This is a genomic window from Tellurirhabdus bombi (assembly GCF_021484805.1).
GTDB lineage: Bacteria > Bacteroidota > Bacteroidia > Cytophagales > Spirosomataceae > Tellurirhabdus > Tellurirhabdus bombi.
Genome location: NZ_CP090557.1, coordinates 1,229,903 through 1,345,245, shown reverse-complemented (window position 1 = coordinate 1,345,245; position 115,343 = coordinate 1,229,903). Strand labels below are relative to the sequence as shown.

The following is a 115,343-nucleotide window of genomic DNA, read 5'->3' as shown; positions in this document are numbered from 1 at the left end:
TTTTACGAACGCCCGTTTCAGCATTGTCAATGTTAGTAAAGTAAATACGGGCACCGTTTGGTGAGAAGCGTGGGTCTAGCTCGTTGGTTCCGTTTGGCGTTTTCGCGTCTATCTTAGTCTGGGTGTTAGACTGTATATCGATCAAGTATAACCGAGCGCCTAATTGCCGGCCAGCACCGTTATCAAAACCAGTTGTGTCGTGGGAAACAACGAGCTGGCGTCCATTAACCCGGAAAGATGGGTTGCTGGTGCGGCCTGGTTTGCGATTGAAGACCGTCTGGGCGTTAAATTCAGATCCCTGTGGCGAATAAACAACGATTTCGTTGTCGTAAACGCTGGTTGTTGTCGTGCGGGCAGCCACGCGGTTACCCTGTTCTGTCCAGTCGCAGCCGGCAAAGAAGCGACCACCCGGCGCAGTTAAGTAAGTGCGTGATCCCGAGCTGAACACGTTGACCAGAATCAAGCGATCATTGTTGGGATACAGCAACTGAGTACCATCTGGCGACCAGCTAAACGATAAATCTGTGGCTGGCGAAACGCTCATGATCGGAATGGTTGTTACGCGACGCATGTTGCTACCATCCTGGTTCATGATGTAGATGTGGTTTTCTCCTTCCATGTTCGAGATGAACGCAATTTGCTGCCGATTTGGGCTAACAATTGGACGCCAGTTATTGCCCTCGCGGGTTAACTGAATTTGCTCACCCGTGGTATTGGACGTGAATAACTGCAAACGATTGGCCACCCGACGCACATAAACATATTGGAAGTCAGGGAACGCCCGAGTCTGGAAGGTCCAGGTTTCACCTTTTACGGCTGGGTTAACGCCATCGTTAACAAAAACCTGCCAGTAATAGGTTGTATTGTACTGCAAATCGCGCACCACCACTGAATCGGCTCGAACGCCTGTTAGCGATAGCATGGGCGTTGTGCTGCCTGCCCGGAATAACTGAACATCGTACGAAAGTGAATCTCTGGTTGGATCTGTTGCCGACCATTTCAGAGTTACTGTTGTGGGGAGGCTATCCGCTCCTGTTTCCGGCTTGATTAAGGTCGGTGCCGTTGGCGGACGATTTTGCCGGCTATCCGGCGTCAGGTAAATGGTTGCAACAGCCACCCGGGTAGGATCGGCTTCGACGCTCATGAACTCCGCAGAAAACCCTTCCAGGGTAGTCTGAAGAGTATATTTACCGGCAGTTACTGAATCGAACCGAAAGTTACCCGACGAATCTGTTTCAACCGTGCGGCCAGTTGGGCTTAACCGTACAATAGCATTAGCGGCAGGCGTTCGTGTTGTGTTGTAAAGCACCCGTCCCATGACAGAACCGTAGTTTACTGGTTCAACCGAAAAATCCTCGTTACATCCCCACAATCCACCAAGAAAGGCTGTCAATAGGAATAAATAGTAAAACGACTTCATTAATTAATATTAAATAGAGTGTTGTGTGTTTTATTTAACAGCGGCCTGCTTTGCTTTCTGGCTAGACGCCCTGCGTCCTGACCGACCTACGTATAGCGATACCCCTACAGAACCCTTCCAGTAATAATCGTAATATTTACCAAATACGCGTCCATCCAGGGCATCTGTCAGTGGCTGGTTGTATTCTACCGATGCCCGGATTCCTAGAACATTATTCAGGGCATATTCCAAACCTGCTCCACCGCTTAACTTCCAATAACGTTGGTTAGAAAGCCCCCACAAATCTCCATTGCGGAAGTTGACCACACCGGCGCCTCCAAAAACCATGGGAGTAACCCGGCGGAAGGCCTGAGGGCGATAAATCAGATTGGCATCTAACGTGGAAATGGGTTGCGAAAACTTCATATCGCTAGCCAGTGTGCCCACGCCCGCATTGAGCTGGATTCCAAAATTAGGGGTCAGGTAGCTTTCTACCAGCAAGCCGTAACCGCTTCTCACGCCTTTGGTTAGATAATCACCCTGGTAGCGCAAAACAGAAGCATAAGGCTGAATCGTCACACGGGAAGGATCGATTACATCGCGACCACCGTAGATGTCTGTATCGCTCATGAGACGCTTTTCTTCGTCATAAGCCGTTAGGGCATCCTGAGCCGCTTTAGCCTGCTTGTCGTCCACAGTCCATAGGTTATCCCGGATACCTTCCAAGATCATGGCGTGAACGGCTTTTTCAATGGCTTCGGTAACAGCCATTTGCGAAGGTTCGGTTGTTGAATAGCCTGTTTCTGTTTCCATTAATCGCTTAAAGCGCACGTACCGGAAAAGCCCTGCTGATACTGTCTGGGAAAAAAGCGTTTTGGATGTATAAACGGTCTTCAGGATTTTCCCAGACTTGGTGGCAACTGCCCGCAGGTAAACAGAAACCCGATCCTGGCGGTATTGGGCTGAGCCACCCGCTCCGAAATAGCGCAGACCAGCGCCCCCCGTGATGGTATTGGCATCGTAAGACACAATTCCCCCTTCCAGAATGATTCCGGCAAACAAAAGTGGGGGCAAGTTTTCGGCTTCGTTCTTATACTGTGCCATGCTGGAACGGACAATTTTCCGTTCGTTAAGCAGGTTGCTTACGTTCTCCCGTTCGATGGGCACAAACCAGTTGCTTTCTTCAAGGGCTTTTAGAAGAATGTTGGTTGCTCCCTGGGTGACGGCGGTCGACCAGTTCGCTCCTGTTTCAGAAGGGCGGTACTGCCCGGTCTGATCACGAAACTTGTATACGGCAGCTACAACTTTTTCACGCGGTAACGGCAACTTACGGAGTTCGGCGGTGATGGTGGTTTCTTCGCCAAGGCGGGCTTTCTGAGGACGAGTTGGTTGATTAAAATAAGAAGCACAACCCTCCAGCAAGAACACAAGAGTTACGGATACAAGAGCCAGAACAGCTCTCTTCAAAAATAAAATCATTAGTGATTAGTAAAGGAATGTTAGATGCGGCCAGAACCGTCTGCTACAATAAAATCAATAGTAAGGTACGGTAATGTTCGTTTCCCCTCCTTTTCCGTCTACAATACGAATAACAACCCCTTCAGCGGCATTGGAGATATTTACCTGAAGGTCACCAAACGTAAAAGTGCCTTCCTGTAACCCGTCTTCTCCGAATTGGCTGTCGAGTAGGTTACGGCTGATACGGCTCAAAATCTGCTGCTGCAAACTGCTGGAGAAGTTTGCTAGAGGATCGGTTGTCCGGCCAAGAGCACTGTTAGTCCCAGAGGTGGATGTTGGATCTTTGAAGGTATCCTGGGCGTTGGCCGAGCTGAGTAAGGTTGAGTAGTTCAGATAACTACCACCAAAAAACGGGTTCATAGGCCGGTATATCAATTGCTGAGCCTGCGCCGACCAAGCCGCAGCTAACATAAATACACTGAGTAAAAGTAATTTTTTCATAAAAAAGAGAGCTTACTGTACTATAATTATCGACACATACCAACTAAACTATAAACTAAAAGATACCCGATCCGACCTGATCTTCGCTGCCCATCTGCGCCTGAATTTCCTGATAGCTGGCCATGTATTGCCGCACGGTTTCTACGGCGTTTTGGGCCAGAGCCTCAATAACATCTAATCGGGCCTGAAGAAACTGCTGCCAAAGTAGTTGATCATTGATGGAAATAGCGATGAGTGTTGTCCCAACGTTGGGCGTTGGCAATTCCTCAATGGTTATCAGTAACTCATTTTCGTTAAAAATTTCGGGCTTTTTCTGATTTGTAAAGGTGGTATCTCCGGGGCTTTCTGTGGGGATGCCAATTGGATTGTCTGCCCATTTTGTATAGAAAATTTCGTAGAAATCACGCCCTACTTTTGTCCGGGTGTTATCGAGAATAAGCCCTTCATTGCCTTCTTCAAGCAGGAGACCTTCCTTTAGAATGCCTTCGAGCGGAGAATTATCAATTAAGCCTATATCCTGTGCTTGCGCAAACCCCTCGAGCGAACTCAGGCTAAAAAGAAGCAGGAACGCAAACAGTAAAGCTGGCTTCATAAAATGATTCGTCTGATATTCAGTTCTCTGTTTGTGGCTTAAGAGTTCTTCAAGGAGCTTATTCTCATGGCAGGGCCATGGGTACTTCCCATAAAATTAATAAGTATCCAGATAAACTAGTACAAAGTTGAGAAAAAAACTAGGAACAAAGACCGAATTGCTCCAAGTCTTTTTTTTAACGGTTATATAAAAAGAAACCGGTCACTGTATTGCGAGTGGCCGGTTCGATAATTCATTCTTGAATGAATGGAGGTTAAGGAGTTTGTACGATGGTTATACCATTGTTAGTTCCTGAAATTCCAATGTTTAAGGTCATGCCGCCTGTCTGAGTAATGGAAAGGTTTCCACCGTCTCCATTCTGCACTAAATTCAGGAGGTTGTTGTTGCCATTTTGCTCGATACCGGCAAAATTGTTATTTCCGTTTTGCTGGATTGACGCTTCGTTGTTTTGCCCTAATGATTGCAAAATGTTTGCTTCGTTATTGTTACCATTCTGAACAATAGTAGCTTCATTCTCACCTGACAGGCCTACTTGCGTAATGGCGGCATCATTGCCAATACCTATCTGATTGATGGTTGCCAGATTTAGGCCACTTAACAAACTTTGGCTGATGAGGGCACTATTTCCGCTACCTGCCTGAGTAATAGCAGCGTCATTATAAGCGCTAAGCCCTGTTTGACTAATGGTAGCGTTGTTTCCAGCGCCATCCTGGTTGATCAAGGCCGTATTGAAGACACTTATTCCTGATTGGTCTATCAGGGCAAAATTGTCGCTTCCAAGTTGGGTAATCGTACCAACGTTAGAGGCGCTATAATCGGTTTGATTAATTGTAGCGTTATTGCGGTCGCCTATCTGGGAGGCATTCGCCTGGTTGCCGGCGGAGAGGGATTGATTAATGCTTCCAATATTATTATTTCCTGACTGCAAAAAGCTGGCAAGGTTGCTTTCCCCATCCTGCAAAATGGAAGCCGTGTTATCATCACCTGCTTGGCTGATAAAAGCCACGTTGTTGATTTCACCAGCCTGGTCGATGGTGGCTGCGTTATTGTTACCATTCTGGCCAATCGTCGCAGTGTTGTTACTTGCCGACTCCTGATTAATTAGGGCCGTGTTGTCATTCTGCGTCTGGATAATAATTGCTGAATTAAGAGCAGCGTTTTGTTGGTTAACGGTTGAATTGTTGCGATCCCCTGTCTGACCAACTGAGGCCGTATTACCGCTGTTTCCCTGATCAATCGTTGCTATATTTTCAGCACCGGACTGTGTAAGTGTAGCTGTATTAGTTTGGGCATAAGCGATCGACAAAGAAAGCACAGCCAAACCAGTGAGGTAGATCTTCTTCACTAATTCTGGATGTTAAAAGGACAGAGAGAGCAGTTTCGTAAACGTGTGAATGACAACTTCACAGAAGGTAAAAAGAATGGCTGGCGGGTGAGCCAGCCATTCTTTTCGTCAATTGGTTACTGAGCCGAACTTCAAAATTAGTTAGGCAAGTTTGACTGAGTAGCAGTAGCTGAGTTGCCAGAACCTACCTGCTCAATCTGAATTGTATTCAACGAGCCTGACTGCTGAGTAACCATAGTATTACCTTCGCCTATCTGTTTTGCAGAAGAAATACCGATTTGGATGCCCAATGCGTCGCCAAGCAATGTTTCTGGTGAACTATCTAAGCCTTCAACAACGTTACCAAATCCAGTTTGCGTAATGGTAGCGGAGTTAGTAAGAGTTCCTGAACCAACTTGTTCAACAACCGCTAGGTTTCCAAGATCAGATGTTTGGTTTACAACAGCGACGTTTGTTCCGCCGTATTGACCAATAGCACCAATGTTTCCAGTACCGTTCTGCGTTAGAGTAGCAGAGCTATTAAGCGCTCCTTGGCCAATAACACCAATGTTGTTGTCTCCAGTCTGAGTTAGGAAAGCTTGGCTTCCATTATCAAACAGTTGAATAACACCACCAATGTTTTCGCTACCGCTTTGAGTAACCGTTGCCTGGCTATTTTCAGAAACAGCTTGGGCAATAACGCCAATCTGGCCAGTTCCTGTTTGAGTTAGCGTAGCAGTTACATCTGTAGTCTGGTATTGTGCAATACCGCCGATGTGGAATTGACCCGTTTGATTAACTGTTGCCGTTGCGTTATCAGAATTAGACTGGATGATAACACCTGTGTTTCTTTCACCATTCTGATTTAATGTAGCATTGCTATTGTCAGCTACATCCTGAAGGATACCACCGATGTTTCCAATACCAGGAACACTGTTAAGAGCGGCTACGCCCGTAACAATAGATGTCAAAGATGCACCTAAATCTGAAGGATCAATGCTGCCGATTGTCTGGTTAAGGATGCCTAAAGCACTTGCAACAGTTGCCGGTGTGTAAGTGCTGCTTGTGCTCGTTTGGTTGACAGTAGCTGTGCTGTTAACAGAACCGAATTGGGCAACGCCACCAACATTACCGTTCCCATCCTGATTAACGGTTGCTGTTGATCCGCTTGTCAATTGATCGGTTTGAAGAACAGCACCAATGTTACCATTTCCAGCTTGATCAACTGTCGCTGTGTTACCAGCACCCAGGCTATTTAATCCTAAAACCACAGCTTGGTTTTCAGAACCTACCTGAGTGATAATTGCTTCACTTGCAGCCCCAAGCGAAGCTACATTTTGGCCAACTTGCGCAAAGTTAGAGCCTCCACCGCTTTGATTTACGGTAGCTGCACCACCAGAACCTACTTGACCAATTTGAATGAGGTTAGGAAGTAGACCTGTTTGATTAGTAGTGGCGGTATTTCCAAGACCTGCACCAAATTGAGTGATTTCAGCTACTTGGTTTTGTCCTGTTTGCGTTGGAGTAGCTGTATTGTTTACTCCTGATTGACTAAGAGTAACTGTATTGGTTTGGGCGTAAGCAGATGCTAAAGCCAGAAAAAAGGTACCAGTTAAAATTATTTTTTTCATCTCGTTTGAATTGACAGGGTAAAAAGATAGTATTAAGCATTAAGAGAGGCGTGCAATACAGCACGCTTCATCTTAAGGCAGAACGACAACATTATTCTGAGTAATATTACCAACGTTACCGTTTCCAGACTGAGTAAGGTTAAGCAAACCACCAGTACCTGTCTGCGAAACAGTCATTTGGTTGTCGTTTCCGTTTTGTAGAAGCTTCAAGTTGTTAGCCTCACCTGTCTGTGTCAGTGTTGCCTCGTTGTTGTTACCAATTTGGTCTAAATCGATACCATTTCCTACAGCTCCAGTTCCTGATTGAGAGATTGTTGCTATGTTGCCATCACCGATTTGATCTAAATCGATATTTTGCCGGAAGCCTTCCTGAGTAATTGTTGCCGAGTTGTCGTCACCTGTTTGCGTAACGCTAGCGTAGTGCTCTCCATTTGGAATGTTTCCTAGCTGAGATACACTTACCGAGTTGCCATTCCCATCCTGATCAATGTAAGTCTGATTGAAATTATTCTCAATATTGACTGATGCGCTGTTTCCATCACCGTTTTGGTCAATACCCACAATATTCTGATCACCACGGATGCTAACGCCGTAGTTGATGTCGTCGAAGCGAGTGCCTATATTGTTTCCTGTTCCTAATTGGCTGATTGTTACGTCGTTAGAGCTACCTTGAATGGCTGTTGAAATAACGTTATTAGTACCATTTTGATCAAATTCAATGGTATTGTCATTGTTATTGCCATTGGCGCTAGTTCCTCTCAAGTTTAGGTAAGACCAGTTGCTGTTTCCTACTTGGGTAGAAAGAACATCGTTACCTACGCCATACACGTCAGTACGGAAGGCATGGTCTACTCCATCCTGAACGGTAGTAATGATGTTGTTGTTGCTATTGGCAACACCATCTACGGATGCAGGTCCAATCAGATTTAAGACAGAATAATTACCTGTCCCTGTTTGTGTTTGCGTAGTCGTGTTGGCTTGGCCACCGATATACAGTTCTGCGTAGTTTCCGCCTGGGCCCGGAGAAGTCTGCGTAATCGTACTCACGTTGTTCAGACCAACTTGAGTACCTTCGGCTTCGTTTCCTATGCCACTTTGGTCAAAAGTTAGGGTGTTGTTTTGGGCAAAAGCTGTAGCAGTAAGTGCCAGCAAGAATGCCCCAGAAAGAAAAATCCTTTTCATAGATGAAAGGTTTGTTTGGTTGGACAAAGAATTAGTGTAAAAAATTGCTAAGTTGTTAACTGCCTATTAACTGGCGCAGAATTAACCTAGTTTTACCGAAAAGGAAAATGCGAAGCAAACCTATTCAGCTTTACTAGTATTTTTTCCTCTAAACTATTAAGTATCGATGAGATTTCTGACGTGGGAAGTAAACTAGCCAGATTTGGGTTAGATAATGCTAAACCAAAACAGCTATGTGGGATGGTACTGTGGACTAAGGACAGTCTATACACTAAAAACACATGAAGGCTCTGAGGTAGCTTTGTATCCATACAATGTATCGGGTCTACTTTATGAGAGTTATGCTTGTTGTATTTTCTGATCCCTTAGAACGACGGCAAAGAAAGGAATTTTGCAGGATAATTCTCTTTGTAACTAAATTAAATAATTGAGAATCATCAGTCTTAATCTTGCGTCTTTGCTAAATCGTTAAGAAATACCAGGCAGACAAAAGTAACAACAGATTTAATCAATAAGCTACCGTTAAATAATCTACAAATACACTTTGTTGCTACTATCCTTATTTTATTATAATTAAACTCTGCGTAGAAAAACCGCCAAATGAGATTTTATAACTCTGTCTGTTAATACGCTTCTGATTATTAAGCATTTAAAAACAAAGCCTTATAACTATTCTTAGTAGCTTTATAAAGCGACCTGCGCGTGTTATAATATTTATATAAAAAGATGAAGGAGTTATATTTTAGCTAACGGTACCTACTATGTCTACTCTTTTAAGAAAGTTGTTACAAAGTGAGCAAGTCGCATTTGGAAAAGCGGATGAGCAGGAAGATATGCCTAATTCAAGAAAAAGCCCCACTCCAACGAGCAGGGCTTTTTCTTGAATCAGGCTTGACGAGGTCTATTTAAAGATATTTTGTGGATCTGGCTGCTTGGAAACAAGCTGCTCGAGATAGCTAAGGTCAATAGCGGAAAGCTCAATTTCACGTGCTTTGTGTAAATACGTCCAGGCTTCGTTATAACTGCCCTGAATGTAACTAGCCCAAGACAAACGCATAAACGTGTTGGCATACGCTGGATTAAGCTGAGCCGATTTATGAAGCCAGTTAACAGCCTCTTTCAGCAAAGTCGAATCTTTATTTTCCTGAAAGTATTTTAGCTGCACAGTCGCCAAATCGGTAATCAGAGTAGCATTCGTGTCCACTACTTCAACTCCCTTTTTCAACAAGCGAATTGACTCTGGCAACTGGCCACGCTGGTAGGTCACCACGCCTAAACCCCAGTAGGTTTCTGCATTGCGTTCGTTAAGTAAATAAGCAAGGTTAAAACGATAGGCCGCCGTATCTAGCTGACCCTCATTCAGGTAATCCCAAGCTCGCGCGGCAAAGAATTGACTCGCTTCGTCTCGGCTGGAGAAGTTCTGATCACAACTACTCAGGAAATTGATTTCCCACTCGATATGGACAGGCGTTTTGGCTACTTCGCCGAACAACGGCAAAGTCATTGCATTAACAGCCGTGGTCGCTTGTTGAGCGGCCACTTCGGTTGTAACCTCCGGAGCAGGCTTTGTTTTTCCTGTATCAATCGTCCGAACTGAGGTGATTAGCTGGGCTGGCTGCGCAAAGGCCCAAAGGGGCAAAAGCGTCGTCAACACACAGATCCATCCTATCTTTTCTCGCTTATTCATGTCCCAGTCTTCCGTCGCAAATGACGGTTTCAGTGTCAATAAAACGTTGGGCCGACTAAGTTAGTACAAAATGCAAAAAAATAGCTAACGTTTCCGGCGCGCATTGCTGGTTTTTGCCTTGGACGGAGCTGATTTTCTGGGAGAACCAGAAGTGCCCCGCTTCGCTGGACTACCCGTGCGTGCTGCGGAACTCCCTGCGCGCGCTTTAGCAGCGGCAGCGAGCGGATTTTTCTTTTCGTGAAAAGCACCTTTGAACGTCGGATCTTCTTTCTTTTTCTGGCTATCCACCTCCCGAAGCATGGCCTGGCTCTCGTCGAAGGGCGTTTCAGTCTGAATAACTTCGTCTGGAATCGGTTGGCGCGGAACCGTCATCCGAATGATTTTTTCTATTTTCTTGAGGTGGTATTCTTCGGCAATCGTTACAAAGGTGATGGCTTCGCCTGTCCGATTAGCACGTCCTGTGCGGCCAATTCGGTGCACATAATCTTCGTAGATAATCGGCACATCAAAATTGATGACGTGGCTAACTTCCTCAACATCAATACCCCGAGCAGCCACATCCGTTGCAACTAGCACCCGGACGGCGCCCTCCCGGAAGGCTTCCATCGAATTGATACGCGTGTTCTGCCCTTTGTTGGCGTGAATAATCCGAATTTTTCCTTCCTCAATTATCTTACGTTCCAGGTATTTGAAAACGTTTTCGGCCGTTTCTTTCGAACGAACAAATATAATAACCCGCAAGAATCGCTCCGTGTCCGACAATAAGTGAACCAGCAGATTGATTTTGGTTTTCAGATTTGGGACTTCATACACGATTTGATTAACCATGTCGGCCGTTGACGCCTGGGGAGTTACTTCAATACGAGTTGGAAACTCTAAAAACTCATGGGAAAGTCGCTCAACCTTTTCAGGGAACGTGGCCGAAAAAAGAAGGTTTTGCCGCTTTACTGGAATTACTTCCAAGATTCTACGAATCTGAGGCATAAAACCCATGTCCATCATTTTATCGGCCTCATCAAGCACCATGGTATTAAGCTGCTTAACGGGGATTTCGCCCTTCAGGTAAAGATCATTGAAGCGCCCTGGTGTGGCCACAATAATGTCAATGCCTTTCTGAAGGGTTTCTATTTGCGTTTTAGGCCCAAGGCCACCGTAAAGAGCCACGTGCCGGATATCCGTATATTTGCCTAATTCCGTGATGGCAGCGTCAATTTGCATCACCAGCTCCCGCGTAGGAGCCAGAATGAGCGCCCGGGCCGTATTCCCCTGAGCATACTTTATTTTCATCAGAAGGGGTAAAACATAAGCGGCTGTTTTGCCCGTTCCTGTCTGTGCAATACCTAATACATCATGCCCCGCCATCACCAGCGGAATTGCTTTTTGCTGAATAGGAGTTGGTTGTTCATAACCGGCTTCCGCTACCGCACTCAACAACTGCCGATTTAATTTAAACTCCTCAAATGCTGTGATTTCCATCCTGCAAAGGTAGGCACTACAACCGAAAATTGAACTACTGCTCAGTGATTAGCCGTTAACTCTTCCACCATCTGCCGGGAGCCAATGTAAATAGGCGTACGCTGGTGCAGACTTTTAGGATCAATATCCAGAATGTCGCGGTAACCATCGGAAGCCCGCCCACCGGCTTGCTCCGCAATAAAAGCCAGCGGATAGCATTCATACATTAGGCGGAGTTTGCCCGACGGAGCTTTCGGAATAGGAGGGTATAAATAAACGCCGCCTTTGATCAGATTTCGGTGAAAATCGCCTACCAATGATCCAATGTAGCGTCCCGTGTAACCCCGCTGGCGGCAACTGTCCAGGTAATCCCGAATGGTAACCGAATATTGGTTGTAATTGCCGTCGTTGCAGGAATAAATACTGCCGTTATCGGGGCTGACAAGTTGGGTATGGGAGAGAAAAAATTCGCCGAGGGAGTGGTCATACGTGAAGCCGCTAACGCCGTGTCCTGTCGTATAAACAAGCATCGTAGAGGAACCATACAAAATATAGCCCGCCGCTACCTGCTTGCGACCACCCTGCATGAAATCTTCCAGGGTAGCGCGGGAACCAATAGGACTTACACGCCGGTAAATGGAAAAGATCGTGCCAATGGAAACGTTTACATCAATGTTAGACGATCCATCAAGGGGGTCCATCGCCACCACATACTTGGCATTGTCGTTGCCCGTAAAAATGATTTCTTCATCTTCCTCCGAGATAATCGCGCAGACTTCACCGCCATTTTTCAGGGCTCGGATAAAACGAATGTTCGCGATAACGTCCAATTTTTGCTGGCATTCGCCTTGGATGTTGTTGGCACCGTAGGCACCTGTTACATCAATCAAGCCGGCGCGGTTGATCTCCCGGTTGATGATTTTGCCGGCCAAGGCAATATCGCGCAGTAATTGCGATAATTCCCCTGTAGCGAACGGAAAGGCACTTTGCTTGCGGATAATGTAACGATCAAGCGTTACGCCAACAGGCAGGGCAAGAGTTTGAGAGGCAGTGTCCTGATTCATAGATTAATGAATTAGTGCTTTGTATTTGGGAAAGTAGCTAGAAAAAATACAAAAAGCAGACACCAGTCCTCAAAAAATTACCGGCATCGTTCCCGGCATCGTAACCAGAAAAAGAGCCTCTTTAAAATCGCGACAATACGCGTTCGATTCCACTCACATAACCGCTTCCAAACAAATTGACATGCACCAGCAGCGGATATAAATTATAAATGGAGATGCGCTCCGAAAAACCGGGCTCCAACGGAAAAGCTTCGTCATAAGCTTCGTAAAATACAGGCTCAAAGCCCCCAAACAAAGTCGTGAACGCAAGCTCCATCTCGCGGAATCCATAATACACCGCCGGGTCGATCAGCGCCGGGTCGCCCTGTTCATTTACCAGAATATTTCCCGACCATAAATCGCCGTGCAGAAGCGCAGGACGCTCGTTAGGAAGTAGTTCAGATAAGCGGTCGTATAAACGCGGCAATTTGTCGTAGAGGTCCTTAGGCAGCAGACCTTTGTAGAAAGCGAGTCCGGCCTGGGCCTGAAGGCGCTGTTCAATGAAAAAGCGGTTGCCATTTGTCGTTAAAGCGTTGTTTTGGGGCAAGGAACCAATGTAATTGTCGAATTCCAGGCCAAAACGCGGCTGCGTATGCGAGTGCAACAGGGCTAAGGATTGTCCCAGGTTTTGCCAGTAATTCGTACCCCGTGGTGTTGGGTTGATGTATTCCAGAATAAGAAATGCTTTTTCCTGGTAGTGGCCATAATGAATTACTTCAGGAATAGTCAGCGCTTCGGCCTGACGCAGGAGAGTGAGCCCACGAGCTTCGGTTTCAAACATGCCCTCTTTTTCGGCGGTATTCCATTTAACGAAAACCGCGCCCTCCGACGAAAAAACATAAGCCGCCGTGTTTATGTCACCACCGGATAAAAAGCGAGTCTCAAGCACTTCGACAGGTTTACCCAATGCCTGAAACAAAATGTGTTCAAAAAAATCCATTTGTTCATTGCCACTCCACCACATGCGCATGATTTTTTCCAAATAATCAGTCAAGATAACACGCTCAGCGGAATGGATGCTTAATTAATTAATAACTTTACCCGGTGAAGTGTTTTGTGCTGTATGAATAAGAATATACAACGACTGGCTGAAGTGGCTGGTCAGGATGAACGACGTATTATTGGCCTGATGTCGGGCACCTCAATGGATGGGCTGGACGTTGCGCTTTGTCGGATTAAGGGCGGTGGCAACAAGACGCAGGTTGCGCTGACTCATTTTGATACCATTCCGTATACCGACGAGGTCAAAGCAGAGATCCGAAAAGTATTCGCTAAAAAAGAAATTGATTTTCAGCAGCTTTGCTTGCTCAATCCGTGGATTGGCCAACTGCACGGTCAAATGGTTCTGGACTGCCTGAAGCGTTGGAACCTAACTGCTGCTGATGTGGATTTGATTGCCAGTCATGGGCAGACCGTTTTTCACGCGCCGAAACTCCAGCACCAGCTCGCTAAATTTTCGAATGCGACGTTGCAAGTTGGGGATGGTGACCACGTAGCTGTCACAACCGGCATCATCACGTTGAGCGATTTTCGGCAGAAGCACATCGCAAAAGGCGGCGAAGGAGCGCCATTGGCCGTCTATGGTGACTATTTTATCTTTTCGAAAGAAGGAGAAAACCGGCTGATGCTTAACCTGGGCGGCATTGCCAATTTTACGTATTTACCGGCCAACTTAAGTGCGAGTGAGGTATTTACAACCGATACGGGGCCTGGTAATACGCTAATTGACGTGTTCGCACGGCGTTTTTTTGATCAGCCCTATGATGTTGACGGAGCCATTGCAGCGCGGGGAAAAGTAAACCTGGAGTTGCTTCACATTTTGAAAAAAGACCCGTTTTTTAGCGCCCCAGTGCCAAAAACGACGGGGCCGGAGCTGTTTAGCATTGACTATATCCGCCTGGCTCAGCAACGCAGCCGAACCACTTCTCTAACAGCCGAAGACCTTATGGCTACGCTGACTCGTTTCAGCGCCGAAACCATTGCCGAGGCTGTTTTGAAAGTATTGAAGCCGGGTGAAATCTATCACGTGTACATGAGTGGTGGCGGGATGCACAATCCAGTGTTGACGGGCTCGATTCGGGAGTTGCTGCCTAATTGCCATTTCTCTACCTCCGACGAACTCGGGATTTCTGGTGATGCGAAAGAAGCTGTTCTGTTTGCGGTTCTGGCGAATGAGGCCATGGTTGGCGGTACTACTTCTTTTGGCGACCGGCAGGGCGTTCCGACAGTTAGTATGGGTAAAATTTCGTTTCCAGATTAATTATGACTGATATTCTGATTATTGGCGGTGGAATTGTAGGGCTAGCCACGGCGTTGCAAATCAAACAGCAGCGTCCCAACCTAACCGTAACGGTACTCGAAAAAGAAACCGCCGTGGCCCGCCACCAGACAGGCCACAACAGCGGCGTAATTCATTCGGGATTGTATTACAAACCCGGAAGCCTGAAAGCCCTCAACTGCATCCGGGGGTATAACCTGCTGATTGATTTCTGCGAAAAAGAGAATATACCGTATGAATTGTGCGGAAAAATTGTGGTCGCTACCAGTCCGCAGCAAGTTCCCTTACTCAATAATCTGTATGAGCGGGGCTTGCAGAATGGACTGACGGGGCTACGGAAAATTACGCCCGGCGAAATGCGCGAAATTGAGCCACACGTGGCGGGTGTCGAAGGCATTCAGGTACCCCAAACCGGCATTATCGACTACACAACTGTTTGTGAAAAATACGCCCAAAAGTTCAGGGAACTGGGTGGCGACATTCGATTTGGCGAAAAAGTAACAAGTATTACGCCGGGAAATACGCTGTCCGTTGTTGTAACCGAACGCGGAACTTACGAAACAAAGCTGGTCGTCAATTGCGCGGGATTGTATTCGGATAAAATAGCCCAGATGACCCAACGGGACGAGATTAATCTGCGCATTGTTCCGTTTCGGGGGGAATACTATAAAATCAAACCGGCCAAGCAATACCTGGTTAAACACCTCATTTATCCCGTTCCTGATCCTAACTTCCCGTTCCTGGGCGTGCATTTTACGCGCATGGTAGGTGGTGGCGTCGAAGCGGGTCCGAATGCCGTGCTGGCGTTTCAGCGGGAAGGCTACCGCATGTCGGACATCAATTTGAAAGAGCTGTACGAAACCTTAAGCTGGCCGGGTTTCCAGAAAGTGGCGGGTAAATACTGGCAAACCGGTTTAGGCGAATACTACCGATCTTTCTCCAAAGCAGCATTCACGAAAGCGTTGCAGGAACTGATTCCGGCTATTCAGGAAGATGATCTGGAAGAAGGCGGTGCTGGCGTACGCGCGCAGGCCTGTGACCGTACCGGCGGGCTGCTCGACGACTTTGCTATTCTGGAAAGTAACCGCGCCATTAACGTTTGTAATGCTCCTTCGCCCGCAGCAACTTCTTCGCTGTCAATTGGTTTGACGGTGTCGGAGAAGGTGCTGGAGCGGTTCTAAATTCACTTAGGCGACTTCGGTTTGTTGTTGCCAGAAGTTGGAATACACTTTTCCGTTCTGAAGCAATTCGGTGTGTTTGCCTTCCTCGACAAGCCGTCCCTGTTCCAGAACAACAATCTTATCCGCTTTCCGGACCGTGCTGAGTCGGTGGGCAATGATCAAAATGGTCTTGCCTTCCTTGCGAAGCTGCTGGATTGTGCGTTGCACAAATTGTTCGGAGGTGGAATCCAGCGCGGAGGTAGCTTCGTCCAAAACCAGAATTTCCGGGTTGCGGTAAATGGCCCGCGCAATGGCGAGCCGTTGCCGCTGGCCACCCGACAAGGTAGCTCCGTTTTCGCCCAATTGGGTTTTGAAACCGTCGGGCATTTTCTCGATAAAATCGGTAATTCCTAATTGCTGACAGATCGCCAGGATTCGCTCCATCTCTGGTTCAGCTTCGCCAATGGCTATATTTTCAATAATATTTCCCGAAAACAAGTCGATTTTTTGCGGAACAACGCTGACAACTCGCCGGAGGCTATCGGCATGCAGGTGTTTGAGGTCATATTCCCCAATGTGAATACTGCCACTTTGCAGTGGATAAAGGCCTTGCATGAGCGAAAGTAGGGTGGATTTGCCTGAGCCGCTTTCCCCAACAATCGCCGTAATTTTGCCTTTGGGCATGGTAAGGGTCAGGTTTTCGAAAACCGGAGCGCGGGTGCCGTACCGGAAAGTAACGTCCTGAAATCGAATATCGCCAACCATTCTTGGCTCTAACTGGACTTTATTTTCGTTGGAGTCCCGTTCCAGATCCATGATTTCGAACAAACGGTCGGCAGCGATCAAGGCTTCCTGAATGCTTTTGTTTGCACCGATCAGGCTACTGGCAGGACCCGTGAAATACCCGATCAGCGCGTAGAAAGAAAGCAGTTCCCCCGGCGTCAATTCATTCTGTAAGACAAATCCCGCCCCAACCCACAGCAAAATGATGGTAAACAAACGCGTGATGAACTCCGACGCATTACCGGCGTAAATACCACCCGTACCGGTTTGAAAAATGGTTTTTAACAAACGCACGAACCGGGTCTCTGTTTTCTGGCTGGCATAATGTTCCAAACCAAAACGTTTGATGGTCGGCATTGCATTCAGCGATTCAACCAATTGGGCTTCCAGGTCCGCGTAGTTCTCCATCAGTTTACGCTGGTATTGCTTATTGAACTGGTTGAAAAGCCAGTATACGCCCGCGTAAAGGGGGACGACCAAAAGTAAAATGACGGCCAGTTTCCAGTAATAGGTAAACATCAGCCCGAAAGAGAAAAAGACAATCAATACATTGACAATGAGTGCCATGGCAATGTCATTGATGAACACACGAATTTTAACCGCATCGTTTATCCGGGAGATAATTTCTCCAACGCGCATCGTGTCGAAAAACGACTGCGGGAGCGTCATGAGGTGTTTGTAATATCCCAAAATCAGGGCGGCGTCAATGCGCTGTCCGGTCTTCAAACTGAAAAAACTTTTGGTCGCATTGATGAAAAGCTGGATCAAAAGCAGCCCAATCATGATCAGGCTGAGCAGATTAAGTAAATTTCGGTTGCCGTTAACCAGCACATTATCCACTATTTTCTGCACATAAATGGCCGAAGAAAGCCCCAGGATAGTATAAATCATGGCCCCAAACAGCGCCTGGCCCATCACCGCCCTATGGGGTTGTAGCAACTGCCAGAACCGTTGCAGCACCGATTTTTTCTCATTCCCGACCTTGAAGGTTTCGTCTGGAACCAGCAGGACCAGCAACCCGGTCCATTCCGCTTTAAACTCATCGTGCGTTTTCTTGTGCAGTTGCCCGTCCGCCGGATCCATCACCACGACGTGCTGGGGCGTAATCTTGAAAATGACCACATAGTGATGCAAGGCGCGGTCGCGAAGGGTAACGTGGGCAATAACCGGCAAAGGCAGTTTAGGCAGGCTTTCAAAGGAAGCTTTGACGCCTTTTGCCTGAAAACCCAGTTTCTGCGCCGCTTCGATCATGCCGAGTACGTTGGTCCCCTTTTGATCCGTAGCCGCCAGCTGGCGAATGCGGGCCACAGGCAGGAGCAGGCGATAGTGCGCGGCTACCGAAGCCAGACAGGCGGCTCCGCAGTCGGTAATATCACGTTGTTTTATTTTGGTGCGAGATGTCATAACGTGTAAACGGTTGGCCGTGGATACACAATCAGTAGTGGTTTATCAGGGAAAGCCCTACAACTAATTGCTGGTTGCTAACTGGCTCTGGCTGGCGGAGTTACTTGGGTTTAGCCAGTCATCAGCTTTGTCGTACAGGAGTTGAAACAACGACCGACGGGTTACCTGAAACCGGGCCTGAACCGTCATTCCTTTCTTTAGCTGGCCCCGATAGCCATTTGATAAGGCCAGATAATTTTGGTCCAATTGGCAGCGGACTTTGAAAACCGGAGATTCGTTGGATAAGGTAAAGTCATTGGCGATGTCGAGAACCTTGCCCGTCAGCATACCCCACTGGTTATAGTCAAACGCATCAACCTGCAACCGCACCGGCTGGCCTACCTGTACCAAACCAATGTCTTTGGGCGAAACATAGGCTTCAATAACTAGGGTCGAGTCAGGGGAGACAATGGCAAGCACATCACCCGGCTGGACGTAACTGCCTGCGTAGCGACCGGCTAACTGGCTGGCCGTTCCGTTGACGGGGGCTTTGAGGGTATACAGGGCCTGTTGTTCCTGCACCTGCTTCAATTCGGCTTCCAGTCCTTTGAGTCCTTGCCGGTGTTGAGTCAGATCCGTCTGCCAATAGCTGCGTTGCTGCTGAACGAGCGAGTTATACCGGGCCAGGGCGGCCTTATGCGCATATAACGCATCTTCATATTCGAGACGCGGAATAACTTTCTGGCTATAAAGCAGCTTGTTGGTTTCAAAAACGCGTTTGAGCTTTTCCTGAGCATTCCAGCTTTCTTCGACAACTGCCCGAAACTGAGCGTATTGCTGCCGGTACAAAGGAGACTCCAGTCGGCTTACGGTCTGCCAGGGCTTTTTCGTCAATTGATCTAAGTCATTGATAAAGCTTACCTTTTCGGTCTTTTGCTGATCGAGTAGGCGCTGTCGGGTATTGATGGTTTCCGACTGAAGCCGAAAAAGAGGCTGGCCTTTCTGCACGGGTTGCCACTCGCGTACCAGCACTTCTTCAATGATGGCGCCCGTGGTGGCTTTTATCTCACTTCGTTCAGAAATAGGCCGCACTAAGCCGCTGGACTGCACCGAGACATCCACATAAATAAAAGGCAAGGCCAGCAAAGCGATGGTAATGACCGACAGGACGGTAATGTATATAAGTTGACTCCGCACACTAACGCGGGGCAAGTAGGATATCAGGCTATCGGAAAGATCGGCATCGTTCATAAGGCGTGAAAGCTAAAAGCTAAATGAGCGGAATCAACTCATTTAACTGGAACATGGGTAATTAGTTTGCGCACGAATTACAAGACAGCAAAAAAGGCTTAATCCAACAGAAAATAGAGGATTTGGTCTCCATTCCTTAGGACTAAGCCTCTCTGCACGTATTTTATGGATTAACTGAAAATTGTATAATCCCGATCTCTATCTCGTTCTAGCGTTGAATTAGCGAAGAAATCAAAGCCTAGTTTAAAGGTTAAATCTCCTTTCAAAGAGCTGCTGCTCGTTTTGTCAGTTGTGCTACCTCCCTGGTATTGGATCATCTCCTGCTGGGTCAATTCCCGAATCCCAAGCTGATTTTCATTGAACGTTTTCATAACGATGTGCATTTAAATGGCCTACTCTTTAATAGCTTTTCGGCTTCCGCTCACGCCCAGCTCTCTCTTTACGTAACTACCTCTATCTATGCTGTTTGTGTAAGACAAAGTTGGTAGGAAATGTCATTCATGCAGATAATTTTCTTTTATAATCCTATAAGTAACGGTTATAAAATTATAACCTCAGTTAAAAATAAACAGAGAGTTCTAGCGCCAAATCGGTAAAGATTACCTCATTTACAGCCGGAACTCCCTGCTTTTATTAAAACCTAATCAATTATTCTAATTAGTGAGAATGGCTTGATGAGCTATTCTGTGAGCTCGACTCTGATTCAAAGCCAAATCCCAGTCCCAGGCTTATGCCCAAGAAACCTTTTGAACTGCTGCTGGAGCTATTCGAGCTGCTGCCATTGTTATAACCATTACCAAAGATTAAGAAACCACCTTGCGTGTTGGTCAATTCTTGGGTGTTCAGTTCTTCTACTCCGAGTTGATTCAAATCAAACGCTTTCATAACGATGTGTATTTAATGGGCCTACTCTAATAGCTTTTCGGCTTCCGCTGGCGCCTGGCTGTTGTGCCGTTTGCTTGATACAAAGGTGGCAGAAAAAGCGGCTGGGTCTGATAACTATTCGCTATGAGTTCATAAGCCTCAGTTATAAGATTATAACCAGTTTAGAAAACATTATTTCAGGGCCGTTTCCTCAAAAGATATAAATGTCGCAATCCGAACATATTCTTTCGTCGTAGGTTTTGGAAATAAAATAAGTGGGGTTGGAAATAATTATCAGTCAGTTGTATGGGAAATAAATACGTTTTCTAGTACCTGTTTACTCAATAAATCCTGATAATCATGCGTGTCTTATCTGAAAAATTTCGTCGGCTGCGTCAACTGTTTGGTTATTCGCAAGAATACGTAGCATTCAATATCGGTATTACCCAACCAGCTTATTGCAAATGGGAAAGTGGCCAAACCAGTCCATCGATCGATAAATTACAGGATCTGGCCAAATTATATCAAGTTACTGTCGGCGAGCTACTGAACGACAATGATCTGGAGATGATTAAAAAGCTTATGGCGGATGAGCATTTTGCGGAAAAGCTCCTGGGAATGGGGCCCGTTAGTTGACTAAGCAGTTGTTATAAATCGAGTCGTAATGCCTAAAGACGCTCTGATCTCGCAAAAGCGGGAAATCAGAGCGTCTTTTTTTATCTCTCACCAAGTAAAAGCGCTAAAATTTATAACTGTAATTACTACAATTATTTTTCCTGATAATTGTAGTAATTACAGTTATTATGTAAGTTTAAGGCTTTATCACCAGAACATTCATTGCTAACCACTATAAGAAATGATTTCTCTTGATCACTTGGAAGCCTGGTTTGTGACGGGTAGCCAGCATTTATACGGGGAGGAAGCCTTGAAGCAAGTCGCTGAGCACTCTCAAGTTATTGTTAAAGCCCTCAATGATTCTGCCGCTATTCCGGTAAAAATTGTTTTCAAGTCCGTACTTACTGGCCCGGAAGAAATCTACCGGCTTGCGCTGGAAGCTAACAGCTCCTCAAATTGCATCGGGCTGATTACCTGGATGCACACCTTCTCACCGGCCAAGATGTGGATCAACGGTCTAAAAGTACTGCGTAAGCCGCTGTTGCACCTGCACACCCAGTTCAACCGCGATATTCCCTGGGGCGAAATCGACATGGACTTCATGAACCTGAACCAATCAGCACACGGTGATCGGGAGTTTGGTTTTATCAACGCACGGCTTCGGCTGGACCGCAAAGTTGTCGTTGGCCACTGGGAAGACCCGGAGGTGCACGAGCGCTTAAACGTTTGGGCGCGGGTTGCCTGTGGCTGGCATGATCTTCAGGGCGCCCGCTTTGCCCGCTTTGGCGACAACATGCGCGAAGTGGCAGTAACGGAAGGCGACAAAGTAGAAGCACAGATTAAGTTCGGGTATTCCGTACACGGCTACGGCGTCGGCGACCTGGTAGCTTACGTTAACCAAATTACAGATGCGGCGATTGACACGCTGGTGGATGAATACGAACAGCGCTATCAGGTAGCAGCTGAATTACGGAAATCAGGTGCACGGCACAGTTCGTTGCGCGACGCGGCGAAGATCGAACTTGGCATGCGCGGTTTTCTGGAAGACAATCGGATCAAAGGCTTTACCGATACATTCGAAGATTTACACGGGCTGGCGCAATTGCCCGGAATCGCTTCGCAACGCCTGATGGCCGACGGCTACGGCTTCGGCGGGGAAGGCGACTGGAAAACCGCCGCGCTGGGGCGGGCCGTCAAAGTGATGGGCGTAGGGCTGCCGGGTGGTAGCTCGTTCATGGAAGATTATACTTACCATCTCTCGCCCAACGGCCAGCGCGTACTGGGCGCTCACATGCTCGAAATTGACGAGTCGATTGCTGAGGGTAAACCTTCCTGCGAGATTCATCCGTTGTCGATTGGCGGCAAAGAAGATCCCGTTCGGTTGGTATTTAATGTAGCGCCGGGGGCGGCCATCAACGCCTCGGTTATCGACATGGGAAATCGTTTCCGGTTACTGGTCAATGAAGTAGAGGCCGTTCCGACGGAGCAGGAACTGCCCAAACTGCCGGTCGCTCGCGTGTTGTGGGATGCCAAACCAAATCTGAAAGTGGCCGCCGCTGCCTGGATTTACGCGGGTGGTGCCCACCACACTGTTTTCAGCAAGGCCATCACGTCGGAATACATGGAAGATTTTGCCGACATAGCGGGTATCGAATACGTCCTGATCAACGAGGATACGAAAATTGCCCAGTTGAAGCAGGAATTGCGCTGGAGCGAAGTTTATTATCAGATTAAAGGCTAAAATCAGCAGAAAAGCGGGGCTGTAACGGCCCTGCCTCTTTCATTCTACTAACTCATTATTCCTAAATCTTAACGTATCTATGTCTGCTTATGTCATTGGCGTCGATTTCGGTACTGATTCCGTTCGGGCGGTTTTAGTCGATGCCCAAACCGGTGAAGAATGCTCTTTTGGAGTGCATGAATATGCCCGCTGGAAACAAGGCGCTTACTGCAATCCGGATGCTTCCCAATTTCGGCAACACCCCCTAGATTACCTCGAAGGGCTGGAAAATGCCATCAAAGGCGCATTAGCTTCGGCTTCCTCAGAGGTTAGAAATCAGGTAAAAGGCATTTCAGTCGACACGACGGGTTCAACGCCCGGTCCGGTCGATGAGCAGGGGACCCCGCTGGCTTTGTTGCCCCAGTTTGCCGAGAATCCCAACGGCATGTTTATTCTCTGGAAAGACCACACGGCGAACGGAGAGGCCGAAGAAATCAACAAGCTAGCCCACCGCTGGGACGTAGATTATACCAAATATGTCGGCGGAATTTATTCATCAGAATGGTTTTGGGCCAAGATTTTACGCACGTTGCGGGTGGATGATGCCATTCGGCAGGCGGCTTTTTCCTGGGTGGAGCATTGTGACTGGATTTCGGCGGTACTGACGGGCAACACAAACCCACTGACGCTGAAACGCAGCCGTACGGCTGCCGGGCATAAAGCGCTCTGGCACGAAGAATTTGACGGTTTGCCCTCCGAAGAATTTCTGACAACCCTCGACCCGCTGCTGAGCGGTCTGCGTGATCGGCTTTTTAGCAAGAGCTATACCTCGGACGAGGCGATGGGAACGATTTCGGCGGAATGGGCAGAAAAGCTGGGTTTACCAACGGATGTAGTCATCGGCGTCGGTAGTTTCGATGCGCACATGGGCGCAGTGGGTGCCAATATCGAATCGTATTCTTTGGTAAAAGTAATCGGAACGTCCACCTGCGACATGCTGATGGCTCCCAACGAGGCGGTGGGGCATTTGCTGATTCGGGGGATTTGCGGTCAGGTTGATGGATCAATTGTGCCGGGGATGTTGGGCATGGAAGCGGGCCAATCGGCATTTGGTGACCTTTACGCCTGGTTTAGTCGCCTCGTGCTCGGACCGGTTGCCGAATTACTGACGAAGCAAGGAAAAGAAGAGTTATTGCCTTCCCTGCAAGCTTCTTTGATTCCGCATCTGGCGGAACATGCTAGCAAGCTAGCTATTACAGAAAAAGATATTGTCGCCATTGACTGGCTAAATGGTCGCCGGACGCCCGATGCCAATCACACGCTGAAAGGCGCCATTGCGGGCCTGAATCTGGGGAGCGATGCCGCCCGGGTCTTTAAGTCGCTCGTGGAAGCAACGGCTTACGGGGCGCGCCGAATCGCCGAACGGTTTGTGGAAGAAGGGGTGCCCATTCAACAAGTGATTGCCATTGGTGGGGTTGCCCGCAAATCGTCTTACGTGATGCAGACCTTGGCCGATGTCATGAACGTACCCATCAAAGTCGCCGAATCAGACCAGTGCTGCGCTCGCGGTGCGGCCGTTTGTGCCGCCGTAGCGTCGGGTATTTACCCAACTTTCGCCGAAGCGCAGCAAGCCATGGCTTCTCCTTTCGACGCTGTTTACGAGCCACGCCCGGAGATTGCGGCGGTGTATGAGAAACTGTATCAGCGCTATCTGGAACTAGGCGCTTTTATTGAACAAAACCAAGCCAGTGTAACGGCCAAACCAAGTCCGACCTTAAACGCATAATCCAATATGAGTGCCTATAAAACCTTGAAAGAAGAAGTATATGAAGCCAATATGGAAATTCCAAAGCAGAAATTGGCCATCTATACTTTTGGAAATGTAAGCGGAATTGATCGGCAGGCGGGTATCGTCGCTATCAAGCCTAGCGGTATTCCCTATGATGAATTGAAGCCAGAAGATATTGTTCTGGTAGATCTTGATAATAAGCTGGTTGAAGGAGGGATGCGGCCTTCATCGGATACCAAAACACATACGCTGCTGTACCGCCATTTTGGTCATATTGGTGGGATTTGCCACACGCATTCCACCTACGCGGTCGCCTGGGCGCAGGCCATGCGTGAGCTACCCAATCTGGGAACGACCCACGCCGATCACTTGGTTGCTTCGGTTCCCGTGACAGAAGTAATGTCCGATGAAATGATTCAGGGCGATTACGAACACGAAACCGGAAACCAGATTTTGAACGTATTTCGGGATCAGAACCTATCGCCTGAAGAAGTAGAAATGGTGCTGGTTGCCTGCCACGGGCCTTTTACCTGGGGAAAAACACCCGCCAAAGCCGTGTATAACGCTACGGTGTTGGAGGAGATTGCCAAAATGGGCTACCTGACGCTGACCATCAACCCCGACACGCCGCGCATCAAACAAAGCCTGATTGACAAGCATTTTTTCCGCAAACACGGCAAAGATGCTTATTACGGTCAAGGTTGCTAAGCGCCCTCTTTTAATTTGTTTCGAAAACCAGCGTTGCCTATGATGGATGCTACTGAATTATACGCGCCTTACTCCAAGCATTTAGTAGCTTTAGATTGCATTATTTTTGGTTTTGACCAGCGCGGGCTTCAGTTGCTGCTTGTCAAGCGGGATTTTGAACCGGAACGCGGGAAATGGTCGCTGATGGGTGGTTTTCTGAACGAAAAAGAAAGCATCGACGAAGGGTCAGAGCGTATTTTGCACGCCCTGACCGGCCTGACCGGAGTATACATGGAGCAAGTTTATGTGTATGGCGACATTCACCGCGATCCGGTTGCCCGAACCTTGTCGATTGCGTACTTCGCCCTGATTCGAACGGACCAGTATGATAAAGAGCTGGCCGATCAGCACAATGCCTGCTGGTTTCCCATTGCTGAATGCCCCGAGCTGATTTTTGACCATGACAAAATGGTTGAGAAGGCGCTAAACAGGTTGCGGCGCCGAGCTCGTACACAACCCATTGGTTTTGAGCTATTACCAGAAAAATTCACGATTCCGCAACTGCTTCAGCTTTACGAAGCGATTTACGATCACCCGCTAGACCAGCGCAATTTTAGCAAAAAAATAACGTCTATGGAATGGTTGACTAAACTGGCTGAAAAAGACAAAAGTTCTTCCCGAAAAGGGGCTTTTTACTACCAGTTTGACCATGATCGCTACGAACAGCTCGTGGCGGAAGGCAGTACGTTTAATTTGAAATAAGGATTAGTAAAATAAGGGCTAACGGACCTTTTGTGAGGGATGAGCAATTTCCTGTCACTTCCCGCCAACGAGCTTCCCCGCCGCCGAGTCGTATCCATTGATACCTTTCGCGGAATCACCATTCTGGTCATGATTTTCGTGAATGAAGTGGCGGGGATGCGCGCTATTCCACTCTGGATGAAGCACATGCCCGCCGATGCCGATGCCATGACGTTTGTCGATATGGTGTTTCCATCGTTTCTGTTCATCGTAGGTATGTCGGTGCCTTTTGCGCTGCAAAATAGGTTGTCCAAAGGTGATTCGGCGGTTCAGATTCAGGGGCATATTCTTTTTCGGACCTTAGGCTTACTCACGCTGGGCTTGTTTATGGTCAATGCCGAAACGGATTTTAACGCCGCCGCAACCGGCATGTCCGTTCATGTGTGGTCGCTCGGTTTTATTGCGTCGGCTATTCTGGTCTGGAACATTTATAGGTTTCAAAATCCAGTTTGGAAATACGTGCTAAGGGGACTTGGTGTAGCTGGCTTGCTGGTTCTGGCCATTGTCTACCGGGGCGGTGATGGTTCTGAGCGCATGCAAACGCACTGGTGGGGCATTCTGGGCTTGATTGGGTGGGCATATTTATACACCAGTCTTGGCTATCAGCTTGTCCAGGGAAAAGTTGCTGGCTTGTTGGTTCTGATCGCGGTATGCATCGGCGTTTTTGTGGTGAGCCAATCCAGTTGGTCGGCCAATCCCTGGTTGCGCTGGACGGGTAGCCAGGCAGGTAACGCCACCCACACGGCCATTGCCCTCTGCGGAACCATTACTTCTTTGCTCTTTTTTGACCAAAAAACAGTCCAGTCCAATCAGCGGCAGTTTCTGGAAGTAGCGGCTCTGGCCTTCGTATTGCTCCTAGTTGGTTATCTGTTAAGACCTTACTACGCTATTTCCAAAATATACGCAACGCCGACCTGGGGCTTATACAGTGCCGCTGCCTCCTGCTTGCTATTTAGCCTGCTTTATGCGCTGGTCGATGTGGGCAACAACAAGGGCTGGACGGCTTTCTTTCAGCCTGCTGCTGCGAATCCACTCTTGACTTACATTATTCCGTCAATCTTGTACGCCATCTTCGGCCTACTCGATTTCTATCCTGCCCCCGAATCCTTCCAAAGCGGCGTGCTGGGCATGGTCTGGGCTGCCTTTTTTGCCATTGCCATTATGGGATTCGTGCATCTTCTCAACCGGATCGGGATTCGCTTGCAACTATAATCAGCACGTACCTTTTTTTGTATAAAGCACTCTGTTGGTGAGCTACTTTCGCGGCGCGGCTTCGTCTAATCAATACGTTTTTCCAAGCCTAACGTACCGAAGCCGTGCTCCAACGTATTTTTTACTGGGTAATTAGCCTACTGCTGACTATCCCCGCTACTGCTCAGGAATATTACCAGCGCGAAGCCGATATCAATCGCTTTATTCAGGATTTGTTTCCTGTTCAATCAGAGGGCGTCGATTTGGAGGCCGCGTACGAAAACCTGTATCAGCTTTATATAAATCCGCTCAACCTCAATGCCGCAACCCGCGACGAATTAGCGGCGACTAACTTGCTGACGGAAGCGCAGCTCAACCAATTTGTTCGATACCGGTCTGAAGTAGGTCCTTTTCTGTCGATTTATGAATTACAGGCTATCCCGGATTTCGATCTCCTAACCATTCGCCGGTTATTGCCCTTCATAAGTCTGGAAACGGGAAATCGCTCCCTGGTTGGGAAGTTTAATAACCCTACCGATCATTATTTATTGTTTAGGGTAGAACGCATTCTGGAAGAACAGAAAGGCTTTTCGCCTGCTGAGCCAGACAAGAATGGTAAATTGCCCCGCCGGTATCCGGGTGACCGACAACAGTGGTTTATGCGCTATCGCTACAGCCGACCCCGGCAATTTAGTTTTGGTCTGACAATGGAGCAGGATCCCGGCGAGACGTTCAAGTGGCAGCCCGGTCGGTATCAGTACGGTGCGGATTATCTCTCGTTTCACATGCAGGTTCAAAACCGGGGCCGTTGGAAAAACGTCATCCTTGGTGATTTTCAATTTCAGGCGGGGCAAGGGCTGGTCTTTTCGGGTGGTTTCTTTTTGGGCAAAGGCGCCGAAACGGTGGCCGGTGTCCGGCGGTCTACACTTGGTGCCCGTCCGTATACGTCATTGACCGAATATGGATTCTTACGGGGCGCACTCGCTACCTACGCGCTGACGCCGTATCTCGACTTAACTATTCTGGCTGCTCATAACCGCCGTGACGCCAATGTGGTTGGAGAAAGCGAGTTGGGTGAATTAACAGTTAGTTCGTTGCAGACTTCCGGGCTTCACCGCACATCGGCCGAAGTAGAGGATCGGGCAAGCATGCAGGAACAAAACCTGGGGGCGCATCTGCTTTACCACAAAAACAACATCCAAGTTGGCGCGACTTTGTTAAATACGTCTTTTGATAAGGTAATTCAGAAGCGTAAGCTGGCTTATAATGAATATGAATTTTCGGGCAAACGCAACCTGTTGCTTGGCGTACACGGCGGATATATCTGGCAGAACATGAATTTCTTTGCCGAAGTAGCCCGAAGCACAGGCTCCCGAACGCACAGTGGCGGAATCGGTGCCGTTGGAGGTGCATTGGCCAGCCTAACTAAGCGCCTGGACGCGACCGTATTGATGCGTTATTATGGTCGAAATTTTCATAGTTTCTACGGCAATGCATTTAGCGAAACATCCCGTCCGATCAATGAAATGGGCTTGTATACCGGAGCGCGATACGTCGTATACCGAAAGCTAATCGTGGGTGCTTACGTCGATTTTTACCGTTTTCCGGGCCTGCGCTATTTAGTGGATAAGCCATCGGCTGGCTGGGATTATCTGCTGAAAGCGACCTGGACCCCAAACAAACGAGTGACGATCTACGGCGTTTACCGCCTGGAACACAAAGAAAAAAATCTGCCGCAAAGCAAACCCGTGAACGTTGTTGAGACGAACCGAAGCAGTTATGTGCTGAATTCCGAATACCGGCCCAATCGGGTCTGGATGGTGCGGACACGGGTACAATGGGGCGGCTTTCAATACCAGGGGCAAAGTAAGTCGACGGGGGTAGCCATTGCGCAGGACGCTACTGCCGATTTTGGTCGCTTGTCGGTTAGTGGCCGGGTGGCCTGGTTTAGCACTGAAAATTGGGACAGTCGGCAGTACGTTTACGAGCGGGACGTCTTGTCGGCCTTTTCGATTCCAGCTTATGCCAATCGGGGTTTTCGGTATTATTTGCTGGCTCAATACAATGTCAATAAACACTTATCGGTCTGGCTACGCTGGTCGCGAACGGATTACACGAATCAGGAAACTGTTGGCTCTGATTTAGACGAGATTGCCAAGCCGCACAAAAGCGAAGTAAAAGCACAGATTCGGTGGCGATTTTGATGGTTATCCGCCGGTAGACACCTTACCGGCGGATAGAACTTTACCGGCTCGCGCGAATCGTTGTTTGATCGACTTTTACGGTCTTGCTACTCAGCGCTGAAACACCAAAATACCCAACCGCTTTGGCTCCTGACTCATTCAGGTTGATCACATTGGTTGGGATATTGGCAGGCGGCGTGGCAAACAGGCCACCATTGTTAATCTGCGTACTGAGTTGCTGAAAGAAGTTGAACGCATCCGGTGTAATCGACAACACTTCCACTTTCACTTCATCCGCCTCCTGGTATAGTTTCTCCGGGTTAATCGAAAAGCGGACGGGCAGGATAAATAACAAACCGTCCGTATCGGCATTGTTCGTTCCGAAACCGCCATTGTAGGAGAGAACAATGTCGCTGGTACGGTCGAGGCGTTTACCATTCTGATAAGCCCGAATCCAGTAAAAATTTCCTTCGCCTTCTATATCAGTGGAGAAAAACTCCGCCAGATAGCCTTCTTCGGAAGAAACCGGATTCAGTTTTTCTTTGACGAATGTAATGGAATCCACGGCTGGCACGCGGTTCATTTGTGAAACAGCCTGGTAAGTATCGTTTTGGTATTGAATATTCAGCGTGTATTTGCGTCCAATCTCGCCAAACGTTTCAGTGGCAGTCGCTGGCGTCCAGGTATAATTTCCGCTGTTTTTAGTATCCGTGAAGGTGTAAATTTTGCCCTTATCATCCGTTACAGTCACTGTCGCGCCGGTGGCGGCGGGCGGTAACGAGGCGTCAAAATACCCTGTGGTTCGCGTTAACTTAATCACTTGCGGGCCCGTCTGATTGGTCAGCCAGCCGTCTACCGATAGCTGGGAGGGGCCATTTTTCAGATTAATGTCAATTTCGTCTTGGCAGGATAATAAACCCATAAAAACTACCGAAAGCAGTAAATACAAGGCAAAACGATAAGCTGAAATGAGTGTTTTATTCATTGATCTGGAATGTCTTAAAATTTAAAATTGTAGGTTACCGAAGGGATGATTGTGGCAAAAACCGAGTAGCGGTAGGCCTTCGCCACCGGCACTTCGAACTGCTCGCCACTAACCGTTACGGTTTGCTTATCATCCGCCTGCTGGAAGAATACCGAGAACGGATTTCGGCGGGCGTAGACGTTGTAGGCCGAGAAAACCCAGTTGCCTTCCCACTTCCGGCCCGGTTTTTTCTTGCCCTGAAGGGTTAAAGCCAAATCCAGTCGGTGGTAGGCTGGGATTCGGTAGTTGTTCCGGCCGTCGATGATCTGCGCGCGCCATCCCTGAAAAACATAGCCTCCGGTCGGGAAAGTTCCGGGTGTACCCGTCGCGAATGCAAAGGTAGCTGACACATTTACGCGCTTTGTGAGGTCATAAAGCGCCACCATGTTAAGGGTGTGCCGCTTGTCGAAGCGGGTGGGAAACCAGCGATTGTAGTTAATTCCTTCAACTAGGCGCTCGGTTTTGGCAAGCGTATAACTGATCCAGCCGGTTAGCGGCCCCTGGTTCTTTTTCAGGTAAAATTCGGCCCCGTACGCCCGGCCTCTTCCATTCAGAAGTTCGCCTTCCAGGTATTTATTCAGCAATAAATCCGCACCGTCGATGTAATCGATTTGGTTCTGTAACCATTTATAATAAACCTCAACCGACGCTTCGTATGCATTACCGGATTTACCAAAGTTTCGAAAGTAACCTCCTGCAATCTGGTCGGCAATTTGGGGTTTGATGTTATTCGTAGAAGGCGTCCAGACATCCAGCGGCGTAGAAGCGGTTGTGTTCGAAATCAGGTGAATGTATTGGGCAAGTCGATTGTAACTCAGTTTGAGAGAGCTACTGGCATTCAGCTCATACTTTGCGGCGAAGCGAGGCTCCCAGTTGCCGTATGTTTTAATCGGCTCAAATTTGTCGTAAGTGCGGGTCTGGTTCAGAATGGGTTGACGGCGTAAACCAACGGTGGTATCGGCAAAAGCATATGATTCGCCCGGACCGATGTAACTGTAAAGCGAATAGCGCAAGCCGTATTGCAGTTGCAGACGGGACGAAATCTGCTGCTCATTGCCTACGTAAAGGGCGCTTTCCAAGGCGTATTTTTTCTCTAACCCAAACGCCCGCACGGTTCCTCCCGAAGCGGCTTCGGCTGTTCCCGGTTCAAACGTATACAAAATAGCCTGGCCTCCGAAAGTGAGGGTGTTGTTCTTCAAGAAAAGCGTGAAATCGGGCTTAACGCTGTAATTAATGATCTTTGATTTCCAGCGGAAAAAGTCGTTTTTCTCTTTTCGCTTTAAGTCAGAATCCAGCAGATAATCATAATTACTATAGAAAGCAGTTGTGTTCAGGAAAAGTTTATCCGAGAAAACGTGATTCCAGCGGAGAGAGGTTGTGGTGTTTCCCCAGTTAAACCCAAAGTCGGCCCCGAAAACGTCGCGGCCTAAATAACCCGACAAAAAGACCGTGTTTTTATCGTTGATTTTGTAATTCGCTTTTGCCGTCAGATCGTAGAAATAAAAGCGCGAGCCTTTCAAATCGCCGCTTAGAAAGGGCTTGGCTAGAATATCGGCGTAAGAACGTCGGCCGGCCACGATAAACGAGCCTCGACCGCCAAGAAAGGGCCGTTCGTAGGTTAACCGGCTAAAAATGGCTCCAATTCCGCCGTTTACTTCCGGGCGTTTGGCATTTCCTTCTTTCATCCGAACATCCAGAATAGACGAAATCCGGCCTCCGTACAAAGACGGAATTCCACCTTTAATCAACTTTACATCCTTAACCGCGTCGGGATTGAATACCGAAAAGAAGCCAAACAAGTGCGAGGAGTTATAGACAGGCGCTTCGTCAAGCAACACCAGATTCTGATCCGTGTTTCCGCCCCGGACGTTAAATCCGGTAGACCCTTCGCCCACCGTCGAAACCCCCGGCAACAGCTGAATACTACGGATTACATCTACTTCCCCGAGCAGAGCGGGCATTTTCTGAATTGTCCGAATGTCAATTTTGTTGACACTCATCTCGATATTCTTTACGTTATCGTCTTCGCGCTGCGTCGAAACAACCACTTCCTGAAGGTCTTTGCCTTCCTGTTGCAGCTCCATATTCAACCGCACGTTCTGGGCCGAAAGCTGGACGGTGCGCGTTTCTTTCTTGTAGCCAACGTAGGTGAAAATTACTGTATAAGCACCTTCGGGGAGCGTTAGCGAAAAGAAGCCGTAATCATTCGTAACCGCGCCGGTTGATAGCTCTTTCACATAAACCGAAACGCCAATTAGCCCTTCGCCGTTGGCTGCATCTTTGACATAACCACTAATTGTTGCATTGGCCGCCCTAAGCCCAACATCCGCGGGTAAGGACAATTTTGCTGCATTTGCCTGATCTATTGTAGAAAAAACAAGTAGAATCAAACAAAGACGTAGTAAGAAATAGTTCATAATCAGGCTGGTGGTAGTAAATAGGGACTCTTTAAAATTGTATTATTTGTTATTAGACCCCAAAGGTCGGCCTTTCCCTTATGGAAACGTATCAAAAAATGATGAAGCGGTACAAAGCGCATTTAAATGGACTACTTAGGCAGATCAAGCACTACAGATTTGGCATTAGCGTCTTGGCTGACAGATTGCAATTATTCGTATGAATACTTATATTTATAGAAATTTAATAGGTCAGCAGAAGGCATGAAATACGTGATATGGGCCTTTTTATTGATAATTCCCTTCTTCTCATCGGCCCAGATGCTAACGCCTGAACAGAGCCGGGCGGATTTTCTCTATCTGAAAAAAAAACTGGATTTGCTTTATCCGGGCGTGGGTTATTACCTGCCGGATTCTGCTTATAACGAGTTATACGATTCATTAGCTAATCAGTTAAAGACGCCGGTCAGTTACCATGAATTTTACCGCCAGCAGGTAACGCCCTTCATCGCGAGCCTGAAAGATGGGCACCTTTCGGTTTATCACCGGAAAAACTTCGTGGGCAAATCGTCCAAGTTTATTCCATTTGAAATTCGTCGGGTAGACACTACCTATTACATCAGCCATAATTTATCGACGGATACCTCTTTTGCGCGGGGAACGGAACTGCTGACGCTCAATGGCCAACGCGTGGCCGACCTGCACCAGCTTTTTCAGCAATACCAGCGACTTGGCTCTGATGGCGACAACATGACGGGTGCCCGGGCGTGGAGTCAGGATTATTTTCCGATTTATTTCGCCCGTTGGTATGGCTCCAACGATTCGGTATGTGTGTCTTACCGATTGCCGGGCGATAGTCTGGTTCGGTCGGCCAGCCTGCCTTGCCTGACAATGGCGCAACGAAACCGCTATGCGGGAAAGCGTTATCGGCAGGAGATGAAGCACGAACTTTCAAATCTGGCCGTGATGATTGTCGATAGTCTGCCCAATACGGCCATCCTGCGCGTGGAAACATTTTCCAATGAAAAGCGGGATTGGTTTGGGTTTAAATACCGGCGCAAGCTACGGGCGGCATTTGCTCGAATTCAGGCGGCTCAGGTGCAAAATCTGGTTATAGACATGCGCTCCAATGGGGGCGGCACGGTCATGAATGCCACGCGTTTGCTGAGCTACTGGATGCCAGAGCCGTTTCAGGTGATGCAAGCGGGGCAAATCAAACGGGGCGGTCGCCGTGCGTATATGAAAACCTGGAATCCGTTTTCGTGGCTGTTTTTCCCGATTGCGTATAAGCGCGACTCGCTGGGTTTTGTTGAGCGTGTTAATGTGCGAAAGCGAAAACCGGAAAAAGAGCTGGCCTACCGCGGTAATCTCTATTTCCTGATGAACGGGGCCTCTTATTCCGCCACTACCTCCGTGCTGGTTAAAACCCTCGATGCCCAGATGGGAACGTACATCGGGGAAGCCTGCGGCGGCGCATTTTGGGGCGATTTCGCGGGTCAGTTCCAAACCGTTATCCTGCCTAACTCCAACATTCGGGTACGGGTACCGCTCAAGAAACTTCTGCACGATGTTAGTCCGAAGAACGCCAATGGCTTTACGGTTGAACCCGATTTCCCGGTTGAGCGCACCGTGGAAGACTTGCTGAAAGGACGCGATTACGTGATGCACAAAGCCTTAAATTTAATCAAGCAGGGTAAAATTGCCGAGCGGAATGAGTGCCGGCCTTCGGTAGCCGTTAAATAGACCGGGTCAAAACAGTTTGATTCTGCCGGTAGTTGTTTCAGAGAATAACTTAACGGTTTATGAATCAAGAAAAAGAACTTGGATTAGGAATTATTGGCTTTGGCGGATTTGCCCTGTTCGCGACCCAGCATTTTATGCAGGTTCCTAATGTTAAGTTGGTTGGTATCGCAGGCTCCCAGCGTGAAGAAGCCAGCCGCGCCGCTGCTCGTTTCGACGCCACTCACTTCGATACAATTGAGGAATTGCTCGCCCAGCCTGACCTGGACATTGTATACATTGCTACCCCGCCTTTTTTGCATTACGAACAATCCATGCAAGCCTTGCGGGCTGGAAAGCACGTCATCTGCGAAAAGCCGCTTGCGACCAATGAAGAAGAAGGCCGTGAGATGGTTAGTTACGCCAAAGAAAAAGGGTTATTGATGGTGACGAACCTCATGCAGCGCTATAATCCCATGTTCGAACGCGTTCGGAGAGTAATCGACAAGAAATTGTTGGGTGACTTTCTGCACGGTTATTTTGAGAATTATGCCGGTGATGAAGGACTTTCTCCGCAGCATTGGTTTTGGGATCGAAGCAAAAGCGGTGGTATTTTCATCGAACACGGTGTCCACTTTTTTGATATGTTTGCCGGTTGGTTAGGCGACGGGAAAGTAGTTTCGGCGCAGGTTAGCCAGCGGGAAGGTGAATATCCGGTTGAGGATCAAGTAAATGCAACGGTGGTATACGGCGATAAAGTGGTTAACTTCTACCACGGATTTACGCAGTCAGGACGGATGGACCGCCAGGAAATGCGGCTCCTGTTCGAGCGGGGCGATATCACGTTGTACGAGTGGGTGCCTACGCGCATTGTTATTCGTGGTTTGGTAGACGATGCAACAACAAAAGCCCTCATGGACTTATTTCCAGGAGCACGTTTGGAAATAACGTCTAATTACGGAACCAGCGGTCAGCAAACGCGCGGACGATTCAAAGACATCACCGCCTCGCAGAAAATCCAACTGATGTACGGCTTCGAAGAAGAAAAATTGCATCTCTACGGCGATTTGCTGCGGCTCATGTTCCGCGAGCAGACAGCAGCCATTCACTACCCGGAAACGCACCGCAAAGTAACGGAGGAAAACGGCTTGAACTCGCTGCTGACGGCTCTGGACGCTGACCGGCTGGCCCGTAATCGCTAGTCGATTGCGGCGTTTTCGGCGGCCTGTCGAATCTGTTCTGACACCGGTGTATATTGTATTTCGCAGGGGTAGCCAAATAAGCAGTTGTCTTTAATCTGTTTGGCTACTCCTTCGGGTACCATCGCTTCCCAGCCATCTTCCCCTGCTTTCACCATCTGCAAAACACGATCCGTTGAAATGTGGAGGTTTTCCTCATTATAATCCGTGATGTCTTCAATTTTATCGTTAGCAACGAGATAATGGTAAAGCGGCTCTAAATGCGGGAGAAGCTGAAAATTCTTACAATTATAAATACCGCCTTCTTTACCCAGCGTTGGATAAACAAACAGTTTTACCTTGCGGCTAAAGAGATTCGCAAACGATTCGAGAATCCCGCCCGGTAAGCCTTTATAATGTTCTTCGTCAAAGATATACTCCAGATTAGGAATCCCTAAAATGAGACCAATCTTGAGCCGCGTCAACCGAGACAGGTAAGCAACCAGTTTGAAATATTCCAGGAAGTTGGAAATCATCACCGTCTGGCCCATCGAGCACAAAATATCAACGCGGTCCAGAAAGTCTTTTTCGTCGATGCGGTGGTCTTGTTCAGCCAGGTTATGCAGCGTCAGTTCGGCAATAGTAACCACGCGGGTAGAGTCCACATCCGGCTCTTCCAGAAATTGCTTATACCCGTTTTGGAACATATCGACGTGGACGTTGGTCACAGGACGCAAACGCCCGCGCAAAAGCAGAATATTTCGTTTGTAAAGCGCTTCTGAAGGCTGTAAAACCTTTCCGTCTGGACCAAACAAAGCAGCATTGGTGAAGCCATTTTTTACCAGATGAAGACTCATTAATCGATTATCAACGCTCTGGAAGTCAGGGCCGTCAAAGCGAACCATGTCAATCTCAATCCGCTCCGGGGACAGGTCGTCCATGAGTGATAATAGCAGCGTCTCCGGCGATTTGGAATAATAGTAACAACCATAAATCAGGTTGACCCCAATAACGCCCAAAGCCTGCTGCTGCAGCACATTTTCATTATCGAGCATTCGCACGTGAACGATAACGTCGTTGTATTGTCCGCGCGGATTGACCTGGAAACGCAAGCCAATCCAGCCGTGGCTTTCGTTCGTTTTTTGGTAATTCAACGCGACAACGGTATTGGCAAACGCAAAAAAAGTCGTGTTTTCGCCTCGCTTTTCGTCCAGCCGTTTTTCCATCAGGCTGTATTCTTTCTTAAGCATTTTGATTAGGCGGGATTCAACTACGTAGCGACCACTTTCTTCGGACCCGTAGATGGCATCGCTAAACGTCATGTCATAGGCCGACATGGTTTTTGCAATTGTTCCTGAGGCACCACCGGCTTTGAAAAACATGGCTGCCGTCTCCTGACCGGCCCCGATTTCGGCAAAAGAGCCATAAATCCGGCGATCCAGGTTGATGCGTAATGCTTTTTGTTTGGTTCCTATTGTCTTATCGTACATATCAGTTGTATTCCAGAGCGTATTATCCGAATTCTCGTTTGTTGATCCAGCGGGAAACTCAACGAAATTGCCCTACTAACGGTAAATTTACAAATACTACTCAGAACTTAAGATGAACAAATGTCTACTGCTATAACGATTACGACCCATCTATTGGTTTACGGCACCCTTCAGCAAACATCGAATCATCCAATGGCCAACTATCTTCATGGAAATAGCACATTTCTCGGAAAGGGCTATTTTTCTGGCCAACTCTACCAGCTTGGTGACTATCCCGGTGCGCGCTATGACCCGGAAGCTAAGTCGTTTGTCCACGGCGAGATTTATGCATTGAATAATCCCGACGAGATTTTTGCCGTTTTGGACCGCTACGAAGGCATCGGTGAAACTGACTCGGACGAATACGTCCGGCAGGTCATTCCGGTGCAATCGGAGACCGGTAGGCTGTTTTGCTGGGTATACCTGTATAACCAATCTACTCAGGATTTATCTATTATTGACTCTGGAAAATATCAGGTATAAAAGCGAAAGCCCCACCTGGTTGGGCGGGGCTTTCAAAAGCATATTGAAAACAGAACTTACTGAGGGAGCTTGATCGAAGCATCGAACATATTGCTTCCTCCGGCTTTGCGGCTAAGTGATGATCCAACTTCAGGTAAAGTTACATCGGCTTGTGCCGCGCGGCGGGCCGTTCTGGAACCGGTGATCTGGTAGATGGCCTCCCCCAGCAGGGCTTCGCTAACGTCGCCTAATTGCTTGGTGCGGGTTGAAACGGATTCTGCAATCTCAACATTGGGCTTAAATCCGCTGGCATAGTCCGACTGTCCGGCACTGTTGAAGGATTTGAAAACAATAGGCTGCATACCCCATTTGATCTTGCCCGTATCGTCAGAAATGGTAATAGAGCCCACGTTTTTACCCGTAGTGGTGGTTCCAACGGTAATCACTTGCATAAACGGCTTCAACCCATTAATAATCAGCTCGCTGGCAGAAGCCGTTTGTCCCGTGGTTAACACAAAAACACGCTGTAAATTACCCCCGATATTCTGGGTTTTGTTCTGAAAGTACTCCACGCCAAAGTTATTGCCGTACTCTTTTTTGAGTTCCGTCGACAAGAAGGCGTTCCATTCCTGGCGGTAGTATACTTTGCTATTATCAATTCCCCGGCCAACAAGGCTGGCAATGTTGGTAGAGGAAGAAACGTAGCCCCCCGGATTGTAGCGTAAATCCAGCACCAACTCGTTGATTCCCTGCGTTTTGAACTGGCTGAAAATCTGATCAATTTTCTGATCGTAAGTCGGTACTTTGGAACCGTTTGGAGCAGGATTAAACTGATTATAAACTAGATATCCAATTTTTTTGCCTCCAATAGCATAAACAGAATCTAGAAAAACCGGATTCTCCTGCAATACTTCTGCCGTTACGCTACGGGTCTCATCGGTGTTCACCAGCGCACGGTTTTCCAGTTTTGCCAGCCCAAACGTAAAAGACGTAGGACTGAACAAGAGTGAGCTGTAGTTATCGACGGTGATATTTTGCCCGTTTACTTTATAAATAATGTCACCGCGCTTCAAACCTGCCCGTGAAGCGGGCGTGTTAGGCAACACATACAACACCTGGGCAATAACGTCATTAGAGCCTTGGGCCCGGCGAAGCAGGGTGAATTCCATGCCCGTTGCTTTTGACTCGCCACTCAACGAAGCTTTCAGATCGTCGGCACTCTCCTGAATCCAGGAAAAACGGTCGCCGTCGGGGCGTTGCGTTGGATCGTATGTGTACAGTAATGAATCGAAAAATTTAGCGGGGGCGAGGGTTTTATCTGGATTCGCCGGAATTTTATCAGACCAGTAATAAACCTCCCGCATATTACCCAGAATCCAGTCATTCACCGATTGATCGGTGCCCGTTGTTGTGGGAGTTTGCGGATCGATAAGGTCTGAATCTTTTTTACAGGATACCAGCAGTAAATTTGCTGCGACCGCCACCAACCATGCGTTTTGCCGTATGTTCATGAAAATGTGTTTAGATTAATGGATTAACCAGAGCAGACTAGAAATGACTAAAAAAGGTCCTGAAAAATGCGGTGCAGGACTGGCTTACGGCGGTACAAACGTAGACTTGCGTCGTTAAAAATAGAACGCTAAAAAGAGGCAAAAAGTCTCGTTTAGGTGGGGTTTAATAATCTTTTAATAAGGGGTAAAAAAGAAAAGACGCTGGTCAATTCTCGTCAGGTTTGAAGTTACCTGACAGGAATTACCAGCGCCTTTAAGGAGTGTTAAAAAGAGGGCTTATTTGCCTTTCTGCGCCGTTGAACTGTTCCAGCTCACTTTAAACTTGCCGTCGGTCAGCTTGATTTCTTCGTCGGTTGCGGTGCGCTTGGTATTGTCGTGATCGTGCGGACCAGATTTCGTAAGCATACCGCCTCCGGCAGCGGTAATGACTTTATCTTCCAGATTCTGGCGGAGGCCAAAACCAGAAACGGTAGCCAGACCGCGCTTTTTATACGTAGCGCCTTTAAGCGTTGCATCAAACGTGCCTTCGATGCTATTCGGCGTTACGCTCGTAATGGTAACGGTGCCTTTCCAGGATTCTCCGTCGCTGAAGGCGTGGCCCAGACCTTTCGTTTCTGAGGTATAGTCAACCAGCGCCCACATGACATTGCCATTGGCTTTTTTATACTGCTTTTCCATCTCGGAATCGTTTTCCTGAATGATGGTATATGTGCCTGGTTTTAATTCGTCGGTATAAACCAGCCGAATCCAGGTTTGTACATCCGGGTTGACCGCCATACCCGCAATGGCCAGGTATTTAACGCCAGTAAAAGGGAGGTTCAGACGCTGGGCTTTAGCGGTCCATTCTTTGCCGTTAATTTTGGCAGAAACCGTGTTGTCGGTAGTTTGCGCAAAGGCCGTAGCCGTAAAGAATAACGCAGCGACAAAAGCAGCTAATTTTTTCATTTTAAAGTCAATTTTATGTTCGTATTTGTGTTTAGCATACAAAAGTACCAGATTCGGATACATCTTTGTTTACCGTTTACTAAGTACCCATCAGCGGCTCTTTAGTCGAAGCTATCTATCTTTGTCGCATGAAATTACTAGTCCTTCTCCTCCTCTTCCCTTTTTCTCTTTTTGCCCAGTGGCAGGCTCAGAATAGCAACACCGATGCCAGTTTTAGAGCGGTTAGTGCCGTTAGTAATAAAGTAGTGTGGATCGGTGGCACCAAAGGCACGTTCGTTCGCACGACCAACGGCGGAGAAACCTGGGAAGCAGGCGTAGTGCCTGGCGCTGAAAACTGCGATTTTCGGGACGTTTACGCCTTTAGCGCCAAGGTGGCTTTTCTCATGGCGGCGGGCCCCGCTGAGGAAGACCAGGCGCGTCTTTACCGGACAGGCAACGGAGGCAAAACGTGGGAACTGGTGTACCGCACCAAGCAAAAAGGTGTTTTCTTCGATTCCATCGACTTCTGGAACCGTTGGGATGGCCTTGTCTTTAGCGATCCGATTGATGGAAAGTGGTTTGTGCTTCAGACCACCAACGGCGGACGCAACTGGAAACAGGTATCGCCCTCAAAATTACCCCCGCTCCAGAAAGGCGAAGCCGCTTTCGCGGCGAGCGGAACCAGTTTGATTACGCGTGGCTACAAGTGGCGGTATAACAATTACCAAAAAGCCTGGATTGCTTCGGGCGGGGCCGGAAAAGGGCGCGTATTTTCTTCCCAAACCCATACGGAAAACTGGAAAGTAACCGAAACACCCATTCCGGCGGGGCCTACTTCAGGAATTTTTGGCCTGTGGTTCGATCCGCAGGGGCAAATCGGCATCGCGGTCGGTGGTGATTATAAAGACGAAAAAGCCGCTTCCCAGAATGTGGCCGTCACGACGGACGGAGGCCAAACGTGGACGGCTGGAACACCAACCAACCCTCCCGGCCTCAAGGAAGGCATTGATCGGTTATCGGGGAAAAAACTGGTGGCCGTTGGTCCATCCGGTACGTGCTACACAGAAGATTACGGCAAAACCTGGACAAAAATTGATGATTCAGCCTTTCATTCGATTTCCTGTTCCGGTGGTCGATGCTGGGCTGTGGGAGCTAAGGGAAAAGTAGCCGTATTAAGCAAGTAAGTAAAGCCGCAGTCATTGTTCTGAACCCGTGGGTTATTCATTTTCCCAAGGGGGCATTTTTTCGTAATTTTGACTGTTATATAAGGATGAGTAAAACACTGAAGCGGGAGAGCTGTTGATGACGGATTATATTTCAACTTTAAACGAGCCGCAACGCGAGGCGGTACTACACGGCGATGGGCCGTTGATGATTATCGCCGGAGCGGGTTCTGGTAAAACGCGCGTACTGACGTTTCGCATTGCGCAGTTGATCAAGCAGGGCATCGATCCTTTTCAGATTCTATCCCTGACGTTTACCAATAAAGCCGCTGGCGAGATGCGTCACCGGATTGAACGCGTGGTGGGAAACGAAGCGCGGAATATCTGGATGGGCACTTTTCACTCGGTTTTTGCCAAGATTCTGCGCATCGAAGCAAAGGCGCTGGGCTATACGAGTAATTTCTCCATTTACGATACCGACGATTCTAAATCGTTGCTCAGAAGCATCATTAAAGAATACGCGCTGGACGATAAAATTTACCGTCCGAACGTTGTTTTCTCGCGTATTTCGGGGGCAAAAAACCGGCTTGTCGGCCCGGATGATTATCTGAACAATCCACTCATTCAGGCGGACGATGCGGCGGCCCGGATGCCGGAAGTAGGGCGTATATACAAAGCCTATTCGTTGCGGTGTTTTCAGGCCAATGCGATGGATTTCGACGATCTGTTGTACAATACCAACATCCTGTTCCGCGACCACCTGGATATTTTGCATAAGTACCAGCATAAATTCAAACACGTGCTGGTAGATGAGTTTCAGGATACCAATATTTCGCAGTACCTCATTACGCGTAAACTGTCGGCTGTTAACCGCAATATATGCATCGTGGGTGATGATGCGCAAAGCATCTATGCTTTCCGGGGAGCCAATATTGAGAACATTCTGAATTTCGAGAAAGACTTTCCAGACGTTCGGACCATCAAGCTGGAGCAGAACTACCGCTCGACCAAGACCATCGTTCAGGCGGCTAACTCCATTATTGCCCGAAACCGGGGCCAGCTCAAAAAAAGCGTTTTTACCGACAATGAAGACGGTAATCTGATTGACTTAATCAAGGCCGGGTCGGATAATGAAGAAGGCCGGTTGGTAGCTTCCGCCATTTTTGATCAGAAAATGCAGGAAGGGTTGCGCAACAATGATTTTGTTGTTCTTTACCGGACCAATGCCCAATCCCGAGCTTTCGAGGAAGCCCTGCGAAAAATGAGCATTAAATACCGGATTGTGGGCGGCTTATCATTCTACCAGCGGAAAGAAATCAAGGATTTGCTGGGCTACCTGCGCTTTACGGTCAACCAGCAGGACGAAGAAGCGTTTAAGCGCATCATCAACCTGCCGAAGCGGGGCATTGGCGATACCACAATCGCCAAGATCTCCGTTATTGCCGCCGAGCAGGGACTGTCGATTTGGGAAGTGGTTAGCGAAATCAGTAGATACCTGGCTGGCCGGGCGGCTATCCCCATCGAGGTGTTTAGCGATTTGATTAAAAGTTTTCAGTTACTACTGGAGAAAAAAGACGCCTACGAAGTGGCTTCGCACATTGCGCGCGCTTCGGGGCTGCTGAAAGAATTATACGACGATAAAACCGTTGAAGGCCTGGCGCGTTACGAAAACGTGCAGGAGCTTTTGAACGCCATTAAGGAGTTTGTCGATAATCCCGAGAATGACGATAAAAGCCTGAGCGCTTTTCTGCAAGCGGTTTCGCTCCTGACCAGCGCCGACGAGAAAGAAGATGATGGCGATAACGACAAAGTAACCTTAATGACGATTCACGGGGCCAAAGGATTGGAGTTTCGGAATGTGTTTATTGTCGGCCTGGAAGAAGATCTATTTCCGTCGCAGATGATGCTCGAAAGCCGCGCCGACCTGGAAGAAGAACGGCGGCTGTTTTATGTCGCGATTACGCGGGCTGAAAAGCGTTTGACGCTGTCGTATGCCGAATCGAGGTATCATTATGGTCGTCTGAAAAACTGCGAGCCAAGTCGCTTTCTGCTGGAGATAAACCAGGATTTTCTAAAGATGGCCAAAAGCCGCCGCTCCGAAGGCGATCCTGATTTGCCGCGTCCAGAACGGGATGTCCGCGATACTCCCTCGGGTGGGTCTATGGCGTTTGTGCGGACATTGGCGCAAAAAACAGCCCGCCAGGCACCGCAGCCAACCGTCGCGCACGTTCCCTCATCGGATTTTGCACCCAGCGATACCTCGGCACTGGAACCGGGTATGCGCATCGAGCACATGAAATTCGGTTTCGGTACGGTCAAGGCACTGGATATCAACGGTACGGAACGGAAAGCCGTCATTCAATTCGACAAGGCGGGCGAAAAGACCTTGCTGTTGAGTTTTGCAAAACTGAAAATTGTCTAAATCAGGACGGCGCTCGTTCAAACGTTCGGAGAAGCGAATCGTTGAACGAGCGCCCTGCCCCCTTTGAAAATGATTCGATTCTTCACCGAAGAAATTAAGTTTACGCTTCCTCAAAAAACACAGCACCGCCAGTGGCTAACGCGGCTGGCTGCGCAGGAAAGCTTTAAAGTTGGCGAGCTGAATTATGTTTTTTGCTCCGACGAGTATTTGCTGCAAGTGAACCGGGAACACTTGAACCACGATTATTACACAGACATTATCACCTTCGATAATTCCGAAGAGGACGATAAACTGGAAGGCGATATTTTCATCAGCGTTGATCGGGTGCGCGAAAATGCAAAAAACCTGAACGTGACCGAAGAGCAGGAACTTCGGCGGGTTCTGGCGCACGGCTTGCTGCACCTGAGCGGCTACGGCGACAAAACCGACGAAGAAGCCACAGCAATGCGCGGTAAAGAAGACGAAGCACTAAACCTATGGCAAACGCTAGCGGCTTAATCGGCTTTATTGCAAATAGACCCCGACTCGTTCTGGATCGCTGAGGACAACCTCCACGTGTTCAGTCAGCGTGGTCGAAAGCTCAAAGCCAATGTAATCCGCCGAAACCGGATACCGCTTGTGGTTACGGTCTACGACCACGGCCACTTGCAAGCGCCGCAACGGTACGCTCAGGAAAGGTTGCAAACTAAAAGCCAGCGTTCGGCCCGAGTTTAGCACGTCATCAACAACAACGACGGCTTTGTTGGCATACGCCGCCGCCGCTGCATCCAGGTGAATGGCGACTTGCTGAGGAAGCTTTTTGTCCAACGTGATTTGGAGCAATGTGATCGTCAGGGGCGAAATATGGCGTAATTCATGCGCCAGCCGACCGGCCAGCAGGTAGCCTTCGCCGGCAATACCAGCCAAAACCAGCTCTGTTTCTTCAAAATTATTTTCGTAGATCTCAAAAGCAATCCGGCGAATCTTCTGCTCGAGCTGAATTGGGGTCAGAATCTGGGTTGTCTGCGTTGTCATAACTACCTCAAAAATACTTGGTGCAAAAATGGAAAATTATTGCCAATGCGCGGTAGGTATGATGCAATTTGTCTGCTGATTAACCAACGCCTTTTCTTACTTTTGTGCCTGCAAAAAAACAGTTTTGAGATTTAGCGTCTGACACTCAAGGTAGGAACCGCTGTTTTTGTCAAAACGTAACGCCAGATCTCAATTATTTAACGTTAAACAATACAAAACTACATGATTATTAAAACGAAAAAGTACGCGCTGGATCAGAAGACCTACCTGAATTTGACCATGCGGAGTTGGCTGAAGACCAACTGGTACTGGCTGGCGATTCCGCTGGTGCTGATTGTACTTAACATTGTTTTCTACGCAACCGATTTGGTCAATTTCTATTGGCCATCCATATTATTGCTTGTTCTAACGATTTTGTACGTTCTTTTCTGGGCGGTACAGTTCACGGGAATGACGCAGATGGAGCAGGCAAAGCCCATGTTCCAGAAATACGTTTACGAAATCGACAGTCGCCAGATTATGCTGAAGCTCAATGCCCGGGAAGGGGGCGTTTTACGCTGGGATCAGTTTACCGGCGCTCATAAAAGCAAAGATGCCTACGTACTGACCATGTCGAACCAGCAGGCGATGCAGAACATGAAAATGAATTTCTTTATGAAGCTGGTGGCGAAAGGAATGGCAGGAGCGCAGTTTATATACTTACCGTACACCATTTTCACGAGCGAAAATGACCTGCGTTTCATGGATGCTCTGTTGAAGCGGAAAGGATTGCTGGCCGAGCAGGCTTAATTTATGCAGAAGAGTTGAACCAGCCGAGGCGATAATACCTGGATATTATCACTCGGCTGGTTTTCTGTTTTATTTAGCCTGATTCACAAAATCAAGCACCGTCACATCGGCCAGCCACGGGCCAACGATGGAGCCAAATTCCTTGTGTGCCGGATGAGGCAGGTACGCATCGCGGTCTTTTTCATTGTCGAAGGTCAAAATAAAGGCGTGCGTCAACCCCTTGTCATGTCCTTCCGGGCTGTTGTTCGTTCCCCACTGGAAGCCCTTGATTTCTTTTATTTTAGACGGCAGCGCATTAAAAGCCGCAATGATCTCGTCTACTTTCTCTTTCGTCGCCTCTGGTTTGAATTTGAACAGGACAACGTGCTGCAAAACTGGTTTATTCATTTTTTTGGTCGATTGGGCTACCGCACCGCTTAGGGTCAGCGCAAAAAAGAGCAGGCTTGTAAAAAGAATTTTCATGGTAAAAAAGATTGATGCGTTAAGGTGATTCGCTGAACTGACAAGTAGCGATGGCTACTGTTTATCAGGATAGGGAATAATTAATCGTTCGCCACGACTAGCGACGTTTTGCGTTTTGCCGTTTGCTTTCATCAGCGCCTCTAAGGAAACGCCGTATTTGGCCGCCACCACCCGCAAAATATCGCCCGGTCCGACGGTATGCACCGCCCGAACTTTAACTTTGAGCTTGGTAACATCCGCTTTCACGGCATTGTCCTGAAGGTCAGGGTTCAGTGATTTAAGCGTGCCGATGCTCATGTTGTATTTCGTGGCAATGCTGTAAATCGTTTCGCCCGGCTTCACCGTATGCGTGTGCGACGAGCCACCCGCCGGAATGACCACTTTGGTTGGTTCGGGTTTTACTTCTTTGGGCTTTTCCTCTTTTGGTTTCTCTCCCTTTTTAGGAGCCTCTGTCCGGGTTTCTGCTTTCTTCTCTGCGGAAGCCGATTCTGTTTGGGGCTTGCTGGCCGGTGTAGTCACCGTTTCTTCAACGGGAGGTTCTGCCTGAGACAGGTCAACCGGAGCGTTGCGGCTTGACGTATCGATCTCAATGGGTGCCACCAGTTCGGGTTCCGTCGAGATGGGAGCCGAATTTTGCGAGGTCGTGTCCAGCGCAACGTTCGTTAGCTCTTCATGCCCACTGGTGTTGTCAGCAATGTACTCGTAGCCAATATAAAGCAGGGCAACGATTGTCAGCAGCAAAACAGCCAGCGTGATGGTTGGTAAGCTTGAACTTTCGGTAGGATGAGAATTACGCTTTGAGGTTTCGGATTCCATTTTATTGATTCGCTTTCACTTCCTGACTCATTTCTTCTACTTTGGCTTTCAGCGCCTCTTTGTAAGTATGCAGCTTTTCGGCTACTGCTTCATCGTAAGTGCCAACGATTTGTGCCGCCAGAATACCCGCGTTTTTCGCTCCGTTCAGCGCTACCGTTGCTACGGGAACACCCGACGGCATTTGCAGAATAGACAGCACCGAGTCCCATCCGTCAATGGAATTGCTGGATTTAACCGGCACGCCAATAACGGGCAAGGTAGTCAGCGAGGCGACCATCCCCGGCAGGTGAGCCGCCCCACCCGCGCCAGCAATAATGGCTTTTAGGCCCCGTTGGCGGGCCGTTTTACCGTATTCAACCATCTTTTCGGGCGTCCGGTGAGCCGACACAACGTCGATTTCGTACGAAACGCCCAATTCTGCTAAAACGTCGGCAGCTTCTTGCATAACCTTCAAGTCGGAGCTGCTGCCCATAATAATACCAATCATACGCGATGTATACCGTTTGCGGTTTGCAGGTTTTAGACGCTGTTCATCAATTACTGCCGACTGCAAACTTTAATACTTTTCTTTATGGTTTCGGCTTTCGCCTGAATTTCTGTTAAATCTGAACCAATAACGGTAATATGCCCCATTTTGCGAAACGGGCGGGTGATTTTTTTACCGTATAGGAACGGAAAGACACCCGGCAGGCTCAGCAACGTTTCCATTCCCTCATACTGCGCCGGACCGCTGTGGCCGGGTTCGCCGAGCAGATTAAGCATGGCTGCTGTGGTTAGCGCCGTAGTATCGCCCAGCGGAAGCCCTAAAATGGCCCGCCAATGCTGCTCAAACTGCGACGTAACATTCGCCCGAATGGTGTGGTGACCGCTGTTGTGCGGGCGGGGCGCTACTTCATTAACGAGAATCTCTCCGTTTTTCGTCAGAAATAATTCGACGGCCAGCAAACCAACAATGCCAAAAGCTTCGGTTGTTTGGCGAGCAATGGCCTGCGCCTGCTGATCGATGGCCGGGGAAATTTCCGCCGGAGCAAAGAGGTATTCCACCAGATTGTGTTCAGGATGAAAAACCATCTCGACAGTTGGGAAAGTAGCCAGCTCACCCTGTTCATTCCGGGCCACAATCACGGCGAGTTCTTTCTCAAAATCAACGGCTTGTTCCAGAACGCCGGGAGCATCGAAGGCCTTGCCGGTATCGGCAGATGAGGCAATGCGCTGAACACCGCGACCGTCGTACCCGTCACGACCTAGCTTATGAAAAGCAGGCAAAAAATCGTCTGCAATAGTCTGGACATCGGCGCGGTTCTCGGTCAGAATAAAATCAGCCGTTGGAATGTTGTGGGCGCGGTAAAACTGTTTTTGCAGGCGCTTATCCTGAATGGTTCGGATAACGGACGGCTGCGGATAAATGCGTTTGCCTTCCTTTTCGAGGGCTTCGAGCGCTTCCACGTTGACCCGCTCAATCTCAATGGTCAGGACATCGACTTGTTGACCAAATTGATAAACCGTATCGTAATCCGTCAGGGAGCCTTGCGTGAAAGAGGTTGCCAGGTGCCGGCAGGGTGCTTCGGCATCCGGGTCGATGATATGAATCGTCAGGTTCCAGTCGATGGAGGCTTGCAGGAGCATCAGACCAAGTTGGCCGCCACCAAGGATACCGATTCGAATGTTGGGATTGAAAGTTGACATAAGTAATGGCTTCGGTACAAAGGTAAGCAAGTGGAATGTCCTCTGCGAACGACAATCCAAAAACAGTACTGGGCGGCCTCGAATTAGTCTCTTTCGGCGGTTTTTCCGGCCAGAAACGCCGAGTACAAAGCGCATTCCCGAATCATTTCCCGGTTGAAAGTGCTTTCCGCGTATTGCTTTTTATACTGCTCAAAAACAGTGGCGTACTCTGTTTTTCGCAGGTTTCGCATGCTTTCTTTAAACGGATTCGGATCGCCCTCATAGCCTCGTTTAGCCTCCTCGACGGCCTTGCGGGTCAGAAAAGCGTTTTCTTCGCAACGGGCCGCCATGTACATCGCTTTCGCAGCCAAGTTAGGATCTTGGGCCGCTTTGGCTGCCTGTTCAAAAAAGGCTCTGGCCGGAGCGGTTGTATAGTAGGTATCGTTGGCCATCTGCTCCAGTCCTTGTTCGTTAATTGTCTGGCGATAAGGAGCGTATTTATAAGCGCTCGGCTCGATGCTGCTTCGGTAGCGGCGTACCAGCAGCCAGGCGTTGCCATGCCAGCTCAGGTTATAGGCTCCGCAGCCAAGCTGATAATACAATTCTGCCGCTTGGTTGCCCGAAGCGTTTTTCGCTTGCGTTTGCAACTCGGCCATGCGCTGGGCAAAAGTGACGGGCGTGTGCGTATTCGTGCGGTTTTCGCCGGGCATTTTTACGGTGAAGGGATTACGCGTAAAATACTCCCGAAAAGCCTCTTCCTGCCAAACGGATGGGCTAACCTTGGCAAACGCTTCTCCTGCCTGCGCGTACTGGTGTTCAGCCATAAGTCGGCGGCCCAGAAGCGCGTAAAAATAGTCGTTGTTAAAGCCCGTCAGTTTTAGCAAACGGGTGTCAAAAGCCGTGGGGCTCTGCTGCGTGGCAAATGCTACCAGTTTCTGCGCGGTAGCCGATGAGGTGGTGTCTTCCTGATCAAGTTGATCCGTGGAATTGATGAAATAAGCCTTTTCGTTCGTAAGCTGCGAGGTCGTCAGCATCTGAAGCAGGAACGCTTTCGCCGTGTTGGCGTCGAGATTGGCGTTGTCTTTCGAACGACTACACGACGATAACCAACCACTACTTTTTTCGGTGAGCGTGGCCCGATACCGTTCTGCAAACTGCTGACAAGCTTTAACAAACGCATTATTCAGCCGAAAATTGACGGACTTACCAAAACGCTCTAGGTAACCAATCAGCTGATTTTCGACCTCAGGCGTAATCGCTTCGGTTTCCGCCGCCAACAGCAACATTTGCTGAAGGGCAATCTGTTGCCCCAGAGCGGGGTTGGTGGCGGGTTGCTGGCTGGCTTTTTCCAGCGTTTTTTTAGCCGCATCGTAGTCCTTGCCCAGGTATTCGAGGTAGGCCGCCGCCGTTAAATAGTAAGCTGGCTGGCCCAGGTCTTTGTTTTCGGCAGCTTCGAAGGCAAAGCTTTTTAGCTGCTCAAAATAAGAAGTGGCGTTTTGTTGCCGTTCACCAAACGCCACGGAATCAGCGCGTGATTTTTCGTCGTAGGCGTAAATAGGATTGTGTTTCTGAAAAAAGTAAAATTCGTTGCGGTTGATTTCCCGCGCCAGCATCAACCCGATAAGCGGATTTTTAGGATCAAGTTTAACGACTTCTTTTATGTAAGGGAGCGCGTCCTGTTTGGGCTGGATGGCGCAAAGGGCGTAGACGGCCGCTTTTTCGTGGTCATTTTTGGCGAAGCGCAATGCCTCTTCCCGGAACCGGATGCCATGAATGCGTAGACTAGCTTCGGCTTCTTTCCGTCGGGAGGGGCAGCGGTCAAACACCTGCGCAAATTCGTAAATGGCCTGGGCGGTATCTCCCAGCGCAAGCGTAGCTCCCGCGTGTCGGCACAACGCCCAATCGCTAATGAATGTCTTGTTAGTTAGCGGCTTCACCAACTGATCGTAGAGCGTCCGACTTTGCTCCGATTGGCCGATCTGATCGGCAAGTTTGACAGCCTGAAAAGCGTATCGTTCCTTCAGGAAGCCATCCGAAGCCGTTTTAAAACCTTCCTGTGCCTGTTCCAGTAACAGGGTTAGTCGAGTTGTATCAGCAGGTTTAGGATTCCACATATCCCCGCCCGCCGAAGCCGCGTTGGCCGCGTAGGCAAGCTGCATGTACGTCGATGCTGGCAGGTTATTGGTTTCCAGGTAATTAGCCCATTCGGTATTTGGTGAACTGCCATACATACCTTCGTAAACGGCCTTAGCCGACAATTTACCCCGGCTATAATCCATCCAGGCGCGCACGTTATCATCAATGACCACCGAATCTTTTCCCGCCTGGTACATCTCGGCCTCATAGTCATACAACTGCGGTGTGTAGGCATAAATCCGATCCTGGGGTCGAACATCGCTGCTTTCGGGCAGAAAGTAACTCATGAATTCATTGATATCCGAAGGTCCTGGTCCGCAGGCAAAGCCAATCAGAATAGCCAGGGGAAGGATGCTTTTACGGAGTTGGCCGGAGAAGCGTTTTAAGAAAGCCATTATCATAAACAGTCAATAGTGTCGAATCCAGGTGGTAGAGCGCAAAAGTAAGTTTTTCGGTCCGAATCTTGTCGAGTAACAGCTGTTTCCCGGCCAGCAATTTAGTTGGCGGACAGGCTTCCGCCCGAAACAGGTCATTTTGGCGGATAGAAAGACCAAAAGCGGTGGTATCGCGCTGGGCTACGAAGCGGGTACTGTCGCTTTGGCGCTTCAAAAACGAACGACTTGCCAATTCCTGTTGAGAAACCTGATTCAGTAAGGTTAAAAAACGGCCATTGCGGTACACCACCGTCCAGCGAAACAAGGGCATCACCACGTCCAGCGGAAGCGAGTAATTTTCCAGATAATCCGTATAACGGCGGGCTACTTCCAGATCATAAATGGAATTTCGGGTTTCGAGGCGCTTCCAGTCGGCCATGTTATAAAACATCAGCATGCCGCGAGCCACGGGCGGAATACCCGTTCGGTCGGCGTATTTGATCTGATGAAGCCGGATGGTGGCTGACAAGGGTACGGTAAATTCCTTTTTTAGCTCCGTTAAAAGCGCAAAATACCGTTCGCGGGTGCTGCCACTCCAGTCGCAATCCAACTGAATTTCTACGGGCTGAATTCCATGCTGGCGACTAATCTGGTTGATCTTCTGGGCAATGTTGCGAGCCAACGCCGGAATCGAAGCAGGGGCTAATTCTTGCAGGGTTCGATTTGTGATGAAAACTACTGGAATAATTTGAAAGCCAGTAGGTTGTTGTTTAAACTGGATGGCCGCCGTCGGAGCGGGCTGGCGGGCCTGCATATTCCAGTCAACGTCGAAAAAGCGGACATACAATTTACGAATGCCTAGTTGCTGAAGGCGCGTTTTCTCAACGTTTCCGGGGTTGAAAGTTGTTTGCCAATAATAAAAAGCAGGCGAGAGTTGCTTGGGCGGTTGAGGCGATTGACAGGTTGCGCAAAGAATAGCGCAACCCAAAATAAAAAGGAATCTAATCAAGAAATACATACGGACTCGGCAAACAACTAGCTCATACTGGCAGGAAAGTTACTGTAAAATTAGGGTCTTTTAGGAACATCCATCCTGTGGCCCTTATAAAGAGGCAGCGGCTTGATTGAAAGCTATAAATTCCCTTATTTGCCGCCATCTACCAATGCATGAAAACCCTTATGCAATATTCAGAAATTGACGAATCACAAATTCTCGCGCAGGGCGCAACCCTGGAGTTAATTGATAGCCAGATTCAGCATTTTATTGACGGTTTCCCGTATTTAGCGGTTATTAAGGCTGCTACCGTGGGCGATGGAATTATCCGAGTAGACGAGCAGCAGGCGCAGGACTTCGTGGCTCGCTTCGACCAGCAAGCAGATTCGCTTTCGTTGTTGAAGTTTGTACCCGCTTCTGGAGCCGCTACCCGCATGTTCAAATCTCTTTTTGCCGCGCTCGGTGGCAAGAGTGATAAGTCGGTGGATGAGTTTTTTGCGCGGATCAAAAACTTCGCTTTTTATGACGCATTGGGTGCGCCGGAAAACCTCGACGAGAAAACAATCCTGTCCATCTTACTTACAGACGAAGGGCTGGATTATGGGAACCTGCCCAAGGGTTTGCTCTTGTTCCATCAGTACCCCGACGGACCCCGTACGCCGGTTGAGGAGCACCTGGTCGAAGGCGCTAATTATGCCAACTCCAATGGACAGGTTCGGATTCATTTTACCGTCTCGCCGGAGCACCGCAGTCGGTTTGAAGATTTGATTGAGCGTGTAAAACCCGTCTACGAAGAAAAACTCGGCGTCCAGTTCGATATCACCTTCTCGGAGCAGAAAAAAGCCACCGATACGATTTCAGTAAATCCAGATAACACGCCTTTCCGCAACGCTGATGGGTCGCTGCTGTTTCGCCCGGCGGGTCACGGTGCGCTGATCGAAAACCTGAATGACATTGATGCCGATGTCGTTTTTATCAAGAACATTGATAATGTGGTGCCGGATGCGCTGAAAGAAGCTACGTTTACATATAAGAAGGTAATTGGCGCCGTGTTGCTGGATGTTCAGAAGCAGATTTTCCGCTTCCAGGAGCTGCTTCAAACGGCGCATGTAAGTGACGGGTATTTAGCGGAAGTAGATGATTTTCTGCGGAATACGCTTAGCATTCTGCCTCCCGATGGCTTCGGCAATTGGTCGAATGAAGACAAACTGGCTTATTATCAGCAAAAGCTGGATCGTCCGGTGCGGGTGTGCGGAATGGTGAAAAACGTTGGAGAACCGGGTGGCGGGCCATTCTGGGCAAAAAATGCCGATGGGTCCGTATCGCTGCAAGTGGTTGAATCAGCGCAGATTAACCTGGACAATGCCGAGCAAAAGCAGATTTTTGAGCAGGCAACACACTTCAATCCGGTGGATCTGGTCTGTGCCCTGAAAAATCGGCATGGGGAAAAATACAACCTGCCGACCTACCGGGATCCGCTGACAGGCTTTATTACCTCTAAATCGAAAGACGGTAAAGAATTGAAAGCCCAGGAGTTACCCGGGCTTTGGAACGGCGCCATGGCCGACTGGAATACGGTCTTTGTTGAAGTTCCACTCCTGACGTTTAATCCGGTTAAAACGGTTAACGATCTGTTGCGGAAAGAGCACCAGCCTGTAGTAGACTAAGCTGATATTATTGACGAAGGTATATTGGAGTCCGGTTGAGCCATTGGTTCAGCCGGGCTTTCTACTTTCAGGGCAAACTGTTTCAAGGTCGTTCTTTCGTAAACGGCCAGGTTAGCATCACGTACCTGTTCCATAATGGGGCGAATAGCGCAGGTTACTTCATCGGTGCAGTCGTCACAACGAACGTAGAAATTTTTGGATACGCAGGGTGTAGGGGCAATAGGACCATCAATAACCCGCAACACCTGGGCCAAATTAACGCGCTCAGGATCAACACGGAGCAGGTAGCCACCGCCTTTTCCTTTCTGACTTTGCAGAATTCCCTGGTTACGAAGTTCGAGCAGGATGGCTTCCAGAAATTTCTTCGGAATCTTCTCTTTTGCAGAAATATAAGAAATCAGAACGGGGCCTTTACCATATTCTTCGGTTAGAACCTTAAGGGCTTTAATGGCGTATTTGGCTTTTTTGGAAATCATCCGTTACGGTATTTTATCAATGGTGGTCAGATGGTTGTGGAAAACGTTCCTTGCAGCTAACGAGCAATTTAGAAACTTACGCTATAAGAGACAACTTTTGTCTGGTTTTAGCGCCAGGTCCCCTAAATTTAGCTGAAAATAAAGGGATTATTTCTACTTACTCTATAAACAATAGCACCTTAATCCGCGTTCCAAAGCGCGCGATCTATTGTTTATCGGTGAATGTTTTTACAAGTACTTCGTCCAAAGGAGGAAGCCCACAATCATAGGGACCCAAATCCTGCGAGACATCCCGAAAATCATTGGCCGCGTCCAGGTTCGCAAAAGAGGCGTTCTGGTTGTTTCGGATACAGATTTTTAATTCTGCCTCCGATTGAGCCGACGCCTTTACGTTGCCATCGAAAATAATATCCGGCATTTTTTTGCCAAATCGAAATTTTGAGCGGATAACGCGACCAAGCTTGCCCTTTCCCTGGAAAGGAACGGGAGCGCGCTCATATACATTGTCGTGGATGGAAATATCGGTTGAATAAGGATCGTAGGTACGATCTTTCACGGAATCATCGATAAGGTGATAACTGAAAATGCCTGTTCCAATGCTGTTGTTATGCCGAATTTCGTTGCTAAAAACATCTACTTTGGTCGCGGCAATCAGGGCAATGCCAAGCCCGGCTGGAATCTTTCTGGCGGCGTTTCGTTTTCGGGAGAAATTAGGGTAATTATTGTTTAATATCCGGTTGTTAAAAATACGAATGTTACCGCCCTTTCTCTGCGCCAGATTGGGCCTTTCAGCAACCAAAATACCAGCAGTATTCTCGTAAATTTCATTTTCGTAAACATCGACCAGTAGCGAATTTTCGATTTGCAGGCCGATCACGTTGTGCGTTACGCGGCATTTGCGCAGTATCACCTGTTTTGACTGGCTCGAATAAATACCAACTCGGGAAGCGCCAATGGATATGCAGGATTCGAGTAAGACCTTTTTACAGTGGGTCAGACAGATGCCGTAGGCACCGTTTCGGCGGTCGGGAATATCCGTCCATTCAACTGTAACATGCCGGAAATGAAGCCCCTCTGATTGCTGGGCGGTAATGCCATCGCTTTTTGTATCGCGAATTGTTAAGGCTTCGAGCAGAAGATTTTCGGTATTTTTAATGTGCAGACCCGGCGTTCGATCAGACTGGCCTTTAAAATCCAGAATGGTTTTATCAGCACCTTGCCCTTTGAGAGTAACGCCCTTTTTTGAGGCCAGCACCAGACCCTTGGTGAAGGTATAAATTCCTACATCGAGCACAATGGTTTCGCCTTCTTTTGCCTGGTCAAGCTGCGTTTGCAGACGCTTTTGCACATCGGGCTGCGCACAAACCTGAAAGCTAATTACCAGAAAAAGGGTTAAAACTGCCTGTTTCATCGGTCAACACGTTCCTTGGTCTATGAATGATAACCGCTCGCTATGGCCCGTTGTTATGGCAGAATGCCTGAAAAGAAAGGTTTAGCGTCGGTTATCTCTGTTTTGGGAGAAACGGCAGAATGAAAAAGCCAATGGCCGACCAGAAAAGATTCAGCCCCAGTAACACGGCATGCAGGAAGGTGGCCGTGACAGCACCCGCCACTTCGGATAGTCCGTAGGTCATTAAAACCCACTGCGCCACCAGATGATAGGTGCCGATGCTCCCCTGTGTCGGTACGGCCAGCCCACTGATGGAACTCAGGGTTAAAATGCTAAAAGCGGCTGAAGGGGCAAGCGTTTGCATGGATGGTAACGCAAAGAAAGCTACGTACGTAGCCGCCCAGAAAAGAGCGTAGATGAGGAGGGTAGTGAGGACGTACCAGCCGGGGTTGGGCAATTGGCTAACGCTTAGAAATCCGGTTTTGAATTGACCAAAGAAATTTGAAATGCGCTTTTGCAGCGGAGCCTGGTATTTGTAAAGCCAAGCAACCCAGAGAACATAAAAAAATAAACTGAGAAGAAACAGAGCGCCCAGGCCGTAAAGTACCGGTGCGAGTGTGAAGGTAAATCGACTCAGGCCATATTCCCGAAAACGCGGTAGTTCCAGAACCAGCATCAACGCGATGGCGGCCAGCAGTACCAGCAAGTCGGCGATGCGCTCCGCCAGTACCGAGCCGAAGCTGTGCGAAAGCGGAATGCCATCCGTTCGGGTCAGGGTGCCGCAGCGCGTAAATTCACCCGCGCCGGGAATGAGGGCACTGGCAAAAGTCCCCGCCATGATGGCCACCGTTGTGTGAAGCAGGGGCGGTCGATAACCCATTTGCCGCAAAACCAGTTGCCAGCGCAGTGCGCGAATAATATGAATGGCCAACAGAATGGCTCCAACGAGCGCCAGCCAGCCGTAGGATGCCAGCTGAAATTGTGCTTTCAGGTCAGCTAAGGCAATATTCCGGAGCACGTAAGCCAGCAGACCACCGGACAGAACCATAAATCCGGCTCGTTTCAGGAAAGTTTTCATAAAGCCTACAAATTAGCAAAACTGACCCACTTTTGTGCAATCTCGTGCGGCTGGCTCCTCAGGTTTCGGAGCTTTTTGCTATATTAGCTCCACTTTTAGGCTACCCATTTACGAACTCTATTGGCCTGAGTAGTAAAGCCTATCTGTATTTTTAAACGCTATAAGTTAATCATGTCAAAGAAGAAAAAAGGAACTTTAGTTGGTACGAAACCACCAGCTATTCTGACCACCCCGAGTACCCCCAAAGAAACGCTTGCCGTCGCTGCTCCCCCTTCAAGTTCATTGCCGGAAAACCACCGGCTCATTCATTTCGATAAGCGAGTAAAGTGGTTTCTGCTTACCTGCCTCGGTCTGTTTGTTTTCCTGACCTTACTGAAAATTAATTACTCGTCCGTGGCCATGTGGAATCAGGTGATTCCCGACGGATCGGACCTGAAAAAGGGCGTCTGGGCCGGTACACCCCGCCAGATTCGCATGGACGATTACGCCGGTGCCACGCCGGGTTATCTTTCGCAGGTACTCAACGGTTTTCCCCTCGAAAATCCGGCCATTGGCGGCGAGCGGATGCCGCTGATGGGCTGGCCAACCAAGCATATTTCCATGATTTTCCGGCCTTCGTTGTGGGGGTTTCTGGCCTTTGGCATGGAAACGGGTTTCTCCTGGTATTGGAACTTTAAGGTGTTCGGGCTGCTAGCGGCGGGGTTGCTTTTCTTCCTGCTGTTAACGCGCAATAGCTTCTGGCTCTCGGTGTTAGGTGCTTTCTGGCTTTTACTTTCGTCGAGTACACAATGGTGGATGTCGGTGGGGGTGCCCGAAATGATCACCTTTGCCTGCCTGATGTTTGTCGCCGCCATTTACTGGCTGTTTAGTCGCAAACCGATTCCTATTTTTGCGGCGGCGCTGGGCCTGACCTATTCGCTGGCCTGTTACGTCTTGCTTTTCTACCCGCCTTATCAGGTGCCGCTGGCTTACCTGATTCTCTTTGCAGGCATCGGGTATTTGATCAATCATGCCAAAAATAAAGATTTACTGAGCCAGATTCCTATCAAGCTGGTGGCCATAGCGGGCGCTTTGGTTTGCGTTGGAGCTGGATTGTATGCGTTTTATACCGATGCCAAATCAACGCTGGACGTCATCACCAATACGGCCTATCCGGGCCAGCGGCGCGAACTCGGCGGCACTGGCTTCGTGTCAAACTGGTTTTCCGAATATTACGGCTGGCAGCTCGACGAGCGAAAACTGCCGAAAGAATGGCTGAATATCTGCGAAGCTTCACACTCGCTAACCTTTACGCCCGTCATTTTCCTGTCGCTGGTCTATCTCTTCTACAAGCAGAAAACGGTGGATTTTGTGCAGATTGGCTTGCTGGCTTTTCTGGCGTTCACGCTTATCTGGATTGAATTTGGTTTCCCGGAAACACTCGGCAAGCTAACCCTGATGAGCATGAGCCCGACGCGGCGGACACAAGTACCGTTTGGCGTGGGCAATGTCGTGCTGGCGGTTACTTACGTCGGTTACCTACGAAGCCGCTCGGTCGAGAAAGATCTGGTGCCCATGCTGGTGTTAGGACTGGCGGCGGTGGCTGTGATGATTTACGCGGCCTCGCTGAATGTTACGAATTCAAACGGGTTCTTCAAAACCTATCAGCTCATTCTGCCAACCATCTTTTTCCTGGCGCTGAATATTGTTTTACTGCCGCAGGTGAGTCCGGTGATTCGCAATTGGGTGTTTGGGTTGGGCATTGCCCTGTTCCTGCTGCACAACTTCTCGGTAAATCCGATTGCGGTTGGTTTGAGTCCAATTACGGATCATAGCCTCTACAAAGCCATTCGGGAGATTAGCCAGAAAGAGCCCAAGGCGCGCTGGCTGGTCAATGGAAGCCAATACATTGGGTATCTAACCCAGGCGGCGGGCGTAAATGTGTTGGGTGGCGTAAAGCAAACGCCCGATTTTAAGACCATGCGGGTGCTGGACCCGAGCGGCAAACGCGATACGGTTTATAATCGTTACGCCCATACGGTGTTTTACTCGTACATCGATGGCCGCGATACGGTGATCATGAACAACCAGTTCTACGATGGCTATAATGTTGGGTTAGATCCCTGTTCGCCCAAATTGAAAGCGCTTAATGTCAAATACGTTATCTTCGACCACGCCCCGCAGGCGCCGGAGATTCGCTGCATGAAACCCGTGACGACGTTAGGAAGTATTTCAATCTACCGGCGTGATGACTAATGAAAACATCTTCGTCATCATTCCGGCGTATAATGAAGGACGAGTCATTCGGCAGACGATCCTGTCGTTGGGATATGCCTATCAGATTGTGGTCGTAGACGATGCTTCCACAGACGATACCCGGTCGCAATTGCAGGATTTGCCGATCTATTACTTGAGGCATCCGATTAACCTGGGTCAGGGTGCGGCTTTGCAAACCGGGATGGATTTTGTGTACCAGATGAAAGGCGAAATTGCCGTGCATTTCGATGCCGATGGGCAGCATAACCCGGCTGATATTCCACGTTTTATCCAAAAATTGCAGGAAGATCCGCTGGATATTGTCATCGGTTCCCGTTTTTTGCGGAACGAAGACACGCAGCGGGTTCCCTTTCTGAAGCGCTTTATTCTGAAGACGGCGACGGTGATCAATGGCTTGCTAACAGGTCTGTGGCTAACCGACGCACACAATGGTTTTCGGGTAATGAACCGTCAGGCGCTGGAACGACTACAGCTACGCGAAAACCGGATGGCCCACGCGACCGAAATTCTGGCGCAGGTGCGGCTGAATGAGCTTCGGTTAGCCGAGCTGGACACGCACGTGGTCTATACGGATTACAGCAAGTTGAAAGGCCAGTCCTGGACTAATTCGTTTAATATTTTGTTTGATCTTGTGGTTAGTAAATACCTTCGATAATGCTGTCAATGAAGCCGATACAACTTGTTCTGATTGCGCTAATTCTGGTAATTGCGCTCCTGGCCGCGACCGCGTTTCGCAATCGGCTGGTGTATCGGCTTTTTGTGCTGGCAGGCGTTGTCGTGGCCATTATATTCACGATTTATCCAGACTTGACCAGCGCGTTGGCGCAGATTCTGGGCGTAGGTCGTGGGGTTGATCTGGTATTTTACCTCCTGTTTATGGTGGGAGCCTACGCGCTGGTTGCCTTGTATCGCCGCATCTTGAAGCTGGACGAAACCATCACGGCCATCAACCGGCGTGATGCCCTGCGAAGCGCGGAAAAGCTCGGAAAAGAAGATCGGTCCTCAACAAAATGATAGCTGTCAATGAGCCGGTTCGGGCAAACTTTTGCGGAACTGTTGCTGCCAGAGTTGATGTAATTGCTGCCGCTTCGCCAGTAAATCAACCGGCCGGATAAGCGCCGTCAATTCCTCCGCATAAATGGCTTGCATCCGATTAACCGTAAACGTATCCAGAATATGCTGCCGACGTTGGTATTGCCGTTCGGACGTATGTTGCTCCGGGGTGAGAAAGCGAAGTACCTGATCGGCAATTTCCTTGTCGGAAGCTTGCAACGGCACGACAAAACCAAACACCTCGGAGGAAATGCATTCGTTGACGCCGCCGACATTCGTCGTAACGATGGGTGTTCCCATCATTAGAAATTCAAAAAAGACGGTGGGTAACCCTTCAAACTTAGACGTGAGTAACAACACATCCGTAGCCGAAGCAATGTCAAACACGGTGTCGAGCCGCCCCGTGAAGCGTACGTAAGGCTCCAAGTTCTGTTGTTGAATTGCGGTTTTTGTCTCCTCCAACAGCTCACCGTCGCCCGCCAGCACAAAGCGGATTGCAGGGGCTTTAGCCAGCAGCTTGGCGGCTACCGCTACCCAGCGCAAGGGATCTTTTTGGTCGGAGAAACGCCCGTAATAGGTGACAATCTTCGCTTCGGTAGGCAGCTCAAGCGATTCTAAAAACGCCGCTCGGCGGTTTGATCGTTCAGAAAGTGGGGGATAGGTATCGGCGTCGGTGCCGCAGTAAATCGTCTGGATCTTGTGACCTGGGACAGAGCCGTGCTTGGCAGCGTAGGTTTTTAAATCATCACTGGTCACGTAGCGCCGATCGAGCAATGATGCATTCTGCCTGGAATACAGAATCCAGTCGTTGCCGAAATTGTGGGTATGAAGCAGGTCAACCAGCTTTAAGTAAGGCAGTTGCTTGAATTTTGGTAAGCTGCGGTAACCGGCTCCGCTGTTTCGGTTAAAAACCAGATCGATGCCAAAATGAACAACCATCCGAAGGAGAAAATCCGTTTGCAGACCCGGATTACGCGCAAAATCGGGCAGCCACAGCGCCACCTGCGCCGACCGGCTAAATTGGTCGTACCAGATTTTTGACGGCACAGTCAAATCTGTACCAACCAGATAAACCGTAAAACCCTGCCGGGCCAGCCCATCAATCAGGTAACAATCCGTGATTTCGGCCCCGCCGTAATTGAATCCCGGCACCAGATACAGGATTTTTTTCGTGCCGATTGGTTGATGGGTAACGAAAAAATGGCGAGCAAATGTCTGGTAGGAACGATACTCAAACGGAATTTCAGCCACGACTAAATTCGCAATTTTCCGAACGGTGTCAAAATTCCCCTGAGCGGCTTCGTTCAGGATGCGTTTGAGGATGGTGCGTTTCATTCCAGCCATGACGGTGCGCTCAACGAAGGTTCTTACTTCGACAATACAACATGCCCAGCACCAGATTCTGCTGCGTCCCCAATGGCTTATCATGCAGGTGGAAATAAGGCTCTAAGCGTTTTTTTAAGACTGTCGCTCGCTGGTCTTTTTGCCGGTCGTGGAGGTGATACTCAATAATTAAACAACGTAGATTCGCTAAGTAGCCATCCTCAATCGTATCAAAAATGCCAAATTCGGCCCCTTCGCAATCGACTTTCATAAACGTAGGAAGATGCGGCAAATCGGCTAGCAGAGCGTTGATGCCCACGCTATCAACCGTGAATTTCTGGAAGGAACCGTTGCCCAGCAACGCGGGGTCCGTCGTGTTGGAATGTTCCGCAAAATCTGGAATCAGTAACTCTAAAACGCCCGATTCGCCCGCCACGGCTTTCTGGTGAGTGACCACGTTGCCAAGTTGGTTAAGAGCAATATTTTCTTCCATAAGCTGGTAACTTCCGGGGCTAGGCTCAAAGGAATGAACGGAACCGTGTGGCGCTTTTCGGGCGGCAAAAACGGCGAAATCACCAATAAAGCCGCCAATATCAACGATGGTGTCGTCGGGCCGAATTAGAATATCCTGCGCTTTTCGCTCGTAGATCTTTTCGTCGATCACTTCGGAAATCATGGCAATGTCAAACTTCCCGGCCCGGGCTTTAAAGCGCATGCCATTCCGAAGTTCGTAAACTACCGCTCGGTCCGAAATTAGTCGAAAATAGTCCGCGTAGGCCGTGAGAAAATTCCGGTACAGAAACGGAACCCGGATAACGGTTCGCAGACGATCCAGAACATATTTGAACAGAGCCATAGCGTTTCGCAAATAATCTTAGACGGATAATTTTGCCCGAAGGCGTAGTATAAAAGCAAAGGTTGCCGACGGTAAGTTATTCAGCAGCCAGGTAATTGTATTCAGTAAAAGCACATCTTTTCGAACGGGTCGATATCCAAATTCCTCTACAAACGTTCGTTTGATAGCCATGTTGGTATTCCACTTTTCCCGAATATCGGTAAAAACCGTGTTGGTAGTGTGGACGCGATACCGAGTCAAGGGCTCAGGAAGATTGGCAAACCGCAGGCCCGCCCGCATGTGCAGAAACAGGCTGTAATAATCGTTAAAATGCGGAAATCGCAATTGGTAAAATTCCCCCCGAACGACGTGACTCCGATACATAACCGCCGGATTTCCAACGCAGCAGCGAAAGTAAAAGCCCTGATAAATAGCCTCATGCGTCAGTGGATATTCGCGTTTACCAACCACTTTTCCTTCCGAATCAATAATCGAGAGCCAGCTGCCAACAAGAAATACGTCAGGGTTAGCCTCCAGAAAGGCTACCTGTTTGGCCAGTCGGTCGGGGTGGGCGATGTCATCGGCGTCAAGCTTGGCGATGTAGTTTCCTTTTGCTCTATTTTCAGCCAGATTAGACGCTTTTTCGCCACCAAAACCGAGCGGTTTGTCATGCGTAATGATTCTGATTCGTGCGTCCTGCGCCCCTAGCGAAGCAATAATCCGGGGAGTGGCGTCGGTAGAGCCGTTATTCAGAATCAACAATTCCAGATTCGTATAGGTCTGTTGCAGAATGCTTTCGACGGCCTGCCGCACATACCGCTCCGCATTGTAAACCGGCATGATGACGCTCACCAGCGGTTCAGCGGCTGTCTTTTTTGCGGAAGATGCATTCATACGTGAGGGTTAATTCCTTTTCGCGGTCTAGCGGATCAAGCAGGGCAAAAATCAGAGCAATCAGAAAATTAATTGGGTAAAAAAAGAGCGCAGCACCTACAAAACCAGCTCGACCAAAATAGCTCTTAAATACGTAGGGCAACGACCAGACCATCAAATAACCAATAGCCCGAAAACGACCTCCCTGGGGCGTGATTTCCACGACCTCAAAATTATTATCTTCGGCATAAGCCCGAAAAGCAAAGCGGGTAAAACGGTGGTAATCGTGCGGCTGCTCGTGTTCCTGCCAGGTTTGCGGAGCGCTGATAAACAGCATCCCCCCCGGTTTTAGAATGCGGCCAATCTCCTGAATGACTTTTTCCGGGTAACGAACGTGTTCCAAAACCTGCGTGCAAAGGGCAAAATCGAAGCTTTCATTTGAAAAAGGCATGTTGTCGGCGGGACAAATCACGTCGATGCCTGCCGCGTACTGGTGATGGTCGGTGGTGCCAGCCCAGTCTGTGCTTGTATATTTAGCGGCCGAAAACAACGATTTGTAAGGGCTTTCTCCGGCACCAACGTCAACAATAGAGGCCTTGGCGGGCACCAGCCGCGCAATTCGGTGAACAAAACGTTTGAGCGACCAGACGTTATAGTTCATTATCGCATTGTAAAAAAGCAGGTTAATCAAAAAAGTCATACATCAGTTAGCGCGAAGCTCGGCACACAGTCTTGTAAAAATGATACAATTTATTGACGGATGTAACGTCAGCATGCAACCTAAGTCAATAAATTAGTTACACGAGTCAAGCGTAAGAAACAAAAAGGAATTGACCAATTTGCTGTTTTTATTAAACTGCAGCGTTAAATACTTCCCGGGAACCAAACAGACTGATTTATTCTTTGTAAATTTGTATTTACTTCTGCAATTAATTGCTACACTTCTGATAATGAAGCTTAACGTGCGCTATCAGGAATCGTTCGAATCTCGTCATAATGGTTCTGACGCTTCCCAAACTGCTGAAATGCTCCGGGCTCTCGGAGTCTCTTCCCTGGACGAACTGATTGACCAAACTGTGCCGGAAGCTATCCGGCTGGAGAAGTCCCTGGACTTACCGACAGCTAAATCAGAAGCCCAATTTCTGGCCGATTTTAAGAGCCTGGCTCAGAAAAACAAAATTTTCAAGTCGTATATCGGCCTTGGCTATTACGACACCATTACTCCGAATGTTATCCTGCGTAACATCCTGGAAAATCCGGCCTGGTATACGGCTTATACCCCGTATCAGGCGGAGATTGCTCAGGGGCGTCTGGAGGCATTGCTGAACTACCAGACCGTGGTAATGGACCTGACGGGCATGGAAATTGCCAACGCCTCGCTGCTCGACGAAGCCACCGCTGCCGCCGAAGCGATGACGATGCTGCATTCCCTGCGCCCTGCTTCCAAAAAGGCAGCTCACACATTTTTTGTGTCGGAACAGTGTTATCCGCAGACAATTGATGTGATCAAAACACGAGCTACGCCACTGGGCATCGAGGTTCGGGTTGGAAACCACCAGGAATTAAATGTAACCGATGGCGCGCTATTTGGGCTATTCCTGCAATATCCGGCTTCAAACGGTGAAGTATTTGACTATACTGACCTGATTGCTGCCGCGCATGAACATGACCTGAACGTGGCTGTAGCGGCTGACCTGCTGGCGCTAACGCTCCTGACTTCGCCGGGCGAAATGGGTGCTGATGTGGTGGTTGGTTCTGCTCAGCGCTTTGGCGTTCCGATGGGCTTTGGTGGCCCACACGCAGCGTATTTTGCGACGAAAGAAGCTTTCAAACGGCAGGTGCCGGGCCGGATTATCGGGGTATCAGTAGATGCCCAGGGACAGCCCGCTTTGCGGATGGCTTTGCAAACCCGCGAGCAGCATATTCGTCGAGAAAAAGCAACGTCAAATATTTGTACAGCTCAGGTATTGCTGGCCGTGATGGCAAGCAGTTATGCCGTGTATCACGGTCCGAAAAACCTGCGTGCCATTGCCGAGCGCGTACACGGGCTGGCCAAGTTGTTCGCGACGGTATTGCGTTGGAATGGCTATGAAATTGTAACAGAAAATTATTTCGATACGGTTACCGTGCGGGTTGACGACGTTGAGTCTTTGCGCAAATCAGCGCGGACGGCGGGCATCAACCTGCGGTATTACGCCGACGATGAAACCGTTAGCGTTGCTTTCGATGAAGCGAAATCCTACGAAGATGTGGTTGAGTTGCTGGATATTTTCGGTGTGCGTACAAACCTGGACGCCGCTGAAGAAAGTCTGGAAATTACGTGGCCGGAGCGACTGGTTCGTCAATCGACTTATCTGACCCATCCGGTGTTCAACACGCATCATACGGAGCATGAAATGCTGCGGTACCTGCGTTCGCTGGAAGAGAAAGACCTTTCTCTGGTACATTCGATGATTCCGCTGGGAAGCTGTACCATGAAGCTGAACGCTACGGCGGAGATGATTCCGGTAACTTGGCCCGAGTTTGGTAAACTGCACCCTTTTGCGCCGAAAGACCAGACGCTTGGCTATCAGGATTTGATTCAGGATCTGAGTCAGTGGTTGTGCGAGATCACGGGTTTTGCGGCCATGTCATTGCAGCCAAACTCTGGTGCGCAGGGCGAATACGCGGGCCTGATGGTCATTCGGGCGTACCACGAAAACCGGGGCAACGGCCACCGGAACGTATCCCTGATTCCATCTTCGGCGCACGGCACGAACCCCGCCAGTGCGGTTTTGGCCGGTATGAAAGTCGTTATTGTCAAGTGCGATGAGCGCGGCAATATCGACGTAGAAGATTTACGTAATAAAGCCACTCAGTATAGCCAGGATTTATCTTGCCTGATGGTTACGTATCCTTCGACGCACGGTGTTTTTGAAGAAAGCATCAAGGAAATCTGTACCATTATCCATGAAAATGGGGGCCAGGTATACATGGACGGTGCCAACATGAACGCGCAGGTGGGTTTAACTTCTCCGGCCAGCATCGGTGCTGACGTTTGCCACCTGAACCTGCACAAAACGTTCTGTATTCCCCACGGTGGCGGTGGCCCAGGCATGGGACCTATCGGCGTGGCGGAACATCTGGTTCCTTTCCTGCCGGGTCATGCGGTCGTGCGGATTGGTAGTGCGCAGGCGATTCACGCGGTTTCAGCGGCCCCTTACGGATCGGCTAGCATTCTGACTATTTCGTATGCTTACATTGCCATGATGGGCGGCGAAGGACTAACCAACGCCACGAAATACGCGATTTTGAATGCCAATTACATTAAATCGCGTTTAGAAGGGCATTATCCAATTCTATATACAGGCCTTAACGGACGTTGCGCTCACGAAATGATTGTCGATTGCCGACCTTTCAAAGCGGCGGGCATAGAGGTTGAAGACATTGCCAAGCGGTTGATGGACTACGGTTTCCACGCGCCAACGATGTCGTTCCCGGTGCCGGGTACCATGATGATCGAGCCGACCGAATCGGAGTCAAAAGCGGAGCTGGACCGTTTGTGCGATGCGCTCATTAGCATTCGGGCGGAAATTCGCGAACTGGAAGAAGGCCAGGCAGACAAAGCCAATAACGTGCTGAAAAACGCACCGCACACGGCAGCTGTCGTGCTGACGGACAACTGGAACCGCCCTTATGGACGGGAGAAAGCAGCTTTCCCGCTGCCTTACGTAAAAGCCCGCAAGTTCTGGCCGAGTGTCAGCCGCGTGGACAATGCGTATGGTGACCGGAATCTGATTTGTGCCTGCATACCCGTTGAAGAATACGCAACTGAAGAGGCTGAAGTTCAGTAAGAATAGCCTGATAAATAGCAAAAAGCCGTAGGATGCATCCTACGGCTTTTTTACGTTAAGATCTTTGCGTTAGGAGAGTGTTGCAAGTACGGTTAGCCCGCCTTTGGTTTTCTCACCAATTTTTACGTTGATTTCGGCATCCAGCGGTAAGTAAATATCAACCCGGGAGCCAAACTTGATAAAGCCAAATTCACTGCCCTGATTTACTTCTTCACCTTCTTTGACGTACCATACAATCCGTCGCGCCATCGCACCCGCAATTTGCCGGAACAGCACTTCAACCCCATTTTTCGCTTGGACAACGACCGAGGTACGTTCATTTTCCGTGCTGGATTTTGGGTGCCAGGCGACTAAATATTTACCGGGATAATAACGAACATAACGCACAATTCCCGAGATCGGGTGAAAATTGATGTGCACATTCAGGGGAGACATGAAAACAGAAACCTGGCGGCGTGGACCCTTGAAATATTCGGTCTCAACAGTCTCTTCAATAACGACCACTGTGCCGTCAGCGGGGCAAATAACGTGTTTATCGTTAAGCGTTGTAGTACGGCGGGGCTTGCGAAAGAATTGCAGAACCAGCAGGAAAAGGACAAGGCTAATCGACAGTACGAGCCAGAAAGCCGTATCGTTGCCAGAGAATAAATAATTGGTCAGCAGGTTGATGCCAAGCAGCACCACAACCGTCACCAGAAGAATTTTGTATCCTTCCTTGTGAATCGTCATAGAAAAAGGGGCCTGTTAAAAACTGGGTGAAAGTACAAAACAATCAGCAAATGCCCCAAAACTAGGGTAAAGAGTTAAAAATGGAACACCGCTTTGGTACCAACAATGCTCTATTTTTAACCCTTTACAGTCTTTTTTGTTAATATCCGCCGCGGAATTTATACGTACTAGCCACTTTATCAATCGCTACGATATAGGCCGCCAGACGAAGCGAAACGCCGAATTTTTGCGATGCTTCATAAACGCGGTCAAAAGCATCTTTCATAATGCGGTCTGAACGGCGGTTAACCCGGTCGAGCGTCCATTTGTACCCAATCCGATTTTGCACCCACTCAAAATAAGAGACGGTTACACCACCGGCGTTTGCCAGAATATCGGGTACCACTACAATGCCTTTTTGATTGATTATGTCGTCGGCGCTGGCTGAAGTCGGCCCGTTGGCGCCTTCAACAATCATTTTCGCCTGGATGCTGTGCGCATTCTCCGCCGTAATGACGTCTTCCTTGGCTGCCGGTACAAGCACATCAACCGAAAGGGCCAGCAACTCTTCATTGCTGATTCGCTCGGCACCCGTGAAACCGTCCAGCGTGCCATTGTGCGCATTCCGGTAAGCCAGGGCTGCTTCAATGTCAATACCCCGGTCGTTGTAATAACCGCCTGTAATGTCGCTGATCGCCATTACGGATACACCCCGTTCATGAAGTAGCGAAGCGGCGAATGAGCCGACATTACCAAAGCCCTGAACCGCGGCTGACGCCCGGTAAGGGTTCATGCGAAGTTTATCCATAGCCGCCAGGGCCGCTACTGTTACGCCGCGACCCGTTGCCTCGGTTCGGCCCAGTGAGCCACCCAAAACAAGGGGTTTGCCGGTTACTACCGCATTGACGGTCATGCCTTTAGATTTCGAAAATTCATCCATGAGCCAAGCCATCTCGCGCGGGCCTGTGCCCATGTCAGGAGCGGGAATGTCTTTATCTGGGCCGAAAACGTCGAGCATGGCCACGGTATAAGCGCGCATCAGCCGCTCCATTTCACCCGAAGACATTTCGCGCGGGTTGCAGGCAATTCCTCCTTTAGCCCCGCCATACGGGATGTCAACAACGGCGCATTTCCAGGTCATCCAGGCAGCCAGGGCCCGGACCTCGTCCAGGTTAACTGCCGGATCGAAACGAATCCCGCCTTTGGCTGGCCCTAAAATATTGGAGTGAATAACGCGGTAGCCTTCGAAGACTTTAATGGTCCCGTTGTCCATCGTAATGGGCAGACCGACAATGACTTGCCGGGCCGGAACCTTCAAAATATAATACATCTCCTCCGTGATTCCCACGAGCTGAGCAGCGGCATCAAACCGCGACATCATCGATTCAAGCGGGTTTTCTTTATCTTTTATCGGAGCAGGTTCTATATAAGCCATAAAACTGGTTTTTTAGTTGATGTGAAAGCATTAAAGTGCTTATACAAAAATATCAAAAATAACAACCCACTAATAAATAACTATTTTTTCTGGATATAGTATTATTTTTTTTGTGCGAAAGTATGTGAAAGGGACCATAATTTTTTAGTAGTAGACTAGCCTCTCTGGAAGTCATTAGCCAAAGAATCATTGGCAAAAGTCGATTTTGACCAATCAGTAATTTTTGACTTTTTTTTAAACGGTAAGCAAATACATATGGAAATGAATCAATGGAATTGTAATTTTGTTGTTTAAACAACACCGTTTGGTAACCACCACTTTTACAAACATTACTCCTCATGGTTCAGGAAGAAAAGAAGCGTTACTCGGAGGAAGAACTGAAAGAGTTTGAAATTTTGATTAACCAAAAGCTCGATGCCTCTCGGAGTGAGCTTAATTACATCAAGGAAACACTCAGTAAGCGTAACGATAGTGGTACCGACAATACGTCGGGAACATCGAAGCTATTAGAGGACGGGGCTGACACCAGTGAGCGTGAAAACCTGAGCCAATTAGCCGCTCGCTTGCAAAAGTTCATTCAACAACTAGATGCCGCTTTAGTACGGATTAAAAATGGAACATACGGCGTCTGTATTGATACCGGCAAATTGATCCCGAAAGAACGTCTGCGCGCCGTGCCGCATACCCAGCAGACAATCGAGGCCAAGCTAAAGCGCCGCTAAACGTTATGCAATTTCCAAGTCGATGGTAGGTGCTCGCTTAACGTGAACCATATCATCGACTTTTAGTTTATAAGGTGATCTATTTTGCCTTATATATCGTGCTTCAGCCTTTGTGTCTCTTCGTTAAATTTCTGCCCCTTCTTCTTTTGCTGGCCTGCACCCAGGTTGACGAAAAATCGATGACGAACAATTCGCCTCAATACACGTTTCTTTCGCTGGGCGATTCGTATACCATCGGCGAGAGCGTACCGGAAACGGATCGTTGGAGTGTTCAACTGGCCACGATGCTGCGCGAACAGGGCGTTAATGTAGCGAATCCAGACATCATTGCCCGAACCGGCTGGACGACGGAAGAGCTGCAAGCTGCCATCAAGAGTTCTGGCAACACCAAAACGTACAACCTGGTCTCGCTGCTTATTGGCGTCAACAACCAATACCGGGGGCAGAGCCTGGAAAAATACCGCAGCGAATTTAATGCGTTGCTCCAAACGGCAACTCAATATGCAGGGGGCAACAAAGCGCGGGTATTTGTTCTATCGACTCCTGATTGGGGCGTAACGCCGTTTGCTGCCAGCCAGAACCGACAGAAGATTGCTACCGAAATTGATGCGTTTAATGCTGTGGCGCGGGAAGAATGCCAGAAGGCTGGTATTGCGTACGTTGATATTACGCCGATCTCCCGAACGGCGAGCGGCGATCTGTCGCAAATAGCAGACGATCAGTTGCATTTCTCCGGAAAAATGTATCGCCAGTGGGCAGAAAAAGCCTTACCGCTCGTTAAAAGCTGGTTTTAACTTATTGCTCTTCTTCCGCAATTACTTTCTCCTTGGGACGCTCGTACACGACTTTGCCTTTTTCGTCCCACTCTCCAATTAAGTAAGGTTCAAAATCGTCTTCCCAGCGGCTAGGAGCGTACTGTGTCGTTTTTTTCTTGGCCCGGCGGTGGGGGTAATATTCCGTCCAGCGGCCTACTTTGGTGCCATTGTCGTAGCGGCCTTCGGCGGCTAACTGACCAGATTCATAAAAGGCGAAATACGTGCCGTGCAGCTTTCCGTATTCTTTAGGCAGCACTTCCTTGATTTTTGTATGTGTGGAGTCGTAGTAGGTAATTTGTGATTCAGCCGGAAAACCACGGGAGTACCGGACTTTATCGGAGAGCATAAAATTTCCGTCGTATCGCTCCCAGCGACCATCTTTAGCGCCCACATAATAGTAACCTTCTTCAATCAGATTGCCGTTCTGGTAGCGCTTGTAGGGGCCGTGCAGGATAAACGATTTTTCTTTGTCTTTAATGACCGAATAGCGCACGCGCTGTTCCTTGGCATCGTACCAGTAAATCTCCCGAACATACGGACTCGGTTGCCGAAACTGTTTCAGAACGGTAAATTTTTCGATAATGGTTTTATCCCCGCTACCAAATTTGGTGTACGCTTCGGTAATGGGCAAACCTTCGTATTCGGTGCGGAGTAGCTTGCTTTTTTTCTTTTTTTCCGTGTTTTCTTTCTTTGCCTGGCTTAATTTTAATCCTAAATCGGGCAGGGTCTCAGTTGCAAATTCGTCTAGTTTCTGCGCTTCCCCTTTGGCGTATTCGGCTGCTTTTTCTGCCTGATCCTTAGTTGAATTAACGGTCTTCTTGAACTCCTCTTTGGTATTATTAACCGTTTTTTTAACGTCGTCTTTGGTTCTTTTGACCTCGTCTTTGGTTCTTTTAACCGTCCCTTCAACGCCAAGCGTTTGCTCAACCGTAGTCAGGATTGATGTTTTCTTGGCTTCGGGAATAGCCGTAGGGCGTGCCGAAGTAGTCAGCGCATCGGGCTGGGTAGTCGTAGCCGGAGTTTGGGCAACAAGCGTTTGTTCAGTGATAATGAACAGGAGACCAACTAAAGCAATTCGAATCATCGGTAATAAAATACGCCGGTTCTTTGTTATATTTGGAACGATTGAAGACCGGTTTTATTTCGCTTGAAATCGTTCCAATCTTTCTCAAAATTAACTCATTGTGGAAAAACACGCTAAAATTTATGTAGCCGGACACCGCGGAATGGTAGGATCGGCTATTGTACGGAAACTGGAGTCGGAAGGCTTTACAAATATTGTAACCCGCACCTCCTCCGAACTAGATCTGCGGAACCAGGCGCTGGTTGAGGAGTTTTTTCAAACAGAAAAGCCAGATTATGTTTTTCTGGCAGCGGCAAAAGTAGGTGGGATCGTGGCTAACAACACCTACCGCGCTCAGTTTCTGTATGAGAATTTAATGATTGAAGCGAATATCATTCATAGTGCTTACCAGAATGACGTCAAGAAGTTGCTGTTCTTAGGGTCATCTTGTATTTATCCAAAACTGGCTCCGCAACCGCTGAAAGAAGAATACCTGCTGAGCGGTTTTCTGGAACCAACGAACGAACCGTACGCCATCGCTAAAATTGCCGGTATTAAGTTGTGCGAAGCCTACCGCAGCCAATACGGAGCAAACTTTATTTCGGCCATGCCAACGAACCTGTATGGTCCCAATGATAACTACGACCTACAAGGCTCACACGTACTGCCAGCCCTGATCCGGAAGTTTCACGAGGCGAAAGTAAACAGCGTTCCTTTTGTGGAAGTTTGGGGGACAGGCTCGCCGCGTCGGGAATTTCTGCATGCTGACGACCTGGCCGAAGCCTGCGTATTTTTGATGGAAACCTATAACGACGAGTTGTTTGTAAACATTGGTACGGGCGAAGATGTAACGATCCGCGAACTGGTTGAAATGGTACAAACGGTGGTTGGCTACCAGGGCGAAGTACACTGGAATACCGACAAACCCGACGGAACACCCCGTAAACTCATGGATGTATCCCGGCTGCACAGCTTCGGATGGAAACACACGACTGAATTACAGGAGGGGATCGAGCGGACGTACCAGGATTTTCTGGCCAATGTTGAACTATACGTAGAGTAAAAAAATAAGTGTCAGCCTGGAGAATCGCCCAGGCTGACTGCTTCTTAAACCTTTTGAGCTGGATTCCCGAAGACGGTTGTTCCTGCGCCAACGTTTTCAATAACAACGGAGCCTGCTCCAATCCGCGCGCCTTTTCCGATGGTCACACCGGCAACAATGGTCACGCCAGTGCCGATAAAAGCGCCTTCCTCAACCGTTACCCCCGAATTAATCAGGCTGCCTGTACCCACGTGGACAAAATCGCCCAGGCTCGCCTGTGCTTCGATCACGACGCCCGATTGAAGAATGCAATGTTGTCCAATGGTAGCGAATGCATTAATCAATGTATTGGCGCTGATCAAATTACCGTGGCCAATAGCCGCCAGTGTCGATACGATGGCTTTATCGTGGATGGCGTTAACGGGCTGAATGTGCCGCCGGTCGTTAAGCATTTTCACGAGGCGCTTCCGTACCCGCGTATCGCCAACCGCAACGAATGCTTCGCACTTTTGACCGATCAGCTTCAGAAAGCCATCGTCATCCGTTTCGCCCAAAACCGTAATGTCACCAAATTCTTTGCCGTGCAATTCCTTGTTGTCGTCGAGCAGACCGTACACCACGACGCTATTCCGTTGAAAAATATCCAGAGCGGTTACACCCAGGCTGCCAGCCCCAAATATTAAAACAGGATTTTCCATTTATTCGTAAGAAGTTATGCTACTGTTAATTGAAATTCATTCCCTAAGAGTAACTACGATCGCCACTTCTGGATACGCATATCGCTCTCTGTAAAAGAAGAACAAAAGTAAAGGTATTTTTTGGCCTGGAATTATGTCCGAACCAGACATTTATTTTGAAGCCTTAGCAGAATTTTGGCTAACTTCCGGTTGGAAAGAAGTTTAAGAAGGCATGAAGATTCTGCACACGGCCGATTGGCATCTGGGAAAACGGCTGTATAAACACGACCTGCGCGACGATCACGTTCGTTTTCTGGACTGGCTGGCGGAGACAATAGAGCAACGGGAGATCGATGTCCTGCTCATTTCCGGGGACGTATTTGACACCACAAACCCGAATGACGGCTCGATGTCGTTGTATTACCAGTTCCTGACCAAGATGCTGCCGCTCCAGCGGAAAATCATTATAACGGGAGGCAACCACGATTCGGCGAGTAAGCTGAATGCACCCCGGGAATTGCTTCGACACCTGAACATTCACGTGGTGGGCTGCACGAATGGCGACTGCCGGGAGGAAGTGATTCGGCTGGCAACTGGCTCAACGGACCTGCTGGTTGCTGCCGTGCCTTACCTTCGAGACGCCGATTTGCGTCAATCGGTTTCTGGTCAGACCTACGAAGACCGGCTGGAAGCCGTGCGCATGGGGATTCGCAACCACTACGAACGCATCAGCGATTTTTGCCATACCGAATACAAAGACGTTCCGGTATTGGCGATGGGCCACCTCTATGTCAATGGTGCTTCTATTTCTCCCGAAAGCGAACGCGAAATCCATTCGGTGGGAGGTCAGGCGGCTTTTTCATCCGAACATTTTCCGGGCGGCTTTAATTATGTTGCTTTGGGTCATATTCACGTGCCGCAAAAAATTGGCGCTTCCGATACCGTGCGTTACAGTGGTTCGCCGTTGCCGCTTAGCTTCAGTGAGCGAAATAATCACCACCAATTGCTGGAATTGACCGTAGAAAACGGCCAAGTAACGGCGGTTGAAACCATTCCCGTGCCGCGTAACCGAACGCTTCGGCACGTTTCTGGTCCGTTGGAGTATGTCCGGGAAATGTTGGGTTCAATTGAAAGCGTAGACGAGCACCTGCCTACGCTGGTCGAAGTGCTGGTGGAAGAGGAAAACGAAACCTTAAGCGCCCGAACGCATTTTGAGCAGCTACAACGCGACTATGCCGACGCCTCTTTTTTAGTGGCTAAGTCGCGACTCATTTTTAAAAATAGACTGCAAGGGCTGGAATCCTTGTACGTAGCCGATACCCATTTGCAGGATTTATCCTATTTGGATGTCTTTGCGCGTCGTCTGGACAACGCGCAGACTGAAGGCAATGACCGGGAGCTTTTACTGGAAACCTACAAACAATTATACCGCCTCGTAACGGAACAATCCGCTTTGATTTCGCATGAAGATTCGGCAAATACGCTTTCGTAACATCAATTCTTTTTACGGTGAGCACGAACCGATCCGGTTTACCGAAGGCTTATTAAGCAGCACGGGCCTGTTCGTTATTTCTGGACCGACCGGGGCCGGAAAAAGTACGCTACTCGACGTCATCACTCTAGCGCTTTTTAACCGGATTCCCCGCATTTCCGGCGCGATCTCACTGGCAAACATTACCGAAGAAGGCCTCATCGTCAACCAGCAGGCCGCCCACGAACCTAAATCGGTGGCGTATGCGGAGGTTGAATACGAAGTAAACGACCAGACATACCGATCAAAATGGTCGATTGCCAAAAATCGGAACGGCAATTGGAATAATTACGAGATGGAAGTGGCCCACCTAAAAGATGAAAAGTCTGAGGGTGAGTTATTTGCTATTAAAAATTTGCGTGATTTTCCGGCGAAAAACGAAGAGCTGATTGGCTTGACGTATGATCAGTTTGTGCGGTCAATTGTCTTGGCGCAGGGAGCATTCGACCAGTTTCTGAAAGCCAGAGCAGGTGAGCGAAGCAAAATGCTGGAGCGCATCACCGGCACGGAAATTTACCGCCAGTTAAGCCAGCGAGCGCACGAAATCAGTCGGCAATTTGATAAAGAGGTGGCTGAAAAGCAGAAGGAAATTGACGTTATTCAGGTGTTGAGTAGCGAAGCCGTTGAAAACCTGAAAAAAGAGCAAAAGGCGCTGAATGACCAACTGGAACAGGAGGGAAAGGAAATCCTGTTTTGGGAGAGTGAGGAGAAAATACTCCAGAAAGTAGCGGAAGCCGACGCACAGCTCGCTTTGCTGAACAAGCGGGAGGCTCTGTTGCGCCAGAAGCAGGAAGCTTTCGGCGTGGAAGCGGAGCGGCTCAACCGCCACGAAGCGGTGGCTGATTTATCCGGCGAATTAGCAAATCTGACCGGGATTGAAACCAACCGCAATCGCGAAAGAGAGAATCAAGAAAGAGCGCGTAAGGAATCAGGAGTACTAGCCGGCCAGATTACCAGCTTGGTTACCAAAGCCCAAACTTTGACGGGCCAATCGCGGCTTTCGGCAGAAACCTTTGTGCGCGACATCGATACCTTTCGGGAAACAATTCTGAAGCTGACGCAGCAACTTAAAGCGGAGCGGGAAAACGCCCAGAAGCCGTTCAAAGCTATCAAGGAAACGATTGAGGCCGCCAAGGAAACCTGGATTCGGTCGTTAGATCCCAAAGACATTGATGCCACAACCCGCCTGATTGCGGAGCGCCATAAAACCATTGGTGTTGAACTGGTGCAGTTGGAGCAGGAATATCCGATGCTTAATCCGGAAAATATCCAGCGCGATGTGGCTCTGTTAATTGATCAGGAGAACAACTTGTTATTGCTCTACGAGGCACTGAAGCAGCAGCAGGACCGTCTGGGAGATGGCATGACGCTCAATCAGAAAATTGAGAAACAAAGCCAGTTTATCGGAAATAAAACGCCTGTCTTAGCGCAATATGCGGAGGAATTAGAGGCACTCGACAAAAAGAAAAAGCAGCTTGAAGAGGATAAAATTCGTTTGGCGCAGGAAGCCGATTTTGAAGAGTTAAGAAAAGCACTGCGGGCGGGGGAACCGTGTCTGTTGTGTGGTTCGCTGGAACATCCGTATGCGCAGCATTACATCAATCAAACCGGGAAACTAGAGCTGGAACTTCAGTTGGTATCCTCCGACTGGAACGCCAAAAAGAAGCAGTTTGACGAGCTGAAAAGCCAGCTTCTGATCGCTGAGGCTGACCAGAATGCTTTTGTCAACCAGCGTAAGGAATTACGGGACCTGTATTCAAAAAAGAGAACGGAGATTGCCCAACAGCTAACGACCCTGGCGCTAGACACCTCTTTGTCGGCAGAGCAGGTGAAAGACCAGCACAAACTAGCCAATGCCAAACGAGCGGATTTAGCCGTACTGCAATCGTTGTGGGAACAGGATACGACCTTGCGCCGGTTAACCGATGACTTTGGCCTGGTTCAGGAGAGCATGCGGGAAGCACAGCGGTTAAAGCTGGAAAAGGAAAAATTATACGTCGGCGACGATAGCCGAGAGGTCTGTGAAAACCTGGTCAATAACTTTACAAAATCCCAATCGCTCCAGGCTACCCAAAGCCAACTGTTACAAAACGCAACCGATGCCTTTGCGGAGTTCGATAGGCAATATGCGACATTGACCCAGACCCTGCTGCCCCAATTGGAAAGACGGGGATTTGCTTCTCCGGCTCAGGCCCGGGCCAGTCTGCTGGATAGCCGAACGCTTCAGGCTTTGCGGGACCAGAAAACGGTGCTGGAACGGGAGGCAAACGAAATTAAAAGCAAGCGCCAGGATGAGCAGACAAAACAGGAACAGGCTATAGCAAGCCGCCAGAACGGGCTACCGATGGAAGAGGTCATGCAACATTTGCGCACTTTGCGGGCCAGCGTGCAGAAAAATCGCGAGCAAGTTGGCTATTACAAACGGCAACTGGACGAGGATGGTGAGAACCGACAGAAGTTGAAGCGGCTGTCCAAAGACTTACAAAAACTGGAAACCGAAGCCCGGCCCTGGCGTGATCTGAACCGGTTGATTGGCAGCGCACGCGGCGATGAATACAGTAAATTTGCTCAGGGATTGACCCTGGCGCAGTTGATTGGCCTCGCCAACCGTCGTTTGAAAGACCTAACGGATCGCTACCTGCTGCTTAAGCCCCACGATGGGCAGGAAGAACTGTACGTTGTTGATCAGTACCAGGGCAGCAAAGAACGCTCGGTATCCAGCTTGTCGGGTGGGGAGACCTTTACGCTTAGTCTGGCGTTGGCGTTAGGCTTATCCGATTTGGCGTCACAGAATGTGCAGATTGAAAGCCTCTTTATTGATGAAGGCTTCGGAACGCTCGACCCGGAAACACTCGACACAGCCATTGTAATGCTGGAACGATTGCAGCAGGATAGCCAAAAGACAATTGGAATTATTTCGCACCGCCACGAGATCAAGGAGCGGATCAGCGTGCAGATTCAGGTAGAAAAAGGGCTGGATGGGAACAGCCGGATTCAGGTAAGAGAATTGATATAATTCAGGAGCGAAGCGTTAGAGCTTCGCTCCTGAAATGAATTTTTATTGCTGCTGTTGCTGCTGGCTAGCCTGAATCATGTCCATTACGTCTTGGGAGACGCCAGTCATAGAGAAACCGCCGTCGTGGAAGAGGTTTTGCATGGTCACCATCCGGGTCAGGTCGGAGAACAGCGTCACGACGTAGTTCGCGCAATCTTCCGCCGAGGCGTTGCCCAGTGGCGACATTTTATCCGCAAAGCTGTAGAAATCGTTAAAGCCACCAATGCCCGATCCCGCCGTTGTTACCGTTGGCGATTGGGAAACCGTGTTAACCCGAACGTTTTTGAGCTTGCCAAACCGGTAGCCATAGCTACGAGCAATGGATTCCAGAGCGGCTTTTGCGTCAGCCATATCCGAATAGAATGCAAATGCGCGTTGAGCGGCGGTATACGTCAAGGCGACAAACGAGCCCCAGTCATTGATGACATCCATTTTCTCGCCAACCTGCATCAGGCGGTGGAAAGACAGCGCCGAAATATCGATGCTCTTTTGGTACCACTCGTAATTCAGGTCACCGTAAGCCTTACCTTTCCGGACATTCGGGCTCATTCCAATGGAGTGGAGAACAAAGTCGATTTTGCCGCCCAGCACATCCACGGATTTGGTATAAAGATTTTCAATATCTTCTACTGAAGTTGCATCGGCGGGTATGATTTCAGCTTCGCACTGCTCGGCTAGGCTTTTGATGGCGCCCATCCGCATGGCAATGGGTGCGTTCGATAACGTAAACGTAGCCCCTTCTTCTTTTGCCTTCAGCGCCACTTTCCAGGCGATTGATTTCTCATCCAGCGCACCGGTAATGATACCGCGCTTTCCTTTCAATAATCCGTAAGCCATTCTGTATCTTGAAAATAATTGAGTTTTATTGACAAAGATGATGATTTTTCGGCAAACTACTTTTATACTATTACCAGCTTATCACAACATCGCCGAAATCAAGCGCTTATTCGATGTCCATTCGGATGCGCCAGTCTTTGGGCAGGTAATTATTGACGCGGTTACCAACGCCTTTTAACCAGCCAAGATTGAGGCCCTCGTATTTGGCTAGCAACCACCCTTTTGCTGGTTCCTGCAAAATCAGATTTTCCTTTTTGAAATACCGCAGCGCATCTTCTTTGGTCAAGTCAACACCTAGGATTTGTGGGGAAACAATCGAACTCAAAGCCAGCGCGTGCGATGGAATAAAGTCAGTGCCTTTGAACGTACCTAAATCCAGGCCCATTCCTTTGTTGCGTAAGGCAACATCCAGTCTCAGAAAGTCGGCTGTCAACGCGGTCGGAAGCGACAGCAAGTCACCGTTGGGCTTTACGTAAAAAGAGTATTGGGTTGGATTCTGCAAAAAAGGCTGTAAGGCGGCCTGCTGTTTAGGCTGCAAAGGCTTAAACGATTTAAAATTGCGGGGTAAATTAGGGAGTAATCCGGTCGAGCTTTTGCGACGAAATACGCTCAGAAAAAAGCCTTCGCCTTTGACTTTATGCGGATAACATTGGTAACCCGTTAAATCACCTGATTTTTTTTCGGTGATTCCCCAGCCAGCAGGAAAGTCCAGCGGGATACTTTGAAAACCCTGCTCGGCCAGCATCGCTGCATTTTGTACGTTTTCCTCGTCGTTATAAGTACAAGTGCTGTAGAGAAGCACACCGCGTTCGCTGACTAGCGACATGGCTTCGGTTAGAATGCGTTGTTGCCGCAGGGCGCAGAGCTGGACACTGGCTTCCGACCATTCGGCCACTGCTTTGGGATCTTTCCGAAACAAACCTTCGCCTGAGCAGGGCGCATCGACCAGCACGAGGTCGAAAAAGCCTGCCAATCCGCTGAAATCTTCGGGATCGTGATTGCTGATTACCACGTTTGGAAACCCCCACTTTTCTATATTTTCCCGCAGAATGGGCACGCGGGTGCGAATCACCTCGTTGCAAACCAGCAGACTTTTGTCTGAAAGCAAGGAAGCCAGCAAGGTGCTTTTTCCACCTGGCGCGGCGCACAAATCCAAAACACGGAGCGGCTTACTCAAATTAACTGTTTGCTTCACCGCTTCAGCAAGCAACATGGATGATGCCTCCTGCACATAATACGCGCCTGCCTGGAACAACGGATCAAGGGTAAAAACGGGCCTTTCGGGTAAGTAAAAGCCCGTATCACACCACGGTACGCGTTCCAGTCCATCCGTATTAAGCCTGGGTTTGGCCGGATTAATCCGAATACTGACCGGGGCAGGCTGGTTAAGAGCCACTTCAAAGTCCGGATAAGCCTCACCTAATTGGGTTTGCAGGCGTTCGCGGAATGACGAAGGGAGTGGTATCATAGGCAAAAAATTACCCCAAAACAGCTTTCATCGTGCGACGAAAAGCTGTTTTGGGGTCGATAAAAAAATTTATCAGTAAGTTACTTTCTCCAGTTCCCGCTCTTTCTCGTCGGGAAATACAAAATTCATCGGACGACGTACTTTCTCCGGCAACAGCGCCGTTTCCAGCACCTGATTAACATTATCAACGTAATGGATTGTCAGGTCTTTGATGTAATTCTGGTTGATTTCCTGAACGTCTTTTCCGTTTTTAGAACACATCAGGATTTCACGCACGCCCGCCCGGTTTGCCGCCAGAATCTTCTCTTTAATACCACCAACCGGAAGAACTTTGCCGCGCAGGGTGATTTCCCCTGTCATGGCCAAAAACGGTTTTACCTTGCGTTGGGTATAAATCGAAGCGATGGAGGTAAGCATGGTAATCCCCGCAGACGGGCCATCTTTTGGCACCGCGCCCGCCGGAATGTGAATATGCAGGTCGTAATGATTGAACAGGCGGTAATCAATGTTCAATTCGTCCGCGTGGGCTTTCAAATAAGAAAGTGCCGTAACGGCTGATTCTTTCATAACGTCGCCCAGTTGGCCCGACAGGGTCAGGTTTCCTTTTCCCCGGCTCAAGCTCGACTCAATGAACAGAATTTCGCCGCCCACCTGTGTCCACGCCAGTCCGGTAACAATTCCGGCTACATCGTCATCCGTATACAAGTCACGGTCGAAAATCTCAGCACCCAGCAGTTTAGGAATATCCGCCGATTTGATCGTTTTCGGATAGTCTTCTTCCATCGCAATCGACTTGGCCACTTTCCGCACCAGCGCGCCAACCTTTTGTTCCAGGTTCCGAACGCCTGATTCGCGCGTGTAACCGTCGATAATTCGTTGAAGCGCCTTGTCTTCAATCACTAAATCTTTCGGTTTCAGGCCGTGAATTTTGCGCTGTTTAGGGAACAGGTATTTCTTGGCAATCTGAATTTTTTCCTCGACTGTATACCCCGTTACCTCAATGATTTCCATCCGGTCGCGCAGGGCGGGGTGAATGGTATCCAGTGAGTTAGCTGTAGCGATAAACAGGACTTTCGACAAGTCATACTCCACATCCAGGTAATTATCCATGAAGGTCGAGTTTTGCTCAGGGTCTAGCACCTCGAGCAAAGCCGCCGATGGATCCCCCCGAAAGTCGGCGCTTACCTTGTCAATTTCATCCAGAATAAAGACCGGGCTTGATGAAGCGGCTTTTTTCAAATTCTGAATAATCTTGCCCGGCATGGCGCCAATATACGTTTTGCGGTGTCCCCGAATTTCAGCTTCGTCATGAACGCCGCCGAGTGCCATCCGAACGTATTTGCGTCCTAAGGCTTTGGCCACCGAACGGCCTAACGATGTTTTACCAACGCCCGGAGGGCCATACAGGCACAAAATGGGCGCTTTCAAATCGTTGGTAAGCTTCAGAACGGCCAGGTACTCAATCATGCGTTCCTTCACTTTTTCCAGACCGAAGTGATCGGAGTCCAGAATTTTCTGAGCGCGTTTAAGGTCGAAATTGTCTTTGGTATATTCATTCCACGGCAATTCAACCATCAACTCAATGTAATTCATGGTCACCGGGTATTCCGGAGCCATGGGATTGATGCGCTGGAGCTTATTCAGTTCTTTATCAAAATGGGCCTTAACGGCATCCGGCCATTTTTTACGGGCTGCTTTCAGACGAATTTCTTCCAGGTCCCGGTCGGGCGTATCCATGCCCAATTCATCCTGAAGAACTTTGATCTGCTGCCGCAAGAAATAGTCGCGCTGCTGCTGGTCGATGTCCGAACTGGCTTTTGTTTGAATTTCGCGCTTTAGTTCGAGCAACTGAATGTCCCGCATCATGTGCTCCAGCAGCATTGTAGCCTGTTGGGCACCTTCCAGGGCTTCCAGCAAGCGCTGTTTCTCTGTCACTTCCGCGTTGGTATTCGACGACAGAAAGTGAATCAGAAACGTTGAGCTTTCGATGTTGTCGAGCGCAATCCGGGCTTCCTGCGGAATTTCCGGGTTCAGCCGCATGATTTTGTAGGCCGCTTCTTTGAGCGACTGAATCAGCGCTTTTGACTCTTTCTTGGTTGGATTCGGAAAATGATCATCAATCTGGCGGACAGAAGCTGTCAGAAAGGGTTCTTCCTGCAAAAAGTTCTGAATCTCAAACCGTTTCTTGCCCTGGATAATAATGGTAATATTTCCGTCGGGCAGCGTAATCATTTTAATGATATACGCCACGGTTCCGAGTTTATATAGATCGTCGGCAGTAGGCTCGTCTTTCTGTTGATTCAACTGCGCTACAACGCCAATAATTCGATTGCCTTTATAAGCTTTCTTAACCAGCCGGATCGATTTCTGTCGACCAACGGTTACCGGAATTACCATCCCAGGAAACAATACCGTATTCCGCACGGGCAGAATGGGTAATTCGTTCGGCACAACGTAATCGTCGTCCGAATCTTCTGCTGATCCTAGCGGAATCATTTCGAGGTTATCATCGAAATCGGCAGGGGCCAGCCATACTTGTGTATCGGGGAGCTTGTTAAAATTCATACATTAAACCTGCCAATCTGACAGTTAAAAGACTATATACGGCGGAAAAAGTAACACCTATAAGTAGTTGTGGATATACATCAAGGTATGTGCCAGATTAGTCAACTTGCTCTAAGGTAAGTAAAACATCCTAAAAGAGGAAAAGAAGCTGATCGTCTACCAGTTAATTTCCTGAACGGCCTGCCCCCGTTTGAATAAGAGGGTTTTTTTGCCTGACAAATAGGTGATATTTACCAAATTGACCTGATCGTCGAACATATCCATCAATACGTTCTGTCGCAGCGTGCATCCGTTTAGGGCTTCGGCAAAAGGAACCTCAACATAGACCCATGTTGCATCTCCTTCCTGCTCTTTGCCAATGTACTGATACGGTTTAGCTTGCTTGCGTGCGTTGATGAAACTAAAATGCTTGCGAATATAACGTTCAATCAGTGGGCTGTGCGTATCCTTCGCCGATAATTGTATTCTTTGGTTCGTTTCTTTACTTAACGCGTTTTCCAGGTCGTCTGTAAACATTCGAATACTTATTTCAAAGGTTTTTTCAGCCGCGTTATACTGCATTTGGGCGACACTGGCGTGAAAATCATGCCGGGCCAGAGGACGTCCACCAGACAGAAGTAGAACGCTAAAGAAGACCGCTATAGTTCTGAATAATTTAGCCAAAATAGAATGGTAAGAAACAACAAATCGAGCCATCGCAGTAGATGGCCCGATTTGTTTTATAAATGAATCAATAAAAAGCCTTAAAGACGTCATTGAATATGGCAAAGGCCATCAAGCCTAACAGAATCACCATGCCCACCCGTTGCGCCGCTTCCAGAAAACGGTCGGAAGGTTTGCGGCCGGATACCATTTCATACAGCAACAGAACCGAGTGTCCACCATCGAGGGCCGGAATTGGCAGGGCATTCATGAAAGCCAGAGCCATCGACAGCAAGCCAGTTACAAACCAGAAACGGTCCCATACCCAGATGCCTCCGAACAGATTTTGCGCAATGCCAATCGGACCGCTCAGGGCTTTTGACGCAGAAACTTCGCCCCGGAAGATTTTGCCAAAACCTTTGATGTTATCGAAGATGACGCTGAAAGCCCGCTCGGTGCCCCGTACGAGGGATTCTCCAAGGGTAAAGTTCACCGTGGTTAGCTTTAACAGCGACTTGGGGTAAAAGCCAATGGTACCTTCCGGCGATACGGCTACGTTCAATGTTTTGACTTGGTTGGCCCGCTGCACGTTGATCGCTACCGCTTTGCCTTTGTTGGCATTAATGATTTGCTGCACCTCGTGGAAGTACTGCGTTGGCTGGTTATTGACGGATAGAATCCGGTCGCCAGGCTTCATTCCCGACTTTTCGGCTGACATGCCCTTCATCAGTTCCCCTACCTCAAATGGCATGATGGGTTCAATGAATTTAGGCGCGCTTTTCTTGTCCGAAAATTTGTCAACCAGGTCATTGGGCAGCTCAACAACAACTTGTTCGCCGGCCCGATTAACGGTATACGTACTGTTGTTGCCCAGCAAAACGTCGGAGCTTAGTACGTCGTTGAAGTTATTGAACGGTTTTCCGTTGATTGCCACGATTTTATCACCCGTACGCAGACCAATCTGCTGGGCCAACTCATGCGCTACGATACCGTATTTAGCATCATTAACTGACAGGAATGTATCGCCATTTTTATACGTAATGGCAACAAAAATGATTATACCGGTGATGATGTTAACGATGATACCACCCAGCATAACAATAAGGCGTTGCCAGGCTGGTTTGGCGCGAAATTCCCAGGGTTGGGGTTCTGCTTTCATTTGCTCGGTATCGAGCGATTCATCAATCATGCCGGAGATTTTAACGAAACCACCCAGCGGTACTGCACCAAGACCATATTCCGTTCCTCCCCGTCGAATACTCCACACTTTTGGCGGAAAACCAATGAAGTACTGCTCCACGCGCATTCCGAAGGCTTTGGCTGCCAGAAGGTGACCAAGTTCATGAAGCCCTACCAGAATTGACAGCCCCAGAATGAGCTGCCCCGCCATAACTAATATTTCCATTTATAACCTGCTATTACTGATTGACTAGTTTCTCTGTTATTGACAGATAACATTTATACGTGATTTTTAATTCTGCTCTGGGCGATACGTCTTGTCTCCGCATCGGTTTGGACGTAATCATCATACGTCGGATTGGCAAGGTAACTAACTTTCTGCATACACGCCTCAATCACGTCTGATATTTCAAGAAAACCAATTGTATCCTGAAGAAAGGCATCTACGGCTACTTCGTTGGCGGCGTTGATGATGCAGGGCATGTTGCCACCTTGGCTCAATGCTTCAAAAGCCAGCTGCAAATTCCGGAACGTTTTCAGGTCTGGCTGCTCAAAGGTTAATGAAGGGTATTGCGTAAAATCAAAACGTGGAAAATCAGACTTTAGTCTGTCCGGATAGCCCAGTGCATATTGAATCGGCAGGCGCATATCGGGAAGGCCCAACTGGGCTTTGATGCTGCCATCTTCAAACTGCACCAGCGAATGGATGATGCTTTGCGGGTGAACTACCACCTCAATCTGGTCCGCCTGAACGCCGAACAGCCATTTTGCCTCGATCACTTCCAGGCCTTTGTTCATTAGGGTAGCCGAATCAATCGTGATTTTGGCCCCCATGCTCCAGTTGGGGTGTTTCAGCGCCTGCTCTTTAGTGACGGTGGCCAGAAATTCGGACGACTTTCCCCGAAAAGGGCCGCCCGAAGCCGTCAGGATGATTTTTTCGATGGGGTTATGAAACTCCCCAATCAGGCACTGAAAAATGGCCGAATGCTCCGAATCAACGGGAAAGATATTAATGCCTTTGTGAGCGGCTAGTTTGGTAATTAATTCGCCAGCAACAACCAGGGTTTCTTTGTTAGCCAGGGCAATGGTTTTCCCCGCTTCGATGGCTTTGATGGTGGGCAATAGGCCGGAATAACCAACCATGGCCGTCAGAACAATATCGATGCTGTCCATCTGGACCACAGAAGCCACCGCTTTGGCACCAGCATACACTTTAATTCCCAAAGGGTCAAGCGCGGAGAAAACCTGCTCATACCGATCTTCGTTGCAGATAACCACGACATTGGGCCTTGTGTCGACGGCCTGCTGAATGAGTAGTTCGGCGTTGTTATTCGCGACCAGTACTTCAACAACAAACCGTTCAGGATTTGCCTTGATAACATCAATGGTCTGGGTTCCGATAGAGCCGGTTGAGCCGAGAATGGCGACGTGGCGTTTGGGTTTAGTCATTCAATAACACGCTATAGTTTTGTCTTACACCTTTTGGGCAATTTCCCGTAAGCCATCGGCAATGATCCGGTCATTGGCCAGTCGGGGTACTTTGTTTTGCCCACCTAATTTACCCTGTGATTTCATGTACTGCTGGAAAGCGCCCCGCGGCAGCGCCGTCAGTTTGAGCGTGCGCAGAATCGTACCCGAAATCAGGTCATCATAATAAACATTCAGTTTGGTCAGCCGGTCGTCGATGTCCTGGGCAAAAGCTTCCAGATTCGCGGGTGGCGTAGCAAACTCAATCAGCCACTCATGGTAGGGCAACCCTTCGGCTGGCGCTACCATGGGAGCTACCGTAAATTCAACCACTTCGGTTCCCGGGTGCCGCTCCATGGCGTATTGCAACGCTTTTTCAACTTCTTCGCCAATGACGTGCTCGCCAAAGGCGGAAATAAAGTGCTTGATTCGGCCACTAACCACCAGCCGGTAGGGGTCACGGGAAACAAATTTGACGGTATCGCCTAAAGAATATCCCCACAACCCGGCGTTGTTATTGATAATGATGGCGTAATTCTTGCCCAGTTCAACCTGCTCAATGGTAAGACGACGCGGGTTTTTGGCAAAATAATCTTCTGCCGGAACAAACTCGTAGAAAATGCCGCTGTTGAGGGTCATCAGCAGACCTTCTTCCGTTTGGGTATCCTGAAAAGCAATGAAACCCTCGGAAGCCGGATACGTTTCAATGCTGTCAATCTTTCTGCCGATGGAATCATACAGCTTGGCGCGGTACGGTTCAAAATTAACGCCGCCGTATACGAACAAGGAAAAATGCGGAAAGACGTCCTTTATTTTCTTGCCCGTTCGCGCCTGAATCCGGTCAAAATACATTTGTACCCAAGGCGGAATTCCCGAAATCAGCGACATGGGCTGATTAATGGTTTCGTCGATGATGCGTTCCAGCTTTGTTTCCCAATCCTCGATGACATTGGTTTCGTAGGAAGGCATCTGGTTGGTACGCAGATAGGCGGGAACGTGGTGGTTGGATATACCCGACAACCGCCCGACGTTGATGCCGGCTTTCTGATCTAATTCTGGACTACCCGAAAGGAAAATAAGCTTCTGGTCCAGAAACGCACCGTTACCTGTTTCGTTGATGTAGTTCAGGAGCGCATCACGGGCCGAATTGATGTGATTGGGAATAGAGTCTTTAGTAATGGGAATGTATTTAGTTCCTGAAGTAGTGCCGGAGGTCTTGGCTAGGTAAAGAGGTTTGCCTTTCCATAAAATATCGGATTCGCCCGCCAGAATTCGCTCGATGTAGGGTTTCAGGTCCTCATAATCACGAACAGGGACAGCCTGACGGAAGTCATGGTAAGTATGAATATCCTTAAAATGATGATCGCGGCCAAAAGCCGTATCTTTTGCCTCATCGACCAACTTTTTAAACCAATGTTGCTGGGCCTCGCCCGGCCGGAACATCCACTCCCGCTGGCGTTGTACAATCCAACGAGCCAGCGGTTTACTCAATGCAGAACGTATTCCCATAATCGACAAAGGTACAATTTTCTGGCGCATGTACGTATTGATACGCCCAACGTACTGATTTATTGACAAGTTATCATCTAAAAAAAGTATTAAAATAAGTTGGCCATTCGCTCAGTTGTCTATATTTCTCTATATTTTTGCAAGCTTAGTAAATATCATTACTCCAGCGAGTTTGTCGAACGTACGAATGGGACTCTTCAATTTTTTAACCAGTGATATAGCCATTGACCTGGGTACGGCCAATACACTAATCATACACAAAGACCGGATTGTGGTAGACGAGCCTTCGATCATTGCGATGGACAAAGCCAGCGGCAAAGTTCTCGCGATTGGTCACAAGGCCATGCAGATGCACGAAAAGACGAATGAAAATATAAAAACAATTCGTCCGCTCAAAGATGGGGTAATTGCCGATTTTACGGCCGCCGAGTTGATGATTCGTGGTCTGATCAAGATGATTGATACGGGAAGCCGGTTGTTTTCGCCTTCGCACCGTATGGTTGTTTGTATTCCATCAGGAATTACCGAAGTAGAAAAACGCGCTGTTAAGGATTCGTGCGAGCATGCCGGAGCCAAAGAAGTATACATGGTGCATGAGCCAATTGCCGCCGCTATCGGCATTGGTATTGACATTACCCAGCCAAACGGAACCATGATTGTTGATATCGGTGGGGGAACCACGGAGATCGCCGTCATTGCCCTGTCCGGCATTGTTTGCGAGCAGTCGATCCGAATTGCGGGGGACGTTTTCACCCGCGACATTGTGGATTACATGCGCCGCGAACACAACCTGCTCATTGGGGAGCGTTCGGCAGAGCAGATCAAGATGGAAGTTGGGTCGGCATTGCCGGAACTCGACAATCCACCGGCAGATTATGAAATTCGCGGTCGTGACTTGATGACGGGGATTCCGAAAGAAATCAAAGTGACGTACAGCGAGATTGCGTATTCGCTCGACAAGTCAATTTCAAAAATTGAAGAAGCGGTGATGAAGGCGCTGGAAATTTCGCCGCCGGAACTTTCGGCTGATATTTACACCAACGGAATTCACCTTACGGGTGGCGGTGCGCTGCTGCATGGTCTGGATAAGCGGATTGGTGCTAAAACGAAGCTGCCTATTCACGTAGCCGATGATCCGCTGAAAGCGGTCGTAAAAGGCACGGGTGAAGTCATCAAAAATCTCGATATCTACAAATCGGTTTTAATTAGTTAAGAACGATCCGGCCTGCGCGAAGAGTTGATTGATAACGTTGACTCTTTACGCAGGCCGGATTCTTCTTCACTCTCATATGTTTGAGTTGTTTCAATTCATTGCCCGTAGCAGAAACTTCATCTTGTTTATTCTGCTGGAGGTACTGAGTTTTTATTTTATTATCAACAACAATAACTACTGGAGCGTCGAGTACTTCAATACGTCGAACCGGTATGCGGCGAAGCTATTGACCTGGTCGAACGCCGCCCGAAATTACGCCCGCCTTCGGGAAGTGAACGCGGACTTAGCCGAAGAAAATCGCCGCCTGAATACGTTGGTGACTCAGCTTCAGCAACAATCTCCCCTGGCTCCCGCTTCGTATAAAACCGATTCTGTTTTTGCTACACGCTTTCAGTTTACGGTAGCCCGCGTTATTAACAACACCACGTCGCATCCGAATAATTACATTACGATTGACAAAGGAACTGCCGATGGGATTCATCCGGGCATGGGCGTCATTTCGCCGACTGGCGTGGTGGGGATGGTTAAAATCTGCTCCGAAAATCTGTCGGTGGTAACTTCTATTCTGCATTCCGAGTTCATGGTATCGTCGCGACTCGTGAAAGGGGGCGATATCGGTTCGGTGCGCTGGGACGGTGTCGATCCGACGAAAATGCAGCTGTTTGACATTCCCCGGAATATCAAAGTGTATAAAAGCGATTCTGTCGTCACTTCGCAGCATAACTCTGTTTTTCCACCGGGGATCTTGGTTGGCAATGTGGCCCGGGCCGTTGCAGCACCAGACCAGACGTTTCATGAGATTACGTTAAATGTAGCGACCGATTTTAGTACGCTGTCATTTGTCTACATTGTTGAAAACCGCCTGCAAACTGAGCAGGAGAAATTAGAAAAACAGGTCCAACCGAATAAAAAATAGGCAGGCTATCCAGAGAGTTCCTGCTTTCTGAATTCCGTCTGTGCGCAACTCACCATGACGCTACGTGAAATACTAAATGTAATCTTTCTGTTTGTTCTATATTTAGCTCTTCAGGTGCTGATTGTGCGGAATCTGGCCTTGTTCGACATTGCTTTCTGCTATATCTACGTCGCCTGTATTCTGATGCTGCCTTACGAATTAAGCATGATGCTTTGCCTGCTGATTGCGTTCGGGATAGGCTTGTTTGTCGATATGTTTTACAACACGTTAGGAATGCACGCGGCGGCTACTGTTCTGATGACTTACCTCAGGCCGTTAGTGGTGCGTTTTCAGGCTGCCCAGCGGGGCTTCGAAAGCAGTCGGATTTTGTTTTCCATTCACGAAATGGGCGCGCTCAACTTTTTCTACTATGTTTTTATCCTGACCCTCATCCATCACTCCGCTTTGCTGTTCATTGAGGCAAATAGTTTAACGCTCTTAATTCCGACGCTGATCAAGGTGCTGGCCAGTACGTTGTTTACGTCTGTGAGCATTATGCTGGTGCAGTATTTCACCCGAAACTAGAGCCATCAAACGCTTCATTCCTTTATTCTGACCGCTCAGCCGTTCATTTTGTAGTTTAGCGAAATTGTATTTCAGGGATCTGAAAACTTAATCTATTTTCGGCATCTATAGAATAAATCGCTAGCTGTCATTTTGTCGTATTTATACCGTTGGCTTAGGCTGGGAGTGATTTTTGCTATACTACTCAAACATTCCGGTTCGTTTTTATATTATCCATTAAATAAAGTTTATTTAATGTTTGAAAGCGTAACTGGCTGTCTTACTCATGTGTATCACCGGACGATTGCAGGAGGTTGATAGGAATAATAGTCGCGTCCGGTAAACTTATTAACTTTATGACCATTATGCCCGAAATTATGTCAGATACGCAGGATACGCAGCTTGAAGGATATCCAAACGACTCGAAAGGATATACAAATGAGCAAAAATATCAGGTTTTCAACAAGGAGTTTATGCCGCACATTGACTCCATGTATAACTTCGCCTTTCGCCTAACCATGGACGAAGACGATGCGAACGACCTTGTGCAGGATACATATTTAAAGGCTTTTCGTTTTATCTCGTCATTTGAACAGGGAACTAACGCGAAAGCATGGTTGTTCCGCATTCTGAAAAACAGCTTCATTAACGATTACCGGAAGAAAAGTAAAGAACCGGCAAAAGTTGATTATCAGGACGTAGAGACAACCTACAATTCGGAGGAAGTCGAAACCGAGCACACCGTTGACCTGCGTGCGGAAACTGTGCAAGACCTGATTGGTGATGAGGTAGCAACAGCTCTGAATTCGTTACCGGTTGATTTTCGAACTGTCATCATCCTTTGTGATATCGAAGGCTTCACCTATGAAGAGATGGCAAAGATTCTAGATATTCCCATTGGTACTGTTCGTTCGCGACTGCACCGTGCTCGGAACCTGTTGAAAGAAAAACTGCGTGATTACGCTACGTCAATGGGCTACAACCGAAATGAAGAATAAATTAGAACAATAAACAACAATCGGAAACTTTTTTTGGGGTATATTGAGTTATCAGAGAAGTTAATATAACGTAGAATTATTTCTGGAATAAATTTAATTTTTCCAATGTCGGGTTCATTACATCCATCAGATTCGGTAAGTGCGGAAGGCAAGCAGGAAACGGCCCCCATGAAAGAGCGTTGCGACAATCAGGCGCGATGCCTGAAGAGAATTCAAGCTATTCTTGATGGTGGTGCCACTGAAGAAGAGATTGAACATTTTAAGCAACATATCGATATCTGCAAACCCTGCATCGATATGTATCATTTAGAAAAGTGCATTCGGGCGGCACTGCAAGGTAAAGTTGAAAAGAAATGCTGTCCAGAAAAGGTAGCTGAGGCTATCAAAGCACAAGTTGCCATTAGCTAATTAACAGTTTTGGAAGGTAAACTTATTATTTTTTCAGCCCCCTCCGGGTCCGGAAAAACCACCATTGTCAAGCACCTGCTAGACACCAATTCGAATCTGGGTTTTTCCATTTCTGCTTGCACCCGCGACCGCCGAGGCCGTGACGAAAAGAACGGTAAAGACTACTACTTTCTAACTCCCGAAGATTTTAAGCAAAAAATCGATAACGACGAATTTGTCGAATGGGAGGAAGTGTATGTCGGTGCTTTCTACGGTACGCTAAAAGCAGAAATCCAGCGCCTATGGGATAGTGGTAAACACGTTCTTTTTGATGTAGACGTGATGGGCGGACTTAAGCTGAAAAAATACTACGGTGATCGCGCGCTGGCTATTTTTGTTAAAGTACCCGACGAGGAAACATTGAAGCAGCGACTAATGGCGCGGGGTACCGAAACAGAAGACAGTTTATCCAAACGGTTATTTAAGGTTCATTTTGAGGCTAGCTTCCAGGACGAGTTTGACGTTGTTTTGGTCAATGATACACTGGAAGACGCGCTAAAGAAAGCACAAAGGTTAGTAGACGACTTTGTCCAGAACGGCACAATTCCGGATAAGGCGACAGTAATCTAACAAAAAGGGTGGCCTAGGCCGCCCTTTTTTCGTTTAATTTCAAATGGTTTAATCGCAGCAATAGGCTCAAGCTAGCTCTCGCTTCCTTATGAATATCGGTTTATTTTTTGGCTCCTTTAATCCGATCCATATTGGCCACCTTATTATTGCCAATACGATGGCGACGGCTACCGATCTGGACCAGGTGTGGTTTGTGGTATCGCCGCAAAATCCGTTCAAGAAAAATAAGAGCTTACTTCACGAGTTCGACCGGCTGGATATGGTGGAGCGCGCCATTACCGACAATTCCAGGCTAAAAGTGAGCGATATTGAGTTTTCGATGCCTAAGCCAAGCTACACCATTGATACCTTAATCCGGCTTTCGGAAAAGTATCCGCAGCATCAGTTTAAACTGATTATGGGAGGCGATAATCTGGCCCAGTTTCCCAACTGGAAAAACCACGATAAGATTTTGGAGTATTACGGCCTCTACGTATATCCGCGTCCTAACAGTGAGCCTAGCCCGTTGGAACAGCATCCGCAAGTGAAGTCCATCGAGGCCCCGCTGCTGGATATTTCGGCTACGTTTATCCGGGAAGCCATCAAAACCAATCGCTCCATTCGGTATTTGGTGCCCGATGTAGTGGAAGAAATGATTATTCGTAAGAAGTTTTACGTGTAGGCATCAGGGTTGACCGCGCTGGAAGGTAACTTCGGTGACTACCCCAATAGCTCCAATGCGCAGGGCAACCGTACGCGCCGTTGATTTCTGTTGGACATCCTGACAATGGGCGCCACGTTCCAGGAAATAAACGTAATATTTCTGATTCCGGTCTGCGAGTTGGTTAATGTCTGGTCGGCCCAGAATTTTGTTGATGTCATTGGCCATTTTGCCTTTAAGCTCCTCCCGAACCGACTTTAAGTCATCAATCTGGCCCGTTCGCACGCCCTGGCAACCGCCACGGTCCTGCCGCCATTTCACCAGATCCAGCTTGCCAAGCCGATCTGGTGCGGAACAGTTTGTAAGCACAAAGAACAGACCAAGAATAGTGAACCGCGACGCACCTCTCACTGCGGAAAACGAATAAAAAAATGGCTTAACAATCTTCATTATGTATAGAGTCCGCCGTGGTTCACTCCTGATTACTGAATACTTTCCCGGTATAAAACCTGTAACAGCACCTGGCCGACAGCTTTCAACGTAGCGGGGTCAATGGGATCCATGTTGTCTGTATCCGTATGCCAGTGCGGGAAGAATCCGCCCGTGCTGGGATTGGTATGCAGAATGTCAATCATGGGAATTTTAGCGATGGTATTAACGGGAATGTGATCGTCCAGGATCGTTGGTCCTGGCTGATTGACAAAATATTGGCTATATCCCAAATCGCTGGCAGCTTGCCAAACGGAATTGACCACACTCGGGGCGTAATTGACCGAGTCGCCTTCGCGCAGGAAAGTCGCATTTTTGGCACCCACCATGTCTAACAAAATGCCATAATAAGCGGTGTAATTAGGCTGATGTTTATTGGCCGCCCAATACCGTGAACCCAAGCAGAAGCCCATGTAATTAATGCCATTTACCGTATCAGTTGCTTTTTCAGCATTTCCCCAATCTTCCGCATCGAAGAAAATAATGTCAATCCCAACTTCAGGCTTCGTCTCTCCTTTTTGAACGGTACGGGCCAATTCGAGCAATACGCCAACGCCACTGGCACCGTCGTTGGCACCGGGAACCGGTTTTTGGCGGTCTGTGGCTACGCTGTCCTGATCGGCAAAGGGGCGACTATCCCAGTGGGAGGCCAGCAGAATGCGTTTGGCCGCTTGTGGGTTCAGGCTGCCGATGATGTTACGGGAAGCCAGTTTTTTACCGTCGTACGTCGTTGCCGTAAATTCCTGAACAGTTACCTGCGCACCGTATTCTTTCAGCTTGGCAATGAGGTAATCGCCGCAGCGGCGGTGTGCTTCGGTGTTGGGCACGCGCGGTCCAAAAGCGACTTGCCGGGCTACGTAAGCGTACGCAGAATCCCCACTGAAATCGGGCGTTTTTACAACCGTAGGCTGCGAGCCGTCCGCCTCCTGTTGGTCCTGCTTCTGCTTTTTACAAGCGCTAAACAACATAGCTGTTAGTAGAAAAGACCCGAAAATTAATTTTTTAGAAATCATATCTAGTTAAGGATTCGCGTATGGAATTCGCCCGGCGTATTGATTTATTCTTCGTATGCCCAGTCGATCTGGTGTTTCATGTCCCGGATTGCCAGACCCTGCGACTTGAAATACTGCCGGATCTGGTCAATTTTTTCGTACTGTTTTTGCTCCTTGTATTCCCGGTATAAGTTTAGCATTCCCGAAATAACCGCCTGGCTATCCGACGCGGGTTCTTCTTTCAGGGCCAGTACGTCTTCCAGAAAAGAGACAAATTTTGTTTTCAACTGATCAAAGGTCTCTTCGCCAATGGCCGCCGGAGCCAGCTGATTCATGTAAATCATGTTGACGTATTTCAGCAGGTTGAAGAGGCTGGCGATAGCCACGGCGGTATTCAGGTCGTCGTTCATGGCATCATAAAAAGCCTGAAACGATTTCTCAATATCCTGCTTCTTCTTGGTATCAATCGCCACGTCTTCGGCGGGCTTGTACTCAAGCATTTTGATCACCCGCAAACCGTTTGCCAGTCGCTTGTAGCCTTTCTGCGCGGCTTTGAGCGCTTCGTTGGAAAAGTCCAGCGTGCTGCGGTAGTGCGATTGCAGCATAAAAAACCGGACAGTCATGGGCGAGTAGGCTTGCTCAAGCAACTCATGGCTACCCGAGAAAAGCTCAGCGGGTAAAAATGAATTTCCCAGCGATTTGCTCATTTTCTGACCGTTGACCGTCAGCATGTTGGTATGCAACCAGTAGCGGACCGGCTCAACGCCGTTAATGCCTCTGGCCTGCGCAATTTCGCACTCATGGTGCGGAAACTTAAGGTCCATGCCGCCGCCATGAATGTCGAACTGCCGACCCAGGTATTTGGTACTCATGGACGTACATTCCAGGTGCCAGCCCGGAAAACCAACGCTCCAGGGCGAAGGCCAGCGCATGAGGTGTTCGGGGGCGGCGCGTTTCCAGAGCGCAAAATCAAGTGGGTTGCGCTTTTCGGTCTGGCCGTCGAGGTCGCGGGTTTCGTTGAGCAAATCATCCAAAACGCGGCCGGACAATTTGCCGTACTGGCCGTCTTGCTCGTTGTATTTGCTGATGTCGAAATAAACAGAGCCGTTCGATTCGTAGGCTAGGCCTTTGTCGATTAGCTCTTTAATGCCTTCAATTTGCTCAATCAAATGGCCCGTTGCCGACGGTTCGACACTGGGCGAAAGCATGTTGAATTTATCCGTTACCCGGTGAAAATCATTCGTGTAGCGCTGAACAATCTCCATCGGTTCCAGCTTCTCCAGCTTGGCAATTTTCCCAATTTTATCTTCTCCATCCTCGCCATCGCCGACTAGGTGACCCACGTCGGTAATATTCCGAACGTACCTAACCTTATAACCGATATGAGTCAAATACCGGAACAGAAGGTCGAACGTCATGAAGGTGCGTAAATTACCTAAGTGGACGTAGCTGTAAACGGTCGGGCCGCAAACGTACATGCCTACATAAGGCGGATTGATGGGTTCAAAAAGTTCTTTCTGGCGGGAAAGTGTATTATACAATTTTAGGGGTTGCTGCATAAAAAATCGAGGTTGCTCAGAACCGTAGTTGGGCAGGTAATTGCTAAACACGCAAATTTACAAAACGTTGCGGGGAAAACGACGTTCGGCTCAGCTTTTCAATAGGAACGGTAAGTCGGTGCGTTTTTGCTATATTCGCATTCTGTTGTTCAAGCACGAAACAATTTGGTATGAAGATGGTCGAAGTCGGTGAAAACCCGACCTATCGAAAAGAATTTCTCCAACTACCTGTTCGGTTATACAAGGACGATCCCTGCTGGATACGGCCACTGGATAAGGATATTGAAGATGTATTTAATCCCCAAAAAAATAAATATTTCAAAAGTGGCGAGTGCGTTCGGTGGCTGTTGCTAAACGAATCGGGCAAAGCCATTGGTCGCGTAGCTGCTTTTATCAACCGCGAAACGGCCAGCCAAAACAACGACCAGCCGACGGGCGGGATGGGCTTTTTTGAATGCATCGACGACGAAAAAGCGGCTTTTCTGCTCTTTGATACCTGCCGGGAATGGCTGCGCCAGAAAGGAATGGAAGCCATGGATGGCCCGATCAACTTCGGAGAACGGGACCGTTGGTGGGGACTGCTCATTGAAGGCTTCAATAAGGAGCCTACGTATGGAATGCCTTATACCAAACCTTATTACGTCGGATTTTTCGATCAATACGGTTTTCAGGAATACTTTCGGCAGTTGACGTTCTTTCTGCCTATGCCGGAAGATGAAGTGCGGGCGAAAATCCATCCCTCGGTTTTTGAACGCTCCGTTCGTACGCTGGAAGATCCTACTTATACCTTCCGACACATCGAGAAAAAGCACCTGGAAAAGTACGCAGAAGATTTTCGGCTTATTTACAACAAAGCCTGGGCCAAGCATTTGGGCGTGGGCGATATGTCTGTCGATAAGTCCCGAGCGCTTATGTTGCGGATGAAGCCGATTCTGGAGGAAGAATTGATCTGGTTTGGCTACCACAAGGAAGAACCCATTGCTTTCTTCATCATGCTGCCCGAATTAAACCAGATTTTCAAGCATGTCAACGGGAAGTTGAACCTTATTGGCAAGCTCAAGTTCTTATACCATAAGCTGATGAAAACCAATCGGAAGGCTTTTGGCGTAATTTTCGGTATTATTCCCGAATACCAGGGACGCGGAATCGAGTCGGCCATTGCCCTGGCTTTTTCAAAGGTCGCCTGGCAAAAAGATTACCAGTACAAAGAACTGGAACTCAACTGGATTGGCGATTTCAACCCGAAAATGCTTCGTTTCTCGCGGATGCTGGGTGGAGAAGTCCATAAGCAGCACGCCACCTATCGGTACTTATTTGATAGGACCAAAGAGTTTAAACGACATCCGATTATTTAATTACTTGCTCAACGCTGAACGATCTGGCGTTGGGTCTCACCTCAAATTTCAATAGATCAATGAGCTTACTTACTGTCGGTTCCGTTGCTTTTGATGCGCTGGAAACACCTTTCGGAAAAACGGACAAAATCATCGGAGGCGCGGCTACGTACATTACGCTATCGGCTTCTTACTTTACGAACAAAAACAACCTGGTTGCTGTTGTTGGCGATGATTTTCCGCAGGAAATGATTACCAACCTGCAAGAACGAAATATCAATACCGAGGGCCTGGAAATCCGGAAAGGCGAGAAAACATTTTTCTGGTCGGGAAAGTACCACAATGACATGAACACGCGGGATACGGTCGAGGTACAGTTGAACGTGATGGAGAACTTCGATCCGCAAATTCCCGAAAGCTTTCAGGACTGTGAGTTTTTGATGCTGGGCAATACGGCTCCGGCGATCCAGAAAAAAGTAATCGAACGCCTGAGAACCCGGCCAAAGCTAATCATGATTGATACCATGAACCTTTGGATGGATATTGCGCTGGACGACCTGAAAGATGTGTTGAAATTAGTGGATGTCATCACCATCAACGACGAAGAAGCGCGTCAGCTTTCGGGGGAGTATGCCCTGGTAAAGGCGGCGGCCAAAATTGGCGAGATGGGTCCTAAAACGGTGATTATCAAGAAAGGAGAGCACGGGGCGCTGCTTTTCCACGGTGGTCATATTTTCTTTGCGCCCGCTCTGCCCCTGGAGGAAGTATTCGATCCAACCGGTGCCGGTGACACCTTTGCGGGTGGTTTTATTGGTTATCTGGCCAGCACGGGAGACGTGTCTTTTGCCAACATGAAACGCGGGATTATTTATGGGTCGGCAATGGCTTCTTTCTGCGTGGAGAAATTCGGCGTGGAACGTCTTTTTGAACTGACTACCGAAGAAATTAATCAGCGGATTGCGCAGTTTGTACAATTGTCAGCCTTTGAGCTTGAAGTATAATTTTTTGTCCCGCTCTCAGCAATGAGAGCGGGACAAGTATCAGGTTATTTGCCGCCAACGACGACTTCAATCAAGTCTTTCTCCTGCAAGTATTTATTTGCCATTTCTAAGACCTGCTCAGCAGAAACGGCGCGAAGGTTATCAATATACGTTGTCAAATAATCAGCTGGCAACCCGTCTAATAAAATGCCTTTATAGCGGTCTGCAATTTCAAAAGGCGTATTCAATGAGCCAACAAAAGAGCCTGCCATGTAATTTTTAACCACATCCATCTCTTCATCAGGCACTAATTCTTCCTGCAAACGACGGATTTCTTTGCGGGTTTCGTCCAGCGTTTGTTGCGTAAATTCCCGTTTTACGTCGGTGCCAATCGTCCAGTAGCCCGCCCGTGGGAAAGTCGATAAGCTCGACCAGATGCCGTAGGTAAAGCCCTTTTCCTCCCGGATATTTTTCATAAGCCGCGAGCCAAAATAACCACCCAATACTTCATTAAGAACTAAAACCGGGAAGTAGTCAGGATGCTGGCGCGTGAATAGCAGTCGGCCCAGGCGAATGGACGATTGCAGGCTTTCTTCCTTCTCCAGCAAAATGGTACGTTCGTTGGTGGTCACAATCGGCGGCAGGTTTACGTCCGCGTCATTGGGCGTTAGCGCCTGACTACCCAGGGTTCGGTTCAGTTGCGTGAACTCCATTTCGGTTACCTGGCCGGCTAAAACAATCCGGTAAGGCCGATTTTGGATGCGCTGCTGGTAGAACTGTTCAACCATTTGCTGCTGGATGGCGTCGAGCGTTTCCGGTGTTTGACGATAGCCATACGGGTGGCTGGCTCCGAAAACATTTTGCCGGATGAGCGTGCTGGCCAGGTAATTGTTTTTTCCCAGATTAACCTGCAAGTTCTGCCGCGTGATGTTGATCTGATCGGCCAGCTCTTTTTCGGGAATGACCGATTCGGCCAGTAGCTCCTGAAGCAAAGGCAAAACTTCGGGTAAGTACTTATTCAGGCAGTAGATAGTCAGGCTTGACCGATCGGTACCACTGTGGGATTCCAGAAAAGCGCCGTACCGATCCAGATAGCTGTTTATTTGCGCCGATGACCGTTGGCGCGTGCCTTCGGCCAGCATTTTCATGCTTAGCGTTGAGATGCCGGGTAGCGGTTCGTAGCAGGAGCCCGCCTCAAAAATACATTCGAGACGTAGGATGGGTTGCTCGCCCGCCCGAACTAGATAAACAGGTTGTTCATTGTCAAGAATGAAGGTTTCAACTGATGGGACACGAATTTCATCAACCGTTTTAAAGGCCGGCGCCAGCGTTCTATCCAGGGTCATATTGGAAATAAAAATGGCACTTCCGGAGAAATGCCATTTTGTTTTTTATCAAAGGAATTGATTATTCTTCTTCGCTATTTACGGCCCGTGGCTTTTTATCCAGATTGAGGGTTAGCGAGAGCCGGAGTGTATTGGCCAGCGGACTACCCTGGCGGACTGGCATCAGATAGGCAAAGTCAATGCCGTATTTCTGCTGCAATTTGATGCCGATACCAGCCGTAAAATACTTCCGGTCACCTTTAATCCGCGCTTCGTGCTGATAGCCCAACCGCGCCGCAAATTGATCATTGTACCAGTATTCAGCACCAGCTGAAATATTGATTTCTTTTAATTCTTCTGCAAATCCATCGGGTGCGTCAGAGAAGGAGCCAAAAGCACCGCTTAGGGAAGTCAACGTTCTAGGATCACGCCCTTTCAGGATTACAGGATTGCTGTTAGGCCCAAGAACCGGTTTTCCATTAACAGTTTGATACTGAGGGGGAGTTGGTACCATCAGTTTGTTCAGGTCAACAACAAAGTTAAACTTATTATACTTGTCTGTGTAATAAGTCATTGCCGTTCCCAGACGAAGGTTAGTCGGCAGGAAGTAGCGCTCATCGGTACCGTAATTTACTTTACCACCTAAGTTAGAGAGCATACCGCCGAAAGCCCACTTAACACCCTGGCCCGTTATTTCGTCACGCGCTTCGTTTTCGTAGTAAGCGCTGATGTCTGCGGCGACCGTGTTGGCGGGTTTGATCAAAGCGCCATTCAGGAAGTTACTCCCAGCGAGGTTCGAACTTGCGTAGCGCATGTTAACGCCCATCGAGAAGTTTCTCGAAAGCCGACGGGAATAAGAGGCAGTCGCGGCATACTCACGTGAATTGAACGAGCCTGTCGATACCCCAATGCCGTTGGTGAAATAAATGGTACCTAAATCGAAATAAAGTAAGGATAGGCCAATTACCTGGTTTTTACCTACTTTCTGATAGCCCGACAGATAGGTAAAATACATGTCGTCTACCAGGTTACGCAACCAGGGCGTGTACGATAAAGCGACTCCACGGTCTTTTTCGGCGTAGACGAGTTTGGCGGGGTTCCAGTAGATTGCGTTTGCGTCTGCGCCGAGCGCAACACCAGCATCACCAAGGGCAGCACTGCGTGCATCAGGCGTAAAGCCTAAGAAAGGCATTGCAGACGTTGGTATCCGCAAAGCAGTAGTATCCTGACCGCTTATAGTCTGGGCTTCTGTTACCAGTGAAAATGCTAAACAACCAAACAGACAAAGAGACGAAAACGTACGTTTCATACAGGAGGTTAATTTACTCAAAATTCATTGTGGTTATCAAGCTGCACAATGAGAACGTCAAAGTTACGAGGATTAAAAAGAAACAAAATGGGTTAAACAGATTTTATCTATAACTATCTAGCATAAATAAGTTTGCCGGACGTCTTGGTAACGGAGCCGTCACTGGCTGATTTTAAGATGATTGTATAAAAATAAATACCGTTTACTAAACTAGCTGACGACTGCGCATTCCAGACTAAATCGCTCCAGACAGTTTGACATTCTGTGCACGTTGCCTGCTCTTTCGCAATTATCCGGCCCTTAATATCAACAATGGTTAACGTAGCTTCCAGTTTTTCACCAAGCCGATTGTGCTTGATTTGGAATGTAGCCTGGTCGGAGACGGGGTTCGGGAATGCCGTTACCGTTTCAATTATCAGACCTGGCTTGTCAGAAACTATAAACTTCAACGCGGCCTCTGCGGGATTATTGTACAGATCGAAGGCTTTTAAACGAACGGTATAAGTCCCTTGTTGTAGGTCGTTGAAAAGATAATTTATAGTGCCTGATCGGTAATTATCTACATCTGCCGAAAAGTAATTATTCACTATTACAGGCGTCTCGTCGTTAAGCCAAAGCGTCAACGCGTTGTTCGTATTTAAACCCGCAATATTAATACCAGATTCATCCTTCAGACGAGCAATTAATCGGACACGCGGCCCAATTACTGACTGGCCTTCGCGGAACGTCGTATCATTGATGAACAACTGAATGACGGGTGGCTTCGTGTCGGCTACTGAATTTGCGTTTCGCGGATCAATAAAAAGCTTTCCGTAGCTTCCTGTAGCGTCAAAAAGGCTATCTGCCCGAACGGCATAGGCCACGAGCTTACCTAATCCTGGTGCCTGACCCGTTAAATTCGGCATTCTGAACTCGCCGATAAACCGGCCGGCCCGTACGCTCACCTTACCATCAAACAGTTTACGCTGGTAAATCTGATACGACATTATCGGACTATCTTTTTCCGTTCCCAGCGTCTTTACGGTATCTGGTTTGGCAAAGATGGTCAACTGAATCGTTCCGTCAAAATCGGTTAAACGTTGGCCCTGTTGCCGGACTTCACCTTCCAGCGTAACCGAAGACAGGGCCTTTAATGTATCGTTCGTTGCGTTAAGCCTCAGACCGTTAAGGCGCGTAAGCGTAATTTCCGCCTGCGGGTAAGCCAGGGCCATGGACGGATCGCCCAGTAAGGTGAAATTGCGGTTAAGGCTGCCCGCCAGGCTGTTATTTTTAGTAATCCGGACCAAGTCACCCAAACGAACGGGCGTTGACTGGGCCGTTTGATCTGCCAAGGCGCCGTAGAAAGCCTGATTAAGTATGTAATTGGTGTTGGCGTAAACCGGGCGCGTTGTGGTTAATAGTCCGATAGCACCTCCTTGCGCATTCAACAGCGCTAGTTCTGCCCCGGAAACTTTGGCAGGATCATCATAACGCCCAAATTCGCAGGTTGCCGTTACAAATAGCGGATAAATGCTATTTCGCCAGCCTAAAATATCCTCGAGGGTTACAATTTGTTCCTGTGCCCAACCGGCTTCGCCACCATGTCCGCTGTAGTTGATGATGAGGCGTCCTTCGTTGAGCGACCGATTTATGGCCTGGTTGACTTGCGGCGCTTTGTCGCCAGTTTGTGAAGCTGTTTGTGGATAACTATCGAGGTATATTTTTTCGGTGCGAAACGGTGGTCGGGTTCTTATAATTTGTTCCGCTAAAAAATCGGCATCTCGTTGGTGAATATTGCCATCGCCATCATCGGCAACAAACGTAATTTTAGTGCGCCAATCGCCATGTTGGGTTTTCGTGGACGCGTAGCGAATCAATTTGTTGACCATGTTTTGCGCTTCTTCTACCGATTTTAGGGGAAGCCGACCAACACCGATGTCCAACTTGTGATCACTATCCACAACCTCCGACCACTCGCCATCTTCAGGTTTTAGAAAACCGAAATAATCATCCGACGAATAGCTTCGCACCGGATGCAGCGACTCGCGGCTCTCGTAAACGGGCACTGTGTTGGCCAACTGCGTAGCGTTGAGTAAGCCCGTAATTCCTTTATAATCGTAGGTTGCGTCGCCAAAAAGAAGCAGGTATTTGAGCTTTCCGGCTGTTTTATTCATTAAATGACGCGCAAAATCACGGATCGCGGTCGGGTCTGGCTGACCGGAAGCAAACTCATTATAAACTTGCTGCGTGGTGGCAATCAGCACTTCTAAACCGTCTTTTTCGCGCCGGAGCGTAGCCAGACGCTCCGCCTGTGCCTGCCAGGCGGCTGCCGTAACAATAAGCAGATCAGGGGTGGGCTGGGCCCGCAGGTTTTGATTGCTTATCCGTAGGCCGCGTTCTGGGTCGTAAGCCTGGGCAGGTGTGAAAAGCAAAAATTGCCGCAAAAGTCCACCTGGAGCGGCAAAGGTTCCGTCCGTACCTGACAACGTTAAAGACTGCTGAATCGGTTGCGAAGGATTGGTGACATCCCAGACGAGTAGATCCGCGCTGGCCTGCCGAACCTGATAGCGGGCGGCAGGAAGTTGAGCGGAGGCTAACGAACGAATAAGTTGTTGATCGCCATACGTTCGAATTTCGCGTTGGGTCTGTAGCGCCAGAAAATTTATGTATCCCTGAGTGGAGGTTGCTTTTCCCCGGTCGTAGGTGAGGGTTAGCGAGATTGTCTCATCATTGGAGGGAGGTATAAGGCGATATGTTTGCCGGCTATCAATCCCTTTTCGATCATATTGATAAGTAGATACCGGATTAAATGTCTGCGTGCCAACGGCCTGAGAGCCCCAGTTAAGGCGAAAGCGAGTTGTGTCATTTCCCTGACTCATCAGCGCCGCCGTAAGCAGGGTGGGCGCACCGGGCAACCGACCAGGCAGATTGAATGAGAGTTGCCGTTGGGACGTGACGTTGTAATTGTCGCCATACCATTCCCGGCCCGATTGCACCCGATTAGTCAGTTCTTTTTCCTGGTAAAAATAATCGTCAAAAGCGGTGATTAGGGGAGCCGTTGGTGCCGTAAATGAGGAGGGGAGAACCCGTAGGCCAGCCTGCTGCCCAATATTCAGGAAATAATAAGTTGTGTCAGAATAAGGATTCAACTGGTGGGCAAATCGGGGGCCAGCGGTATCGCGGAGGGTCGAATCATAGTAGATGCGGTGCGGACTTTGCGCGAAGAAATAAACCGCATCGCTGGCATCAAACCGTCCGTCAGCCTCACCTGTTACCGAAATAGCGTTCTCAATTAAGTCTTGCGGGCGTGGTTGTGCGTTGGCTTGCGGCAAAGCCGTGCCTCCGTTGCCAAATACACGAATCATACGGGGATCGAGCGTCTCGACGGTAATGCCCAGACGGTTCAGAAAAGCGGGCGTGAGTTTATAAACGCCGGTTCGGGTGACCCCAATTCGGTACCAGGAACCCTCAGACAGTACTGAATTGGCTGGTTGAGAAAGCCCGTTTGAAAAGCTACCGCCTAAAAGAACGATTGTATAAATCCACCCAAAAATGTTATATTTTTTCCACCCAGACATGCGCCCAAACCGACACCCTGCGATTGGTGTCTTTCTCTGTACAAACGATGCGGGTACGCCGTTTCATACCCCGCACATATTCTTTCTCTGAAAAACGGAACGGTTCGCCTTCCCCGAGGTCAATTAACAGACAATAACTGGCAGGTTTGCTGTCTAGTTGCCGGAGTGCTTTCGTTAAGCCGGAATGCGCTCCGGTCGAGGCCGCCGGGCTACGAAGATAATCAATTAATGGCACTAAAACAGAGTCTGGGAAGACAGATTCGTTCAGAACCGGCTGCATAACAGCGTGAAACGCTTTTTGCCATTCTGAACCGTGCGGTTGAAGGCGTCGTCGCCGCGCGGAACGAATCCATTGCTGATAAGCAAGAAGATGGGCTACTTCGTGGAGGTAAGTAATCAGAAAGGCGCAGGTGTTCAGGTTATTATTGACGGTAATGGTGCAGCCTTTTCCCGGCTCTGCCCGAAAGTCGCCTAGCTTGGTTTTACGAGGTTGGGTAATGCGAAATGTGAACTGATGTTGGGTCCATAATTGGGTGCAATAATCAGCCGCCTTTTCGGGAACATAGCGCAGAAATGTACTTCTATTGCTCATTGATGAGTCTGGTAACGCCAACGTAATAGGGGCGCAGCTTATTGGAAACGAACAAAAATAACCGCTTTATATTTTAGCCCGAAAAAAATATTTTCCAAACAAATTAGCGGATAATTTGTACTACCATACAGCCACTAACTAGAAGACGGCCATGTTAGAAAAATTAGATGAGATTAGAGAAGGGATCTTTAAATATCTCGAGGCGCGTATAGAGCTTTTCAAGCTTGAGACACGCAATAAGGTGGAGGAGGGCGTTGTTCATGCCGTTCACGGCGTGATTCTTGGTTTTTTAGCGACGATCACAACGATATTTTTATTCAGTTTACTGGCTGCCTGGTTGAACCATGTACTCGATAGCCGTTATCTTGGCTTTTTGATTGTTGCTGGTTTTTTCATGGTGTTGACGATCATTTGGGCTCTGGGAAAAAATTACTTTTCTGGGTCCATCCGAAAGATGGCTTACGGCATGATAAAGACCCAACAGGAGAAGAAAGCGCAGGAAAAGACGGACGCTATCAGCGAGTTACGCGAGCAAACAGAGGCTTCAATTCGCCAATCTTATACGGAGCGATCAGTAGAATAAGGCAATCAATCTGACGAGAAATAACGGTTAATTCATTTTTTTATTAATTTTAGAACGCTCAATCTATGGACCCGAATGTATTTTTTTCGGATACTTCAGCCCGCCGTGCCGAATTGATGGAGGCAACCGAGGAATATAAAAGCCGAATTGAAACCAATGTCAATTCACTAAAAGGCGAGGCAACTGAAGTAGGTAAAACGGTGGCACTGGTCGCTGGGGTTTGTGTGGCAGTTTATCTAGTCGCCAATCTTATTCTCCCTGATTCTAAATCAGATGAAGAAGAGGATGAAGAGGCTTACTACGATGAAGATGCCGATAAATACTACCCTAAGCATAGCCAAAAGGCTCAGGTACACCGCGCCACGAAAGCAGCCGAGGATGCACCTAAAAAATCAGCAATCGGTGGGGCCATTATGGGTATTCTGACGTCGGTTGCAACTAATTTTGCGCGGCAACAGGCAATGAATTATCTTTCGCGATTAACCCATAATAATGCAGCCAAGCAGCAACCAGCGTCTGTCCAACCAACACAACCTGCTTCTTACTAGCCTTACTAAACGTAAAGAATCAGGTAAAAAATCATTTGCTGTCTTGCTCGATCCGGATAAGGTCGAGCAAGACGCGTTTAAAGACCTATTACTCCGAAGCGTTGAAAATCGGATTGATTTCTTCTTCGTTGGTGGGAGTCTGATTACCAATTTTGTTCTTCAGGATGTGATCAAAACCATCCGCAACTACACGAATATTCCGGCCATTTTATTTCCGGGAAATAGCCTGCACATTGAACCCAGCGCGGACGCTATTTTATTGCTTTCGCTGATTTCGGGTCGGAATCCAGAATTTTTAATTGGTCAACACGTCATTGCCGCACCGATCCTGAAGCAAAGCGGACTGGAAGTGCTACCAACTGGCTACATGCTTGTTGATAGTGGCGTGCAAACGACTGTTTCTTACATAAGTAATACTACTCCCTTACCCTACGATAAGCCCAGTGTTGCTGCCTGCACGGCTATGGCGGGTGAAATGCTCGGTTTGCGGCTCATGTATATGGATGCGGGTAGCGGAGCCAAGCGCCCCGTAGCGCCTGAAATGATTGCTGCTGTACGGAAAGCCGTAGATACCCCCCTTATTGTAGGTGGAGGCATTAATTCTGCGGAGAAAGCCCTGGCTGCTCTGCAAGCAGGGGCAGATGTAGTGGTAGTTGGTAACGGCATTGAAAAAGATCCCGAGCTGTTACCGGAAATCGCCGAAGTCGTTAGGGCGTTTAATGAGCCGTTAGTCAGCAGTCGTTAATGCGTCATTAACAACCACTGACCAAAGCTCTGTTTATACGTTCATCAGCGACTCGCGACGGCGCATTTTACCAGCCGGAATCCCGAACATCATTTTGAAACGGCGGCAGAAATAAGCCGTGTCTTTGTAACCCACTTCGGCACCAATAGCCCGAATGCTCTTCTTCGTTGTGCGCAGAAGGCCAACCGCTGCTTCCATACGCTGGTATTCGATGTAGTCTTGCGGATTGATACCCGTCAGCATCTTGAAATACTGACCAACATAATCTTCCGAAACATTGGCTACGTTTGCCAATACTTTGTTAGAAAGATCGCCGCCCAGGTTATCCTTGATGTAAGCGAAAATATCAATCAAACGCGGATCTTTGAAATAAGTGCTGTTCGTAACTAGTTGTTCAACAAACAGTTTGTATTTCAGGATGTAGCGAATGACTTCAATAACAATCTCTTCGGTTTTGATTTTAATGATTCGTCCTTTACCCGCAGTATCCAGCATATCCTCAACCAGAATCTGGTTGATGGTTTGCGCCAGATTGTCATCACGTTTGATGATAAACGGCGGAATATCCAGCGAGTTAAAGAAGTTAACCGAATCGAAAACCTTAGCCTCAAAGGATACGTACCCAAAAGAATTCGGCATGTTGCTAACCTTCTGCGGATCCCGATTGGCTTCCAGATACAGCTCCCGATGCGTCATAAATTCTTCATTCGAGACTGTTTTAGGGTGAGAAGGGTCGCCGTAAGTAACGGTAACATGCTTTCCTCCCGGAATAAATAGCATATCACCTACTTCAACCTGCTGGGACTCTTCGCCAAAAGAAACTTCGCCGTTGTAAAGAATTGTTAAGGTATTCTCTACATCGTAGTAATTTTTTATGGTGATAGGCTGGAGGATACGGATATTCCGTGCTTTAATAAATTTCACTCCGAGCGACTCAATAATCTTGTTGTAATCTTCCATGGTGTTGCAATCTTTTTCCCGTTGTTCGTTATGTCAATGAAGAGCTTTACGCATATTTTGCACAAATCTAATAAATTGGACAAAACTAATACAACTTTTTTTCTTGCGAAAATATAAAAAAAGATGACAGTCTATTGCAAAAAATAGCAGAGCTTTTTCTAAAAAAATTAAGCGAGCGGTATAAAAGTGCTATTTAACCAATTCTCTGGCGATTACTAATTTTTGGATTTCGGACGTACCCTCATAGATCTGCGTGATTTTTGCATCCCGCATTAGGCGCTCTACGTGGTATTCTTTTACATAACCATACCCACCATGAATTTGCACGGCCTCGGTCGTGGCCCACATGGCTACCTCCGACGCATATAACTTGGCCATTGCCGCAGCCTGCACATAATCTTTATGTTCATCTTTTAGGCGGGCGGCTTTGAACACCAATAGCCGGGCAGCTTCGATTTTGGTGGCCATCTCGGCCAGCTTGAACTGAATGGCCTGGTGATCAAATATCCGTTTGCCAAAGGATTTCCGTTCCTGGGCGTAGCTAAGCGCCAGCTCGTAGGCACCCGAAGCAATTCCTAGCGCCTGGGCCGCAATGCCAATGCGGCCCCCGTTAAGGGTCGCCATGGCAAACTTGAAGCCAAACCCATCTTCGCCAATCCGGTTTTCTTTAGCTACCTGGACATCCGTAAACATCAACGAATGCGTGTCGGAAGCCCGAATGCCCATCTTGTCTTCTTTTTTACCAACCACAAAACCCGCTTGGCCGTTTTCTACAATCAGGCAGTTGATGCCCCGGTGTTTTTTGTCAATATCGGTCTGGGCCATGACCAGGTAGATGCCTGCCGAGCCACCGTTGGTAATCCAGTTTTTGGTGCCGTTTACTAAATAATGATCGCCCGCGTCAAAAGCGGTTGTATGTTGCGAAGTAGCGTCGGAGCCGGCTTCCGGTTCCGAGAGGCAGAACGCGCCGAGTTGCTCGCCTGTTGCCAGCTTTGTGAGGTATTTCTGTTTTTGCTGTTCTGATCCAAAGCGTTCCAGTCCCCAGCATACCAGTGAATTATTAACAGACATAATAACCGAGCAGGAAGCATCTACTTTAGAAATTTCCTCCATAGCGATTACGTACGAAACGGTATCCATGCCCCCGCCCCCGTATTCGGGGGAGACCATCATGCCCAAAAAACCGAGTTCGCCCATGCGCCGAACTTGCTCCGTAGGAAATTTGGCTGCGGTGTCCCGTTCGATGACGCCCGGCAGGAGTTCGTTCTGCGCAAAATCACGCGCCGCTTCCTGAACCGCCTGATGCTCTTCCGTTAAATTAAAATTCAATCCTGTTAAATCAAAGGTTGTGGACGCCATGCTAGCTTGCTGTTTGTTGGAATTAGACTATCAATTACCAAAATTAGCCAATTCGAAACTGGTATGCAAGCATAATAATAGCCACGGACGAAGGCTATTTTGTGTATTGGTAAGCCCACCAGATCAGGACCAGTTGGAGCGGCAAACGAAGAAATAAAACCCAGGTCGGTAAAGAGGTAAACTTGCCGGACGTAAGCATGTAGAGATTAGCGGGAAAAATGGCAATCAGTAATAAAATAATTCCCCAGGCCGCCCAAGGACGGAGCGAGGGAATCAGTAAAGCCAGGCCAAGAAGAATTTCGGCACCGCCACTAAGCAGCACAAGGGCTTTATGGGCCGGAAGATAGGGCGGCATGATCTTTATGTAAGTACGGGTGGCTGTGAAATGCAGAATCCCAGCCACCGTATAAATTGCCGCCATTAGATAAAGGCCCATTGATAGATGATTTTAAAGTAAAACCCTGCCGTTTATTCGACAGGTGAATCAACAACCCGGGCTATTTTCCAGATTCCCTGAATGTCCTTTAAAGGTACGGTTACACTACCTCCGTTTGGATTGTCGGAATGTAAGGCTAACCGTTGTTTGGTTAGTAACTCATTGTCTTTGATGCGTTTAACCACAAAATAATCTCGGTAAATAACCGCGTAAATCCCACCAGACTGATACTGCCAATCACTGGGGTCGATGTGTACAGCCAGTACTTTTGCTCCGTTGGAAAGCTGGGGACTCATGCTGTTGCCCGAAATCTCAATAACAACTACATTTTTGTGATTGCCAATCAGATGCTCGGGTACGCGATAAGATTCCAGTTGGGCCATCGAAAGGCCTTCGGTGTAAGTCTCAATGAAGCTAGCGTAGAAGCGCGTCGGGACAAAAGGAAGTTCGCGGTAGCGTACAGGTAGATCAATTACCTTGGCATTGACTTCCAGCTCGGACAGAATAGGATGGTGGCCGCGCAGTAAATAATCGGCCCGAACCTGCGGATATTGTTCGAGCAAACGCAGAATTGTATCATACGACGGCTTTGCCCGACCGTTTAGGATATTGTAAAATTTAGAAGAGTTCTCGCCCAGGTCTTTAGCGACTTGGTAGATGCTGATTCCCAGGGCATCAAACACCTGCCGCATGCGTTCCTGAATGGACTCAGAGGATTCTTTTGCCAATATATTGTCTTCGCTTTGCATAATACAACTAATTGTTTTCTCTGTTTTAGAAGAAATATATAATACTCAAATTTAATATAAAGTAACATTAAATGCAATTGTTTTGAAATGTAGTGACTATAAGGTGTGATTAATGGACAAATAGCGCTGATTATGAACAAACATAATTAGCATTCAGGGGTTTATAGTTTTAAGATCAACGTTTTGAAAGATGAATCAATTAAGCAAAAATGCACAACCAGCGCAGAGTCGCCGGAATAAGTTTCTATCCATTTGCTGTGGCCTGTTGGTAGCATCAACCATTATGAGTTGTTCGGGTAAAACAGAGAATAATGCATCAACTGCCGAAGATGCCACAACGGATACAACGATCATGGGAATCCAGGGCGATACAACTTCGCATAGTTTGGATGGCCCTATTGCCAGACCGGCTGATACCACGGCAGGCCAGACCTTACCAGAGGTAAAGGCAACACCCAAAAAAGACTAACGTTTATAAGTAAAGTTAGAGCAACAAATAGGCATAGCAGCAGGTTTTATCAGCGATTAGATGAATCGACTGCTATGCCTCAAACCGTATTGATTACCGGCGGGACCGGTACTGTTGGCCGTCCGCTAACCCGCCTTTTACAAGCCAAAGGGTATCAAGTTTCTTACCTCAGCCGCTCCGGCAAGCCAATTCAGCATATCAAAGTTTATCAATGGGACCCCTCTAACGGACGCATTGACGCAGAGGCCGTTGCTGCTGCCGACTACATAATTCACCTGGCGGGTGCTGGTATTGCCGATAGCCGCTGGACAGATTCCCGCAAGCGCGAAATTCTTCAAAGTCGTACTCAAAGCACCGATTTATTGGTCCGTACGCTAGCCCAGACAAGTCATAAAGTAAAAGCTTTTATTAGTTCATCGGCCATTGGCTATTACGGCGGAGATACTGGAAATCAGCCTTTAACGGAAAATAGTGCACCTGGAAAAGACTTCATGGCCGAGGTTACCGTAGCCTGGGAGCAGGCGGCTGAGGCTATTGCTCATTTGGGTATCAGGACGGTGAAGCTGCGGATCGGCGTGGTTCTGAGCGTGGAAGGCGGAGCGCTTTCAAAGCTTATCATGCCTGTAAAATGGGGCGTTGGATCGCCGCTTGGATCAGGACAGCAGCATATCTCCTGGATTCATATTGACGACCTTTGCCGGTTATTTCTGGAAGCAATGGAAAGCCCTGACTGGCAGGGAGTTTACAATGCGGTTGCGCCAGCACCCGTGACTAATGAAACACTGACTCGTCATATTGCTGAAGCGCTAAAAAAGCCGTTGTGGTTACCCAACATACCTGCCGCTTTACTCCGACTGATTTTAGGCGAAATGGCTGTTGTGATATTGGGCAGTAGCAACGTGCAGAACAAGCGTATAAAGGAAAGTACTGATTTTAACTATCTTTTTAAAGACTCGCATATGGCAATATGTAACCTGCTGAATAAATAATTAAACTATATTTGGAGAAAGAGATACTATTTTCTCTTCAGATTGGTTTTTTTGGGACCACATAATAACTTATTTTTGTCTGATAATAAAGATGCCTTAACTTGTTCGGTAGGAATGATTGGTATATAGACATTTGAAATCCACTACCTAGATGATTGAAAAACTTTTACTAAAGCATTCGAATCGATTTATATCTAGTTATGTCATTCTTTTCATAGATTCGACAATTGCTGTCAGTTCTTACTGCATAGCCTCCTTGCTTCGATTCAATTTTGACATAGAGCGAGTTATGGATTATGCATCCTGGTATTATATCGGGGTAGTCCTAGCCGTTCGAGTCGCTTTCTTTCTTTATGGGCGATCATATCAGGGAATTGTTCGGCATACAAGCGTTGAAGATGTGCGTTCCTTACTGCTGTCTACCACCGGAAGTACAGCCACAATCGTTGCCATTTCTTTTACATTATGGCAAATACAAGACGACTTTCGCTTTTATATTCCCCTTTCTATTCTCCTGATTGACTATTTCTGTTGTCTGGTTTTTCTGGTATTAAGCCGATTTATTGTAAAAACCTTATACTGGGGCATAATTTCCCAGCGTTCGGACCTGAAAAAAGGTGTGTTGATATACGGGGCAGGTATTACTGGCCTGACCACCCGCAATGCTTTAATAGGAGAAGAAGGAAACGAATACGCCGTGCTGGCCTTTATTGACGACGACCCCGGAAAGATACAGAAGGTCATTCAGGGCGTAAAGGTAATTTCTCAGCAGGAGGCTTTCGAAAAGTATATCAAAGGCCAGGCGGAAAAACCAGAAGTAATTCTGGCTTTCGACTCTATTAATAAACAACGTCTGAACAAAATTACCGAAATTTTTCTGAAACATGACGTTTCTGTGAAAACAGTACCGTCTGTTAATCAGTGGATAACCCGGCAACTCAAGCCTGCACAAATTCGTAATCTACAAATTGAAGATTTGCTGGAGCGGGAGCCTATCCGCCTAAATAATGCCGAGATTCGAAAGCAATTAGCTGGCCAAAACGTAATGGTGACGGGGGCTGCTGGTTCCATAGGCAGCGAATTGGTCCGTCAGATCTTGCACCACGGTCCGGGCCGGCTGATCTTGCTTGATCAGGCAGAATCGGCGCTGTATGATCTGGAGTTTAATTTAAGGACTAAATTTGCTGAGTTAGTGGCTCAGACAGAGCTGGTTATCCGAGTGGCCGACATTACAGATCAAACTCGGATGGAACACATCTTTGAGTTTATTGCTCCGGATTATATCTTCCACGCGGCTGCCTACAAGCATGTGCCGTTGATGGAGGAACACCCCTACGAAGCAGTGCGCACAAACGTGGTAGGGACGCGCATTATCGCTGATTTAGCACTGCGCTATGGCACGCAGAAGTTCGTCATGATTTCGACTGATAAGGCGGTAAACCCAACAAATGTGATGGGTGCCAGCAAACGCCTGGCCGAAATGTACGTACAGAGTTTAAATCACCGCTACAGCCGATACCACACCCGCTTTATTGCAACCCGCTTTGGCAACGTTCTGGGGTCGAACGGCTCTGTCGTAAAGGTATTTGAAGAGCAGATTAAAATGGGTGGCCCGGTGACGGTAACTCATCCGGACATTATTCGGTATTTCATGACGATACCGGAAGCCTGTCAACTTGTTCTGGAAGCCGGCGCGATGGGCAATGGCGGCGAGGTCTTTTTGTTCGATATGGGCGAGCCCGTGAAGATCATGGATTTAGCCCGTAAGATGATTCGTTTGTCTGGTTATTCGGCAGATCGGGGTGATATTCAGATTGAATTTACCGGTCTCCGCCCCGGCGAAAAGCTATACGAAGAACTGCTGAATGACAACGAAAAAACGATGCCAACCCATCATCCTAAAATTATGATTGCAAAAGTGATGGATTATAAGTTGGATGAGCTACAGGAGGGAATCAACACTTTACACGCGCTACTGCATTATAAAGACTATACAAAATTAGTAAACTGCTTGAAGCAGATGGTGCCTGAGTACATCAGTCAGAATTCAGTGTATGAGTTACTGGATAAGAAGAAAATTCCAGTAGAAGTAGCAATCAAGCTACCTCTGTAATACCATAAAGATAGCAATCTTACTAAAGCAGGTTTAATCCTCATGGGTTGAATCTGCTTTTTTTATGCCTCTACCAAAGCCCTAAATCAGACATAGATACCTTTAAGAATAGCATTTATTGTGCACAAAATTTGACTAAATATGGACTGGCGTACTACCTTTGTCAGTAGTATGCTTGCATACAGTTAGCCACTCCAAATTTTATTTATAATGGCAGAAGCATTTGTCTACGATGCTGTTCGAACACCGCGAGGGCGGGGCAAAAGCGATGGCGCTCTCCACGCTACTCAACCAATTCAGTTGCTGACAGCAGTTTTGCAGGCTCTTCGGGATCGCAACCAACTTGATACTTCCCTCATCGAAGATGTGGCCATGGGCTGCGTGACGCCCATCGATGAGCAGGGGGCTGACATTGCCCGGACGGCCGTTTTGAACGCTGGTTATGCCGAAACTGTGGCGGGTGTTCAACTGAATCGCTTCTGCTCGTCGGGTTTAGAAGCCATCAATATGGCAGCCGCTTATGTAATGGCTGGGCAGGTGGACGCTATTATTGCGGGTGGCGTAGAGTCCATGTCACGCGTGGCGATGGGCTCCGACGGAGGAGCTTTGTTCATGAATCCGCAGATTGTCGCCCGGCATCACATTGTTCCCCAGGGTATCTCCGCGGATCTGTTAGCGACTAAATACGGCTATAGCCGAAGCGATGTGGATGCCTTTGCGGCTGAATCTTACCGCCGCGCCGAGCAAGCGCAACAGAAGGCTCGCTTTGCACCTTCCATGATACCCCTCAAAGACGAAATTGGGACTGTTGTGTTAGATCGCGATGAAGGAGTGCGACCCGGTACGACATTGGAAAGTTTAGCCCAGTTAAAACCAGCCTTTGAAAGCCTGGGGAAAGCGGGCTTTGATGCACTGGCCTTACTAAAATATGCGGAGATAGCGCAAATCAAGCACGTTCACCACGCTGGAAATTCCTCGCAAATTGCTGACGGAGCCGCTGGTCTGTTAATCGGTAGCAAGGCGTTTGGTGACCAGACAGGACTAAAACCGCGCGCGCGCATCAAAGCGTTTGCCGTTATCGGTTCCGACCCAACGACGATGCTATCCGGTCCTATCCCGGCTACCCAAAAAGTGCTGAAAAAGGCGGGAATGAAAATTAGTGATATCGATTTATTTGAAGTGAACGAAGCCTTTGCAGTGGTGCCGTTGCTATTTATGAACCAGCTAAGCGTCGATCATGCCAAGGTAAATGTTAACGGCGGAGCAATTGCGTTGGGGCATCCCCTGGGCGCAACCGGCGCGATCATTTCGGCAACCTTACTGGATGAGCTGGAGCGTTCGGATAAGCACATTGGCTTGGCTACGCTTTGTATTGGCGGAGGAATGGGCATTGCAACTATTTTTGAACGAGTCAGCTAATTAGCTAAAATCCAGGCGAAGAGGCTCGGAAGCACTCTATATCACTACTCTCTACCACGATAAAGAAAATGGCAATCAATTATTCGATACAAGATAACATCGCGATTATTAGCTGGAACATGACTAGCTCGCCGATGAATGTGCTAAACGACGAGTCGATTCCAGCATTTGAGGCCGCTTTGCAACAGGCTTATCAGGATGAAAAAATAAAGGGGTTGGTGATTACGTCGGAGAAGCCGGAATTTGTAGCTGGTGCCGATCTAAAGATGATTCTCCGCAACAACGATAAAGACCCGGCAGAAATGCTGAAGGTGTCTACAGAATTAAATCGCATCTTTCGGAGCATCGAAACGTCGGGGAAACCCACCGTGGCCGCCATCAATGGCACGGCTTTG

99 protein-coding genes (2 of these 99 running past the window's edge) are annotated in these 115,343 nt (G+C 48.4%); 43 read left to right on the top strand and 56 right to left on the bottom strand.

The window, feature by feature from the left end; genetic code table 11:
* The 11 genes from L0Y31_RS05750 to L0Y31_RS05700 all read right to left on the bottom strand — a co-directional run.
* A protein-coding gene (locus L0Y31_RS05750) for a carboxypeptidase regulatory-like domain-containing protein (RefSeq protein ID WP_234736177.1) crosses the window boundary here: on the bottom strand, nucleotides 1-1,420 show its 5' portion. 74 nt of this gene lie to the left of the window's left edge; 1,420 of the gene's 1,494 nt are visible here — the first part of the coding sequence; it begins with the start codon at nucleotides 1,418-1,420; its stop codon lies beyond the left edge, outside the window.
* 30 nt (nucleotides 1,421-1,450) lie between these two features.
* A complete protein-coding gene (locus L0Y31_RS05745; protein ID WP_234736176.1) occupies nucleotides 1,451-2,878 on the bottom strand; it encodes a CsgG/HfaB family protein in 1,428 nt (475 codons plus the stop codon).
* A 54-nt stretch (nucleotides 2,879-2,932) separates the two neighbouring features.
* Complete coding sequence (locus L0Y31_RS05740) at nucleotides 2,933-3,358, bottom strand: curli production assembly/transport component CsgF (protein ID WP_234736175.1); 426 nt, start codon at nucleotides 3,356-3,358, stop codon at nucleotides 2,933-2,935.
* 55 nt (nucleotides 3,359-3,413) lie between these two features.
* Nucleotides 3,414-3,950: a curli production assembly/transport protein CsgE gene (locus L0Y31_RS05735; RefSeq protein WP_234736174.1), complete on the bottom strand. Its 537-nt coding sequence runs from the start codon at nucleotides 3,948-3,950 to the stop codon at nucleotides 3,414-3,416.
* A 253-nt stretch (nucleotides 3,951-4,203) separates the two neighbouring features.
* Complete coding sequence (locus L0Y31_RS05730; RefSeq protein WP_234736173.1) at nucleotides 4,204-5,295, bottom strand: hypothetical protein; 1,092 nt, start codon at nucleotides 5,293-5,295, stop codon at nucleotides 4,204-4,206.
* A gap of 137 nt (nucleotides 5,296-5,432) precedes the next feature.
* Nucleotides 5,433-6,905: a beta strand repeat-containing protein gene (locus L0Y31_RS05725; RefSeq protein ID WP_234736172.1), complete on the bottom strand. Its 1,473-nt coding sequence runs from the start codon at nucleotides 6,903-6,905 to the stop codon at nucleotides 5,433-5,435.
* A gap of 72 nt (nucleotides 6,906-6,977) precedes the next feature.
* The gene (locus L0Y31_RS05720) at nucleotides 6,978-8,087 is read right to left on the bottom strand and encodes a hypothetical protein (protein WP_234736171.1); all 1,110 of its coding nucleotides are present in this window, start codon (nucleotides 8,085-8,087) and stop codon (nucleotides 6,978-6,980) included.
* A 901-nt stretch (nucleotides 8,088-8,988) separates the two neighbouring features.
* Nucleotides 8,989-9,774, bottom strand: a complete 786-nt coding sequence (locus tag L0Y31_RS05715; RefSeq protein WP_234736170.1) for a tetratricopeptide repeat protein — start codon at nucleotides 9,772-9,774, stop codon at nucleotides 8,989-8,991.
* A gap of 84 nt (nucleotides 9,775-9,858) precedes the next feature.
* Nucleotides 9,859-11,250: a DEAD/DEAH box helicase gene (locus L0Y31_RS05710; protein WP_234736169.1), complete on the bottom strand. Its 1,392-nt coding sequence runs from the start codon at nucleotides 11,248-11,250 to the stop codon at nucleotides 9,859-9,861.
* Nucleotides 11,251-11,291: 41 nt separating this feature from the next.
* A complete protein-coding gene (fbp, locus tag L0Y31_RS05705) occupies nucleotides 11,292-12,293 on the bottom strand; it encodes a class 1 fructose-bisphosphatase (protein WP_234736168.1) in 1,002 nt (333 codons plus the stop codon).
* Between the two features lie 121 nt (nucleotides 12,294-12,414).
* On the bottom strand, nucleotides 12,415-13,302 hold the full coding sequence (locus L0Y31_RS05700; RefSeq protein WP_234737130.1) for a fructosamine kinase family protein: 888 nt from the start codon (nucleotides 13,300-13,302) through the stop codon (nucleotides 12,415-12,417).
* Between the two features lie 93 nt (nucleotides 13,303-13,395).
* Here L0Y31_RS05700 and L0Y31_RS05695 point away from each other — a divergent pair, with 93 nt between their 5' ends.
* Both L0Y31_RS05695 and lhgO read left to right on the top strand, forming a co-directional pair.
* Entirely contained in the window at nucleotides 13,396-14,592 is a 1,197-nt protein-coding gene (locus tag L0Y31_RS05695; RefSeq protein ID WP_234736167.1) for an anhydro-N-acetylmuramic acid kinase, read from the top strand.
* 2 nt (nucleotides 14,593-14,594) lie between these two features.
* Nucleotides 14,595-15,791 carry an L-2-hydroxyglutarate oxidase gene (gene lhgO, locus L0Y31_RS05690; RefSeq protein WP_234736166.1) on the top strand — a complete coding sequence of 399 codons (1,197 nt, stop codon included), beginning with the start codon at nucleotides 14,595-14,597 and terminating at the stop codon, nucleotides 15,789-15,791.
* 6 nt (nucleotides 15,792-15,797) lie between these two features.
* On the opposite strand, the gene L0Y31_RS05685 is transcribed toward lhgO, so the two are convergent.
* From L0Y31_RS05685 to L0Y31_RS05670, 4 genes are all read right to left on the bottom strand, one after another.
* Entirely contained in the window at nucleotides 15,798-17,957 is a 2,160-nt protein-coding gene (locus L0Y31_RS05685) for a peptidase domain-containing ABC transporter (RefSeq protein ID WP_234736165.1), read from the bottom strand.
* 63 nt (nucleotides 17,958-18,020) lie between these two features.
* Nucleotides 18,021-19,187, bottom strand: coding sequence for an HlyD family efflux transporter periplasmic adaptor subunit (locus L0Y31_RS05680; RefSeq protein WP_234736164.1), 1,167 nt, complete (start codon nucleotides 19,185-19,187; stop codon nucleotides 18,021-18,023).
* A gap of 170 nt (nucleotides 19,188-19,357) precedes the next feature.
* Nucleotides 19,358-19,558, bottom strand: a complete 201-nt coding sequence (locus L0Y31_RS05675) for a hypothetical protein (RefSeq protein WP_234736163.1) — start codon at nucleotides 19,556-19,558, stop codon at nucleotides 19,358-19,360.
* Nucleotides 19,559-19,844: 286 nt separating this feature from the next.
* Nucleotides 19,845-20,072: a hypothetical protein gene (locus L0Y31_RS05670; RefSeq protein WP_234736162.1), complete on the bottom strand. Its 228-nt coding sequence runs from the start codon at nucleotides 20,070-20,072 to the stop codon at nucleotides 19,845-19,847.
* A 339-nt stretch (nucleotides 20,073-20,411) separates the two neighbouring features.
* On the opposite strand from L0Y31_RS05670, the gene L0Y31_RS05665 reads away from it, so the two are divergent.
* The 7 genes from L0Y31_RS05665 to L0Y31_RS05635 all read left to right on the top strand — a co-directional run bounded on the left by L0Y31_RS05665 (nucleotide 20,412) and on the right by L0Y31_RS05635 (nucleotide 29,058).
* Nucleotides 20,412-20,687, top strand: a complete 276-nt coding sequence (locus tag L0Y31_RS05665; protein WP_234736161.1) for a helix-turn-helix domain-containing protein — start codon at nucleotides 20,412-20,414, stop codon at nucleotides 20,685-20,687.
* A 220-nt stretch (nucleotides 20,688-20,907) separates the two neighbouring features.
* Nucleotides 20,908-22,407 (top strand): L-arabinose isomerase, encoded by a 1,500-nt coding sequence (araA, locus tag L0Y31_RS05660; protein ID WP_234736160.1) that lies wholly within the window; start codon nucleotides 20,908-20,910, stop codon nucleotides 22,405-22,407.
* 79 nt (nucleotides 22,408-22,486) lie between these two features.
* Entirely contained in the window at nucleotides 22,487-24,172 is a 1,686-nt protein-coding gene (locus L0Y31_RS05655; protein WP_234736159.1) for a ribulokinase, read from the top strand.
* A 6-nt stretch (nucleotides 24,173-24,178) separates the two neighbouring features.
* Nucleotides 24,179-24,883, top strand: coding sequence for an L-ribulose-5-phosphate 4-epimerase (locus tag L0Y31_RS05650; protein ID WP_234736158.1), 705 nt, complete (start codon nucleotides 24,179-24,181; stop codon nucleotides 24,881-24,883).
* A gap of 39 nt (nucleotides 24,884-24,922) precedes the next feature.
* Complete coding sequence (locus L0Y31_RS05645; RefSeq protein WP_234736157.1) at nucleotides 24,923-25,624, top strand: NUDIX hydrolase; 702 nt, start codon at nucleotides 24,923-24,925, stop codon at nucleotides 25,622-25,624.
* Nucleotides 25,625-25,663: 39 nt separating this feature from the next.
* Nucleotides 25,664-26,875 carry a DUF5009 domain-containing protein gene (locus L0Y31_RS05640; RefSeq protein ID WP_234736156.1) on the top strand — a complete coding sequence of 404 codons (1,212 nt, stop codon included), beginning with the start codon at nucleotides 25,664-25,666 and terminating at the stop codon, nucleotides 26,873-26,875.
* Nucleotides 26,876-26,979: 104 nt separating this feature from the next.
* Entirely contained in the window at nucleotides 26,980-29,058 is a 2,079-nt protein-coding gene (locus L0Y31_RS05635; protein WP_234736155.1) for a ComEA family DNA-binding protein, read from the top strand.
* A gap of 40 nt (nucleotides 29,059-29,098) precedes the next feature.
* Here L0Y31_RS05635 and L0Y31_RS05630 read toward each other — a convergent pair whose 3' ends face one another.
* Nucleotides 29,099-30,022, bottom strand: coding sequence for a DUF4249 domain-containing protein (locus L0Y31_RS05630; RefSeq protein WP_234736154.1), 924 nt, complete (start codon nucleotides 30,020-30,022; stop codon nucleotides 29,099-29,101).
* A 14-nt stretch (nucleotides 30,023-30,036) separates the two neighbouring features.
* Nucleotides 30,037-32,478 carry a TonB-dependent receptor gene (locus L0Y31_RS05625; RefSeq protein ID WP_234736153.1) on the bottom strand — a complete coding sequence of 814 codons (2,442 nt, stop codon included), beginning with the start codon at nucleotides 32,476-32,478 and terminating at the stop codon, nucleotides 30,037-30,039.
* A gap of 243 nt (nucleotides 32,479-32,721) precedes the next feature.
* On the opposite strand from L0Y31_RS05625, the gene L0Y31_RS05620 reads away from it, so the two are divergent.
* Both L0Y31_RS05620 and L0Y31_RS05615 read left to right on the top strand, forming a co-directional pair.
* The gene (locus L0Y31_RS05620) at nucleotides 32,722-34,200 is read left to right on the top strand and encodes a S41 family peptidase (protein WP_234736152.1); all 1,479 of its coding nucleotides are present in this window, start codon (nucleotides 32,722-32,724) and stop codon (nucleotides 34,198-34,200) included.
* Between the two features lie 59 nt (nucleotides 34,201-34,259).
* On the top strand, nucleotides 34,260-35,378 hold the full coding sequence (locus tag L0Y31_RS05615) for a Gfo/Idh/MocA family protein (protein ID WP_234736151.1): 1,119 nt from the start codon (nucleotides 34,260-34,262) through the stop codon (nucleotides 35,376-35,378).
* Here the strand turns inward: L0Y31_RS05615 and L0Y31_RS05610 are convergent.
* Nucleotides 35,375-36,844 carry a TonB-dependent receptor gene (locus L0Y31_RS05610; protein WP_234736150.1) on the bottom strand — a complete coding sequence of 490 codons (1,470 nt, stop codon included), beginning with the start codon at nucleotides 36,842-36,844 and terminating at the stop codon, nucleotides 35,375-35,377. The genes L0Y31_RS05615 and L0Y31_RS05610 overlap by 4 nt on opposite strands.
* 120 nt (nucleotides 36,845-36,964) lie before the next feature.
* Here L0Y31_RS05610 and L0Y31_RS05605 point away from each other — a divergent pair, with 120 nt between their 5' ends.
* Nucleotides 36,965-37,366, top strand: coding sequence for a gamma-glutamylcyclotransferase family protein (locus L0Y31_RS05605; RefSeq protein WP_234736149.1), 402 nt, complete (start codon nucleotides 36,965-36,967; stop codon nucleotides 37,364-37,366).
* 56 nt (nucleotides 37,367-37,422) lie between these two features.
* Here the strand turns inward: L0Y31_RS05605 and L0Y31_RS05600 are convergent, their stop codons facing one another.
* A complete protein-coding gene (locus tag L0Y31_RS05600; RefSeq protein ID WP_234736148.1) occupies nucleotides 37,423-38,856 on the bottom strand; it encodes a S41 family peptidase in 1,434 nt (477 codons plus the stop codon).
* Between the two features lie 276 nt (nucleotides 38,857-39,132).
* Entirely contained in the window at nucleotides 39,133-39,801 is a 669-nt protein-coding gene (locus L0Y31_RS05595; protein WP_234736147.1) for a hypothetical protein, read from the bottom strand.
* Between the two features lie 128 nt (nucleotides 39,802-39,929).
* Here L0Y31_RS05595 and L0Y31_RS05590 point away from each other — a divergent pair, with 128 nt between their 5' ends.
* The 3 genes from L0Y31_RS05590 (at nucleotide 39,930) to ybeY (ending at nucleotide 43,863) form a co-directional block, all read left to right on the top strand.
* Nucleotides 39,930-40,964: a WD40/YVTN/BNR-like repeat-containing protein gene (locus L0Y31_RS05590; protein ID WP_234736146.1), complete on the top strand. Its 1,035-nt coding sequence runs from the start codon at nucleotides 39,930-39,932 to the stop codon at nucleotides 40,962-40,964.
* A gap of 118 nt (nucleotides 40,965-41,082) precedes the next feature.
* Complete coding sequence (locus tag L0Y31_RS05585; RefSeq protein ID WP_234736145.1) at nucleotides 41,083-43,365, top strand: ATP-dependent helicase; 2,283 nt, start codon at nucleotides 41,083-41,085, stop codon at nucleotides 43,363-43,365.
* Nucleotides 43,366-43,434: 69 nt separating this feature from the next.
* Nucleotides 43,435-43,863 carry an rRNA maturation RNase YbeY gene (gene ybeY / locus L0Y31_RS05580; RefSeq protein ID WP_234736144.1) on the top strand — a complete coding sequence of 143 codons (429 nt, stop codon included), beginning with the start codon at nucleotides 43,435-43,437 and terminating at the stop codon, nucleotides 43,861-43,863.
* Between the two features lie 6 nt (nucleotides 43,864-43,869).
* Here ybeY and L0Y31_RS05575 read toward each other — a convergent pair whose 3' ends face one another.
* Complete coding sequence (locus L0Y31_RS05575; RefSeq protein ID WP_234736143.1) at nucleotides 43,870-44,379, bottom strand: phosphoribosyltransferase family protein; 510 nt, start codon at nucleotides 44,377-44,379, stop codon at nucleotides 43,870-43,872.
* A gap of 222 nt (nucleotides 44,380-44,601) precedes the next feature.
* On the opposite strand from L0Y31_RS05575, the gene L0Y31_RS05570 reads away from it, so the two are divergent.
* Nucleotides 44,602-45,168, top strand: a complete 567-nt coding sequence (locus tag L0Y31_RS05570; RefSeq protein ID WP_234736142.1) for a YcxB family protein — start codon at nucleotides 44,602-44,604, stop codon at nucleotides 45,166-45,168.
* 69 nt (nucleotides 45,169-45,237) lie between these two features.
* Here L0Y31_RS05570 and L0Y31_RS05565 read toward each other — a convergent pair whose 3' ends face one another.
* The 6 genes from L0Y31_RS05565 to L0Y31_RS05540 all read right to left on the bottom strand — a co-directional run bounded on the left by L0Y31_RS05565 (nucleotide 45,238) and on the right by L0Y31_RS05540 (nucleotide 51,639).
* The gene (locus L0Y31_RS05565; protein WP_234736141.1) at nucleotides 45,238-45,630 is read right to left on the bottom strand and encodes a Dabb family protein; all 393 of its coding nucleotides are present in this window, start codon (nucleotides 45,628-45,630) and stop codon (nucleotides 45,238-45,240) included.
* 54 nt (nucleotides 45,631-45,684) lie between these two features.
* Nucleotides 45,685-46,446 (bottom strand): LysM peptidoglycan-binding domain-containing protein, encoded by a 762-nt coding sequence (locus L0Y31_RS05560; protein WP_234736140.1) that lies wholly within the window; start codon nucleotides 46,444-46,446, stop codon nucleotides 45,685-45,687.
* Nucleotide 46,447: 1 nt separating this feature from the next.
* The gene (purE, locus tag L0Y31_RS05555) at nucleotides 46,448-46,933 is read right to left on the bottom strand and encodes a 5-(carboxyamino)imidazole ribonucleotide mutase (protein ID WP_234736139.1); all 486 of its coding nucleotides are present in this window, start codon (nucleotides 46,931-46,933) and stop codon (nucleotides 46,448-46,450) included.
* A 50-nt stretch (nucleotides 46,934-46,983) separates the two neighbouring features.
* Complete coding sequence (locus L0Y31_RS05550; protein WP_234737129.1) at nucleotides 46,984-48,072, bottom strand: 5-(carboxyamino)imidazole ribonucleotide synthase; 1,089 nt, start codon at nucleotides 48,070-48,072, stop codon at nucleotides 46,984-46,986.
* A 143-nt stretch (nucleotides 48,073-48,215) separates the two neighbouring features.
* Entirely contained in the window at nucleotides 48,216-50,642 is a 2,427-nt protein-coding gene (locus L0Y31_RS05545; protein WP_234736138.1) for a hypothetical protein, read from the bottom strand.
* Nucleotides 50,605-51,639 carry a hypothetical protein gene (locus L0Y31_RS05540; protein ID WP_407084064.1) on the bottom strand — a complete coding sequence of 345 codons (1,035 nt, stop codon included), beginning with the start codon at nucleotides 51,637-51,639 and terminating at the stop codon, nucleotides 50,605-50,607. The genes L0Y31_RS05545 and L0Y31_RS05540 overlap by 38 nt, the downstream gene beginning before the upstream one ends.
* A 161-nt stretch (nucleotides 51,640-51,800) precedes the next feature.
* Here L0Y31_RS05540 and L0Y31_RS05535 point away from each other — a divergent pair, with 161 nt between their 5' ends.
* The gene (locus L0Y31_RS05535; protein ID WP_234736136.1) at nucleotides 51,801-53,282 is read left to right on the top strand and encodes a DUF4301 family protein; all 1,482 of its coding nucleotides are present in this window, start codon (nucleotides 51,801-51,803) and stop codon (nucleotides 53,280-53,282) included.
* Here the strand turns inward: L0Y31_RS05535 and L0Y31_RS05530 are convergent.
* The 3 genes from L0Y31_RS05530 to L0Y31_RS05520 all read right to left on the bottom strand — a co-directional run bounded on the left by L0Y31_RS05530 (nucleotide 53,279) and on the right by L0Y31_RS05520 (nucleotide 56,226).
* On the bottom strand, nucleotides 53,279-53,758 hold the full coding sequence (locus L0Y31_RS05530; protein WP_234736135.1) for an RrF2 family transcriptional regulator: 480 nt from the start codon (nucleotides 53,756-53,758) through the stop codon (nucleotides 53,279-53,281). The two genes, L0Y31_RS05535 and L0Y31_RS05530, sit on opposite strands and share 4 nt — an antisense overlap.
* A gap of 205 nt (nucleotides 53,759-53,963) precedes the next feature.
* On the bottom strand, nucleotides 53,964-55,169 hold the full coding sequence (locus tag L0Y31_RS05525; protein ID WP_234736134.1) for a parallel beta-helix domain-containing protein: 1,206 nt from the start codon (nucleotides 55,167-55,169) through the stop codon (nucleotides 53,964-53,966).
* A gap of 91 nt (nucleotides 55,170-55,260) precedes the next feature.
* Nucleotides 55,261-56,226, bottom strand: coding sequence for a lysylphosphatidylglycerol synthase transmembrane domain-containing protein (locus L0Y31_RS05520; RefSeq protein WP_234736133.1), 966 nt, complete (start codon nucleotides 56,224-56,226; stop codon nucleotides 55,261-55,263).
* 171 nt (nucleotides 56,227-56,397) lie between these two features.
* On the opposite strand from L0Y31_RS05520, the gene L0Y31_RS05515 reads away from it, so the two are divergent.
* Genes L0Y31_RS05515 through L0Y31_RS05505 form a run of 3 tightly spaced genes read left to right on the top strand, consistent with a single transcriptional unit; the run spans nucleotide 56,398 to nucleotide 59,496 of the window.
* Entirely contained in the window at nucleotides 56,398-58,461 is a 2,064-nt protein-coding gene (locus L0Y31_RS05515) for a DUF7657 domain-containing protein (protein WP_234736132.1), read from the top strand.
* On the top strand, nucleotides 58,454-59,137 hold the full coding sequence (locus L0Y31_RS05510; RefSeq protein ID WP_234736131.1) for a glycosyltransferase family 2 protein: 684 nt from the start codon (nucleotides 58,454-58,456) through the stop codon (nucleotides 59,135-59,137). The genes L0Y31_RS05515 and L0Y31_RS05510 overlap by 8 nt, the downstream gene beginning before the upstream one ends.
* A gap of 8 nt (nucleotides 59,138-59,145) precedes the next feature.
* The gene (locus tag L0Y31_RS05505) at nucleotides 59,146-59,496 is read left to right on the top strand and encodes a DUF2304 domain-containing protein (protein ID WP_234736130.1); all 351 of its coding nucleotides are present in this window, start codon (nucleotides 59,146-59,148) and stop codon (nucleotides 59,494-59,496) included.
* A gap of 6 nt (nucleotides 59,497-59,502) precedes the next feature.
* Here L0Y31_RS05505 and L0Y31_RS05500 read toward each other — a convergent pair whose 3' ends face one another.
* From L0Y31_RS05500 to L0Y31_RS05485, 4 genes are read right to left on the bottom strand one after another with little or no spacing between them, the layout of a single operon-like run.
* On the bottom strand, nucleotides 59,503-60,870 hold the full coding sequence (locus L0Y31_RS05500) for a glycosyltransferase (RefSeq protein WP_234736129.1): 1,368 nt from the start codon (nucleotides 60,868-60,870) through the stop codon (nucleotides 59,503-59,505).
* Between the two features lie 19 nt (nucleotides 60,871-60,889).
* Entirely contained in the window at nucleotides 60,890-61,714 is an 825-nt protein-coding gene (locus tag L0Y31_RS05495; protein WP_234736128.1) for an FkbM family methyltransferase, read from the bottom strand.
* 18 nt (nucleotides 61,715-61,732) lie between these two features.
* Nucleotides 61,733-62,587 (bottom strand): glycosyltransferase family 2 protein, encoded by an 855-nt coding sequence (locus L0Y31_RS05490; protein WP_234736127.1) that lies wholly within the window; start codon nucleotides 62,585-62,587, stop codon nucleotides 61,733-61,735.
* On the bottom strand, nucleotides 62,553-63,227 hold the full coding sequence (locus L0Y31_RS05485) for a class I SAM-dependent methyltransferase (RefSeq protein WP_234736126.1): 675 nt from the start codon (nucleotides 63,225-63,227) through the stop codon (nucleotides 62,553-62,555). Before L0Y31_RS05485 ends, L0Y31_RS05490 begins: the two co-directional genes overlap by 35 nt.
* A gap of 289 nt (nucleotides 63,228-63,516) precedes the next feature.
* Between L0Y31_RS05485 and gcvP the strand changes: the two genes are divergently transcribed.
* Complete coding sequence (gene gcvP / locus L0Y31_RS05480; protein WP_234736125.1) at nucleotides 63,517-66,399, top strand: aminomethyl-transferring glycine dehydrogenase; 2,883 nt, start codon at nucleotides 63,517-63,519, stop codon at nucleotides 66,397-66,399.
* Nucleotides 66,400-66,468: 69 nt separating this feature from the next.
* On the opposite strand, the gene L0Y31_RS05475 is transcribed toward gcvP, so the two are convergent.
* Both L0Y31_RS05475 and L0Y31_RS05470 read right to left on the bottom strand, forming a co-directional pair.
* Complete coding sequence (locus L0Y31_RS05475) at nucleotides 66,469-67,128, bottom strand: phosphatidylserine decarboxylase family protein (protein ID WP_234736124.1); 660 nt, start codon at nucleotides 67,126-67,128, stop codon at nucleotides 66,469-66,471.
* Between the two features lie 139 nt (nucleotides 67,129-67,267).
* The gene (locus L0Y31_RS05470; RefSeq protein WP_234736123.1) at nucleotides 67,268-68,542 is read right to left on the bottom strand and encodes a Glu/Leu/Phe/Val family dehydrogenase; all 1,275 of its coding nucleotides are present in this window, start codon (nucleotides 68,540-68,542) and stop codon (nucleotides 67,268-67,270) included.
* 338 nt (nucleotides 68,543-68,880) lie between these two features.
* Here L0Y31_RS05470 and L0Y31_RS05465 point away from each other — a divergent pair, with 338 nt between their 5' ends.
* Nucleotides 68,881-69,264 carry a TraR/DksA family transcriptional regulator gene (locus tag L0Y31_RS05465; RefSeq protein ID WP_234736122.1) on the top strand — a complete coding sequence of 128 codons (384 nt, stop codon included), beginning with the start codon at nucleotides 68,881-68,883 and terminating at the stop codon, nucleotides 69,262-69,264.
* 179 nt (nucleotides 69,265-69,443) lie between these two features.
* On the top strand, nucleotides 69,444-70,058 hold the full coding sequence (locus tag L0Y31_RS05460) for an SGNH/GDSL hydrolase family protein (RefSeq protein ID WP_234737128.1): 615 nt from the start codon (nucleotides 69,444-69,446) through the stop codon (nucleotides 70,056-70,058).
* Between the two features lies 1 nt (nucleotide 70,059).
* Here the strand turns inward: L0Y31_RS05460 and L0Y31_RS05455 are convergent, their stop codons facing one another.
* Nucleotides 70,060-71,163 (bottom strand): toxin-antitoxin system YwqK family antitoxin, encoded by a 1,104-nt coding sequence (locus L0Y31_RS05455; protein ID WP_234736121.1) that lies wholly within the window; start codon nucleotides 71,161-71,163, stop codon nucleotides 70,060-70,062.
* 100 nt (nucleotides 71,164-71,263) lie between these two features.
* Here L0Y31_RS05455 and fcl point away from each other — a divergent pair, with 100 nt between their 5' ends.
* Nucleotides 71,264-72,205 carry a GDP-L-fucose synthase gene (fcl, locus tag L0Y31_RS05450; protein WP_255772955.1) on the top strand — a complete coding sequence of 314 codons (942 nt, stop codon included), beginning with the start codon at nucleotides 71,264-71,266 and terminating at the stop codon, nucleotides 72,203-72,205.
* Between the two features lie 44 nt (nucleotides 72,206-72,249).
* Here the strand turns inward: fcl and L0Y31_RS05445 are convergent, their stop codons facing one another.
* On the bottom strand, nucleotides 72,250-72,882 hold the full coding sequence (locus L0Y31_RS05445; RefSeq protein ID WP_234736120.1) for an acetyltransferase: 633 nt from the start codon (nucleotides 72,880-72,882) through the stop codon (nucleotides 72,250-72,252).
* A gap of 211 nt (nucleotides 72,883-73,093) precedes the next feature.
* Between L0Y31_RS05445 and sbcD the strand changes: the two genes are divergently transcribed.
* Complete coding sequence (gene sbcD / locus L0Y31_RS05440; protein WP_234736119.1) at nucleotides 73,094-74,353, top strand: exonuclease subunit SbcD; 1,260 nt, start codon at nucleotides 73,094-73,096, stop codon at nucleotides 74,351-74,353.
* On the top strand, nucleotides 74,325-77,408 hold the full coding sequence (locus tag L0Y31_RS05435) for an SbcC/MukB-like Walker B domain-containing protein (protein WP_234736118.1): 3,084 nt from the start codon (nucleotides 74,325-74,327) through the stop codon (nucleotides 77,406-77,408). Before sbcD ends, L0Y31_RS05435 begins: the two co-directional genes overlap by 29 nt.
* A gap of 42 nt (nucleotides 77,409-77,450) precedes the next feature.
* Here L0Y31_RS05435 and L0Y31_RS05430 read toward each other — a convergent pair whose 3' ends face one another.
* From L0Y31_RS05430 to L0Y31_RS05400, 7 genes are all read right to left on the bottom strand, one after another.
* Nucleotides 77,451-78,284 (bottom strand): enoyl-ACP reductase FabI, encoded by an 834-nt coding sequence (locus L0Y31_RS05430; protein WP_234736117.1) that lies wholly within the window; start codon nucleotides 78,282-78,284, stop codon nucleotides 77,451-77,453.
* Between the two features lie 106 nt (nucleotides 78,285-78,390).
* Nucleotides 78,391-79,752 (bottom strand): RsmB/NOP family class I SAM-dependent RNA methyltransferase, encoded by a 1,362-nt coding sequence (locus tag L0Y31_RS05425; RefSeq protein ID WP_234736116.1) that lies wholly within the window; start codon nucleotides 79,750-79,752, stop codon nucleotides 78,391-78,393.
* Nucleotides 79,753-79,824: 72 nt separating this feature from the next.
* Nucleotides 79,825-82,317, bottom strand: a complete 2,493-nt coding sequence (gene lon, locus L0Y31_RS05420; protein WP_234736115.1) for an endopeptidase La — start codon at nucleotides 82,315-82,317, stop codon at nucleotides 79,825-79,827.
* A gap of 156 nt (nucleotides 82,318-82,473) precedes the next feature.
* Nucleotides 82,474-83,013, bottom strand: coding sequence for a DUF6702 family protein (locus L0Y31_RS05415; RefSeq protein WP_234736114.1), 540 nt, complete (start codon nucleotides 83,011-83,013; stop codon nucleotides 82,474-82,476).
* 34 nt (nucleotides 83,014-83,047) lie between these two features.
* Nucleotides 83,048-84,364, bottom strand: a complete 1,317-nt coding sequence (rseP, locus tag L0Y31_RS05410; RefSeq protein ID WP_234736113.1) for an RIP metalloprotease RseP — start codon at nucleotides 84,362-84,364, stop codon at nucleotides 83,048-83,050.
* Between the two features lie 53 nt (nucleotides 84,365-84,417).
* A complete protein-coding gene (locus tag L0Y31_RS05405) occupies nucleotides 84,418-85,587 on the bottom strand; it encodes a 1-deoxy-D-xylulose-5-phosphate reductoisomerase (RefSeq protein WP_234736112.1) in 1,170 nt (389 codons plus the stop codon).
* A 24-nt stretch (nucleotides 85,588-85,611) separates the two neighbouring features.
* Nucleotides 85,612-87,114 carry a GH3 auxin-responsive promoter family protein gene (locus L0Y31_RS05400; RefSeq protein WP_234737125.1) on the bottom strand — a complete coding sequence of 501 codons (1,503 nt, stop codon included), beginning with the start codon at nucleotides 87,112-87,114 and terminating at the stop codon, nucleotides 85,612-85,614.
* Between the two features lie 187 nt (nucleotides 87,115-87,301).
* Here L0Y31_RS05400 and L0Y31_RS05395 point away from each other — a divergent pair, with 187 nt between their 5' ends.
* The 7 genes from L0Y31_RS05395 (at nucleotide 87,302) to nadD (ending at nucleotide 92,462) form a co-directional block, all read left to right on the top strand.
* Complete coding sequence (locus L0Y31_RS05395; RefSeq protein ID WP_234736111.1) at nucleotides 87,302-88,327, top strand: rod shape-determining protein; 1,026 nt, start codon at nucleotides 87,302-87,304, stop codon at nucleotides 88,325-88,327.
* A 76-nt stretch (nucleotides 88,328-88,403) separates the two neighbouring features.
* Nucleotides 88,404-89,243, top strand: coding sequence for a rod shape-determining protein MreC (gene mreC, locus L0Y31_RS05390; RefSeq protein WP_234736110.1), 840 nt, complete (start codon nucleotides 88,404-88,406; stop codon nucleotides 89,241-89,243).
* Nucleotides 89,244-89,297: 54 nt separating this feature from the next.
* Nucleotides 89,298-89,807 (top strand): hypothetical protein, encoded by a 510-nt coding sequence (locus L0Y31_RS05385; protein ID WP_234736109.1) that lies wholly within the window; start codon nucleotides 89,298-89,300, stop codon nucleotides 89,805-89,807.
* A 344-nt stretch (nucleotides 89,808-90,151) separates the two neighbouring features.
* Complete coding sequence (locus L0Y31_RS05380; protein WP_407084074.1) at nucleotides 90,152-90,784, top strand: sigma-70 family RNA polymerase sigma factor; 633 nt, start codon at nucleotides 90,152-90,154, stop codon at nucleotides 90,782-90,784.
* Nucleotides 90,785-90,889: 105 nt separating this feature from the next.
* On the top strand, nucleotides 90,890-91,192 hold the full coding sequence (locus tag L0Y31_RS05375) for a zf-HC2 domain-containing protein (RefSeq protein WP_234736108.1): 303 nt from the start codon (nucleotides 90,890-90,892) through the stop codon (nucleotides 91,190-91,192).
* 9 nt (nucleotides 91,193-91,201) lie between these two features.
* On the top strand, nucleotides 91,202-91,801 hold the full coding sequence (gene gmk, locus L0Y31_RS05370; RefSeq protein ID WP_234736107.1) for a guanylate kinase: 600 nt from the start codon (nucleotides 91,202-91,204) through the stop codon (nucleotides 91,799-91,801).
* 88 nt (nucleotides 91,802-91,889) lie between these two features.
* Entirely contained in the window at nucleotides 91,890-92,462 is a 573-nt protein-coding gene (gene nadD, locus L0Y31_RS05365; RefSeq protein WP_234736106.1) for a nicotinate (nicotinamide) nucleotide adenylyltransferase, read from the top strand.
* A gap of 3 nt (nucleotides 92,463-92,465) precedes the next feature.
* Here the strand turns inward: nadD and L0Y31_RS05360 are convergent, their stop codons facing one another.
* Genes L0Y31_RS05360 through cysS form a run of 3 tightly spaced genes read right to left on the bottom strand, consistent with a single transcriptional unit; the run spans nucleotide 92,466 to nucleotide 95,481 of the window.
* Complete coding sequence (locus tag L0Y31_RS05360) at nucleotides 92,466-92,891, bottom strand: hypothetical protein (protein WP_234736105.1); 426 nt, start codon at nucleotides 92,889-92,891, stop codon at nucleotides 92,466-92,468.
* A 32-nt stretch (nucleotides 92,892-92,923) separates the two neighbouring features.
* Nucleotides 92,924-93,943, bottom strand: a complete 1,020-nt coding sequence (locus L0Y31_RS05355) for a M28 family peptidase (RefSeq protein ID WP_234736104.1) — start codon at nucleotides 93,941-93,943, stop codon at nucleotides 92,924-92,926.
* A gap of 44 nt (nucleotides 93,944-93,987) precedes the next feature.
* Nucleotides 93,988-95,481: a cysteine--tRNA ligase gene (gene cysS / locus L0Y31_RS05350; protein WP_234736103.1), complete on the bottom strand. Its 1,494-nt coding sequence runs from the start codon at nucleotides 95,479-95,481 to the stop codon at nucleotides 93,988-93,990.
* Between the two features lie 170 nt (nucleotides 95,482-95,651).
* Here cysS and L0Y31_RS05345 point away from each other — a divergent pair, with 170 nt between their 5' ends.
* Together L0Y31_RS05345 and L0Y31_RS05340 are read left to right on the top strand one after the other, a co-directional pair.
* The gene (locus tag L0Y31_RS05345; protein ID WP_234736102.1) at nucleotides 95,652-96,836 is read left to right on the top strand and encodes a hypothetical protein; all 1,185 of its coding nucleotides are present in this window, start codon (nucleotides 95,652-95,654) and stop codon (nucleotides 96,834-96,836) included.
* Nucleotides 96,837-96,895: 59 nt separating this feature from the next.
* Nucleotides 96,896-97,816 carry a PfkB family carbohydrate kinase gene (locus L0Y31_RS05340; RefSeq protein ID WP_234736101.1) on the top strand — a complete coding sequence of 307 codons (921 nt, stop codon included), beginning with the start codon at nucleotides 96,896-96,898 and terminating at the stop codon, nucleotides 97,814-97,816.
* A 44-nt stretch (nucleotides 97,817-97,860) separates the two neighbouring features.
* Here the strand turns inward: L0Y31_RS05340 and L0Y31_RS05335 are convergent, their stop codons facing one another.
* The 4 genes from L0Y31_RS05335 to L0Y31_RS05320 all read right to left on the bottom strand — a co-directional run bounded on the left by L0Y31_RS05335 (nucleotide 97,861) and on the right by L0Y31_RS05320 (nucleotide 104,578).
* A complete protein-coding gene (locus L0Y31_RS05335; RefSeq protein WP_234736100.1) occupies nucleotides 97,861-99,141 on the bottom strand; it encodes a M16 family metallopeptidase in 1,281 nt (426 codons plus the stop codon).
* A 61-nt stretch (nucleotides 99,142-99,202) separates the two neighbouring features.
* Nucleotides 99,203-100,429: a type IX secretion system outer membrane channel protein PorV gene (gene porV, locus L0Y31_RS05330; protein WP_234736099.1), complete on the bottom strand. Its 1,227-nt coding sequence runs from the start codon at nucleotides 100,427-100,429 to the stop codon at nucleotides 99,203-99,205.
* Between the two features lie 113 nt (nucleotides 100,430-100,542).
* Nucleotides 100,543-103,986, bottom strand: coding sequence for a type IX secretion system sortase PorU (gene porU / locus L0Y31_RS05325; protein ID WP_234736098.1), 3,444 nt, complete (start codon nucleotides 103,984-103,986; stop codon nucleotides 100,543-100,545).
* Entirely contained in the window at nucleotides 103,964-104,578 is a 615-nt protein-coding gene (locus L0Y31_RS05320) for a SprT-like domain-containing protein (protein ID WP_234736097.1), read from the bottom strand. Before L0Y31_RS05320 ends, porU begins: the two co-directional genes overlap by 23 nt.
* A 151-nt stretch (nucleotides 104,579-104,729) precedes the next feature.
* On the opposite strand from L0Y31_RS05320, the gene L0Y31_RS05315 reads away from it, so the two are divergent.
* From L0Y31_RS05315 to L0Y31_RS05305, 3 genes are all read left to right on the top strand, one after another.
* Complete coding sequence (locus L0Y31_RS05315; protein WP_234736096.1) at nucleotides 104,730-105,161, top strand: phage holin family protein; 432 nt, start codon at nucleotides 104,730-104,732, stop codon at nucleotides 105,159-105,161.
* Between the two features lie 65 nt (nucleotides 105,162-105,226).
* A complete protein-coding gene (locus tag L0Y31_RS05310) occupies nucleotides 105,227-105,709 on the top strand; it encodes a hypothetical protein (RefSeq protein ID WP_234736095.1) in 483 nt (160 codons plus the stop codon).
* Entirely contained in the window at nucleotides 105,654-106,454 is an 801-nt protein-coding gene (locus L0Y31_RS05305; protein WP_234736094.1) for a phosphoglycerol geranylgeranyltransferase, read from the top strand. Before L0Y31_RS05310 ends, L0Y31_RS05305 begins: the two co-directional genes overlap by 56 nt.
* 33 nt (nucleotides 106,455-106,487) lie before the next feature.
* On the opposite strand, the gene L0Y31_RS05300 is transcribed toward L0Y31_RS05305, so the two are convergent.
* The 4 genes from L0Y31_RS05300 to L0Y31_RS05285 all read right to left on the bottom strand — a co-directional run bounded on the left by L0Y31_RS05300 (nucleotide 106,488) and on the right by L0Y31_RS05285 (nucleotide 109,958).
* Entirely contained in the window at nucleotides 106,488-107,414 is a 927-nt protein-coding gene (locus L0Y31_RS05300; protein ID WP_234736093.1) for an AraC family transcriptional regulator, read from the bottom strand.
* Nucleotides 107,415-107,603: 189 nt separating this feature from the next.
* Nucleotides 107,604-108,773, bottom strand: a complete 1,170-nt coding sequence (locus L0Y31_RS05295; protein WP_305067605.1) for an acyl-CoA dehydrogenase — start codon at nucleotides 108,771-108,773, stop codon at nucleotides 107,604-107,606.
* Nucleotides 108,774-108,867: 94 nt separating this feature from the next.
* A complete protein-coding gene (locus tag L0Y31_RS05290; RefSeq protein ID WP_234736092.1) occupies nucleotides 108,868-109,209 on the bottom strand; it encodes a DoxX family protein in 342 nt (113 codons plus the stop codon).
* A 32-nt stretch (nucleotides 109,210-109,241) separates the two neighbouring features.
* Nucleotides 109,242-109,958, bottom strand: a complete 717-nt coding sequence (locus L0Y31_RS05285) for a LexA family transcriptional regulator (RefSeq protein ID WP_234736091.1) — start codon at nucleotides 109,956-109,958, stop codon at nucleotides 109,242-109,244.
* Nucleotides 109,959-110,148: 190 nt separating this feature from the next.
* Between L0Y31_RS05285 and L0Y31_RS05280 the strand changes: the two genes are divergently transcribed.
* The 5 genes from L0Y31_RS05280 to L0Y31_RS05260 all read left to right on the top strand — a co-directional run.
* Nucleotides 110,149-110,427, top strand: a complete 279-nt coding sequence (locus L0Y31_RS05280; protein ID WP_234736090.1) for a hypothetical protein — start codon at nucleotides 110,149-110,151, stop codon at nucleotides 110,425-110,427.
* Between the two features lie 74 nt (nucleotides 110,428-110,501).
* Nucleotides 110,502-111,416, top strand: coding sequence for a TIGR01777 family oxidoreductase (locus L0Y31_RS05275; protein WP_234736089.1), 915 nt, complete (start codon nucleotides 110,502-110,504; stop codon nucleotides 111,414-111,416).
* Nucleotides 111,417-111,705: 289 nt separating this feature from the next.
* Nucleotides 111,706-113,529, top strand: a complete 1,824-nt coding sequence (locus L0Y31_RS05270) for a polysaccharide biosynthesis protein (RefSeq protein WP_234736088.1) — start codon at nucleotides 111,706-111,708, stop codon at nucleotides 113,527-113,529.
* A gap of 210 nt (nucleotides 113,530-113,739) precedes the next feature.
* Entirely contained in the window at nucleotides 113,740-114,948 is a 1,209-nt protein-coding gene (locus L0Y31_RS05265; protein ID WP_234736087.1) for an acetyl-CoA C-acetyltransferase, read from the top strand.
* 68 nt (nucleotides 114,949-115,016) lie between these two features.
* Nucleotides 115,017-115,343 carry the beginning of a 3-hydroxyacyl-CoA dehydrogenase NAD-binding domain-containing protein gene (locus L0Y31_RS05260; RefSeq protein WP_234736086.1) on the top strand. It continues 1,848 nt past the right edge of the window, so 327 of the gene's 2,175 nt are visible here — the first part of the coding sequence; it begins with the start codon at nucleotides 115,017-115,019; its stop codon lies beyond the right edge, outside the window.

Coding starts and splice junctions, on each gene's coding strand:
- L0Y31_RS05655 (WP_234736159.1), top strand. CDS start 22,487: ATGTCTGCTTATGTCATTGGCGTCGATTTCGGTACTGATTCCGTTCGG.
- gcvP (WP_234736125.1), top strand. CDS start 63,517: ATGAAGCTTAACGTGCGCTATCAGGAATCGTTCGAATCTCGTCATAAT.
- L0Y31_RS05270 (WP_234736088.1), top strand. CDS start 111,706: ATGGATTATGCATCCTGGTATTATATCGGGGTAGTCCTAGCCGTTCGA.
- L0Y31_RS05520 (WP_234736133.1), bottom strand. CDS start 56,226: ATGAAAACTTTCCTGAAACGAGCCGGATTTATGGTTCTGTCCGGTGGT.
- L0Y31_RS05525 (WP_234736134.1), bottom strand. CDS start 55,169: ATGAAACAGGCAGTTTTAACCCTTTTTCTGGTAATTAGCTTTCAGGTT.
- lhgO (WP_234736166.1), top strand. CDS start 14,595: ATGACTGATATTCTGATTATTGGCGGTGGAATTGTAGGGCTAGCCACG.
- L0Y31_RS05595 (WP_234736147.1), bottom strand. CDS start 39,801: ATGAAAAAATTAGCTGCTTTTGTCGCTGCGTTATTCTTTACGGCTACG.
- rseP (WP_234736113.1), bottom strand. CDS start 84,364: ATGGAAATATTAGTTATGGCGGGGCAGCTCATTCTGGGGCTGTCAATT.
- L0Y31_RS05505 (WP_234736130.1), top strand. CDS start 59,146: ATGAAGCCGATACAACTTGTTCTGATTGCGCTAATTCTGGTAATTGCG.
- L0Y31_RS05320 (WP_234736097.1), bottom strand. CDS start 104,578: ATGAGCAATAGAAGTACATTTCTGCGCTATGTTCCCGAAAAGGCGGCT.
- L0Y31_RS05295 (WP_305067605.1), bottom strand. CDS start 108,773: ATGGCGTCCACAACCTTTGATTTAACAGGATTGAATTTTAATTTAACG.
- L0Y31_RS05280 (WP_234736090.1), top strand. CDS start 110,149: ATGAATCAATTAAGCAAAAATGCACAACCAGCGCAGAGTCGCCGGAAT.
- L0Y31_RS05540 (WP_407084064.1), bottom strand. CDS start 51,639: ATGTATTTCTTGATTAGATTCCTTTTTATTTTGGGTTGCGCTATTCTT.
- purE (WP_234736139.1), bottom strand. CDS start 46,933: ATGATTGGTATTATTATGGGCAGCAGCTCCGACTTGAAGGTTATGCAA.
- L0Y31_RS05665 (WP_234736161.1), top strand. CDS start 20,412: ATGCGTGTCTTATCTGAAAAATTTCGTCGGCTGCGTCAACTGTTTGGT.
- L0Y31_RS05625 (WP_234736153.1), bottom strand. CDS start 32,478: ATGAACTATTTCTTACTACGTCTTTGTTTGATTCTACTTGTTTTTTCT.
- L0Y31_RS05495 (WP_234736128.1), bottom strand. CDS start 61,714: ATGGCTCTGTTCAAATATGTTCTGGATCGTCTGCGAACCGTTATCCGG.
- L0Y31_RS05425 (WP_234736116.1), bottom strand. CDS start 79,752: ATGATACCACTCCCTTCGTCATTCCGCGAACGCCTGCAAACCCAATTA.
- L0Y31_RS05630 (WP_234736154.1), bottom strand. CDS start 30,022: ATGAATAAAACACTCATTTCAGCTTATCGTTTTGCCTTGTATTTACTG.
- L0Y31_RS05290 (WP_234736092.1), bottom strand. CDS start 109,209: ATGGGCCTTTATCTAATGGCGGCAATTTATACGGTGGCTGGGATTCTG.
- L0Y31_RS05415 (WP_234736114.1), bottom strand. CDS start 83,013: ATGGCTCGATTTGTTGTTTCTTACCATTCTATTTTGGCTAAATTATTC.
- cysS (WP_234736103.1), bottom strand. CDS start 95,481: ATGCAGCAACCCCTAAAATTGTATAATACACTTTCCCGCCAGAAAGAA.
- L0Y31_RS05650 (WP_234736158.1), top strand. CDS start 24,179: ATGAGTGCCTATAAAACCTTGAAAGAAGAAGTATATGAAGCCAATATG.
- L0Y31_RS05510 (WP_234736131.1), top strand. CDS start 58,454: ATGACTAATGAAAACATCTTCGTCATCATTCCGGCGTATAATGAAGGA.
- L0Y31_RS05560 (WP_234736140.1), bottom strand. CDS start 46,446: ATGGAATCCGAAACCTCAAAGCGTAATTCTCATCCTACCGAAAGTTCA.
- L0Y31_RS05700 (WP_234737130.1), bottom strand. CDS start 13,302: ATGCGCATGTGGTGGAGTGGCAATGAACAAATGGATTTTTTTGAACAC.
- L0Y31_RS05745 (WP_234736176.1), bottom strand. CDS start 2,878: ATGATTTTATTTTTGAAGAGAGCTGTTCTGGCTCTTGTATCCGTAACT.
- L0Y31_RS05735 (WP_234736174.1), bottom strand. CDS start 3,950: ATGAAGCCAGCTTTACTGTTTGCGTTCCTGCTTCTTTTTAGCCTGAGT.
- L0Y31_RS05275 (WP_234736089.1), top strand. CDS start 110,502: ATGCCTCAAACCGTATTGATTACCGGCGGGACCGGTACTGTTGGCCGT.
- L0Y31_RS05590 (WP_234736146.1), top strand. CDS start 39,930: ATGAAATTACTAGTCCTTCTCCTCCTCTTCCCTTTTTCTCTTTTTGCC.
- L0Y31_RS05645 (WP_234736157.1), top strand. CDS start 24,923: ATGATGGATGCTACTGAATTATACGCGCCTTACTCCAAGCATTTAGTA.
- L0Y31_RS05670 (WP_234736162.1), bottom strand. CDS start 20,072: ATGAAAGCGTTTGATTTGAATCAACTCGGAGTAGAAGAACTGAACACC.
- porU (WP_234736098.1), bottom strand. CDS start 103,986: ATGTCTGGGTGGAAAAAATATAACATTTTTGGGTGGATTTATACAATC.
- L0Y31_RS05535 (WP_234736136.1), top strand. CDS start 51,801: ATGCAATATTCAGAAATTGACGAATCACAAATTCTCGCGCAGGGCGCA.
- L0Y31_RS05460 (WP_234737128.1), top strand. CDS start 69,444: ATGACGAACAATTCGCCTCAATACACGTTTCTTTCGCTGGGCGATTCG.
- mreC (WP_234736110.1), top strand. CDS start 88,404: ATGTTTGAGTTGTTTCAATTCATTGCCCGTAGCAGAAACTTCATCTTG.
- L0Y31_RS05515 (WP_234736132.1), top strand. CDS start 56,398: ATGTCAAAGAAGAAAAAAGGAACTTTAGTTGGTACGAAACCACCAGCT.
- L0Y31_RS05550 (WP_234737129.1), bottom strand. CDS start 48,072: ATGCTCCTGCAAGCCTCCATCGACTGGAACCTGACGATTCATATCATC.
- sbcD (WP_234736119.1), top strand. CDS start 73,094: ATGAAGATTCTGCACACGGCCGATTGGCATCTGGGAAAACGGCTGTAT.
- L0Y31_RS05310 (WP_234736095.1), top strand. CDS start 105,227: ATGGACCCGAATGTATTTTTTTCGGATACTTCAGCCCGCCGTGCCGAA.
- L0Y31_RS05725 (WP_234736172.1), bottom strand. CDS start 6,905: ATGAAAAAAATAATTTTAACTGGTACCTTTTTTCTGGCTTTAGCATCT.
- lon (WP_234736115.1), bottom strand. CDS start 82,317: ATGAATTTTAACAAGCTCCCCGATACACAAGTATGGCTGGCCCCTGCC.
- ybeY (WP_234736144.1), top strand. CDS start 43,435: ATGATTCGATTCTTCACCGAAGAAATTAAGTTTACGCTTCCTCAAAAA.
- fbp (WP_234736168.1), bottom strand. CDS start 12,293: ATGAATCAGGACACTGCCTCTCAAACTCTTGCCCTGCCTGTTGGCGTA.
- L0Y31_RS05710 (WP_234736169.1), bottom strand. CDS start 11,250: ATGGAAATCACAGCATTTGAGGAGTTTAAATTAAATCGGCAGTTGTTG.
- L0Y31_RS05605 (WP_234736149.1), top strand. CDS start 36,965: ATGTCTACTGCTATAACGATTACGACCCATCTATTGGTTTACGGCACC.
- L0Y31_RS05380 (WP_407084074.1), top strand. CDS start 90,152: ATGCCCGAAATTATGTCAGATACGCAGGATACGCAGCTTGAAGGATAT.
- L0Y31_RS05345 (WP_234736102.1), top strand. CDS start 95,652: ATGAAGATGGTCGAAGTCGGTGAAAACCCGACCTATCGAAAAGAATTT.
- L0Y31_RS05715 (WP_234736170.1), bottom strand. CDS start 9,774: ATGAATAAGCGAGAAAAGATAGGATGGATCTGTGTGTTGACGACGCTT.
- L0Y31_RS05620 (WP_234736152.1), top strand. CDS start 32,722: ATGAAATACGTGATATGGGCCTTTTTATTGATAATTCCCTTCTTCTCA.
- L0Y31_RS05615 (WP_234736151.1), top strand. CDS start 34,260: ATGAATCAAGAAAAAGAACTTGGATTAGGAATTATTGGCTTTGGCGGA.
- araA (WP_234736160.1), top strand. CDS start 20,908: ATGATTTCTCTTGATCACTTGGAAGCCTGGTTTGTGACGGGTAGCCAG.
- L0Y31_RS05285 (WP_234736091.1), bottom strand. CDS start 109,958: ATGCAAAGCGAAGACAATATATTGGCAAAAGAATCCTCTGAGTCCATT.
- L0Y31_RS05315 (WP_234736096.1), top strand. CDS start 104,730: ATGTTAGAAAAATTAGATGAGATTAGAGAAGGGATCTTTAAATATCTC.
- L0Y31_RS05395 (WP_234736111.1), top strand. CDS start 87,302: ATGGGACTCTTCAATTTTTTAACCAGTGATATAGCCATTGACCTGGGT.
- L0Y31_RS05400 (WP_234737125.1), bottom strand. CDS start 87,114: ATGGGAATACGTTCTGCATTGAGTAAACCGCTGGCTCGTTGGATTGTA.
- L0Y31_RS05570 (WP_234736142.1), top strand. CDS start 44,602: ATGATTATTAAAACGAAAAAGTACGCGCTGGATCAGAAGACCTACCTG.
- L0Y31_RS05355 (WP_234736104.1), bottom strand. CDS start 93,943: ATGATTTCTAAAAAATTAATTTTCGGGTCTTTTCTACTAACAGCTATG.
- L0Y31_RS05695 (WP_234736167.1), top strand. CDS start 13,396: ATGAATAAGAATATACAACGACTGGCTGAAGTGGCTGGTCAGGATGAA.
- L0Y31_RS05680 (WP_234736164.1), bottom strand. CDS start 19,187: ATGAACGATGCCGATCTTTCCGATAGCCTGATATCCTACTTGCCCCGC.
- porV (WP_234736099.1), bottom strand. CDS start 100,429: ATGAAACGTACGTTTTCGTCTCTTTGTCTGTTTGGTTGTTTAGCATTT.
- L0Y31_RS05685 (WP_234736165.1), bottom strand. CDS start 17,957: ATGACATCTCGCACCAAAATAAAACAACGTGATATTACCGACTGCGGA.
- L0Y31_RS05500 (WP_234736129.1), bottom strand. CDS start 60,870: ATGAAACGCACCATCCTCAAACGCATCCTGAACGAAGCCGCTCAGGGG.
- L0Y31_RS05265 (WP_234736087.1), top strand. CDS start 113,740: ATGGCAGAAGCATTTGTCTACGATGCTGTTCGAACACCGCGAGGGCGG.
- L0Y31_RS05565 (WP_234736141.1), bottom strand. CDS start 45,630: ATGAAAATTCTTTTTACAAGCCTGCTCTTTTTTGCGCTGACCCTAAGC.
- L0Y31_RS05545 (WP_234736138.1), bottom strand. CDS start 50,642: ATGGCTTTCTTAAAACGCTTCTCCGGCCAACTCCGTAAAAGCATCCTT.
- L0Y31_RS05375 (WP_234736108.1), top strand. CDS start 90,890: ATGTCGGGTTCATTACATCCATCAGATTCGGTAAGTGCGGAAGGCAAG.
- L0Y31_RS05300 (WP_234736093.1), bottom strand. CDS start 107,414: ATGGAAGATTACAACAAGATTATTGAGTCGCTCGGAGTGAAATTTATT.
- L0Y31_RS05490 (WP_234736127.1), bottom strand. CDS start 62,587: ATGAATGCATCTTCCGCAAAAAAGACAGCCGCTGAACCGCTGGTGAGC.
- L0Y31_RS05405 (WP_234736112.1), bottom strand. CDS start 85,587: ATGACTAAACCCAAACGCCACGTCGCCATTCTCGGCTCAACCGGCTCT.
- L0Y31_RS05385 (WP_234736109.1), top strand. CDS start 89,298: ATGACGCTACGTGAAATACTAAATGTAATCTTTCTGTTTGTTCTATAT.
- L0Y31_RS05720 (WP_234736171.1), bottom strand. CDS start 8,087: ATGAAAAGGATTTTTCTTTCTGGGGCATTCTTGCTGGCACTTACTGCT.
- nadD (WP_234736106.1), top strand. CDS start 91,890: ATGAATATCGGTTTATTTTTTGGCTCCTTTAATCCGATCCATATTGGC.
- L0Y31_RS05305 (WP_234736094.1), top strand. CDS start 105,654: ATGCAGCCAAGCAGCAACCAGCGTCTGTCCAACCAACACAACCTGCTT.
- L0Y31_RS05530 (WP_234736135.1), bottom strand. CDS start 53,758: ATGATTTCCAAAAAAGCCAAATACGCCATTAAAGCCCTTAAGGTTCTA.
- L0Y31_RS05600 (WP_234736148.1), bottom strand. CDS start 38,856: ATGAACATACGGCAAAACGCATGGTTGGTGGCGGTCGCAGCAAATTTA.
- L0Y31_RS05445 (WP_234736120.1), bottom strand. CDS start 72,882: ATGGAAAATCCTGTTTTAATATTTGGGGCTGGCAGCCTGGGTGTAACC.
- L0Y31_RS05360 (WP_234736105.1), bottom strand. CDS start 92,891: ATGAAGATTGTTAAGCCATTTTTTTATTCGTTTTCCGCAGTGAGAGGT.
- L0Y31_RS05485 (WP_234736126.1), bottom strand. CDS start 63,227: ATGAACTATAACGTCTGGTCGCTCAAACGTTTTGTTCACCGAATTGCG.
- L0Y31_RS05335 (WP_234736100.1), bottom strand. CDS start 99,141: ATGACCCTGGATAGAACGCTGGCGCCGGCCTTTAAAACGGTTGATGAA.
- L0Y31_RS05585 (WP_234736145.1), top strand. CDS start 41,083: ATGACGGATTATATTTCAACTTTAAACGAGCCGCAACGCGAGGCGGTA.
- L0Y31_RS05475 (WP_234736124.1), bottom strand. CDS start 67,128: ATGACGATTCACAAGGAAGGATACAAAATTCTTCTGGTGACGGTTGTG.
- L0Y31_RS05470 (WP_234736123.1), bottom strand. CDS start 68,542: ATGGCTTATATAGAACCTGCTCCGATAAAAGATAAAGAAAACCCGCTT.
- L0Y31_RS05340 (WP_234736101.1), top strand. CDS start 96,896: ATGAGCTTACTTACTGTCGGTTCCGTTGCTTTTGATGCGCTGGAAACA.
- L0Y31_RS05465 (WP_234736122.1), top strand. CDS start 68,881: ATGGTTCAGGAAGAAAAGAAGCGTTACTCGGAGGAAGAACTGAAAGAG.
- L0Y31_RS05430 (WP_234736117.1), bottom strand. CDS start 78,284: ATGGCTTACGGATTATTGAAAGGAAAGCGCGGTATCATTACCGGTGCG.
- L0Y31_RS05740 (WP_234736175.1), bottom strand. CDS start 3,358: ATGAAAAAATTACTTTTACTCAGTGTATTTATGTTAGCTGCGGCTTGG.
- L0Y31_RS05640 (WP_234736156.1), top strand. CDS start 25,664: ATGAGCAATTTCCTGTCACTTCCCGCCAACGAGCTTCCCCGCCGCCGA.
- L0Y31_RS05575 (WP_234736143.1), bottom strand. CDS start 44,379: ATGACAACGCAGACAACCCAGATTCTGACCCCAATTCAGCTCGAGCAG.
- L0Y31_RS05610 (WP_234736150.1), bottom strand. CDS start 36,844: ATGTACGATAAGACAATAGGAACCAAACAAAAAGCATTACGCATCAAC.
- L0Y31_RS05435 (WP_234736118.1), top strand. CDS start 74,325: ATGAAGATTCGGCAAATACGCTTTCGTAACATCAATTCTTTTTACGGT.
- L0Y31_RS05675 (WP_234736163.1), bottom strand. CDS start 19,558: ATGAAAACGTTCAATGAAAATCAGCTTGGGATTCGGGAATTGACCCAG.
- L0Y31_RS05455 (WP_234736121.1), bottom strand. CDS start 71,163: ATGATTCGAATTGCTTTAGTTGGTCTCCTGTTCATTATCACTGAACAA.